The organism is Amycolatopsis sp. FU40, assembly GCF_021903635.1.
Classification (GTDB): Bacteria; Actinomycetota; Actinomycetes; order Mycobacteriales; family Pseudonocardiaceae; genus Amycolatopsis; species Amycolatopsis dendrobii.
In genome coordinates, this window is record NZ_CP091381.1 from 7,853,940 (window position 1) to 7,963,406 (window position 109,467).

The window sequence follows — 109,467 nt, forward strand, 5'->3', positions numbered from 1 at the left end:
GGCGGTGCGGCTGCCGCGGGCCAGCAGTTGGAAGCGGTCGTCGAGCCGCGCGGCGATGTCGGCGACCGGCAGCGTGCGTACGCGGGCAGCGGCCAGTTCCAGCGCGAGGGGAAGGCCGTCGAGCGCGGTGCAGATCCGGACGACGTCGGCCGTCGTTTCGTCGGTCAGCCGGAAGGCGGGGTCGCTCGCCCGGGCGCGGTCGAGGAACAGCCGGACCGCGGGGTAGGTCTCAACCGACTCAGCGCCCGGCGGCGGAACGGCGAGCCGAGGGACCGGCGCGAGCTGCTCGCCGGTGATGCCAAGCGGTTCCCGGCTCGTCGCCAGCACACGCAGCCCGGGGCAGGCGAGCAGCAGCTGCGCGACCAATCTCGCGGCTGCGGCGATGACGTGTTCGCAGTTGTCCAGCACCAGCAACGTCGCCTGATCGCGCAAGGCCGAGACAAGGCGGTCGACGGGGTCCTGGCGACCGCGGGCTCCCTCGCGCAGGCCGAGCGCGGTGAGGACGGCCTGCGGAACGTCGTCCGCGACGTGCGGGGCCAGCTCCACGAAGACGCACGGTCCCGCGTCCGCCGCGGCTTCGATGGCCAGCCGGGTCTTCCCGGTCCCGCCCGGACCGAGCAGCGTGACGAGCCGGGCCTGCCGCAGGAGATCGGCGACCTGCCGCAGTTCGCTGTCCCGCCCGACGAAACTGGTGAGCTGCGCCGGCAACGGTGTCGCGGCGTTCGCTGACTCGCCGCGCAAAGCGGCCAGATGCGCCTCGGTGAGGTCTGGACCAGGGTCCGCGCCGAGTTCGTCGGCGAGCGTGCGGCGGGCGTCCTCGAACGCGGCCAGTGCCTCGGCGGTCCGGCCAGCCGCGTGCAAGGCCCGCACCAGCTGGGCACGCGGCCGCTCACGCAGCGGGTGCTCGGCGATAGCGGAGCGCAGCTCGTCGAGGACGTCGGCGGCGCGGCCGAGCGAGATCTCCGCGTCGACCCGGTCGGCGGCCGCCTCGGCCCGCAGTTCGGTCAGCCGGGTGGCCTGGACCTCTACCGCCGGTACCGCCGGGACATCGGCGAACGCCGGTCCGCGCCACAGCGCGAGCGCCTCGCCGAGCAGGTCGCTGGCCCGCGTCGGATCGCCCTCGGCCAGTTCGCGACGGCCTTCACCGGCCAGCCGCTCGAACCGGTGCACGTCCACTTCGTCCGGTTCGATCCGGAGGCGGTACCCCGCCGAGGTGAGTTCGATCGGCAGTTTCAGCGCGCTGCGCAGCCGCGAGACCTGTGATTGGAGCGCGTTGGCCGCGCCGTCCGGCGGTTCCTCGCCGTAGAGCCCGTCGATGAGCCGCTCGGCGGACACGAACCGCCCGGCGTCCGCCGCGAGCAACGCCAGCAGCGCCCGGCCTCGCGGGCCGCCCACGGCGACCGTCCCGCCCGTGCCGTCCCACGCGACGACGGCCCCCAGCACCCCGATCCGCATCCCGTGAGCCTATGCCCGGAACGGGTGCTTACCCGTGGGTTCTGTCCCCGAAACAGGCGGCAAACGCGACTTCTATACACTTTGGCGCGACCCCGCGCAATGCGGGACACCCCGATGCACAGGAGATCTACAGTGGGCGAACCCGTCCTGCTCGGGAAGCCGACCGTCGGCGACGAAGAGCTCGCAGCCGTCGCCGAAGTGTTCCGTTCCGGCTGGCTGGCCGGCGCGGGCCCGGCGTGCCGTCGCTTCGAGGAGCGGTTCGCGCAGCTGACCGGCACCGCGCACGCGCTGACCACCAGCAACTGCGGCTCCGCCCTGTTCCTGGGCCTGAAGGTGCTTGGCGTCCAGCCCGGCGACGAGGTGATCGTCGGCGACTACACCTTCCCGGCGACCGGCCACGCCGTGCTGCAGGCCGGCGCGAAGCCGGTCTTCGCCGACATCCGCCCGGACATCTTCAGCGCCGACCCGGCCGCGATCGAAGCGCTCATCACGCCGCGCACGGTCGGCATCCTCGCCGTCGACGTCGCGGGCCAGCCCGGCGACTTCGACGAGTACCGCGCCATCGCCGACAAGCACGGCCTGTGGCTGTTCGAGGACGCCGCCTGCTCCGCGGGCGCGACCTACCGCAACCGCCCGGCGGGCAGCCTCGCCGACCTGGCCGCGTTCTCCTTCCACGGCCGCAAGGGCATCACCGCGGGCGAGGGGGGCGCGCTGGTCTCGGACCGCGAGGACCTGATCTCGCACGCGCGCAAGATCCACACCTACGGCATCGAGCCGGCGATCAGCCGCGAAGGCTCGGACACGCTGCCGATCCCGTCCTTCCACGAGCTCGGCTGGAACTTCCGGCTCTCGGACATCCAGGCCGCGATCATGGGCGTCCAGCTCGACCGGCTGCCCGACCTGCTCGCCGCCCGCCGCTCGGTGGCCAAGCGCTACCACGAGGCGTTCGAGGACGTCGACGCGCTGACCGTGCCGGTCGAGGCCCCGGACCGCGAGCACCCGTGGCAGGCATACCTGATGACGGTGGCCCCGGAGATCAGCCGCGACGCGCTGGCCCTGCGGATCCGCGAGCAGGGCGTGCAGTGCAACTTCGGCACCTACGCCTCCCACCTGCAGCCGGTGTACGGCGAGCAGCAGCCGCTGCCCGTCTCCGCCGACGCCTTCCGCCGCCAGCTGGCGATCCCGATGCACGCGGAACTCACCGACAGCGAAGTCGAGCGCGTGGTCACCACCGTGCGCGAAGCCGTGTCCGCTCTTTCCTGACCCGCCGACCTCCCTGAGGAGAACCCATGTCCGACAAGAAAGTTTTCTTCACCGGCGCCGGCGGTTTCATCGCCTCGCACGTGATCCCGATCCTGCTGGAGAAGGACTACACGGTCCGGATCTTCGACAACATGACCCGCGGCGACCGCGACCGCGTCAACGAGTTCGTCGCCACCGGCAAGGTCGAGCTGGTCGAGAAGGACGTGCGCTACGGCGTCGGCGTCCGCGAGGCCATGCGGGGCTGCACGCACGCGATCCACTTCGCCACCGTGTCGATCAACAAGTCGATCGCGGACCCGGGCGAGTCGATCGACATCAACATGGTCGGCAACAACAACGTCTTCGCGGCCGCGGCCGACGAGGGCGTCGAGCGCCTGGTGTTCGCCTCCAGCGCCTCGGTGTACGGCGAGCCGGAGAAGCTGCCGATGCACGAGGACGACAAGCTGAACCCGCTCACCCCGTACTGCATCTCCAAGCGCGCGGGCGAGGACCTGCTCGGCTTCTACGAGCGCACCAAGGGCCTGTCCTGGAACGCGCTGCGGTTCTTCAACGTGTACGGCCCCGGCCAGAAGATCGAGGCGTACTACACCTCGGTCATCAACCACTTCATCCAGCGCCTGCGCGCCGGCCAGCCGCCGATCATCGACGGCGCGGGCGACCAGTCGATGGACTTCGTGCACGTGACCGACCTCGCCAAGGGCGTCGTCGCCGCGCTGGAGTCGGAGCAGTCGAACCTGCCGATCAACATCGGCACCGGCATCGACACCTCGATCGCCACCCTGGCGAAGATCCTGATCGAGGCGGTCGGCGTCGACGTCGAGCCGGTGTTCAACAAGCGCGACGTCCTCGTGTCCCGCCGTGCCGCGGACATCACCCGGGCCCGCGAGGTGCTCGGCTGGGAGCCGCAGATCACCGTCGAAGAGGGCATGCGCGCCTTGGTGCGGGACTCCGAGTGAGCCTCGCCGTCGGCGCGTCTTCCGAGGGGAATGCGTAATGAGCACTGCGGGCCCGGCCGAAGGAAAGCCCATGCGGATCGTGGTGGTGAACAACTTCTTCCCGCCGCGCGTGGGCGGGAGCGCGCACATGTCGGCCTCACTGGCCGCCGAGTACGCGGCTGCCGGACACGAAGTGCTGGCGATCACCGCTGCCTACGGTGACGCGCCGGCGGAAGAGGAGCGCGACGGATACCGCGTCGTGCGCCTCCCCGCGGTGAAAATGCCGCAGCTCGGCCTGTCGATCGACTTCGACATGACGTTCGCGTCGATGCGGCCGGGCAACTGGCGGCGGCTGTGGAAGCTGCTGAACGAGTTCAAACCGGACGCGGTGCACCTGCACGGGCAGTTCTTCGACCTGTCCTGGATGGTCGGCATCTACGCGCGTCGGCGCAAGCTGCCCGTTCTGCTGACCATCCACACGCTGCTGATCAGCGAGAACAAGATGTACGGGCGCGTGTTCCGGGCGCTCGACGCGATGCTGGTGAACCCGGTGCTGAAGTACCTGCGCCCGCGCTTCGTCATTCTCGACAAGCTCGGCGTGGACTACTGCGTCGAGCGCTACGGCACGAGCGACGAAAACTCCGAGTACTTCCCGATCGCGGTGGACACCGGGCATTTCGCCAAGCCGGTGACCAAGGACGTGCGCGCGGAACTGGAGATCGGGGACGCGCCGCTGATCGTGTCGCTCGGACACGTGATCCCGCTGCGCAACCGGCTGCCGCTGATCGAGGCGCTGCCCGCGATCCTGGAACGGCACCCCGGACTGCGCGTGGTGATCGTCGGCCGGGTGTATCACGACGCGTTCCAGCAGCGGGCCAAGGAACTGGGCGTCTCCGACGCGCTGATCGTCACCGGCGCGGTGCCGAAGGCGGACGTGCCCGCGTACTTCGCGGCCGCGGACATCGTCACGCACGACCTCAACGGCGGCTGCGGCACCGCGTCGCTCGAGGCGATGCTGTCGGGTACGGCGACCATCGCGTCGGTCGCCGAGGACAACTACCCCGGCATCGAACTGCACAACGGCGAGAACATCCTGCTGGTGCGGCCGAACGATTCCGAGGCGGTCACGTCCACCGTGCTGTCCCTTTTGGACGATCCGAAGGAGCGCGCGCGCATCGCCGAACGCGAAGCCTCGATGGTCCGGGACAACTTCGGACTGGACGTAGTGGCCGAGGAACACCTGCGGGTGCTCACGAAACTGGTGGCGGACAACTGATGTTCTTCGACGACGAGCGCAGCAACCGGCTGCGCCCGATGATCCTGAACGACCTCGTTTCGCAGTACATGAACGACGCCGAGCGGGCCGCGTTCTACGGCCTGCCGGAATCGTGCCGGGTGCGCGAGCGAGTCAAGATCGTCAGCCCGGGCAACCTCACGATGGGCGAGCACTGCTGGATCGGCGAGGGCGCGACCCTCGACGCCAGCGGCGGGCTGGAAATCGGCGAGCACACCAGCATCGGGCTGAACACGCTGGTGTTCACGCATTCGAGCTGGCTCGCGAACATGGCGCTGGAAAACCATTCCGGCAGCGATCTGATCGAACGCAAGCCGGTGAAAATCGGCAAAGGCTGCTTTATCGGCGGCCTCGTGGTGATCATGCCGGGCGTCACGATCGGTGACTTCGCGACGGTGCAGCCGAACTCGGTGGTCGCGAAGGACGTCCCGGCGCGTTCGCTGGTGGCGGGCAATCCGGCGCGCGTCTTCCAGCGCTACGACGAGGAGTACATCGAGGCGGAGGTGAAGCGGGTCCGCGAGGAGAACGCCCGCCGCCGAGCGCTGTCGGACGACTCGTCCGGGTGGGGTTCCCCGTCAGGCGACTTCACGGGGAAGTGATTCGGACACGGTGCGTCACGCGCTGGCGGATGCTCCGGGTAACATGGGACACTACTCTCAGTCACTGTCGGTGAAGGAGATCTCATGAGTGTCCTTGAATGGCCTCACCACCTCCTGACCCTTGACGACTGGGCGGACCTTCCGGAGAACCCGAAGGTCCGGATCGAGGTTGTCGAAGGGGTTCCGTCCGTGTCGCCGCGTCCGTTGTGGTTCCACCTGCGGTCCGTGACGCGGTTGGCGTTCCTGCTCGACGAGCAGCTCTGCCCGGAGATGAGCGCCGGTGCCGAGGCGGAGCTGCTCCTGTGCGAGACGCCGCTGACGATCCGTGTCCCGGATGTCGTGGTGACCTCGGCTGAGGTCGCGGAAGCCAACCCGGCCCGGATCGCGGCGGCTGACGCCGAGCTGGTGATCGAGGTGCTGTCCCCGGGCACCAAACACGTCGAGCTTGGTGCGAAGCTTTTCGAGTACGCCGATGCCGGGATCGAGCATTACTGGGTTGTCGATCTGGATCCGCCGGTCAGCATGATTGCTTACCGGCTCATCGACGGCGATTACGAGAATTTCGGCGAGTACTCCGGCAGCGTCGAACTCGAGGTCGCGGGCGCACCGGTGAAGCTAGACCTGAACGCGCTCATCGACCCTCGCGCGCAGCGCTGACGTCGGGCACCTCCCCGAACACCATGCGTCGCCGTTGAGACAAGACTGACCAGCCATTACATCGACGCACGTCTCCCGCCCCCGTAACCTGGACAGCAAGGCAACCGGGAAACAGAGGTGGATGGTGCGCGGGGACGACGAGTTCGCCGACTTCGTGCGGTCCTGTTCCGCTCGGCTCACCCACGCGGCCTACCTGCTCACCGGCGATCGCCACCAGGCCGAAGACGCCGCCCAGACCGCCTTCACCCGCACCTACGCCGCTTGGCCCAGGGTGCGGCGCAAGAACCCGTACGCCTACGCCCGGCGCGTTCTGGCCAATCACGTCATCGACATGTGGCGCCGCCCGATCCGCGAATACGCCACCGAGGAGATGCCGGAACCGCCGAAGGTGCCGGACATTTCGCACGCCGTCACCGATCGGGAATGGCTTTCCGACGCATTGGCCCGGCTCACCGCGCGGGAACGCGCCGTAGTCGTTCTCCGGCATTTCTTTGATTTGCCGGAACACCAAGTAGCCGAGGAACTGGGCGTGTCGGTCGGCACGGTCAAGAGCACCAATTCCCGGGCGCTGGCGAAACTGCGCGTGGACGGCGACGCGCTGGTCGGGGAGGTGAGCGCGTGACTGACGAACTCGACCGATTGCGCGCCGCGCTTCAGGAAGCGCCCGCGGAACCCTTCGCGGCGCCCGATCTCGACCGGATTTTCAAAGAGGGCGGGCGGATCCGGCGTCGGCGGCGGTTTCTGACGTCCTCGGGGGCGGCCGTGGCCGTGGTCGCCGTCGTGTTCGGTGCGGCTTGGCTGCGGTCGCCGGGCGGGGCGCCGGAGCAGGTGCACGCGGCCGCGTCGCCGCCGCCGATGGTGACGAGCGTGTCTTCGTCGACTCCGCTGCCGGCTCCGACATCGGCCGAATCGCGGCCGCTCGGCGAGGTGATCTCCACCGGCACCTACACTGATGGCGCGGAACTTGTCTTCTACGCAACGGAAATCGACGATCCGGACAACCTGCCGACTGTCCAATTCGGAGTGATGGCCAGCCTGTACGAGCCGGACGGCAACCTGCGTCCGCTCTACCTCGCCAACGAATCCGAAGGCGAGGACCGCTCTTTCGGCTTCCACGCCACCTCGGGCGGCACCACCGTGTCCGACATCTGGGTGCCGGTGTACGGCTACTTCAGCGGGCCGGCCGCGCGAATTGAGACCACAGTGGACGGTCGCACGATCCCGGCGCACACGGCGCGCTGGAGCGAGGACCCCGACGTGGTCGTCTTCTGGTTCGACCAGGACGACGTACCGTCCGCGGAGCGGGCGACCCCGCTGGTCGCCTACTCCGCGGACGGCAAACGTCTCACCAAATAATCAGGCGGCTTCGGCCAGAACCTGCGCCACGACCTCGTGCGACGGCAGGATCAGCGCCCGCTCGACGTCCGCGTCGACCTTGCCCTCCAGCAGGTCGACGAACCGGTCCAGCTGGGTCGCCAGCGGTTCGCGCGCGGTGACCAGTTCCGGGATCTCGATGACGGTCTGCTGCCGGTAGCCGAGGCCGTCCGGGGTGACCGAATCGTGCGAGACGTGCCGGTAGATCGTCACGTCACGGCGCAGCAGGTCGATCTCGATCATCCGGTCCAGTTCGGACACCATCAGCGACCGGACCTTGCGCTGCGCCAGCCGCGAAGCCGACACCGTGGCCAGCCCGGCGGGGAACGACAGCACCGTCTCGATGGTGTCCTCGGCCCCGGTGACCGACTGCGGGTGGAAGTACCCCGCGCTGGAGGTGACCCGGCTCGGGGTCGACCCGCCGAAGAACTGGATCGCCAGGTCGACGTCGTGCACCAGCAGGTCCCACGCGACGCCGGTCTTGATCCGCGGCGCGTACGGGCCGTGCCTGCGCGCCATCAGGTGCACCGGTTCGTTCACCAGCGCCCGCGCGGTCATCACGGCCGGGTTGTAGCGCTCCAGGAGCCCGCACATCAGCGGGACGTCCTTCTTCGCCGACAGGGCAACGATTTCCTGCGAGAACTCGAGGCTGTTGCACACCGGCTTCTCGACCAGCATCGGCTTGCCCTGGCCGAGAATCTCCTGCGCCAGCTCGTAATGCACCTCGGTGGCCGAGGCGAGCACGACGGCGTCCACATCGGACAGCGAGCCGATTTCCGGCGTCCACTGGGTTTCGTAGCGTTCGGCGACCGCGCGGCCCGCTTCCTCGCGGGGGTCGATCACGCGGGCCAGGTCCACCCGGTCGTTCTGTGACAGGACCCGCGCGTGCAGCGAGCCCATGTTGCCGGTGCCGACGAGTGCGATGCGGTGTGTCATGCGCCAAGTACCTCGCGAACGGCCTCGATGATCCGGTCCAGCTGGGATTCGGTCAGATGCGGGTGCACCGGGAGCGAAAGCGCCTGCGCGGCAACGGCGGACGCCACCGGGAAGTCCTCGACGCGAGCGTCCGGGATCAGCGGGTGCCCGCGGTAGCAGTCGTAGTCGAAGACGATCTTCGGGTAGTAGATCCCGTTGCCGATGCCCTTTTCAGTCAGCGCGGAGGCGAATTCCTCGCGCGACAGCATCGCGTGCGGGCCGACCAGCACGGTGTACTGGTGCCACACGTGCTCGCGGCCCGGCAGCACCTGCGGCACCTCGAGGCCCGGCGTGCCGGCGAGACCCTCGGACAGCCGCTTCGCGTTCGCCTGGCGGGCCGCGGTGAGCTGGTCGAGCTTCTCCAGCTGCGGGATGCCGACCGCGGCGTGCAGGTCGGTCATCCGGTAGTTGTGGCCGGCCATCTCGTACTGGTAGCGGGCCTTCATGCCTTGATTGCGCATCACGCGCAGCTTGTCGGCGAGCGCGTCGTCGTCCGTGGTGATCACGCCGCCCTCGGCGGTGGTCACGTTCTTCGTCGCGTACAGCGAGAAGCAGCCGATGCCGTACGACCCGGCCTGCTTGCCCTCGAAGGACGCGCCGACGGCCTGCGCGGAGTCCTCGATGACGCGCAGCCCGTGCTCGGCGGCGAGCGGGGCGAGCTTGCCCATGTCCGCGGTCTGGCCGTACAGGTGGACCGGCATCAGCACCTTGGTGCGCGGGCCGACGGCGGCGGCGACCGCGTCGGGGTCGATCGCGAAGTCGTCGCGCCGGATGTCGGCGAACCGGACGGTCGCGCCCGCCTCCAGGATCGCGTTCAGCGTCGCGACGAAGGTGAACGGCGAGGTCACCACCTCGTCCCCGGGCTGAAGGTCCAGCGCCTGCAGCGACGCGACGAGCGCGGTCGTCCCGTTGTTCACGGCGATGGCGTGCTTCGTGCCCGCGACTTGCGCGAACGCCTCCTCGAAGCGCTTGACCATCGGCCCCTGAGCGATGGCGCCGGATCGCAGCACCTCGACGACCAGGTCCTCCGCGTCTCGGACGTCGACCACGGTAATGGGGATCATCGGCAGTCTCTCTCGGCTGGGGATTTCTATGCGTCCGGTACAGTGCTAGGCGCTCCGGCCGCGAGGCCGGAAAGCCGCCGGTTCTGCGCCCGGCCACCCTGCATGCACGCGGGCCACACGTTACCGGGCGCCGCCGCCAGCCCTTGACCCCAGGCCGTCCAGGCCGGAAGCGACGAAACGGAACACCGACTGTGTCACCTGCGGCACCCAACCGGATTCACCCCACGGCGGTCGTCGGCGAGGGCGTGGAGCTGGGCGAAGGCAACGTCATCGGCCCCTACACGGTCATCGTCGGCCCGGCTCGCATCGGCGACGGGAACTGGATCGGACCGCACGTGACCATCGGCACGCCGGGCGAGGACCGGGGCGGTCCGCACCCGGTCGCCTGGGAGGGCGCGCCGACCGGCGACCCGGCTCAGGACGGGCACGGCGTCGTCGTCGGCAGCCGCAACCGGATCCGCGAGTACACCAGCATCCAGCAGGGCACCTGGCGCGCCACGACGCTCGGCGACGACTGCTACGTGCTGCGCGGCAGCCACATCGGGCACGACGTGCTGGTCGACGACCAGGTCACGCTCGCCTGCAACGTCATGCTCGGCGGGCACACGCACGTCTGGCCGTTCGCGAACCTCGGCATGGGCACGGTCGTGCACCAGGGCGGCAGCATCGGCCCCGGCGCGATGGTCGGGATGGGTTCGGCGGTCCGCCGCGAGGTGGGTGCGTTCACCATCACGGTCGGCAACCCGGCCCGGGTCACGGGCGTCAATACTGTGGGCTTGTCGCGTCGTGGCCTCGACGAGGCAACCGTCGAGGCGCTCGGCCCGTGGGTCAAGGGCAAAGGCGACCTCCCGGACGACGGGCTCCCGGAAGACCTCTCTACCTTGGTGAGGGCGTGGGACGCACGCCCGCGCGAAGAACACTAGGAGCTGTGAAGATGTCGGAAGTCGCCCCCAAGCTGCGCGAGGTCTTCGTCGAGGCGCTGGACCTCGACGGGGACGTGGACGTCGAGAACCTCAAGTACCGCGACATCGAGGCGTGGGACTCGGTCGGGCACATGGCGCTGGTCGCCGCGATCGAGGACGAGTTCGACATCGAATTCGACACCGACCAGGTGATCGACATGTCGAGCTTCAAGGTCGCCGTCGACATGGTCACCGACCTCGTGTCCAAGAATGACTGATCTGACCGGACGCGTCGCGCTCGTCACGGGCGGGACGCGCGGAATCGGGCTGGCCACCGTGCGCGCGCTCGTCGAAGCGGGCGCCACCGTCGTGCTGACCGGACGGGACGAAAGCCGGGCGAAGGAAGTCGCCGCCGAGGCGGGCGCCGCGGCCGGTCTCGCGCTGGACGTCACCGACGCGAAGGCGGTTTCGTCGCTGGTGCGCGGCGTCGCGAAGGAACACGGGGCGCTCGACATCGTCGTCGCCAACGCCGGCGTTCTCGAGGACGCGCTGCTCGGCATGATCAGCGAAGACCTGGTCGACCGCATGTTCAAGACGAACGTCGGCGGCACGATCAACACCGTGCAGGCCGCTTCGCGCGTGATGAGCAGGCGCAAGTCCGGTGCGATCGTCCTGCTGGCCTCGATCGTCGGCGAGAACGGCAGCGCGGGGCAGACCGCGTACGCCGCTTCCAAGGCCGCCGTCGGCAACATCGCCCGGTCCGCGGCGAAGGAACTGGGCAGGCACAACATCCGCGTCAACGCGGTGGCGCCCGGCGTGATCGAGACCGACATGACGTCCCACCTCGGCGAGAAGGTCATCGCCGAGCGCATCGAGGACACGGCGCTGGGCAGGCTCGGCAAGCCCGAGGAGGTCGCGAAGGCGATCCGGTTCCTGGCGAGCGACGAGGCGGCCTTCGTGACCGGCCAGATCCTGGGCATCGACGGCGGCTTGGTGTTGTGAGTCCTGATGCCGGTTCTCGCCGGCATGAACACTCACGAGCACGACGAGGAGGTTCGGTGAATCTGGTTGGCGAAGGGTCCCGGCTGGTCGATGTGGCCGGGGGCCGCACGCTGGCGGGCGACGAGCTGACGGCGGAGGTCGAGCAGTCCGCGGCCGCGCTGGCGGAGCTCCCGCCCGGCGTGCTGTTCGCGCGGATGTCGCTGGACCTGGACAGCGTGCTGCGGTACCTCGGCGCGTTCGAGGCGGGACGGGCGATCGCGCTGATCGACCCCGCGCTCGACGCCGAGGTGCTCGAAGGCCTGATCACCCGGTTCCGGCCCGCCGCCGTGCTGGCCGCGCCCGAAGCGGACGCGCCGCAGGGCTACCGGGCCGAAAACGGGCACTGGGTGCGCGAGGCGGCCGATGGCGCTGTCCCGCATCCGGACCTCGCCGTTCTGCTCCCGACCAGCGGTTCCACCGGCAATCCGAAGCTCGTCCGGCTGTCCCGGCAAGGCCTGCTGGCCAATGCCGACGCCATCGCGCAGGTGCTGGCGATCGACGCGGAGGAGGTCGCGCCGACCTGTCTGCCGCTGCATTACAGCTACGGGCTTTCGGTGCTGAATTCGCACCTTTTGCGTGGTGCGACAGTGGTTATCGAATCTTCTGGTGTTCTTGGCCGCGGATTCTGGGATTCAGTGAAGGAACACGGCGTGACTTCGCTGTCCGGCGTGCCCTATCACTACGAAATGCTGCGCCGGCTGAAATTCGACCCGGCGAAGTACCCGACGCTGCGCACCCTCACCCAGGCGGGGGGAAAGCTGCGGGACGACCTGGTCGCCGAGTTCAACGACAAGATGCTCGCGGTCGGCGGCCGGATGTACGTCATGTACGGCCAGACCGAGGCGTCCCCGCGCATGACCACGGTGCCCGCCGAGCGGCTCGCGGACAAGATCGGCTCGGCCGGTCCGGCGCTGCCGGGCGGCTCGTTCGCCATCCGCCGCGACGACGGCGAGGAAACCACGCATCCCAAAATTGTCGGTGAGGTCCTTTACCGTGGACCTAACGTGATGATGGGTTATGCCGAGGACGAAGCAGGGCTGAGCGCGGGCGACGAATACGGCGGAACGCTGGCCACCGGGGATCTCGGGTATCTCGACGACGAGGGGTACCTGTACATCACCGGCAGGCTCAAGCGGATCGGCAAGGTGTTCGGCAACCGGGTCAGCCTGGACGACCTGGAGCAGGCCGTGCGCACCGCCGCGGTGGGCATCGACGTGGTGGCCGCGGTACCCGCGGGAGACAAGGTCGTGCTGTTCGCCGAACTGCCCGAGGGCGACGGCGCGAAGGCGATCTGCAAGGACGCGGCTCGGGCGCTGGCCGAGCGGCTGCACCTGCACGCCAGCGGGTTCGACGTGCGTCCGATCGACACAGTGCCGCTGCTGGCCAGCGGGAAGATCGACTACCGGTCGCTGGAAGGACGGGTATGAGTGTGTTCACGCGCTCGCAGGCGGAGCGAGAGGCGGCGCTGCTCCCTGAGCTCGCCGAGCTGACCGCGCACCACCGGGCGAACTCCGCCGGGTACGAGCGCATCCTCGCCTCGCTCGGTTTCGCGCCGGACGCGTCGTTCGCCACGATCGCGGACCTGCCGTGGCTGCCGGTGCGCATGTTCAAGACGCACGACCTGAAGTCCATTCCGGACGCCGAGGTCTTCAAGACCCTCACGTCCTCGGGCACCACCGGGGCGGGCGCGTCGCGGATCTACCTGGACAAGGAAGCGGCGGGCGCGCAGACGAAGCAGCTCGGCGCCACCTTGCAGGAGGTGCTGGGCGGCGAGCGGCTGCCGATGCTGATGGTCGACACGATCGGCATCATCAAGAACCGCCGTTCGTTCTCCGCGCGCGGCGCGGGCGTGCTCGGCATGGCGAACTTCGGCCGCAAGCACACCTACGTGCTGGACGAGAACGACAAGCCGGACGTCGAGGCCGTGCGGAAGTTCCTCGCCGAGTACGGCGACAAGCCCTTCCTGATCTTCGGCTTCACGTTCATGGTGTGGCAGTACCTCTACGAGGTCGCCCGCGAGCACAAGCTCGATCTGTCGAACGGCATCCTCATCCACTCCGGCGGCTGGAAGAAGCTGATCGACCGAGCGGTCGACAACAGCGAGTTCCGCAGGCGGTTCAAAGAGGACACCGGTCTCACCCGGATCCACAACTACTACGGGATGATCGAGCAGATCGGCACCGTGTTCCTCGAGGGCCCGTCCGGGAACTCCTTGTACTGCCCCGATTTCGCCGACGTCGTGATCCGCGACCCGGAGACCTGGGAAGAGCAGCCGGTCGGCAAACCGGGTGTCATCGAGGTGGTGAGCACGCTGCCTCGCTCGTACCCGGGACACGTGCTGCTCACCGAAGACCTTGGCGTCTACAACGGAATCGACGACGGCGACTGGCCGGGCAAGCACTTCTCCGTGCTGGGCAGGCTGCCGAAGGCTGAGGCTCGCGGATGCTCGGACACGTTCCAGGGAGCGGCCGCGTGAGTGCTTTGGAACAGCGTTTTCCGCTCGGCGAATCGGTTTCGGTCGGCGCGCTCTTGGACGAGCTGCGCGAGGAACCGCCCGGCGGCAGGCTGACGGTCGGCGACCCGCGGGTGGTCGAGTTCGTCACCAAGTTCGCGCGCAAGCTGCTCGCGCCCGCGCTGGCGCGACGTTTCCCGGAGCTGGCCTCGCTGGGCTTCTTCCTGCGCAAGGGAGAACTCGCGAAGTCACTGTCCACTTTGGAAACCAATGGCGACTCGCTGCGGTTCCCGCGCGGGCTCGTTTTCCACGTGCCGCCAGCCAACGTGGACACCATTTTCGTGTACTCGTGGGCGCTGTCGGCCTTGGCGGGCAACAGCAACGTCGTGCGCGTGTCTTCGCGTTCCGCCGGTGCGGCGGAAGCCGTGCTGGAAGCGCTCAACGCGGCGATGGAAGACGTGTCGCCGGAGACCGCGGCCACCATCCGCGCCACCCAGCGCATGGTCACCTATGACCGCAGCGACGAGGTCAGCGGCGCGTTGTCGCTGGCCGCGGACCTGCGGGTGATCTGGGGCGGCGACGCTTCCGTGGCCGCGCTGCGGAAGTACCCGCTGGCCCCGCACGCGCGAGACCTCACCTTCCCGGACCGTTCGTCGTTCGCGATCGCGTCGGTGCGCGGCTGGCAGGAGGCCGCGCCGGAGCAGCGCAAGGCCGCCGCCGAGGGCTTCTACAACGACTCGTACTGGTTCGACCAGGCCGCCTGCTCGTCGCCGCGCGCGGTGTTCTGGGTTGGCGACGCGACGGGTGCGCAGGCCGCCGGACAGGAGTTCCGCGGGCTGCTCGCCGAGGTGCTGGCAGCGAAACAGCACGTCACCGAGCCGGCGATGGCCGTGCAGAAGCGGGTGTCGGCCTACGGTGCGGCGGTCGACGGGCTGGTGTCGTCGATCCGCTTCGACGGCAACGCGCTGGCGACGCTTGAGCTGGCCGACGCCACGGTGATGCCGCGCGAATGGCTGGGCGCGGGCACGTTCGCGAACGCCTCGGTGGCGTCGCTGGACGAGCTGGTGCCGATCGTGCAGCGCAAGGACCAGACAGTGAGCCAGTTCGGGTTCACCCGCGAGGAACTGACCGGATTCGTGACGGCGCTCGCCGGACGGGGGGTGGACCGGGTCGTGCCCTTCGGTTCGGCCCTCACGTTCGCCGGGGTCTGGGACGGCTACGATCTGCTGTCCGAGTTCAGCCGGCTGGTCACGGTACAGGCCTGAGGAGCTGAGAGGCAGTGACGACCGTTCGTACGGAGACGCCGGGGGACGACACCCCGTCCACTGAGGACGCCCCGACCACCGGAAAAGCCCGCAAGTCCACCAAGGCGCGGGTGCTCGACGTCGTGCGCTGGGTCGCCATCCTCTTGGTGATCGGCTTCGCGGCGAAGAGCCTGGCGTCCAACTGGGACGAGTTCTGGCACACGCTGTCGGATGTCGCCTGGCAGTCCTCCGCGCTGAGCCTGGTGGCGCTGATCCTGTCGATCATGGTGTCCACGTGGGGCTGGCAGATCCTGGTCGACCACCTCGGCAAGCCGATCGGTTACGCCCGCGGCGCGCAGATCTGCCTCGTCGGCTCGCTCGGCAAGTACGTGCCAGGTTCGGTGTGGGCGTACCTGTTGCAGATGGAGCTCGGCCGCAAGGCTGGCCTGGCGCGCGCCCGGATCTTCACCGGTTCGCTGATCCAGCTCGGCGTCGGTGTCGTTTCCGCGCTGGTCGTGTCGCTGCTGGCCGCGCCCGCGGTCTTCAGCAACAGCCCGCGGGCGATGTGGCTGTTCGTGCTGATCCCGGTGGGGCTCGCGCTGTTGCACCCCCGGATCCTGACCTGGGGCACCTCGCTCGTCCTGAAGATCCTGCGTCGTCCGCCGCTGGCCGAGCCGCTCGGCTGGGGCGTGGTGCTCAAGACCTTCGGCGCGTCGATGGGCGCGTGGGTGCTGCAGGGTGTGCACCTGTGGCTGCTGGCGAACTCCGTCGGCGCCCCTGGTTTCAGCGGCTTGATCTTGTGCGTGGGCGCGATGGCTGTCGCGATGACGGTTGGCACCTTCGCGTTCATCCTGCCCAGCGGTGTCGGCGTCCGCGAGGTCGCGCAGGTCGCGGTGCTCACGGCGAGCGGCCTGACGGTCGGCCAGGCGACGGCGTTCGCGGTCGCCTCGCGGGTGATGTTCACGGTGGCGGACCTGCTCACCGCCGGTTTCGCCGCGCTCGCCGCGAAGATGGCCGCTCGACGGTCCGTTCCGGTCGACGCTGCCTGAGTTTCTTGCGGATGAGGAGGCCGTCCGGATTCGGGCGGCCTCCTCTGTCAGGCGAACAGGCTGATTAGGCGAACCGGCACGAGTCCGGAGCCGCGGTCACGTGGATGTCGGTGTTCCACCCGTATCCGACGGGAGTGCCCGCGCCGTTCGCGGACCAGGTGTCGGTGTTGGGCGAGTAGCGGTACCAGAGCAGCGTCGGATTGCCCGACAAGCTCGCGCCGCGGCCGTACAGGATGTCGGCTCCCGGTGAGAAGATCTCGGTGAACATGTTCCAGCCCACGCCGGCGGACTTGTCGCGCTGGGTCCACTTTCCGGAGCCGAAGTCGTAGACGAAGCGGTACAGGTTGCCTGCCGGGGTCCGGGCGTAGAGGACTCCGTCGCCTGCCGCGGTGATGGAGTCGAATTTTCCCCAGCCGGTGTCGATGAGCTGGCCGTTTCCGTCGACCCACGTGCTGGTGGCGTCATTCCAGACGTACACCTTCAGCTGGCCCTGCTGGTCGACGGCGTAGATGCGGCCGGCCTGGTCGACCGTGACGCGGTTCTGGTACTCCGTGGTGAGGAACTTCTCCCAGCCGCCGCCGACCCCGTTGCCGCCGCCCCAGCCGTTTTCCGTGCTCCACGTCCAGCGCCGGAGTACGCCGCTGGGAACGCTGTCGCCCGCGCCGAGGTTGCGATGGACGTCCCAGATGACCCCGCCCTTGCCGGCGATCTGCCGTCCGGTCCACCCAGTCCCGAGCGCCGCGGTCGGGATGTCCCAGGAGATGGTGCCGTTAGCCGGATCGCGGTGCACGTAGCGCCACATCGAACCGTCGGACCGGGCGTCCCACACGGTCGCGCCGTTCGGGCAGGTCACCGGGGCAGGGACAGTGTTCTGCCGGACCCAGCCAGCGAGGTCGTCGACCCGGGCTTCAGTGCCGCCTTCCCGGGTTTCGGTGACCGCGAGGCAGCCGTGCTGCCAGGACCGGCTGTTGACCGCTACCACCTCGACCTTGTCGCCCACCGTGCGCAACGCCGGGCCGCCGGCGTCGCCGAGGCAGGTGTCCGAACCGTTCGCGGAGGTCACCGAGACCTCGGTGGCGTTCACCGCCGAGACGGAGAAGGAGGCGACGGACGGCCGAGCGGGCACCCATTCGGTCGCGGTGCGGCCGAACCCGGCCAACTGGAGGGTCTCCCCGCTCGTCGGAGCGGTCGTGGCCAACGCGACCGGTGCGATCCCGGTGGTGGGCTTCTCAAGCTTGGCCAGCGCGACGTCGCGGTCGCTTCGGCCGATCACTTTGACGACCTTGGCGTTCGTCCCAGCTCCGGTGCTGACATCGACCGCACCGACGCTGACCGTTGCGTTCTCAGTAGGAGCACCGGTAGCGCTCGCGGTCAGGCAACTCCCCGAGGTGATGACCCACTGCGGGTCGATCAGCGCGGCCGAGCACGCCTTCGTGGGCGTCGTGATGCGTGCGAGGTAACCCGACGTTCCGGAGGGCACGACGGTGCCGCCGGAAATCGCGTGCGCCGGGATCGCGGTGAGCACGCCGCCGGTCAGCAGCGTGGCCGAAATGGCGAGGGCTCTCTGGGTTCTTCGAGACATAAAGGCCTTCCTTTAGGGTGCGATAGTCGGCTGTGAACTGGTTGTCCAGACGCTGAATGGCGCAATTCTGTCTACTGTGCCGATATGGTCCGTCCCCTCGGTCCCGCGAATGCCCTCATTAATCGATCCGCCTGTCTATCGGCGGGGGTATGCAGGCATTACCCATCGCCTGTGTGACCCAGGACATTGTTCCGGTCAGCGGGATCCGGAGTTCGAATACGGCATAAAAAAGTCGGCGGCAGGGGTTCGGAAATCCCTGCCGCCGACCAGAAAGAAAATCAACGATTCAGCTGGTAAATGACCGCGTCCTCGTTGCGGTACACCTCTTTCAGGAACGGCAGTCCGGCCAGCCCGTTCACGCCCGGATCCGCGTACGCGCGTTTCGGCGGGGCCGCCGGGCGGCCCAGGATCACCCAGTGGATGTTCAGGCGCTGCACCGCGGCTCGGACCGCCGGGTCGGTGTCGTAGTCGCGGAATTTCGCGGCGAGCAGCACGGCGTCCGAGGGAGGTTTCGTGCCGTCGTCGTGGGCGGCGACGGTGCGGACTCCGCTGAGGGCGTAGGTCCACGGCGTGCCGTCCCAGCGGTCGTTCATCGCCCATTGACCTGGCTTAGCGAGCTTGCCCAGTTCCGCCATCGCGCGTTCCTCGCCGGGCGTGATTTCCAGGGTGTGCGGATCGGGGCGCTGGTACCCGCGCGCGACCACCTCGCTGTTGGTCCGGGCGTACAGGCCTTTCGTGGCTCCTACGAAAGCGATCAGGACCAGCGCGGCGAGTGCTGCCGGCGGGATTCGTGCGGGCAGTCGTTCCTTCAGCCACTCGTGCAGCGCCGCGATTCCGTGGCCGGCGATGAACGACAGCGGCACGGTCGCCATCGTGATGAACCGGTACGGGTCGTCCCACCACGGGCGGGCCAGTGCCATGACCAAGGGGGCGTCCGAGGACGAGACCGCCATGTAGAGCAAGCCGGTGATCAGTGCGGTCAGGCCGATCCAGCGCAGCGAGCCAAGCCTGCGGAAGAAGATGAAACCGAACAGCAGCGCCACGGACAGCAAGATCTGCGGATTTGGTTCGAAGTGCTGGAACCCGAGCAACGCGCCGAGCGCGGTCGTCGCGCGCCATTCGCTTGGCCAGCCTAGGTATTCCACCGTCGAGCTGTTCGCCAGGCCGAGCGCGCCGAACAGTTGCAGCCACGCCACGAGCATCGCCAGCACCGCGATCGGCAGCAGCGCCAGCAGGTCCTTGCCGATCGAGCGCCACCGTTCGATCCAGCGTTGCACCAGCAGCGGTCCGGCGAACAGGATCGCGCCGAACAACGTGGACGAGTGGATGCACAGCAGTCCGACCGCCGAGACCATCAGCACGAAACCGGTGTCCGGTGCGACCCGGTCGAGGTACCGGCGCAGCACCACAGCGGCCAACGGGGTGAGCGCCATGCCCAGCAGGAACGGGTACAGCGGCCCGCGGTCCATCGACTCGTACATGCCCATCACCGGCGCGGCCGAGGCGAGCGCGACGGCTCCGGCCAGCACGGCGCGGCCGCGGAACGCCCGCACCAGCACCACGAGGGAAAGGGCCAGCAAGCCGGGCAGCAACGCCGTGTTCACGTCCAGGGTGAGCGGGATCGAACCGCCGCTGAGCGTGTACTGCACGGAGGCGAGCAGGTGGTACGCGTTGGGGTAGAAGGGCGGTGCACCGTCTTCGTACCAGTTCACCGTGCCCATGCCGAAAAGGCTGCCGTCGCCGGTCTCGGCGATGTAGCGCACGCCGTTGGCCGCGTATGGCGCGTCGCCGCCCTGTGCGATCGCGCCGAGGTGGCCCATGCCGCGCACGGCCGCGTAGAACCCGATGGCGGTCGCGAGGACGAGGCAGGCGCCGACCGCCCAGTTCGCCCGCGGTTCCCAGGCCCGCACCTCGGGCTCGTGTGGCCACCGGCGGACGGTGAGCCATCGGAGTCCAAACGCGACAGCCGCGAAAAGCACGGTGGCCAGCGCGTAGGTCCAGGCGTTGAACGGCAGCCCGATCGCCGCTGTCCACGGACCCGCGAGGCCGCCGATGACGTAGCTCAGCAGCGGGGTCAGGCCGGCCAGCAGCCAGCCGCGCAATCCGGCGGCGGCTCCGGTGACGAGCCCGGGGATCCCGAGCACGAGCAGGCAGCAGGCGATGCTGGCTACCACGGACAACGATGTGGGGTCGCTCGGCACAGTCTTCCTCGAGTCATAGGCGTCCGCCTGCTCCCCGTGGCGGATGGGAATCGGGCCCTAGGCTAACCGCACCCCATGTACACCCGAACGGCTGATGTCCGGGAAGCGCGGCAGCGCGCTTGACTGGAGCTGGTGAGGAACGGTCCGCCAGGGGTCGGCCGGACGGGTGAGGGGCGCGGGAGGCTGGGGGCGCGTGGTTTACGCGGTCGTGGGGGGATGGCTGGCGCTGGCCGCGCTGGTCGTCGCCGCTTGGCGGCGGATGGGGCAGGACCGGCGGTGGCGCGTCGGCGTTCTTCTGCTTGTTCTCGGCTTTTCGCTGCTGCATCAGCTGTTGTTCGCCACCGCGACCGAGGACGCGTACGTCAGTTTCCGGTATGCGCAGAACATCGCCGACGGCAACGGCCCGGTATTCAACACGGGCGATCGCAGCGAGACGTACGCGAATTTCCTCTGGCTTGTGGTGATCGCGTTGCCGCGCGGGGCATTCGGGGCGGAAGTGCCGGTGGCGGCCGTTGTGTTGAGTGGCGCGGCCGCCTTGGGGTGCGTGTTGACAGCGTATTTCCTCGCCAATCGCATTGCCGCGCTCGGGCTGCCGGAAGGGGTTGAGCCTCGGCGTGCGGTCGGGGTCGCGGCGGCGTTGCTGACCGCGGGGGCGAATGGGCTCGCGGTGTACGGGCTTTCCGGCACTGAGCTGCCGATGTTCGCGTTGCTCGTGCTCTGTGTCGCGTACGCGTTGGTGGCCGGGCGGCCGTTGGTCGCCGGCGTGCTCGTGGCCAGTGCGGTGATGACGCGGCCGGAAGGAATTGTGCTCGCTGTCGTCGGCGCGGTGTGGCTCGTTTTCGCCGCCGCGCGCGGACGGCACACCTGGTGGGCACCGGTCGGTTTTGTGCTGGGCGCGTTAGTGTTCCTGGCCCCGTGGACGGCTTGGCGCGTTACCTACTACGACCGTTTCGTGCCGGACGCGAGTCTGCCGGCCGCACCGGATTGGCCGTATCTCGGCGGTTTCGCCTTGGCGCACTTAGGGTTTCTCGTCCCGGCCGCGGTGGTGGCGGGGCTCGTGGCGTCCCGGCGACGCGCAGTGGAAGCCCAGTCGGCGTTGTGGTTGTTGCTGGCGCTTGCTGTCTGCCACACCGGGATCGTGCTGTTTTTCGAGGAGGATCCGGGACTGTCGTGGCGGCTGCTCGTTCCGGTGCCGCCCTTGCTGGCAGTCGCCGCGGTGGCCGGGTGTGGCGTCCTCACGCCGGTACCGAGGCCGCGGGCGGTTTCCCGGGCGGTTCCGGCGGTTACCGCCGCGCTCACCGGGGTCGCGGTGGCGGTCTCGGTGTTCAGCCCAGAAGTACTGGAGCGCGTGCGGGCCTGGAGCACACAGGGCGCGCAACTGGCCGAGGTCGGGGACTGGCTCGCCCGCTACCTGCCGCCGGGGTCCACCGTGAGCGCCGGATCGCCGGGGCTGCTCGCGAGCCGGGCTGGTTCGAAGGTGCTGGTGGTCGGACTGGACGCGGAACGGTCGACGCTCGCCGTGCCCGGCCGGTCGGGGTACGCCGATCGCCAGGATTGTGCCGACGACCTGCCCGCCTGGTACCGCGTCGCGACCTTCCGGCGCACCGGGACACCGTTCTGGATCTCGGTCTACCCGCGTGCCGACGACGCCAGCAGGCTCGTCGGCGAACTCGACCGCGCCCCGGACTTCCACTACGTGTCCTGCCCCTGAAGTGTGGCGGAGCCGACCCGCGCGACCTACCGGCGGGAAACCTACGGTCCCGTAGCCTTGGGCACATGGCTGACTTCGTGTACCCGCCCGTCCTGGTCGCCGCGCGGCTGATGTTCCGGCTGCTCGACAACCGCCTCCGGGTGACCGGCGCCGAACACGTGCCCGCCCGCGGCGGCGCCGTGCTCGCCTGCACGCACGTCAGCTACCTGGACTTCATCTACTGCGGCCTCGGCGCCCGCCCGGCGAAGCGGCTGGTGCGGTTCATGGCCAAACAGGAGATCTTCAGCAACTCGGTCGCCGGTCCGCTCATGCGCGGCATGCACCACATCCCGGTGGACCGTGCCGCCGGGCAGGCGTCCTACGACGAGGCCGTGGCGCGGCTGCGTGCGGGCGAGGTCGTCGGCGTCTTCCCGGAGGCCACGATCAGCCAGTCGTTCACCGTGAAGGACATCAAGACCGGTGCGGTCCGGATGGCCGCCGAAGCGGGCGTGCCGGTGATCCCGATGGCGCTGTGGGGCACGCAGCGGCTGTGGACGAAGGGCCGTCCGCGGGACCTCACCCGCAGGCACGTGCCGATTTCGGTGGTGATCGGCGAGCCGATGCGCCCGGGCCCGGAGGACTCGTGCGAAGCGCTGACGACGGACCTGCGCGCCCGGATGTCGGAGCTGCTGGAGAAGGCCCAGGCGGAGTACCCGGAGGCCCCGGAGAGCGACGCCGAACGCTGGTGGCTGCCCGCACACCTCGGCGGCAGCGCGCCGACGCCCGAGGAAGCCGCTGAGCTCGACCGCCGTTCGTGAGCGCCCCAATGCCACATTGGGTGCGTTGAGCGCACCGAACGCCACATTGGGTGCATCTGACGCACCCAATGCCACATTGGGGCGCTTAGAACCAGCGCTCCAGCACCTGCGCCACCCCGTCCTCCGCAGCCGGTCCGGTCACCTCGTCCGCCACTGCCAGCACGGTCGGGTGGCCGTTGGCCATCGCGACGCCGTGTCCGGCCCACTGCAGCATCTCGACGTCGTTGGGCATGTCGCCGAACGCGATCACCGACGACTGGGGCACGTCGAAGCGCTCGGCGATGTCCGCGAGCCCGGTCGCCTTCGTCACGCCGTGTGCGGACAGTTCGATCAGCCCGCCGGAGGACGAATACGTGACGTCTACCGCCCCGTCGAGCACCGCGTTCGTCGCCTCGGCCATCTCCTCCGACGTCATCCCGCGTCGGCTGACCAGCAGCTTGATCGCGGTTTTCCCGAGCACCTCGGCACGCGGCGCGATCCGGCTCTCCTCGTCGCCCCACGGGTTGTGGTACTCCGGCTCGATCACGAAATTGCGCAACTCGTGGTCGACCGATCCGGTGCCGATCCGTTCCGCGGCCAGCCGGCAGCCGGGCAATGCCTTGTCGAGCGCCGAGGCCAGGTCGTGCAGCAGTTTCGGTTCGAGTTCGCCGTGCACCGCGACCACTGAGTCGGTGCCGATGTCGAGCAGTACGGCTCCGTTGGCGCACACCGCGTAGCCGGTCAGCCCGAGCGGTCCGGCGATCGGCGCGATCCAGCGCGGCGGGCGGCCGGTGCACAGCACGAACGGCACGTCGTCGGCCAGCACCCGCTGCACGACCGACACCGTGCGCGGGGTCACTTGTTCGCTGGGGCCGAGCAGGGTGCCGTCGACATCGGACGCGATCAACCGGGGTTTCTCCACGCGTCCCATTCTCCCGGTCGCCGCCCGTTCGAGCGAATGTCAGTGCCGGACGTTACGGTCGGCCTCGTGCGAGCAGGCATCGTAATTCTTCCTGAAGACCGCTGGTGGGCGGCCGAGCCGAAATGGCGCGCGGCCGAGGAGTACGGCTTCGACCACGCGTGGACCTACGACCATCTCGGCTGGCGATCGCTGGTCGACGGGCCGTGGTTCTCCGCTGTGCCCACCCTCACCGCGGCGGCCATGGTCACCTCCACGATCCGGCTGGGCACCTTCGTCGCCTCTCCGGTCGCGCGGCATCCAGTGCCGTTCGCGCGCGAGCTGATCACCCTCGACGACGTGTCCGACGGGCGGTTCGTGCTGGGCGTCGGAGCCGGCGTGGACAGTTCGCGCTACGACGCGCAGGTGCTCGCCGCCCCGGAGCTGACCGCACGCCAGCGGGTCGACCGCTTCACCGAGTTCGTCGAGGCCCTCGACGGGCTGCTGATGACCGACAACTTCGACTTCTCCGGCGAGTACTACTCCGCGCGCGGCGCGCGGAACCTGCCCGGCACGGTGCAGCGCCCTCGGTTGCCGTTCCTGGTCGCGGCCAACGGCCCGCGCACCATGACGCTGGCCGCGCGGTTCGGCGCGGGCTGGGTCACCACCGGGCGCGGCGGGTCCACCCTCGACGAATGGTGGACCGGCATCGAGGAGCTGGTCCGCACGTTCGACCAGCGGCTCGAGGCGGCGGGCCGCGAACCGGCAGGCATCCAGCGGTACCTGAGCCTCGACGCGGCGCCGGTGTTCTCGCTCAGCAGCGTCGCGGCGTTCCGCGAGGCCACCGAACGGGCCCGTGAGCTGGGCTTCACCGACGTCATCGCGCACTGGCCGCGTTCGAGCGGGCCGTACGAGGGGCACGAATCGGTGCTGGAAAAGGTCGTCGAAGAAGTACTGCCGGGCCTCAAGGCCGAATGACCTCTGGCGGCCGCGACCACCCAGGTCGCGGCCGCCAGGATCACTTGATGATCGTGTAAATCTGCGCGCCGGGATTGCGGTAGACCAGCCGCAGGAAATCGCTGCCCATGAGGTCGCGCAGGCCGGGGGAGATCGGTGCGCCCCTGGCGATCGAACCGCTGCCCACCAGCACGTGGTGCACCTTCAGCCGCTGGACCGCCTCGCGTACGCGCAGGTCGAGGTCGTAATCGCGGAAGTGCAGCGCCAAGTACGTCGCGTCCGGCGAGACCGGGCCGCCGCCGTCGTAGTGGCCCGCCACCGGGTGCACGCCGGTCAGCGCGTACATCCACGCGGTGCCGTCGAGCCGGTCGTTCAGCACCTTCTCGTCGGACGGGATGTGCATCCGGCCGAGGAACTCCATGGCCGCGATCTCGTCCGGGCTGACCGGCGGCGTGACCTCGCCCTCCGGCCCGTTGTAGTACAGGAACGACACCGCGGTGGCGTTCGCGGTGCGGTAGAAACCGCCGGTCAGCACCGCGGTCACGGCCACGACGACCGCCGCCGCCGTGATCCCGAGCCGGGAGACCACCGTCGGCCGCGCTTTCGCCCAGCCGATCGAGCGGATCCACTGCGCGGTCCAGCGCTGCAGTTCCGCCATGCCGTGCCCGGCGAGCAGGCACAGCGGGATCGCGGCCAGCGCCATCAGCCGGAACCGGTCGTTCCACCACGGCCGCGACAGCGAGATGACCAGCGGCGAGGCGCCGTACGACGTGACCAGCACGAACAGCCCGGACAGCCCGATCGCGGACAGGACCAGCCAGCGCATCCGGTCGAGCGTGCGGAAGGCCAGCACGCCGACCACGAGCAGCACGGTGAGCCAGAGCTGCGGCGTGTGCAGCACCTGCTGGAACGTGCCGAGCATGTTCAGCGCCGACAGGACCGGCAGGTCCGAGTTCCACGGCTGGTACGGGTACGCGCCGGAGGTGAAGCTGATCGCGCCCAGGATCTGCGGCGCGGCGAAGACGACTGCGGCCACCATGACCGGCACTGTGCGCACGATGTCGCCGCCGATCACGCGCAGCCCGTTGCGCCCTTCAGGCACACCGTCCACCCGAAGCCCGCGAAGCGAGCGGTACCAGCGTTGCAGCACCAGCGGAGCCGCGAAGAGGACGCCACCGAACAGTGCGCTCGAATGCGCGGTGAGCAGACCGTCCGCAGCCAGCGCGAACACCAGGCCGGTGTCGACGCCCGGGCGTACGAGGAAGCGTTGCAGCGCGACCACCGTCAGCGGCGTGAGCACTATCCCCAGCGCGTACGGCAGCAGGCCGCTCGACACCGACTCGTACGCGCCCGTCGTCGCAGCAGCGGCGATCAGGGCTGTGCAGCCTGCGAATACCGCGCGGCCGCCCATCTGGCGGACCAGGGCGACCATCGACAGCGCGAAGATGCCCGCGACCGGCATGGTGATGGCGTTCAGCGTGACCGGGATGCTCGTCCCGGAGATCTGGTAAACCAGCGCGCCGACCAGGTGATAGCCGTTCGGATAGAACGATCCGTCCGGGTACCAGTTGATCTTGCCCATGCCGATGAGCGAACCGTCGCCGGTGTCGGCGATGTAGCGGATGCCGTTCGCGTGGAAGACGGTGTCCCAGCGCTGGAAGACCGCCGTCGTCCCGCCGCGCGCGGACAGCACCACGGCGATCGACAGCGCCGTCGCCACCGCGACGCACGCGGCGACCGACCACTGCGCGCGCGTGCTCCAGGCGACCGGAGGCTCCTCCGCGCCCGGGGTGATCCAGCCGCGGACGAGGCAGAGCCGCCGGATCCCCCACGCGACCCCGGCCAGCAGCAGCGTGCAGGCCGCGGCGGTGAAGACGTTGTACGGGAGACCGACAGTCGACAACCAGGGCCCAGCCAGGCCGGTGACGGCATAACTGAGCAGCGGCGCGAGCCCGGCGAGGGCCCACCCGCGCACTCCCGCGGCCCGGCCGATGAGGCCGCCCGGGACTGCCAGCACGGCCACGTAGCTGGCGACCGCGCCGAGATAGGTCCAGAAGGTGTCTGGTGCAGGCATGCTTCTCACGTGTGTAGTGCCGGTAAAACCTGGCGGGATGCCGAGGTCGGTTCGGGACGCGGTCGCGCGACTGCGTACCCTGAGCGCCCGTGAGCGAGCACACGAACTCCGCCAAGATTACTGAAGACGACTTTCGCGGTTACGACCTCGTCGTCGTCGGGTCCGGTTTCTTCGGCCTGACCATCGCCGAACGGGCCGCGGCCGAGCTGGGCAAGAAGGTCCTGGTCCTCGAGCGCCGCCACCACCTCGGGGGCAACGCCTACTCCGAGGTCGAGCCCGAAACGGGCATTGAGGTGCACCGTTACGGCGCGCACCTGTTCCACACGTCCAACAAGCGGGTGTGGGAGTACGTCAACCGCTTCACCGAGTTCACCGGCTATCAGCACCGGGTCTTCGGCAAGCACAACGGGCAGGTCTACCCGCTGCCGATGAACCTCGGCATGATCAACCAGTTCTTCGGCAAGTCGCACACGCCGGACGAGGCGCGCGAGCTCATCGCGAAGCAGGCCGCCGAGTTCCGGACCGAGGACGCGCAGAACCTCGAGGAGAAGGCGATCTCGCTGATCGGCCGTCCCCTTTACGAGGCGTTCATCCGGGACTACACCGCGAAGCAGTGGGAAAACGACCCGAAGAACCTCGGCGCGAACATCATCACCCGGCTGCCGGTCCGCTACACCTTCGACAACCGGTACTTCAACGACACCTACGAGGGTCTCCCGGTCAACGGGTACACCGCGTGGCTCGAGAAGATGGCCGAGCACGAGAACATCGAGATCCGGCTGAACGTCGACTACTTCGACGTCCGCGAGCACATCCCGGCGGGCACCCCGACCGTCTACACCGGGCCGCTCGACCGCTACTTCGACTACTCGGCGGGCCGGTTCACCTGGCGCACCGTCGACTTCGAGTCCGAGGTCGCGCAGACCGGCGACTTCCAGGGCACGTCGGTCGTCAACTACAACGACGCCGACGTCGACTACACCCGGATCATCGAGTTCCGCCACTTCCACCCGGAGCGGGACTACCCGAAGGACAAGACGGTCATCTTCCGCGAGTACTCCCGTTTCGCGAAGGAAGACGACGAGCCGTACTACCCGATCAACACCGCCGAGAACCGCGAGAAGCTGGAAAGCTACCGCGAGCTGGCGAAGACCGAGGCGCGCGAGAAGAACGTGCTCTTCGGCGGACGGCTCGGCACGTACAAGTATCTCGACATGCACATGGCGATCGGATCGGCGCTGTCGATGTTCGACAACAAGATCGCCCCGCACCTGACCGACGGTGCGCCGTTGGACGGGTCGATCGATGCTTGAGAAGGACACCCCGCGCGGTGAGGTGGCTGTGCTCTCCAGCACCCAGAAGGTGCTGAAGAAGCCGGGCACGGTGCAGGTCGCGCGGGGCATGTCGCTGTTCGGGGAGCACAGCGCGGGATGGTTCGCGCTGGGCTTGCTCGGAGCGGCGGTGGACCGCGACCGGCGCAAGGACTGGCTGGTCGCGTCGGCCGGAGTGGTGGGCGCGCACGCCGCGTCGATCGCCGTGAAACGCGTCGTGCGGCGGCGCCGTCCGGACCATCCCAGCGTGGAGGTTCTGGTCGGCACGCCGAGCAAGCTGAGCTTCCCGTCGTCGCACGCGACGTCGACGACAGCGGCGGCGGTGCTCTACTCCGGATTGACCGGGCGTAACCTGGTCCCCGCCCTGGTACCGCCGATGCTCGCCTCGAGGCTGCTGCTCGGCGTTCACTATCCGACAGACGTTCTGGCCGGAGCCGCCCTGGGAGGCGTCGTCGGCGGTCTGATCCGACGGAAGCTGACCAAGAAGCGATGAGCGAAACGACCGACGAGCGAACCGAAAACGCGTCCGGTACGGCCGAATCCGCAGAAGCGACGGAGCCGGCTGCCGAAAAGACCGACGTGGCCGAGGAGACCGAGAAGGTCGAAAAGACCGAGAAGGCCGACAAGCCTGAATCCCCGGCCGCCCCGTCCCCGACCTCCGGCACGAGCCCCGTGGGCCTCGTGCTCGGGGTGATCAAAACCGCGCGGCCGAAGCAGTGGGTGAAGAACGTCCTCGTCTTCGCGGCGCCGTTCTTCGCGTTCTCCAAGGCGACGAACCGGACCGAGCTGGTCATCGACGCGTTGATCGCGTTCGTGGCGTTCTCGCTCACCGCCTCGTCGGTCTACCTGATCAACGACGCTGTCGACGTCGAGGCCGACCGGGCCCATCCGACGAAGCGCAACCGCCCGATCGCGGCTGGCATCGTCCCGGTCCCGGTGGCCTACGCGTCGGCGGTGGTGTTCTTCCTCGCCGGGCTCGCCGTGTCGTTCGCGGCGGACTGGCGGCTGGCGATCGTGCTGGCGGTCTACGAGGCCGTGCAGCTCGGTTATTGCTTCGGCCTGAAGCACCAGCCGGTGGTGGACCTGGCGATCGTCGGCTCGGGCTTCCTGATGCGCTCGGTGGCAGGCGGTGTCGCCGGCGGCATCGCGATGTCGCAGTGGTTCCTGCTGGTCACGGCGTTCGGCTCGCTGTTCATGGTGGCGGGCAAGCGGTACGCGGAGATCATGCTGTTCGAGCGCACCGGCGCGAAGATCCGGTCCTCGCTGAAGAAGTACTCGGCGAGCTACCTGCGCTTCGTGTGGGCGACGTCCGCGGCGATCCTGATCATGTCCTACTGCCTGTGGGCATTCGAGATCCGCCAGGCCGAGCACAACTCGGTGTGGGCGGTCGTGTCGATGGTCCCGTTCGTCATCGCGGTGCTCCGCTACGCGGTCGACGTGGACGGCGGCAACGCCGGCGCGCCCGACGAGATCGCCTTGAAGGACCGCGTGCTGCAGGTGCTCGGCGCGACCTGGGTCGTGACCCTGTTCCTGTCGTTCTACCTGTGAACGGCGCGCGTATTACTGTGCCAATCGGTACTAATCCGACCACAGCCACGGCCTAATGACTTCGTAGCAACGGCTACGTGCCGGGCGGCCTGCTTTTGGTCGGATTAGTACACAGCTGGGATTCAGCTTCTCCACAGCATCGACGGTCACCCTCGGGGTGGGAGCCGGGACACCCCGCCTCCCGCCCGCTCAGCCCGGAGGACCGACGATGAACGACGACAAGAACCCCTCGCCCGGCGAGCCCGCCGGACAGCAGCCGACCGAGCAGTTCGGCCAGGTCGGGGACTCTTCCGGCGAGGGTGCGGCTGGTCAGCCGGGGGCGGCTGCGGAAGCCGCGCGGCAGGGGCAGGCGGTGCCGCCTGCCGAGCAGACCAGCCCATTGAGCCAGCCCGGGCCGTCCGCGGAACAACACTCGGGCCAGGCCGGTCCGGCCGCCGAGCAGACCAGCCAGTCGGGTCAGCCCGGGCCGACCGCCGAGCAGGCGGGCCAAGCCGCTCCCACTGGGGAACCGGCCGGTCAGCAGTCGAATCAGCCCGGCCACTTCGCGCAACCCGGCCCGTGGGGCATGCCGCTGCCGCCGCCGAAGCAGAGCGGTTTCCGCCGGTTCGTCGCCCACCGGGCCACGCAGCTGGTCGCGGTGGGAGTGCTGGGACTGGCCGTCGGCGGCGGCATCGTCGGCGGCGTCATGGCCGCGACGCACCACCCCGGCCGGCCCGGCATGAGCCAGCACCAGGGTGGCCACCGCTTCAACGACGGCGGCCCCGGCCCACGGCATCGCGTTCCGGACGGCCAGAACGGCGGCAACCAGAACAACGGCCCCGGGTTCGGCAACGGCGGCGGCACCAGCTCCGGAACGGGCAGCTGAGCGAACAGCTCATTCGCGCAGAATCTCTGCCCGCCCGGCCTCAGCCCCCCAGCAGCGCCGGGTACAGCACCGTCGGATGCGCGGACAGCCCGGCTTTCGCCGTCGCGCTGTCCGCGTCCGCGATGATCTCGATTTCGCCCGCCTCCACGCCGTCCAATGCGGCGCGGACGACGTCGGCGGGGTCGTTTTTCGGAATGTCGAAGCTGGCCATCATGTCGGTGTCGGTGCTGGCCATGACCAGGCCGCTCACCAGCGTGTGCTGGGTCAGAAGCTCCAGCCGCACCGAGTTGGTCATGCTCCACGCCGCCGATTTCGACGCGGCGTATCCCGCGGAGCCCGGGTAGGTCGCCCAGGACAGGGCGGATAGGACGTTCAGAATCGCGCCATTCTTCAACCCTGGCGCGAATGCCCGGATTACCCGAAGCGGGCCGAAGAAATTGGTCTCCATTTCTCGCCGAATCGCATCCAGGTCGCCGGTCACCAGGTCGGTGAAGGAGGCGATTCCGGCGTTGTTGATCAGGAGGTCGACGTCCGGGGCGGCAGCAGCGGCGGCCGCGACGGAGCCGGGATCGGTGACGTCGAGCGGCAGCGACACGGCACCCTCGAGGTCGACCGGGCGGCGAGAGGTGGCGTAGACCTTGGCCGCGCCGCGGTCCAGCAGGGCGCGGACGAAGTGGGCGCCGAGCCCGCGTCCGGCACCGGTGACCAGCGCGGTCGAGCCTGCGATCTGCATGGGGTTCTCCTGGGAAAAGCCGTCGGAAGAGGACAACGGCTATCCTGGACCCTGACGTCGATGTCAGGTTCTCGTGTTTGTGCGGCGGATCACGGAGGGGTCGGATGCGGATCGGAGAGGTGGCGGAGCGCGCCGGGGTCAGCGTGCGTTCGCTGCGCTACTACGAGCAGCAAGGGCTGATCGAGTCGACGCGCACGTCCGGCGGGCAGCGCCGCTACGGCGAGGACGCGGTGGCGTGGGTCGGGCTGATCCAGCAGCTTTACGCGGCCGGGCTGTCCAGCGCGACTATCCGCGAGCTGATGCCGTGCCTGCACGCTGGCGTCAGCACGCCGGAGTCGCGCGTCCGGCTGCGCGCGGAGAAAGCCCGGCTCGACGAGTACATCTCCGGTCTCGAACGCACTCGCGAGCGGCTGGAGGCGATGATCGAACTGGCGGAGACGCCGAATCCGCATTGCCCGGTGGTACTGGGCTAAAGCGCGGCGAAGGTGTCGTTCAGGATCTTCACGATCGCGCGCGGGGTGCCGGAGATGAGTTCGGTCCGGCCGTCGGTCGTGGGATAGGTGAGAATTCGCCCGGTGTTCACGTCGGCGGCGAGAATCGGGCCGCCGGTGAGGTGTCGTCCGTTCGCGCGGCGCGCGACGTAGAGTTCGTGTGTCGCTTCCGCGGGTTGGTTCAGGGTCGAGGCGAGGTATTCGTGGCTGGTGGTCTCGTCGAACGGGTCTGGAGCCGCGTCGGTCGCGGACGTTACCGAGACTGAACGCACCGGTGCGCCGGGGATTTGCGGAAGTGTGCCGAAAAGCGTCGTGGCCAGGCGGGTCGGGGCGGTCGGCTGTATTTCGACCAGACCGTCCTGCGCGGAGACCAGAATCGCGGCTTGTTCTCGTTGCGCGACTATGCCGGTCCGCTGGATTCCGCCGCGAAATGCCGACCAGGCGAAGTACTCGCGTTCAGCTTCGGCGAGCACTTGCAGGGTGCCACGCAAATACGCGGACGGCGCGTCGTTGTCCGCGAGGCCGAGCCGGGCGAGGAGATCGATGGTGGCGGCGTGAAGTTCGCGGTGTGCGCCTGCCTTGACCCAGACTCGCTTCGCCCGCAGCATCGGATGCTGTTCACCGAGGTCGAGCATGTCCCAGACGACCGAGAGTGCTTCGACGGGCAGGGTCACCGCCTCAACGACGTCCTCCCGCACCTGCGCCCCCTTCCACAATCGCCATCAGCACGGTAGCCGATTGATTACCCGCGTGGTGTTGGTGTCTGCAATTGAGAACAGGTAGCAATTTCGGAAACGCCGCCTCCGGCTAGACGCAGACGCTATAGGCATTCATGCTCTGATCATTCCTGCTCTGGCCTTGGCGGCGGTAGACGTGTGTGATTAACCGACGATGGCCAAGCCTCCGCTCTCCGCCGCGACTCGCACCATTGGCGAGCGCGTGCGCGAATTCCGCAACGACGCGGGGCTGAGCCAGGAACAGCTGGCCGAACTGGCCGGCGTGCACTGGACGTTCGTGAGCCAGGTCGAACGCGGGCTGCGCAACATCAACCTGCACAACCTGCTCAAATTCGCCGAAGGTCTCGGCGTGAATCCGGCCCGGCTGGTGGACGGGCTGCACCCGCCGTCCGGCGACTAGTCCACTGTGGACGGCCGCAGCACCTGACGGAACGTGCCTTCCCGGAGCAGCAGAATCTGCGTGATCACCTGCAGTCCGACGAAGAACGCGATCGACAGCCCCGCATCGAGCGCGGGAACGTCGTCGACCGGCAGCGTGTACGCCATCCCGATGCTGAGTCCACTGTGGACCAGACTGCCGACGCCCCACGCCACGGTCAGCGTCCGCCACGTCCGGCGGAACGACGGACGGGCCTCCCACGCCGAGTCCAGCCGGGAGCCGCGGCCGGGCAACAGCGCGCGGGCCGCCTGGTAAGTCGTCGGGTACTGGCCGACGACCAGGCTCGCGAGCAGCCAGACCCCCGCCAGCGTGCTGAACCAGGCTCCGCGCACCAGCATCAGCCGGGCGTCGCCGGTCATCAGCGTGGTGGCCAGGCCGACCGCAAGGAACATCAGGACGAGCAGGCCGATCCCGTCCACGCGACGCCGGGTGACCAGCGTGTACAGCACGCGCAGCGCGGGCGGCAGACCGCTCAGCAACAGTGCCCACACCGGCGGGACGTCGAAGGCGCGGAGCAGGTAATAGCCGCCGACTGGCGCGCCGAGATCGATCAGCAGCGCGGCCAGCGAAGAGCGGAATTCGTTCCCCATGCCCTGAGTTTCGGCGCGGCGGGCACCTCAGGACATCGTCGAGCCGGTCAGCCCGGCATCCACCGTTCGGTGGAGGCCGGGCCGGGACAACGTCAGACCGGGAGCTTGCGGAAGATCGGCCGCGGCACGTGCCGCAGGATCGACATCACCAGCCGGAACTCCGACGGCGACCACACGAGCTCCTTGCCCTTGCGCGCCGCCTCGACCGCGACGTCGGCGACCTGCTCGGCGGTCCTGGTCAGCGGAGCGTCCTTCATCCCGGCGGTCATCTTGGTCTTGACCTGGCCCGACCGGACCACTGTCACCTGCACGCCGTGTGGCGCGAGCGCCTCGCCGAGACCGAGGTAGAAGCCGTCGAAACCGGCCTTGGTGGAGCCGTACACGAAGTTCGACCGGCGGACCCGCTCGCCCGCCACCGACGACAGCGCGATGATCTTGCCGTGCCCTTGGGTCTTGAGCTTCTCCGACAGCGCCACGCCGACCGACACCGCGGCGGTGTAGTTGACCGTCGCCAGCTCGACCGCCTTGCCGTGGTCCTGCCACAGCTCCTCGGCCTCGCCGAGCAGGCCGAACGCGACCACCGTGACGTCGATGTCGCCGCCGGCGAACGCCTCGTCCAGCACCTTCGGGTGGGACGCGAGGTCCTTGGCGTCAAAGGCCACAGTGGACACTTCGGCGCCGCGATCCTTCAGGCGCTGCGCGGCTTCCTCCAGCCGCGGCGAAGGACGAGCGGCCAGCACGACCCGCAGCGGCTTCTCCGCGAGGTACTTCTCCGCGATCGCCAGCGCGATGTCGGACGTGCCGCCGAGCAGCAGCAGGGACTGGGGGTTACCGACCGCGTCGATCACAGTGCGAGCCTCCGGCTCATGTCAGAGGCGAAAACGCCTTCGGGGTCAACGGAAGCGCGCACCTTGCGCCACTCCTCCAGCCGCGGGTACATCCGCGCGAACGTCTCGGGCGAGGTGCGCGAGTCCTTCGCGGTGTAGAGGCGGCCGTTCGCGTCAAGGACCATCTCGTCCATTTCCTCGCAGAACCGGCTGAGCCCGTTCTTGATCGGGAAATCGACGCTCAGCATCCAGCCCGGCGCCGGCCAGGACATCGGAGCCGGGTTCGCGTCGCCCATGCGCTTGAACACGTTCAGGAACGAGTAGTGCCCGGACCGCGAGATGGCCCGGCAGATGCCCTTGAGCTGGTCTTCCGCGCCGAACGGCACGGAGAACTGGTACTGCAGGAAACCCTTGCTGCCATACGCGCGGTTCCACTCGCTCAGCATGTCGAGGGGGTGGTAGAACTGCGTGAGGTTCTGGATCTTGCCGCGCGCGCCCTTCTTGGGCACGGTCTTCTGCCACAGCTCGTTGATCAAGCCGAAGGTGAGCTTGTTGCCGAGTCCGTTGGGGAACACGTCCGGCAGCGTCAGCAGCTGCGGCGCGTCGAACTTCAACGGGTTGCTGCGCAGCTTCGGCGGCAGCTGGTCGAGCTTCGCGAGCGAACCGCGCGAGAACGTGGCACGGCCAAGGCGGCTGTCGGACGAGATCAAGTCCGGCACCGACATCGAGTAGTCGTAGTTGAGGTCTGAACCATCGGTGAAGAGCCCGAGGGTCTCGTCGAGGTTCGAGGTGCGGTCGGCGTCCACGTAGAAGTACGCCGTTTCCGTCTTCTTCATCCGGATCGTCGCGCGGACGATGATCCCGGTCAGCCCGATTCCCGCCACCGTCGCCCAGAACAGCTCCGAATCCGGGCCCTCCGGGGTGAGCGTGCGCACGGATCCGTCGGCGGTGAGCAGGTCCATCGACACGACGTGGTTGCCGAAGCTGCCCGCCGAGTGGTGGTTCTTGCCGTGGATGTCGTTGGCGATCGCGCCGCCGATGGTCACCTGGCGGGTGCCCGGCAGGACCGGGACCCACAGGCCGTACGGCAGCGCCTCGCGCATCAGCTTGTCGAGGCTCACGCCCGCGTCGAGGTCGACGAGGCCGGAGTCCGGGTCGATCGAGTGGATGCGGTCCAGCACGGTCATGTCGACGACCAGGCCGCCCGCGTTCTGCGCCGGGTCGCCGTAGGAGCGGCCGAGCCCGCGAGCGATGACCCCGCGCGGGCCTGCGGAGGCGACGGCGCGGGCGATCGCGTCGACGTCGCGGGTGCTCAGCACGTCGGCGACGGTCCCGGCGGTGCGGCCCCAGCCGGTGAGCGTGCGGCGCTGTGTCTCGGGTGCTTGGGTCACGCGGACCAGGGTAGCCACGCCGAACACCGCCCGGAACGTGACCCTGAAGTGCTCGCTTCTACACTTTGCGCATCAAGGCACAAGCGTCCGAGCGTCGAAGTGGGTAATACGGACACTGACGCAATAGGCCGAGAAGGTATTCCAAGTGGTGGCTACAGAACCGCAGAGTGACCAAGCGCAGCCGGCTCCCGCGGGACCCGGTCTGCTGGGCCAGCTGATCCGGTTCGGCGTGATCGGCGGCTTCTGCGCCCTGCTCGACCTGGGCACGTACTCGCTGCTGCGAGCGGTCGGCATGGACGCCACCCCCTGGGTGGACATCGCGCGCGCGATCAGTTTCGTCGTGGGCACGACGACCGCGTTCTTCCTGAACCGGCGCTTCACGTTCGCCGACGGGCGGCGCGACGGGAACGCCCAGGTCGGCAGCTTCGTTCTGCTGTATGCCGTCACCTTCTTCGTCGCTGTCGGCGTGAACCAGCTCATGCTGCACGTGCTGCCGGAGTCGGGGTGGAAGGCCACGCTGGCCTGGGTGGTGTCCCAGGCAACGGCGACTGTGATCAATTTCGTGATGCTCAAGTGGGTCGTGTTCCGTGTACGGCCGGTAAAGGAGAACTGAGTTCGATGCCCGGTAAAGCAGCCCCGGTCGCGGAGGCGGCCCCCGCAGGCCAGACGCGGTTCGCCGAACACGCCCCCGAAGGCAGGCTCACGGCCCAGCGCGGGCTGTACGCCGGGCCGGCTCCGATCGTCAGCAAGGACATGTACGCCGAGGTCGTGCAGGGCAACGCCCAGCGCGAGCGCGGCAGCGTGGTGCTCGAGCCGTCCGCGAAGGTCACCGGCAACACCTACTTCGGCCGCTTCCCGGCGAGCTACTGGCAGCGCTGGACCACCGCGACCGAGGTGAAGCTGGAAGCCGTCGTCACCGGCGACGGGCTGCTGTCGCTCGGCGCGTCCGACATGCTCGGCGACCCGCGCGTGGTCGACGCCCAGCAGGTGTCCGCCGCGAAGGGCGCCAAGGTCGAGCTGACCGGCAAGCTGGACAAGTTCTACGACGGCGGCGCGCTGTGGCTCGACCTCGAGACCGAGGGCGGCCAGACGCTGCGGGTCGAGCAGGTCCGCTGGACCGTCGACGCGCCGGAGACGATCCGCCCGACCGCGGTCACCATCTGCACGATGAACCGCGCCGACGACTGCCTGAAGAACCTCCAGGCGCTCGCCGCGGACGTGTCCTCGCTCGACACCCTCGACGCCATTTACGTCGCGGACCAGGGCACCGACCTGGTCGAGTCGCGCGAAGGCTTCGAGCAGGTCGCGAAGGACCTCGGCGAGAAGCTGCACTACATCAAGCAGCCGAACCTCGGCGGCGCCGGCGGCTTCACCCGCGGCCTGTACGAGGTGGCCGGGCACACCGCCACCGAGCACGCGAACGTGCTGTTCATGGACGACGACGTGCTGCTCGAGCCGGACCTCGTCGTGCGCGTGACGGCCTTCTCCAACCGCTCGGCCAACCCGATCATCGTCGGCGGCCAGATGCTGAACCTGCTGCACCCGAACCAGTTGCACGTCGGTGCCGAGTACGCCCGGCTGAACACGCTGGAGCCGGGTCAGCCGGTGCAGCACTCGCTGTCCACCGCGGACCTGCTCGGCGTCGACGAGGAGGGCAACCCGAACCGTCAGGAGCGCCGCCTCGACGCCGGGTACAACGGCTGGTGGTCGTGCCTGATCCCGTACGAGGTCGTCAAGGCCATCGGCTACCCGCTGCCGTTCTTCTTCCAGTGGGACGACGCGGAGTACTCCTACCGGGCCCGCGAATACGGCTTCCCCACGGTGACCCTTCCCGGCGCGGGCGTGTGGCACGCGGACTTCCACTGGAAGGACTGGGACGAGTGGCACCGGTACTTCAACCTGCGCAACTCGATCATCACCGCGGCACTGCACTCGCCGTTCAACCTGAACCTGCTCTCCCGCGTGCTGATGGCGCAGCTGGTGCGCTACCTGCTCGGCATGCAGTACGGCCTGTCCGCGACGCTGATCAAGGCGGTCGAGGACTTCCTGGAGGGCCCGGAAATCCTGCGCGACGGCGGCGTCGAGGCGATGAAGGAGATCCGCCGGATCCGCGACGCGTACCCGGAGACCAAGCGGCACAAGGCCACTGACGTGCCGGGCATCGCGTCCAACGACATCGGCATCATCAACAGCGCGCCGCGGCCGAGCATGCAGCGGCTCGTGCTGATCAAGCGCATCCTCGACAAGGTGCTCGGCCGCAGCCGCTTCGGGCTCGGCGCGGTGCCGATCGACGAGGCGCACTGGTGGCACATCGCGCTGTTCGACACCGCCGTGGTCACCGACGCGTCGCAGGAAGGCGTGCGCGTGCGCAGCTACGACAAGGTCAAGATGTTCGACCTCGCCAAGCGCGGCGCGAAGGTGATCAACCGGCTGCGCAAGGAAGGCGCCGGCGTACAGGAGCAGTACAAGCGCGCGATGCCGGAACTCACCTCGCGGGAGAACTGGAAGCGGCTGTACGAGCTGTGATCGCCTGAGCTGGTCCGAAAAGGGCGTCTCGCGTTCGGCGAGACGCCCTTTTTGTCTTTTTGGGTAGCTTGGTTTCATGGCCGACCTGGTTTCCCGCGCGCGGGCTCTCGCCGACGATCTGTTGTTTCCGGCGGCAGCCGAGGTGGACCGGCTGGGGGTGGTGCCGCGCTCGCATTTCGACGCGCTCGCCGAGGAGGGTTTCTACGGTCTCGCCGCGCCGGATTCCGGGGTCGACCTCGATCAGCTGGTCGGGGTGCTCGAAGCACTGGCCGGCGGGTGCCTGAGCACCGCGTTCACCTGGCTGCAGCACCACGGTCTCGTCGCCGGGCTGGCCGCGACGGACCGGGAAGACCTGCGCGAGCGATATCTGCCGGATTTGATCAGCGGACGGCTTCGCGCGGGCGTCGCGTACGCGGGAGTGATTCCGACGCCGCCGAAGGTGCGGGTCCAGCGTGTTGACGGCGGTTATCGGTTCGACGGCGAAGCGCCGTTCGTGAGCGGTTGGGACGCGATTGACCTGCTGCAGTTGTCCGGCCGAGACGGCGACACAGTGGTCAACGCCCTGGTGTCGCCGATAGTCGGGCACAGCTTGGTCGCCGAGCCGCTGACGCTGATGGCCGCGCAAGGAACCGCGACCGTGCGGCTGAAGCTCGACAACCACTTCATTCCGGACGAATCGGTTTTCGCCCAGGTCAGCTACGACAAATTCGTGGCGGGCAATACGTTTGCCGCGCGGCTCAACGGATGCGCGCCGCTTGGCCTCGCCGAGCGCTGCGCCTGCTTGATCGAAGCGGCAGGCGAGGAGGAAACGGCGACGGCGCTGCGGTCCGAGCAGGACGAAATCCGCGGCCGGCTCAACGCGGGTCTCGCCGATCCGGCCACGCTCCCCGCGGCCCGTGCGGCCGGAGCCGATCTGGCGTACCGGTCGGCAGGCGCGCTCGCCGCGGCGACGGGCAGTCGCGCGGTGCTGGCCGGGGCGCACGCCGGCCGGTTGGTGCGCGAGGCGACGTTCCTGCTCGTGGCCGCGAGCAGACCGGAGATCCGCGCCGGACTGCTCGCCCTCGCCCGTCGCTAAACGGACAGGCCGAATTTGCCCTTTCGGCTCAGATCGTCCACATAAGCGGCGGCGACGTGGACGAAATTTACCGAAACAGTGTTGCCGTCACGGGTTTCGAGCGAGTGGACGCCACCGTGTTTCAGGAGGTCGGGGAGCTTTTCCTGAACGGTCGAGGAACTGTCGGCGGTGAGCGGGAAGATCAGCGGCTCGCCGCCCGCTGAGAGGTGCAGGACCAGTGCTGGTTTGGGATCTGCCATGAATCCATGGCAGCAGCGGGTGATCATCGGCGGCAAGAGCGGTTCGCCGACAGCGGATCCGCTCACAGCGGAAGCGGATCTCGCGGCGGCCCCGGAGCCGATGGCCGCGACGGTGCGGAGTGGACTACGGTTTCGCCGGGGAGAGACCGGATTTAGGGGTGGGTCGTGCCGTACACGTTGACGCTGTCACCGGCAGCGGTGGATCTCCTGCTGGCCGAACTCGGACTCGGCCGCGCGCCAGTGCCGTTCGTGGTGCCGCACATCGGCATCACCGGCGAGGAACGCGCCGCGGTGCGCGACGCCGTCTTCCGCGACCTCGACGGACGCGGCCTGCTGCGGCGCGGGACCGTCGACGACGACGTCCAGATCGCGCTCGCCACGTTCGCCCGGCCCGGCCTCGCGGTGTCCGCGGCGGCGAAGCTCGGCGACGAGCAGTTGTTCGCGCGCGTGGCGTCCAATGGCCAGTTCGCGGTGCTCGTCTGCCAGCGGGACGGGATGTTCACCTTCGAGGAGGTCCGCCCGACCGGCATCGTTCCGGCGATCGTCGACCTGCTGCCGCTCACGCCCGCCGCGCCGGGGCAGTCGGTGACTGTCGCGCGTCCGTCGAAGCAGCCGGTCCGAGGCGACGCGTACGACCCGTTCGCCGGGGTCAGCGGCCCGCGCACGCACAATCCGCAACTGCGGTCCGTCCAGCGGATCTTCGAGAAGCCGCGGCTGGCGGTCGGCCAGTTCACGCCGTACGTGGGCGACGGCAGCGGCCACGAGAAGGCATTGCCGTCGCTCGTGTGGTTCGACACCGAACTCGGCCGCTACCTGCTCAGCACGCGCGATTCCAGCGACGGCAACCGCTGGCTCACCTACGCCCCGGCCGACAATGCCCGTCTGGCCCAACAACTGTTCACCCAGCTTGAAGGCTATTCGGCAAACGCCTGACCGGAGCGGCTCGCGTCGGTAAACTCCGGCGCATGAGCACTGATCCGCTGGCGGCAGGCGGGCTGAACGCCAAGGGCATCGCCGAAGCCGCGGCCGAAACGCACAAGCTGGCCGGCACCGCGAAAGCCGGCGGGTTCAGCATCGACGGCGACGCACTCGGTGACCTGCGCAAGGCGCTCACCGACATGGTCACGCGCCTCGAACGGCTCAAGCCGCAGACGCAGGCGCTGACGACCGCGCCGAAGCTCGGCAGCCATCCCTACGGGCACACCGTGGCCGAACACGACCGCAAGAGCGGAGCCGACGCTCCCGGATCGGCCCTCGACGTGCTGGACCAGTTCGGCCGGATCCTCAAAGAGGCCGACGAGGCCCTCGCGCGGGCCGGCGGGGTCTACACCGAGAACGAGAGCCAGGCCATCGACTCCCACCGCACCGTGAAGGGCACCGAATGAGCACGCCGCAGCCGGGGCTCGCGCCGTCGGACGCCGACTACCTCGGGCACCCGCACCAGCAGCTGAAGTCGTATGTCGAGACGAACCTCGACGTGGAGCAGGTTTCCTCGGTGTCGCACGCGTACACCGAGGTGCAGAAGGCATTCGAGGACTTCGCGACTCAACTGGGCGAGGCCGTGAAGAAGGCCGCACACGCGTGGAGCGGCGAGGCCGCGGCCGGTGCGCAGGCGTATTTCGTGAGCCTCGCGGAATGGGCCGAGGCGAACGGCCAGAACGCGAAGCTGGCCGCGCAGATCGTCGAGGAACAGGCGTCCGCCGCGCAGACGGCGAAGCACTCGATGCCGGACGCGGTCCCGTTCGACTGGTCCGAGGAATTCGACAAATGGTCGCACGCGAGCCCGCTCGAAATGAGCAATGAGATCGACGCGACGCTGAAGAAGCAGCAGGACAGCCGTTCCGCGCACGAGCAGGCCGCGGAGACGATGTCGAAGTACGACGCTTCGCTGCACGAGACGGGGTCGAAGCAGCCGACTTTCGCGCATCCGCCGAAGTTCGGCGTCGCCGCAGGTGGCGGTGCCGCAGTGGCGATGCCGACTGGCCCTTCGCACCACGATGCTGCCCCGGCTCCCGCTCCGGCTCCCGCCGTGGCTGACGCTGGCGCGGCCTCCGCGGGCGCTGCTGCCGGTGGCGGCGGCGCGACGGCCGGGCACGCGAGCACACCGACTGTGAGCGGCCCGAGCCAGTTCACCGGCGCCGTGCACCAGCAGATGCCGGACCCCAGCACGACGGCGGCGGGCACCGCACCGGCCGCGGCGCAGGCCGCCCCGAGCGGCGGCAGCGGCGGCGCATCCGGCGCGGGCATGGGTGCCATGCCCATGGGCGGCATGCCGATGGGCGGCGGCGGCGGAGGTTTCGGCGCCGACGAAGAACACGAAACAAAGGTCGGCCGCGGCGGCGGTGCCGGTTCGTTCGGCCCCGGCGACGGAGCAGGCGCGGCGGACGTCGCGGCTGGGGGCATGGGCGGCGCCCCGGCCCGCCCGGGCATGGGCTTCGGAGCCCGCCCGTACGACGACGGCAACGACCAGCCCGCGTTCGTGATGGAGATCGAGGACGACGAGGTCTTCGGCAGCGGACATCGGTCCGCGCCGCCGGTCATCGGGGAGTAGCTTTGGTAGTCCGTTGTGGACGGTGGGTTAGCTCATCGTCCACAACGGGCTTTCGCTAGTCCGCGATGGCGACCCAGCTCTGCATCATCCGGAGCGCGCTGTTCAGCGACTTGACCCCCTCCCGAAAACCACGCATCGAGTTTCGCAATGATGCGCTCATCTCTTCCAGCGGTTTCATCTGCGCTAGAAAAGCGTTCGAGGATTCTTCTGCGCCACTCAGCGGCTCAGTGACCAAAGATATGGACTTGAGGTATTTGCGCTCATTTTCGAGCTGGTCATACAGGTCGTTGTCCTCGAGTTCAGTGCTGCGGGAGCGCAAGATCTGGTCGGTCTTGAGGGTTGTCGTCTCCAGTTTCCGTGCCTGATTCCGGAAGTCATTGCCGAACGGCAGCAGTTCGGAAGCTGTCTCCATAAGCACCCGCCTGGTCTCGGCGGGAGACCTTTCGGTGAGTAATTGAACGGAAGTGGTCAAAACGGTGGGGAGCGGGGCGAGGGCGTTCTTCATGCCCAAAATTGTCTGATCAATTTCTTTGGCGAAGAGGCCGAGGGCTTCGCTGACCTCCGCTGCTCCGACCCCGGCGGAGGGAAGAGGCGACGTGGCGGAAGGTGACTGCTCGACGATAGTGACAGCCTCGACCAGTTGCTCGGCCAGAGCGATCATCGTTCTGCGCCAGGTCGCCGACCGGGAGCCGTCAGTCCAGGTTTCTTTCAGGTCTTTGTACTGTCGTTCGGCGATGATCCGGGACGCTACGTCGGTGCTCTCGGTGGATAGATAAGAATGGCCGAGCAGGACGACCGGGAGGACCAGGCCGGTGGCGCGAACGCGGACCGCCTCATTGTAGAAAGCCAGCAGTTCCTCGCGGCAGGAAGGTCGCTCGAAATACTGCCGGGTGACGATCGGCATGAAGATCGCGGCACTCTCGATGCCCTGCCGGATCCCGTCCCTCCAGTCCTCACCCCAGCCGATCGTCTCGCGATCGACGAAGATCTCCAGGACCCTCCCTTGATCAGCTAAGGCAAGGTGCCTCAGGGACTTCGTGAATGGCTCGATAAAATCGAGCACGACGTCGTCAGCATGTGCGTAGCTGAGAAAAACCCGAATGGGAGGATCGGCCGGTCCTGTCATTCGCGAAAAATAATCCGCGACCGCGTCCGGGCACAACAAGCCTGGGTTTTTGTCCAGGTGTTGTCAAGTGGGCGAAGCCCGGTCAGTACCGGTAAAACTTCTCCGCCCGACCCTGCCGCACCAGTTTCAGCCACTGCACGAACGCCTTCGGATCCCGCTTCACGCCCACGAAATACAGGCCGAAGCGCAGCACCTCCAGCGCACCGATCTTCCGCATTCCCGGCTGCGACAGCAAATACCCGCGATTGCGATAGGTGTAATACCGCTTGACCTCGTTCTCCGGGTCCTGCGCGTGGAATTTCCCGCCCAGCATCGGCTTGAACTCGTCCGAGCCGTCGGGGTGCAGGTAGGTCGTGCGCAGCGACGTGCCGAACGGCAGGCCGGACCGCACCAGGCGGCGGTGCAATTCGACCTCGTCGCCGCGGAAGAACAGACGCAGGTCCGGCACGCCGGTGACGTCCAAAGTGGACGCGCGGAACAACGCGCCGTTCATCAACGACGCGATGCCCGGCAGGAAATCCGTGCCCAGCTCGGCCGACGAGCGCTTCCAGGTGAGGCCGCGGCGCAGCGGGAACGCCAGTTTCGCCGGGGCGTCGATGTTCGCCACCACCGGGGAAATCTCGGCGAGACCGCGCTTTTCGGCTTCCTCCAGCAGGATCTCGAGCACGTGCTCGTCCGCGGGACGGCCGTCGTCGTCGGCGAGCCAGACCCAGTCCGCTCCGAGGGACAGGGCGTGCAGCATGCCGAGCGCGAAACCGCCCGCGCCGCCGAGGTTCCGGTGCGACGGGAGGTACGTGTACGGCAGCGGGTAGGCCTCCACGACGTCCCGCGCGGACTTGTCCGGGCCGTTGTCGACCACCACGAGGTGGTCGACCGGCCGGGTCTGGGCGGCGATGATCTTCAGCGAGTCCGCGAGCAGCTCGCGCCGGTGCCGCGTGACCACCACGCCGACGACGGCGCCCTCGGGCAGCTCTCGCGTCTCGCCGGTCATCATTCCCCGCCGTTCGTCGTGGTCGCGGGCTCGATGCCGAGGCGCTCGAGACCTTCCTGGCTCATGTTCTCGAACGGGTCGCGGCCCTTGTACTCGGTGAGCACCTCGCGCAGCGAACCCTGCTTCTTCAGATGTCCCTCGTCCATCCAGATCGCCGAATCGCACAGCTCGAAGAGGAACTCGTCGGAGTGGCTCGCGAACACCAGGATGCCGGACCGTTTGACCAGGTCCTTGAGCCGGTCGCGGGCCTTGTTGAGGAACGCCGCGTCGACCGCGCCGATGCCCTCGTCGAGGATCAGGATCTCCGGGTCGATCGAGGTCACCACGCCGAGCGCGAGCCGCACCCGCATGCCGGTGGAGTACGTCCGCAGCGGCATCTGCAGGTAGTCGCCGAGTTCGGTGAACTCCGCGATGTCGTCGACCCGCTTCTCCATTTCCTTGGCGCTCATGCCGAGGAACAGACCGCGGATGATGATGTTCTCCTCGCCGGAGATCTCCGGGTCCATGCCGATGCCGAGGTCGAACACCGGGGCGATCTTGCCGACGATCCGCGAGGACCCGCGGGTCGGCTCGTAAATCCCGGCGAGCAGCCGCAGCAGCGTGGACTTGCCCGCGCCGTTGTGCCCGACGAGACCGACCCGGTCGCCCTCGCGGAGGCTGACCGACACGTCGTGCAGCGCCTCGATGATCGGCACCTTCTGCTCGGTGCCGATCTTGCCGCCGACCTTGCCGAGCACGCGCTTTTTCATCGAACGCGTCTTCGCGTCGAAAATCGGGAAGTCCACGTACGCGTTGTGGACGTCAATGCTGACCATCTGTCACACCCAATACGAGACGCGAGACCGGTAATTGCGCATGGCGACGAGCGCGAGCGCCCATCCGACGACGGTGATGCCGCCGACCACGACCCAGCTGGTCCAGCTCACCGCCTGTCCGATGAGCGGCGACCGCACCACCTGCATGTAGTGGTAAAGCGGGTTCAGCTTGATGATCGGCAGCGCCCACGACGCGCCGTCCCGCGCACCGCCGGACAGCAGCTGGTCGACCGGCCAGACGATCGGGGTGCCGTAGAACATCAGCTGGATCAGCGAGTTGATCAGCTGCGGGATGTCGCGGAACCGGGTCGAGATGATGCCGAGCAGCAGCGCCGCCCAGCCCGCGGTGAGCGCGAGCAGCACGAACCCGGGAATGGCGAGGAAAATGTTCCAGCTCAGGCCCGGATGGCAGTACTTGTCGGGCGTGCACACGCCGTCTTTCGATCCCAGCGAGTACGGGGAATCGAGCGCTGAGAAGAAAATGATCAGCAGCACGACGTAGACGATCATGTTGTGCGCCAGCAGCAGCGTCTGCCGCCAGATCGTGCGCAGCACGTACACGCTCAACGGCGCGGGGACCTGTTTGATCAGCCCCTCGTTCGCGATGAACGTCTCCATGCCTTCGGTGAGGCAGCCCTGGATGAAGCCCCAGATGATGAAGCCGGTGGAGAGGTAGGGCAGGAACACCTCGATCGGCGTCCGGAACAGCTGCGAGTACAGCAGGCCGAGGCCGAGCGCGATGACACCCTGGCTGATGGTGATCCAGAACGGCCCGATGATGGACCGCCGGTACCGCTGCTTGATGTCCTGCCAGCCGAGATGGGTCCACAGCTCGCGGGAGGCCAAACCGGTCTTGATGTCGTCGATCGCACGCCCGAACGTCTTGCTGTCCGACGACGGTGGAACCGGAGTCGAGACATCGGGTTCGGCTGCGTGAACCGTGCTGGTGGCATGCACGTGGACGAGGGTACCGATGGGACGCACAGGCCTCGGCTCGCCCCAGCCCGTCCGGTGGCGGCTACTGCGCGTACGTGAGCGATATGGACCGGGTCGCTCCTGGTGTCCTGGTAGTTTCTTCCCTTATGACTGCTGCTCTCGGTGCGGCGAGCCTCATGGTCGACCTCCTTTCGGCTTACGCGGACCGGCCGGACCCGCGTTCGGTCGCCGTGGTCGGCAACCAGCCGCTGCAGCCGGACCCGGCCCGGGCCAAGGCGGTCGACGACTGCGACCTGGTCATTCGGGTGAACGGGTTCGTTATCGACGAACCGGACGGACCGGATATCACGGGCCGCAAGGTGCACACGGTCGTCTTCAACCGGGCGGTGCGCGCCACCCGGCACGTGTTCCGCGATTACCGCTCCCGGCTGTATCTGCTGGTCGAGCCAGGTCGCCTGCACTGGGAACCGGAGGCGCTGCCCGGCTGGTGGCCCTCGGATCTCGGGTTCGTCCCGGTGTCGAACCGCGAGGTCGTGCTGCCCCTGTCGGACGCGCTCGGCCTGCCGACGCGCACCGAACCCACCTGGTCGACCACGGGTACGCTCGCGGCCTGGATCGCCCGTACCTCGTTCCCCGAGGCACAGCTGGTGCTGACCGGCTTCTCGTTCATCGACAACCCGGAGCAGACCTCGTGGGAGCACGCTGCCGGCGACTCGTGCATCGTGGGGCCGGAGCACCAGATCGCCGCCGAGGGCAGGCTGCTGGAGTCGTGGACCCGCACCGGCACTACCACTTTGCTCCGCTGAAGCCCAGGCACTCGTCGAAGGAACTCCCGTCATGCCCTTCATGAAGTTCAGAAATCTGTTCGGCTCCCGGATCGCCCGGACCGTCGATTACCGCATCGAAGAGCGCACGCGCGGTGTGCTCCAGGACTTCGAGGCCCGCATCGACGAGCTTGAGCACTGCACGGTCGATCATCGGCGCCGTCTCGCCGAGGCCGACGAGAAGCTGGCCGCCGCACTCGGCGATCTCCAGTGGATCCGCGGCGAGCTGGACCGGATGATCCCGCACGTCGCCGCGCAGGAGGAGCAGCTCGAGACGCTCCGCGAGAAGCTCGCGATGACTCCGCGTGCGGACGACGCCGAGACCTACGAAGCACGTTCGCTCGTCGAGGAGATCCAGCGGCAGCACGCACAGATCCGCGTCCGGTTGGCCGGGATGGCCCGGTACGAGGAGCGGTTGAGCCGGCTCGAGAACGCGAAGCTCACGCCCGCGCAGTGACGTCCGTCATCGCCCGCGACGCGACCGAGGACGACGCTGAGCTGCTGCTGGCTTGGCGCAACGACCCGGCGACCCGGCAGGCGTCGCGGTCCAGCGGCGTGATCGATCTGGACAGCCACCTGCGCTGGCTGCGCGGGGTGCTCGCGGCGCCCGGCCGGATCCTGCTGGTGCTGGAGGAGGCCGGGAAACCGGTGGGCACGGTGCGGTTCGACGACGAGGGCGGCCGCGAGTGGGAGGTCAGCATCACGCTGGCACCGGAAAGCCGCGGCCGCGGGTTGTCGCGGCCGGTGCTCGACGCGGGGGAACGGACCTTGGCGGCCCGGACGGACGCGATGGCCGTGCTGGCTGCGGTGCACGAGGAGAACGCGGCGTCGGCGGCGTTGTTCGAGCGGGCTGGTTATCTGGAGGTCGCGCCCCCCGCCGACGGCTTCCGCCGGCTGCGCAAGACTCTGCACTGAACCCCACCGGAAGGACGCCACCCATGTCCGAAGTGCGCATCGGCAAGCACCTGCTCGGCCCGGCGCGGCCGCCGTTCGTGATCGCGGAGATGTCCGGAAACCACAACGGCGACCTGGACCGCGCGCTGGCCATCGTGGACGCGATCGCCGACGCCGGCGCGCACGCGGTGAAACTGCAGACCTACCGTCCGGACACGATCACGGTCGACGTCGACGGCCCGGCATTCCGGATCGGCGACGGGCATTCCCTGTGGGGCGGGGAAAATCTGTACAAACTGTACGAAAAGGCGCACACGCCCTGGGAATGGCACGAACCGATCTTTGCTCGCGCTCGCGAACGCGGCCTGGAAGTTTTCTCCAGCCCGTTCGACCCGACGGCGGTGGAGCTGCTGGAATCGCTGGACGCACCGGCGTACAAGATCGCCTCCTCGGAGATCGTCGATCTGCCGCTGATCGAACTGTGTGCCCGCACCGGCAAGCCGTTGGTGATCTCGACCGGAATGGCGAACGTCGCGGAGATCGACGCGGCCGTGCGCACCGCTCGCGGGGTGGGCAACGACCAGTTGATCGTGCTCGGTTGCACGGCGAGCTACCCCGCGTCGCCGACGGAAAGCAACCTGCGGGGGTTGCCGTTGCTGGCCGGGCTCACCGGAACCTTGGTCGGATTGTCGGACCACACGCCGGGGCTCGGCGCGCCAGTCGCCGCGGTTGCGCTGGGCGCGGTGGCGATCGAGAAGCACGTGACGCTCGCTCGTAGCGACGGCGGCGTGGACTCGGAATTCTCGTTGGAGCCAGCGGAATTGGCCGCGCTGGTCACGGAGACCCACCGCGCGTGGGAGGCACTCGGTTCGCCGGTGTTGGGGCCGCGGGAAAGCGAGAAGGAGGGGCTTCGGCTCCGGCGTTCGCTGTACGTGGTGGAGGACGTCCGGGCCGGGGATCCCGTTACCGCGCAGAACGTTCGCTCCATCCGTCCTGCTGGCGGGCTCGCTCCGGGCGAGATCGTGAACGTGCTCGGCCGGACGTTCCGGGTCGATGCCGCCAAGGGGACCGCGCTGACTTGGGATTTGATCTAGTCTCGGGCGGATGGCAGGCGAGAAGTCCCGCAAGGCGTTGCTGGCCACCCTCGGTGTGCTCGGGGCGATTCCGGTCGCTTCCGGTCTGACCGGCATCCTCGGCGGTCCGGAACGTGCGCCCGGCGGTGCCGCCACGACGCCTAGCGTGGACAGCGAATACCGGTTCGTGAACACGTTCTGGACCGCGGCCGGGTTCGCGTTGTGGTGGTCGATCCTTCAGCCGGAGAAGCGGGCAGCGACTACCCGGCTTGTGTTGGGGACTGCCGCGGCGGGCGGGTTGCCGCGGCTTCTTTCGGCTCGGCGGACTGGGGCACCGCATCCGGTGTTTCGGGCTGCGACGGTGTTGGAACTGGCCGTAGTGCCGGGGGTGCTGTTGTGGCATGCCAAGGTGGTTCGGGACGGCCAAACGGCGACAGCTGATTGATGACCTACGCTCAGTTCGCTGTTGCATCTGCGGATCGACCTGCGATCTCACGCCTGTGAGGAATCAGGAATATCCAGAAATTTCTCGGCGTAAGAACGGCGATCGCCTGATCGGCATCGCAGGGCCGCTAGCCGATGATCTCTACAGCGCTGGTACACCGCCGGTGTGGGGCCTTGCCAAGAATCCGACGCCGGCTTCCCGGATCTCTGAGGTCAAGATCGGGGATCAGCTTCAGATACAGCGGCTTGGCAGTCGTTGGGTCGCGCAAGACGCCCAAGGTGTTGTGGGGAATCTCCGGTGGTTGCCTGGAGACGACGGTAAAACGGTTGTCGCTACCGGTGCCCGGATCCGGCTGCCGCTCAGCGGGACCTTTCATGTCCAGCGACTGCTGATCGATCCGAACGGGGTCGTCAAAGACATCGGTGGCTACGTCGAACCGAGCTAACGCCTTCTGATCCGTAGTCAGATGCCGAAGAACCCGCGCACCCCGTCGATCACCCGGTCCACATCGGCATCACTCAGCGACGGGAACAGCGGCAGCGAAAGCTCCTGCGCGTAGTAAGCCTCGGCATTCGGGCACAACCCGCGCCGATAGCCGAGATCCTCGAACACCGGATGCCAGTAAGCCGGGATGTAGTTCACCTGCACCCCGATCCCCAGCCCGCGCAAGTGGTCGAACAACGCGCGCCGACGGCCCTCCAGCACTCGCAGCGGGTACAGATGCCACACCGGATCCGCGCCCTCGCGGCGAGGCGGCGTCAGGACTCCCGAAACATCCGCGAGCGCCGCGTTGTACCGCGAGTGGATCTCCGCCCGCCGCAGTTTGAATTCGGCAAGCCGGTTGAGCTGGCTGCTCCCCAGCGCGCACAGGACGTCCGGCAGTCGGTAGTTCAGGCCGAATTCGTGCACTTCCTGGTGCCAAGCACCTTCGTCCGGATAACGCTGACGCGACTTGTCCCGAACCAGACCATGGTTGCGGAACGCTTGCGCGCGCTGCAGCAACTCCTCAGACCCAGTGACGACCGCGCCACCTTCAGCGGTGGTGAGGTTTTTGGTGGGAAAGAAGGAAAACGTGGTCAGATCGGCAAGAGAACCGACCGGTCGGCCCTGCCAGGAACCGCCGACGGAGTGTGCGGCGTCTTCCAGCAACAGAGCGTCAGCGTCGTGCGCGATCTTCGCCAGGGCGTCCAGTTCGGCGGGGTGTCCGGCGTAGTCGACAGCCGCGATCACCTTCGTGCGGGAAGTCACTGCGGCCGAGGCGGCGTCGACGGACAGATTGCCGGTATCTGGCTCGACGTCGGCGAACAACACCTTCGCGCCGTGCAATGCCGCAGCTGCCGCGGTGGCGACGAAGGTCATCGGCGAAGCCACGACCTCGTCGCCCGCACCGATTCCGGCCGCGGCATATGCGACGTGCAAGGCGGCAGTACCGGACGTGACGGCCACAGCGGGCGTGCCGCCGGTGTGTTCCGCGAGGTCAGCTTCGAACTTCGTGACCGCGGGCCCGGTGGTAAGCCAGTCCCCGCGCAGGACCGAGACGACGGCTTCGATGTCTTCTTCGCTGACGGACTGGCGGCCGTACGGCAGGAAGTCAGGCATATTGCTCGACCAGTTCGCGGAGTTCGTCGGCCTCGAGCCACAGGTCGTTGGTGTCCGAGCGGTACGCGAAACCTTCGGGCACCTGCTCACCGGCAGTGGGCGATTCGTAGCCCCAGCCGGCGAGGTGCGGCTGCACGACGTAGCGGTCGGTCAGCCGGAGCGTTCGCCGCGCGTCGTCCGGCGCGATCATTTCCTCGTGCAGTTTTTCGCCCGGCCGCACGCCGACCTCGTGCATCGGTGAACCCGGCGCGATCGCCTGCGCGAGGTCGACCAGCCGCATGCTCGGGATCCGCGGCACGTACAGCTCGCCGCCGGACATCTGGTCGAACGAGTCGACCACGAACTGCACGGCCTGCGGGAGCGTGATCCAGAACCGGGTCATCTCCTTGTGCGTGATCGGCAGCGATTCGCCCTGCTCGGCGAGCTTGCGGAAGAACGGGATGACGCTGCCGCGCGAACCCATCACGTTGCCATAGCGCACCACGGAGAACCGCGTCGGGTGGGCGGCCGCGTAGTGGTTGCCACTGATGAACATCCGGTCCGCGCACAGCTTCGTCGCGCCGTAGAGGTTGATCGGGCTGGACGCCTTGTCGGTCGAGAGCGCGACGACCTTCTTCACGCCGGTGTCGATCGCCGCCTCGATCACGTTCTGCGAACCCGTGACGTTCGTCTGGACGAACTCGAACGGGTTGTACTCGCCGGTGTCGACCTGCTTGAGCGCCGCGGCGTGCACCACGTAGTCGACGCCGTGCATGGCTCGTTCGAGGCGGCGGCGGTCGCGCACGTCGCCGATGAACCAGCGCAGCCGCGGGTCGTCGTTGAACAGTTGCCGGGCCTCGTACTGCTTCAGCTCGTCGCGGGAAAGCACCACGAGCCGGCTGGGGTTCAGCTCGGCCAGCGCGTAGGCGATGAACGCCTTGCCGAAGGAGCCGGTCCCGCCGGTGAGCAGGATGCTGGAACCATCCAGCTCGGACATCGATGACCTCCGCGATCGGGGTTCGTGGATCGGCGCGGGGCGCCGCAGGCCATCATGTCACCCATGCGTGCAGGCCCTGGCGTCAACGCCGTGATACAAGCCCGGTCGTCGTCCACCCGGCTGCCGGGGAAGGTGCTGCGGCCGCTCGCCGGGCGGAGCGTGCTGGGCTGGGTCGTCCGGGCAGCGGCGGCCGCTCCCGGTGTGGCCAAGGTAGTGGTCGCGACCTCGGACGATGCGTCTGACGACGCCGTCGCGGCCGAGGCGCGACGGTGCGGCGCGCACGTCGTCCGAGGGCCATTGGACGACGTGGTGGCCCGGTTCGGGCTCGCGCTGTCGGAACATCCGGCAGACGCAGTGATCCGTCTCACGGCTGACTGTCCGCTGCTTGATCCGGCGCTGATCGGCCGGCTGGTCGCCGTGTGGCAGGCCGAACCGTCGCTGGACTACGTCTCGACCACGCTCGTCCGCACCCTGCCGCGTGGCTTCGACGCGGAACTGGTTCGTGCGTCGGTACTGGCTGAGCAGGCGGCGACCGCGACCGGGGCGGACCGCGAGCACGTGACGTCCGCGATCTACCGGCAGCCCGACCGGTACTCGTGCACCGGCGTCGTGGTCAGCCCAGCCGCCGACGACCTGCGCGTCACTTTGGACACTGAGGAGGACTGGGAGCTGATCTCGGCGCTCGTCGCGGAGCTTGGCGACGGGCCGGGCTCGTGGCGTTCGGTGGTGTCGCTGTTGCGGTCGCGGCCGGATTTGGTGGCGTTGAACGCGCACATCGAACAGAAGAAAGTCGGCCGGTGAAGCTGCTGCTCCGGGCGGACGCTTCGCCGACCATCGGGGCCGGGCACATTTCCCGGGTGGTGGCCTACGCCGAGCGTGCCGTCGCGCGGGGCTGGGACGTGCACTTCGCCGGCTGCACGACTAACGCGGAGTGGCTGGCCGCGCGATTCGACGAGCTGTCGGTGCCGCGTTTGCCGGTTTCTTCCTTTGCTGACTTGGTTTCTGGCTTTGACGCCGTGCTCGTGGATCATTATGGAATCGGCGACGTCCGTGCCGAGGCCAACGCCGCGGGCGCCCGGTTGGTGTCCATTGAGGACGACGTGTTCGGTCGTCGCCCAGCGGATGTGGTGGTGGATTCGGGCTTCGCGCCGGGTCCGCGTCCCGAGGACGGTTCGGGCTTGCTGCTGCGGGGCGTGGAGTACACGCCGCTTCGAGACGTCGTCCTGCGCGCGCGTTCTCGCCGGAGCACTTCCTCGCCGTTGCAGGTGACGGTAGTGCTGGGCGGTGGCGCGGAGTGGGCGTCGACGGTTTCGCTGTTGCTCCAGGCGCTTGCTGACACCGGGTTGCCATTCGCGGCGGACGCCTTGGTCCGCGGCACGCCGACCTTGCCGTCCACGGTGGAGGGCCAGGTGATCCGGGTAGCCGCGCCGCATGCCGGATTGCTGGACCTGCTCGCCGGGACGGATGTCGCGATCAGCGCGTCCGGGGTGACGTTCTTGGAGCTGTGCTGCCTCGGGGTGCCGACGGCTGCGGTGCAGCTGGTCGACAACCAGGCAGCCGGGTATCGGGCGGCGCTGGAGCGAGGACTGGCGCGCGGCTTGGGATCCGCGGACACGTTGGGGGCGCGGCTGCCGGAGGTGACGGAGACGTTGCGTCAGTTGTTGTCGGACGCTTCGCTGCGGTCACGGCTTGCGGCTGCTGGCCGGTCTGCTGTGGACGGCCGGGGAGTGGACCGGGTGCTGGACGCGTTGACGTCGGACTTTTCAAGATAGAGAACGGCTCTGTGCTGGATTACGGGGAGGAAACACTGTGCCTGACTACAAGAGGATCTTCAGAGGGGCCGACCCGGTCCCTCAGTTGATCGATTGGGCGAAGGTGGAGTCCGATCTAGGGATCTCGCTGCCGCCGGACTACCGGGAGTTCGCCGAGAACTACCCGGCGGTAAATATCGACGATTTCCTCAACATCATGCATCCGTGTTCGTCCCGGCCCGCGCTGAACCTGATCGAGCAGAGCCCGATAATCCGCGAGATGTGGTCTGCGCTGTGGGTGCGGGCCGAAGGTGACTTTCCGTATCCTATTTTCCCGGCCGACGGCGGACTGTTCCCCTGGGCGTACAACGACGAAAACGGCTTCTACTTCTGGAAGACCGGCGGTGCTCCATCGACCTGGACGGTGGTCGTCGTGGAGGCCTTGCAGTGGTGGGAACATCCTGGAGGATTCGGGGAATTCATCGCCGGCCTCACTGCTGGGGAGATAGCTTCCCCGGTGATCGAGTCGGAGATCTCCGGCCCTGATTACGAGGTCCGGCTGTTCGACTAGCAGCCGGGCCATTGAGGACGGTAACTGTCCTCGATCAACCCTAGCGTCGTGGGCATGACCGAGACCCCGTTCCGCATCCACATCCCGCAGTCCGACCTGGACGACCTCCACCGTCGCCTAGCCGACACCCGCTGGCCCGACCCTTTCGACGACCCGGCCTGGGACCTCGGCATTCCCGTACCCGAAGTCCAAGCCCTCGTCGACTACTGGCGCCTGGGCTTCGACTGGCGAGCGCAGGAAGAACGCCTCAACGGCTTCCCTCAGTTCACCACCACCATCGACGGTGCCAACATCCACTTCCTGCACCTCAAATCCCCCGAGCCGAACGCCGTTCCGCTTCTCCTCACCCACGGCTGGCCGGGCTCGATCGTCGAATTCCTTGACCTCATCGGCCCCCTCGCCGACCCCCGCGCGTACGGCGGCGACCCGGCCACCGCGTTCCACGTCGTGGTTCCCTCCGTGCCCGGGTTCGCCTTCTCCGGTCCGACGCCCGATCGCGGCTGGGGCCCGGCTCGGACGGCGCGTGCGTGGGCGGAGTTGATGACTCGACTCGGGTACGAGAACTTCGGCACGCACGGCGGCGACTGGGGGGCGTTGATCTCCCGCGAACTTTGCGTCCAATTCCCCGAGCGGATCATCGGCGCGCACGTGACGATGCTGCCCTCCGCGGTAGCGCGCGAAGAGGCGGACCTAGCGGGGCTCACCGGGGCTGAGCTGGCGAAAGGGCAGCGCTCGTTGGAGAAAGCCCGAGCCTTCCAGCGGACCGGAATCGGTTACGCGATGATCCAGTCCACCAAGCCGCAAACGCTTGCGTACGGTCTTACCGACTCCCCGGCCGGGCAGCTGGCCTGGATCGCCGAGAAGTTCCGGGCTTTCTCGAACACCGACCACGACCTGATCGACCGCGACGATCTGCTCGCCAATGTCTCGATCTACTGGTTCACCCGCACCGCCGCGTCGTCCTCGCGGATCTACGCCGACCAAGACGTCCAGTGGGGCGCGCCGCTGCCGAAGTCGACCGTGCCGACCGCTGTCGCGGTGTTTCCGGACGACATCGGGCTTCCGCTGCGGTCCCTGGCCGAGCGGACCGACCGGATCGTGCGGTGGACGGAGTTCCCGAGTGGCGGGCACTTCCCGGCGCTCGAAGAACCCGACCTGGTGATCGGGGATCTTCGAGCGTTCTTCTCCGCGGAGAGCTAGAGGTACTGCCCGGTTCCGGTGATGCCGTGCCCGTGGCCTTCGCCCGGCTGCCCGACCGAGCCGGACGAGCCCGCGGGCAGGCCCCGGCGCATCTGCTCCAGCTGCACCCGCGCCGCCATCTGCTGGGCGAACAGGGCGGTCTGGATGCCGTGGAACAGTCCTTCCAGCCAGCCGACCAGCTGGGCCTGCGCGATCCGCAGCTCGGCGTCCGAGGGGGTTTCGTCCTCGGTGAACGGGCGCACGAGGCGCTCCAGTTCTTCGCGCAACTCGGGGGCGAGGGCCGCTTCCAGTTCGCGCACCGACGTCTGGTGGATCTCGCGGACCCGGTTGCGGCTGGCGTCGTCCAGCGGTGCGGCGCGGACCTCCTCCAGCAGCTGCTTGATCATGGTGCCGATGCGCATCACCTTGGCCGGTTCCTCGACCAGGTCGCCGACGGACTCGTTCTCCTCGCCCTCGGGTACCGCCTGCGCGGTGCCGACCGGGACGCCGTCCGGCCCGACGACCACCACGCGCGGCGCGTCCGCGTCCCCGGCTGCGCCCGTTCCCCCGAAGTTCGGCTCGCTCATATGCTCCATCCCCGTCGGTCAGCGGTCCTGCCCCGAGCCTAGCGGCCGTTCGGGCAGTTCTGCCCAACCCCGCGGCAACCGCGAAACCGCACGTCCGTACGGTGTCCCCATGGCGTTCGACGTCGCTCGTATCCGTGGGCTCTTCCCCGCGCTTGGCGACGGCTGGATTCACTTCGACGGCGCCGCCGGAATGCTCGTGCCCGAACAGGTCGCTTCGGCCGTTTCGACAGCTATGCGGGCGCCGGTGTCCGGGCCGGGCGGAGCATTTCCGGCCTCCCAGCGGGCGGAAAGCATCGTCACCGCGGCCCGCCGGGCCGTGGCTGATCTGGTCGGGGCGGACCCGGCTGCCGTCGTGCTCGGGCCGAGTGCGCCGGTCCTGCTGCGCCGCCTCGTCGACGCGCTCGCCGAGCGGTGGACGATCGGCGACGAGATCGTCGTCTCGCGGCTCGACGAAGAGGCCAACATCGCGCCGTGGCGGCGCGCCGCGAAACGCGTCGGCGCGGTCGTGCGCTGGAGCGAGATCGACATCGAGACCTGCGAGCTGCCCGCGTGGCAGTACGAGACTCTCGTGTCCGCGCGGACGAAAGCGGTGTCGGTGACGCTGGCGTCCGGGTCCGTCGGGACCCGGCCGGACGTGCCGACGGTGATCGAATTCGCTAAGCGCGTCGGCGCGCTCGTGGTGGTCGACGCGACCTACGCCGCCCCGTTCGTGCCGCTTGACCTGCAAGAACTCGGTGCCGACGTCATGGTCGTCTCCGCTCCCTCATGGGGCGGACCGGCGGTCGGCGCGCTCGTGTTCCGCGAACCGGAGCTGCTGGAGCGCATCTCGTCGGTGTCGCTCGACCCGGCCGCCACCGGCCCCGCGCGGCTCGAACTCGGCCCGCACGCGTACCCGCTGCTGGCCGGTGTCGTCGCGTCCATCGACTACCTCGCCGGCCTCGACGACGCCGCCACCGGCTCGCGTCGGGAACGTCTCGTGACATCGCTCGGCTCGGCCAAGTCGTACCACGCCGGCCTGCTCGCGCAGCTGTCCACGGAACTGCGCTCGCTGCGGCACGTGATGGTAATCGGCGACGCGATGCGCCGGATCCCCGCGCTCGCGTTCGCCGTGGCAGGCGCGAAAGCGTCCCAGGTCGCCGAATACCTGGCGTCGCAAGGACTCTGCGCGTTCGCCGACGACGGCACTAGCGGCGTGTTCGCGTCGCTGGGCGTCGGCGAGGTCGGCGGAGCGGTGCGGATCGGGCTCGCGCACTACTCCAACGTGTTCGAGATCAACCAGCTGGTGCGGGTGCTCGAAGAACTGCGCTGAAGCGTCGTGAGTGGCAATCGCGGTTCTAACCGTGATCGCCACTCACGAGCGTTCAGGACTTCGCGGCCAGCAGCACCTTCCCGAAGATGCTGCCTTCCTCGAGCATCCGGTGCGCGGACGCGGCCTCGGCCATCGGCACCACGTCGCCGACGATCGGCTGCACCGAACCCTGTTCCACCAAGGGCCACAACCGATTCCGGACATCCGCGACGATCGCCGCTTTCTGGTCGAGCGGACGAGACCGCAGCCCGGCCGCGAACACGCTCGCGCGTTTGCCCAGCAGCTTGCCGATGTTTAGCTCGCCCTTGATCCCGCCCTGCATGCCGATGATGACCAAGCGGCCGTCCGCGGCGAGCGCGTCGACGTTGCGGTCCAGGTACTTCGCGCCCATGTTGTCGAGGATGACGTCGGCGCCCTTCGTTTCGGCGCGCAGCACCTCGACGAAGTCCTGTTCCTTGTAGTTGATCGTGATGTCCGCGCCGAGCTGGCGGCAGCGTTCGAGCCGCTCGGGCGAACCCGCGGTGACCGCGACGGTCGCGCCGAGTGCCTTGCCCACCTGGATCGCGTGCGTGCCGATGCCGCCCGCGCCGCCGTGCACCAGCAGGACCTGGCCCTCGCCGAGACCGGCGTGCATCACGACGTTCGCCCACACCGTGCAGGCCACCTCGGGCAGCCCGGCCGCGGAGACCGTCTCGATCTCGGCGGGCACCGGCAGCAGCTGGCCGGCCGGGACCGCGACGCGTTCGGCGTACCCGCCGCCGGCGAGCAGCGCGCACACCTCGTCGCCGACCTGCCAGCCGTCGACGCCCTCGCCGAGTTCGGCGATCGTGCCGGAGCATTCCAAGCCGAGGATGTCGCTCGCCCCTGGCGGCGGCGGATAGTTGCCCTGCCGCTGCAGCAGGTCGGCGCGGTTGACCGCGCTGGCCGTGACGTCCAGCAGCACCTCGCCGGGACCGGGTTCCGGATCGGGGACCTCGGTCCATTCGAGCACGTCGGGGGTACCGGGTTCGCGGATCGTGATCGCGTGCATGCGCCCGACTGTATCCCGGGTCAGCCGAGGTCGTTGGTGCTGAAGGTGTTGCAGCTCGCGGGCTGGCCGGTGCGGTAGCCGGTGGTGAACCACTTCTCGCGCTGCGCCGAGGTGCCGTGCGAGAAGCTCGACTTGTCGACGTGGCCGTTGCCGAGGTTCTTCTGGATGTAGTCGTCGCCGATCCGGGACGCGGTGTCGAGCGCGCGCGAGATGTCGTCCTGCGTGACGTCCTGGACCAGCGGTTTCCCGGAGCTGGTCGGGGTCGTGCTGGCGTGGTTGGCCCAGACGCCGGCGTAGCAGTCGGCCTGCAGTTCCAGCCGGACCGAGCCCGATGTCGGCCCGGTGCCGGTGCCGCGCTTGGACGTTCCGGTGAGGTTCTGCACGTGGTGGCCGTATTCGTGGGCCAGCACGTAGGCCTCGGTGAACAGCCCGCCCTTCGCGCCGAAGCGGGTCTTCAGCTCGTTGAAGAACGACAGATCGATGTACACGTACGAATCGGCCGGGCAGTAGAACGGGCCGGTGTCCGAGGTCGCGCCGCCGCAGCCGGTGCGCACGCCGCCGGTGAAGAAGCGGGTTGTCGCCTTGCGGTAGGTCTGGCCGGAACGGGAGAACTCCTGCGTCCAGTAGTCCTGGATGGAGTTGACGACCGCGACGATCGCGCAGTCGTGGTCGCGGTTCGCGTCGGCTCCGGTCTTGCACTTCTTCGCGAGCGTGCCGGCGTCCAGTTGCTGCCCGGACTGGACGTCGCTGAGCCCGATCCCGCCCGCCGCGGGCGAGGTCCCGGTGCTGGGAACGCCGCCGAACTGGGAAAACAGGAAGTAGATGACCAGGCCGACGAGGCCGAGCCCGCCGCCGCCGATGGCCACGCGGCCGCCGATGCCGCCGCCGCCTCCGCCGCTGCCGCGCATGTCCTGGATCTCAGAAGCGTCCAGATCCGCGTTGTCGTCGAATCGCACGCGGAAAGGGTAGCCGCAAACCTGGAAACGAGGCTGGGTGCGGCCCCTGCGCTGGGGGCCGCACCCAGGTACTACCGAGGTTTCGTTGACAGCGGTTGGCCACCTGCGGGCTGGCGTCCGGCGCTGCCTTCGCGGTGCCGAGGCCGCGAAGAGAAGCAGCGGCATAACGACGCCGGTGCGCGTGGCCGATGCCGGAGCGCACGGGGTGCTCGTGCTGTTCGCAATCGCGACCGAACCGGAACGGGGCCGTGCCGATCGCGGGGACACAGCGGGCGGTCAACCGCGGGAACTACCTGCCATGCCACCACCTGGCCTTTCCCGGGGGGAAACGCGGCCCGGCGTGCCCTTCGGCGCGCTCTTCGGATCCTCGTCGTCCCTCCGCTGCCTCCCGAGGATGCGCTTCTTCGCGCCGAGTCTCAACCTTTTCGTAACCCTCCATTGGGGGAAGTTCGGCCGGAAATTTCACGGCGGGCCGAAACGGAGCGGCGAAACCGGCCTTCTACGCTTCCGGACATGAGCGATGACCAGGACGTGCGCTGGCTCGACCCGGCCGAACAGCACGCCTGGCGGGCTTACATCGTCGCGTCGCTGCGGCTGCGCCAGCGGCTGCACCGCGAACTGACCGAAAGCCACGGCATCTCGCTCGCCGACTACGAGGTCCTGGTGTGCCTGAACCTGGCCCCGGACCGGTGCACCCGGATGACGGAACTGGCGGCCCAGCTGGGCTCGACGAAGAGCAGGCTGTCGCACCAGATCGGCAAACTGGAGATCGCCGGGCTGGTCACCCGCCGCCCGGACCCGGAAGACAAGCGCGGCGTGCTGACCGAACTGACCGACGCCGGCCAGCGCGTACTGGACGAAGCCGCGCCGACGCACGTGCGCGGCGCCCGCGAGCACCTGATCGACCTGCTGACGCCCGCCGAGCAGACCGCGGTGGCCACGGCGTTCACCCGGGTCCTCGAACACCTGGACGACGTCGAAGGACGGCGCGATACCCTGACCTAGAAGGAAGCGTGGCAGAGCGGCCGAATGCAGACGCCTTGAAAGCGTCCGTAGGGAAACCTACCGGGGGTTCAAATCCCTCCGCTTCCGCTTGACGCCTCGAGTGTCCGGCCCCGGATTCCGCACATCCCGCGGGAGACCGGGGCCGTTTTTCTCCGGCTGCCTGTCCCGGGTCCGCGCGGGTACCCTGTCCGTGCTGTGCGCCGGGTTCCCGTGGAGTCTTCCGTCATTCGCGACGTCGGCTACGACGCCGCGAAGTCGGTGCTGGAAATCGGATTCCGCAACGGCGGCGTTTACCGCTACCACCTCGTCCCCGCGCGGGTGCATCGTGAGCTGATGGCCGCCGAGAGCCCGGGGCGCTACCTCAACCAGGAGATCAAGCCGCGGTTTCCCGGGCAAGAGGTGGAGTGATTGCGGCGTCAGGCTTTCTTGGCCTCGCGCTGGGCGATTCGCGCCTGGACCTCCGGGCGGCGCAGCGGCGGCACGGTCGCCGGCGGCTGGCGGCGCTGCGGGAGTTCTTCCAGCAGCCGCGCGGTGATCTGGGCGATTTCGGCGACCGCCGCCTCGAACGGTTCGCGCGTCGCGTCCGAAAGAGACTGCACCCCGGTCACTTTGCGCACGTACTGGCGTGCCGCGGCTTCGATCTCGTCCGTGGTGGCGGCGGGCTGCAGGCCGCGGAGCGTCGTGATGTTTCGGCACATGTGCTTCAGGGTACGTCTCTGCGGCTGACCGCATCACACTCTAGGGCCAACCTCGTTGACGGGGTCCGAGATCGCCCGGCAACCTTGATGAAGTGCCCCTCAGACCGCGTGCTCCCCGGCTCAGCCGCCCCCTTCCGGAAGTTCCCGCCGACACCCCGATTCCCGAGCAGGCCTGGCAGCGCGTTCCCGCCGACGAACTGGTCACGCTCGTTTCCGTTGTCCTGATGGCACAAGGCTTTCCCGAAGAGCGTGCGCGTCCGGCCGCGGAAGCGTTGTGCCATGGCGATCTCACTGGCGCACCGGAAACCGGCGTCGGGGAGCTGACCCGGGTGCATTTGCCCGCGATCGAGAACGGGCTGGTCAGTCCTGGCGCGCAGCCGTTGCTGATCGCGGACCGTGGCGCTGCGGCGCTGGTCGACTATCGGCACGCGTCCGGGCTTTGGGCGGTTGGCGACGCGATGGATCGCGCCGTGCAGCGGGCCGGGCGGTTCGGGGTCGGGCTGCTGTCGTTGCGCGGGGTCGGGCCGTTCGGGCGGGTCGGGCATCACGCGGCGCGGGCGTTGCCGCACGGGATGATCGGCATTGTGATGGCTGCCGGAGGGTACGCGGATCAGCCGGTGCATCCGCTGGGGATGGCCGCTCCCGCCGGGGCTTATCCGGAGTTCGTGCTGGATGTTGATCTTGCTGACACGGCTCGGAATCCGCAGTTCGCCGGGTTCGCCCTGATGGTGGATGTGTTGGCCGGGGTGTTGTCCGGGGTCGCGGATCATGAGCACGACACTGGGTTGCTGGTGCTCGCGATCGCGCCTACGACGTTGCGTAGTGCGGATGGGTTTTACCGGGCTGCCAGTGCGGTGTTCGGGAGCATGCTCGGATGGGAGGGCGGTGCTCCGGTGCGGTATCCCGGATGGCGGGAGGCGCAGTATCTGGAGCAGTGCCGGGCGTTGGGGGTGCCGTTGCCCGGAGCGGTGCGGAGGCAGTTGGATTCGTTGGCGTTGAAGTTGGGCAGGGCGCCGTTGACCACTGTGGGGTGAGCGGGCTGGTCGTGAGGGGAACCCTGAGAGGGTGTTGTGGAACCTGGGTGGTTAGTCGTTGTGGTCTTCTGCTAGGCGGCGTGCTGCTTCGGTTTCGATGGGGCCGTGGGGTTCGATGTGTTCGTCGGCGAGGCGGGCTGCCATGAGCCGGATCATCGCGAACTGGATCATCGCCTCGGCGTGCGCGGTTTTGCGTTCGTAGTCGCGGGTCAAGCGTCTGCACCTCGTGAGCCAGCCGAAGGTTCGTTCCACCACCCACCGGCGGGGCAGCACCTGGAAGCCTTTCACATCGGCGTTGCGGGGCACCGCCACGATCTCGATGTTCTCGTTCTCCTCGGCCCAGCGGACGAGGGTGGCGTCTTTGGAGTTGACGTAGCCGCCGTCCACCCACACCAGCCCGAGCAGTGGAAACCGTGCCCGGATCCCGGCCAGCAGCAGCCGGGCTCCGGGACGGTCCTGCACCGACGCCGACCCCACGGACACGCCCAGGATCAGCCCGAGCGTGTCGACCAGGACATGCCGTTTGCGGCCCCGCACCCGTTTCCCCGCGTCGTAACCGATGTGTTCGCCGCCCTCGACGGTTTTCACCGACTGCGAGTCGAGGATCGCCGCCGAGGGCTGCGGGTCCCGGCCCTCGCGGACGCGGACCCTGTCGCGCAGCACGTCGTGCACGCGCGCCCAGGTGCCGTCCGCGGTCCAGGCCGCGAACACCCGATACGCCGTGGCCCACGGCGCGAGATCACGCGGCGCCAACCGCCACGCGCACCCGCTGACCAGCACATAACTGATCGTGTCGATCACCAGGCGACGCGAATGCACCGGCGGCCGACCGCCCAGGCCCGGATGAGTCCTGGGCAGCAACGGCTCCACCACCGCCCACTGCGCATCAGTCAACGACGAGTCATACCCCGGCTTGCACACACAGACGCACACCCGACCCGATGATCATCATCACCGCACCGCTACCACAGCCGACACACCGAACCGACCACCAGGTTCCACAACACCCTCTGAGGAATCAGGGTGGCCCTCACGGACGGTCAGGCCAGGGGAGTCAGTGCTCCAGAGAGACGCGGGCGGTTTCGTTGCCGACTGCTACTACGTCGCCGTCTGCCAGTTGGCGGCCCCGGCGGATTTCTACCTCGCCGTTGACGGTGACTTCTTCCGCGTCGATCAGGTCTTTCGCGTGTGAGCCGTTGTCCGCGAGGTCGGCCAGTTTCAGGAACTGGCCCAGCCTGATCGGTTCTCCGGTGATCGGGACGTCGCGCGTGCTCATGGACCGCATCATGTCACGGCATGGTTGTCGCTCGGTTGTACAGATCGATGATCTGGTCGTCGAAGTAGCTCGAGTACGAGACGTCGTCGGTGTAGCCGCCTCCCTCGTAGCCGCCGATTACGCCTACTACGGTGCCCGTTTTCGTGTCGGGGGACGGGTCGGCTACCAGCGGGCTGCCGCTCGTGCCGGTTGCGAAGCCTGGGCAGTCGACTCTCATCTGGTGTTCGTCTTGCTGCTGGGTGTGCGTTTCGCAGGTGGCGAGCTCGTCGACGCCGTCGGGGTAGCCGGCGACGGTCACGGGGCGCGCGAAGGGGCCGTTCGTGCCTAGCTGGTTGGCTCCGGTCACTGTCTCCAGCGGTTCCGGGGAACCGTCTTGGCGGGCGGTCGCGAAACCGACATCGAGGTTGGGATCGGACGAGTCGATCCAGCTCTGGGCGACCAGTTCGTTCCCGACCTGCCAGTATCCGTAGGGCGCGACGCCGTCGTGGAAACCCGGTGCGAAGGTGACATTGGCCAGGTAGCCGCCGCCTTCGCCGTCGTGGATGCAGTGTGCGGCGGTGAGCAGTTCGTCTCCGCGCGGGCTGTGCACGACGCTCGCGGTGCAGTAATGGGAGCCGTCGACGAACAGCGCGCCGATGGACGCTTGGATCGGCTTCGCCGGGGTCGGCGTCGTCGCGACCGCTGGCTCCGCTGCGTGCTCAGCACAAGCCACGATGGTCCCGCTCGCACTCATCAGTGCGAACAGCCCGATCACCGTGCGCCGCATGCCACCTCCTGTACTGGTCCTCGTCACTAGTATCAGAGAACGCGGTGAGACCAGGGTGGGGAGACGATGAAGGACTTCTCGAACAAAGTCGCAGTGATCACCGGAGCGGGCTCGGGCATCGGCCGGGCGCTGGCGCTTGAACTCGCGTTGCACGGCGCGCTCCTCGAACTGTCCGATGTCGACGCCGAGGGTCTCGAGGGCACGGTGCGCGAAGCCCGCGAACGCGGGGCCGAGGTGCGGGGGCATTCCCTCGACGTGGCCGACCGGGCCGCGGTCCTCGCGCACGCCGAAGACGTCGTCCAAGAGCACGGGCGGGTCAACCTCGTCGTGAACAACGCCGGGGTGGCGCTGGGCGCGACCGTCGAGGACATGACGTTCGAGGATTTCGACTGGCTGCTCGGCGTCAACCTCGGCGGCGTCGTGAACGGCACGAAGGCATTCCTGCCGCACCTCATCGACTCCGGCGACGGCTACGTCGTCAATATCTCCAGCGTGTTCGGATTCGTCGGAGTGCCTACGCAGAGTGCCTACAACGCGGCGAAGTTCGCCGTCCGCGGATTCACCGAGTCGCTGCGCGAAGAAATGCTCGCGGCGCGGCATCCAGTCGGCGTCAGCTGCGTGCACCCGGGCGGGATCAAGACCAACATCGCCCGCAACGCACGCGGCGGCGGGGGCGGCGACCAAGCCAAAGCGGCGGCCGGATTCGAGAAAATCGCCCTTACCACACCGAAGAAAGCGGCCGAGACGATCCTGCGCGGCGTGCGCAGGCGGTCCGCGCGGATCCTCATCGGACCGGACGCGTACGTGATCGACGCGATCCCGCGCGTCCTCGGTTCGGCATACCAGCGTCCGCTCGCGGTTTTGGCGCGCCAGGGACTCAAACGCGTCCAGCGGAACGGATAACGCGTCGCGACTGTCCGCATTCTTGATCACCCGATGGAGTTGCATTTTCGCCGAACCCCTCGGGAATGTCGCAGAATGCTGCCAGTCCACTCGTGTGTCCGCACCCCGGAGGTAGCCCTCGATGCTGCGCCTTGCCGAGCGCCGATTGGCCGCGCCCGCTGACCGCGCCTCCGGGGAACTGGTCGACCGCACCGGCATCATCGCCGCGAGCCTGCCGCGCGGGCCGCGGCTGCCGGACGAGGCCGCGCCGGAGACGAGCTGCGAATCGACCCAGCAGATCCCGGTGATCGCCGGGTGCGCGCCCGCCGAGGAACGACCGCGCGCGGTCGCGTCGCGGCGGCGGGCCCGGGTGTGGGTCGGCGCCGGATTGGCCGTGGTCCTGGTCGGGCTCGGCTGGCTCGCCGGAGGCTTCTTCACCGGCGCGCTGCCCGGACAGCCCGCGGACGACGCCGTCGTGCAGGCCGAGCAGCGCGTTCCGATCGCCGAGCAGCAGATCCCCGTCCCGTCGACGATCACGCCGCCGGTGACGCAGACCGCCCCGCCGGTCACGGTCTATGTCCCGGTGCCCGCGCACCAGACTCCGGCGCGGCGGCACAATCCGGTCCACCCGACTACGCCGCGCGCGGCGGCGGCTCCGCAATCCTCGGCGCAGGCCGATCCGCGTGCGGACCTCGACACGCCGACGCCGAGCAAGACCCCGGCGCGGGTGGGCATCGACCAGTTCCTCGACTGGAAGCCCTGGCTTGACGCGGCACAGCGGATGGCTGGCGGGCGCTGACCACAGGGTCGTGCGTGTTTATGCCGGTGAGAACTGGCGTGAACACGCACGACGGGTCAGCCGATCCAGCCGTATTCGTGTTCCGGACGTCCCGTCGCGCCGTAGCGGAGCCGCATCTCCACTGCTCCCGACTCCGCCAGCGCGGTCAGATATCGCTGCGCCGTAGCGCGGGCCATGCCGAGTTCGCGGGCCACTTCGGCGGCCGACAGCGGGGTCGGCGAACCGCGCAGCCGCTCCGACACCAGGCGTGCCGTCGCGCTTGATTGGCCCTTCGGGGTCGCCGCGCGGTCTTGATCGTGGAGGGCGCGGAAGGCCCGGTCCACGTCGTCCTGGGACAGTGGACGTTCGGTCGTGACCAGGCCGCGGTACCGGGCGTACGACGTGAGCCGTTCCGACAACTGCCGCGTCGTGAACGGTTTGATCAGGTAGTTCAGGGCCCCCGCACGGATCGCGGCGGAGATCGACGCTGCGTCGGTGGCGGCGGACAGCACGATGGTGTCCGTCTTCAGATCGGGCAGGACGGAAAGGCCGGGCTCATCCGGCAGGTAGACGTCCAGCAGCACCAGGTCGGGGGCCAGTTCCCGTACGCGGGCGCGGGCTTCGGCGGCCGTGTGCGCGACCCCGGCGACGGTGAAGCCCGGTACCTCCGACACGAATCCCGCGTGCACGCCGGCGACGCGGAAGTCGTCGTCCACGATCAGGGTGCGGATCATGCGTCGGTCTCCTCGGGTCGGTCCAGCAGGCCGGGAAGTTTGGCCACGAACAACGCACCGGTCGTCGCGCCGCCGGGGTCGGCGAGCCACACGTCGCCGTCGCGGGCGCGGGCGGCTTGGCGGGCCAAGGCCAGCCCGAGGCCGTGCCCGGGACTGAGCTTTGTGGACACTCCTTCGTCGAAAAGCTTGTCCCTTAAGGTCTCGTCAATTCCGGGTCCGCTGTCTACAACGGACACGTGCAAGGTGGCACCATCGGCTAGCAGACCGACTTCGACCCACGCGGGGCGGCGCGGGCCCATGCGCGCGGCGTGCAGGGCGTTGTCGACGAGGTTGCCGATCACGGTGCCCGCGGCGATCGGGTCGGTGACCGAGGCGGGGACCCAGGCGTCGTCGGCCAGTCGCAGTTCCATGCCTTTTTCCTGCGCCTGCTCGGTTTTCGCGACCAGCAAGGCTTGCAGATACGGATCGGTGACTCGATCGTCGAGCGGTTCCGCACGCGAGGCAGTGGTTTCGGTGAGGGTTTGCAGGTAGTCCTCGGCTTCGGTGTGGTGGCCCAGCTGCAGCAGACCGGACAGTGTGTGCAGGCGGTTCGCGAACTCGTGCCGTTGTGCGCGAAGGCCGTCGGAGAGCGAGCGGATTCCGTCGAGTTCGCGGGTGAGGGTGTCGAGGTCGGTGCGGTCGCGGAACGTCAACACCGTGCCCAGCGCGCGCTCATCCCGTTGCACGGCACGGGAATTGATCACCAGGACGCGGTTTCCGGCCACGGCCAGGAGGTTGTCCACAGGCCGTCCTTCGGCGACGGCTTTGTGCACTCGCGGGGACAGGTCCAGTTCCTCCAGCGGCGCGCCGACTGGGAGCGGGGTGCCGAGGAGACGTTCGGCTTCGTCGTTGCGGACGGTCACCCGGTGTTCCGCGTCGACGGCCAGCACGCCTTCGCCGATGCCGTGCAGGACGGCTTCGCGTTCGTAGAGCAGTTCGGTCAGTTCGTGGGGTTCGAGGCCGTGGGTTACGCGGCGGAGACGGCGGTTGAGCAGGGCGGACGCACCCGCGCCGATCAGGAGCGCACCACCGCCGAAGACCATGGTCAGGATGAACAGCCGGTTGAAGTCGCCGGTCAGTTCGCCGACCCGGTAGCCGACGCTCACCTCGCCGACGACCCGCGAACCCTGCTTGATCGGGGTCTTGCTGCGGACGGACGGCCCCAAGGTGCCCGCGTTGAACTCGCTGACCACGTCGTTGCCCGCGATCACCTCCTCCCACGGCGAGCTCACTCTCTTGCCGACCGCGGACAGCGTCGGGTGGGCCAGCCGGATGCCGTGGTCATCGGTGATGACCACGAACAACAGCGCGTCGTCGGTCTGTGTCTCCGCTTCGACTCGCTGCTGGAGGTCCGCGTTGGGTTTCCGGGAGGCCGCACCGGCGATCACCACCGGCTCCGTAGCCACCGATTTCGCGATCGCCAAGGCGCGCTCGCCGTACTGTTCGGTCAGGGTCGTGCGCAGGAGCCAGCTGATCAAGGCGACGCCGAGGCCCACGACGAGGACCACCACGCCGATCTGCAACAGCAGCACCTGACGGGTGAACCGCATCCGCGGAAAGAGCGCCCACTTCGGCATGCCAGGGAACATACCCCCAGCTCAGCGCTGTGCGCTAAACGAGCAAAACGTGGAGAACGTGCAGAGCGCACGCAGAACGTCGACAAGCTTCTCGCCCCGTGTAACCCGCTCTTAACCTGCCTCGAGCGAGTCCCCACCGTGACGAAGGAGTCACCTCGATGGCCCCACTCATCAAACTGATCGGCGCCACCAAAAGGTTCCCGAGCGGATCAGGTTCTGTCCACACCGCTGTCCGCGAGCTGACCATGACCGTCGAACCGGGGGAGTTCGTCGCCGTGGTCGGGCCGACCGGGTGCGGCAAATCCACCACGTTGTCCCTGGTCTCCGGGTTGCAGCCGCCGTCGGCGGGCCGGGTCGTCGTGCACGGGTCCGACGTGAAGTCGATTCCGGACGGCGTCGGCTACATGTTCCAGACCGACGCGGTGATGCCGTGGCGTTCGGTGCTGGACAACGTCGCGTCCGGGCCGCGGTTCCGCGGTGCGTCCAAAGAGGACGCTCGGAAGAAGGCGGCCGACTGGATCGGCCGCGTCGGACTGGCCGGGTTCGAGAAGTACTACCCGCACCAGCTTTCCGGCGGGATGCGCAAGCGTGTCGCGTTGGCGCAGACGCTGGTCACCGAGCCGAAAATCCTGCTGATGGACGAGCCGTTCTCCGCGCTCGACGTCCAGACCCGCGCGCTGATGCAGGACGAGTTGCTCCGACTGTGGTCCGGCACCGGTGCCGCGGTGATCTTCGTGACGCACGACCTCGACGAGGCGATCGCGTTGGCGGACAAGGTGGTCGTCCTGACCACGAGCCCGGCGACGGTCAAGGACGTCTTCGAGATTCCGCTCGAACGGCCGCGCAAGGTGGAAGACCTGCGGCTGACCGAGGAATTCCGCAAGCTCTACTCCGACATCTGGGAATCGCTGCGCGGCGAGGTCGACAAGGCCCGCCAGAAGGGAGCGACCGGTGTCGCTTGAGACTCAGACCGCGCCGACGCCGGTCTTCGAAACCGAACAGGACATTCTCTCCCGCGCGAAGCGCTCCGCCGGACGGCACAAGCGCAACGTCTGGCTGCTGCGGCTGGCGATTCTCGTTGCCTGGCTGGGGTTGTGGGAGATCGCGGGCCGGTTCTGGATCGACCCGTTCTTCTATTCGATGCCGTCGAAGATCTGGGAACGGCTCACCGAATGGTTCACGACCGGAACCGACTTCGGGACCATTTGGTACCAGATCCTGGTGACCGTCGAGGAAGCCGTGATCGGTTTCGTGCTCGGTGCGGTCGCGGGCGTGATCTGCGGGGTCATTCTCGGCCGCAGCGCGTATCTCGCCGAGGTGCTGGCTCCGTTCATCAAGGCAGCCAACGCAATGCCGCGGATCGTGCTCGCCGCGTTGTTCGTGATCTGGTTCGGCCTCGGACTGTCCTCGAAGGTCGCGACGGTGTTCGTGCTGGTGTTCTTCGCGGTGTTCTTCAACGCGTTCACCGGCGCCCGTGAAGTGGACCGCAACCTGATCGACAACGCCCGCATCCTCGGCGCGACGCGGTGGCAGGTGCTGCAGTCGATCGTTCTGCCCAGCGCGACGTCGTGGATTCTTTCGTCCCTGCACGTCGCGTTCGGTTTCGCGTTGATCGGTGCGGTCGTCGGTGAGTACACCGGTGCCAAGGCGGGCATGGGCTTCCTGATCGCCAATGCGCAGGGAACGTTCGACACCGCCGGGGTTTACGCCGGGATGCTGGTGATCATGGTCGTCGCCTTGTTCGCGGAATGGCTGATCGGTTCGGCCGAGCGCAAACTGCTGCGCTGGCGTCCGCAGATGTCGGCCGACGACGGACGGCGGGACATCTGAGATGCGGCTGAAAAGGACACTCGCGGTCGCGGCGGCCGCGCTGGTGACCGTGGCCGGGGTGAGCGCCTGCCGGGATTCCCGGGAGATCGACCTCGGCAACGGCGGGCGGCCGCACATCAAGATCATGGTCGGCGGACTGTCCAAAGTGATCTATCTGCCGGGTCAGCTCGCGAAGCAGCTGGGCGAGTACCAGAAGCAGGGCTTGGACGTCGAACTGTTCGACCAGCCGTCCGGGGCCAACGCGGAAACCTCGCTGCTGGCCGGCGAAGTGCAGGGCGTGGTCGGGTTCTACGATCACACGATCGACTTGCAGGCCAAGGACCAGTGCATCACCAGCGTGGTGCAATTCGCGAATGTGCCGGGGGAAGCGGAAATGGTCGCGACCCCGAAAGCCGGGCACATCAAGTCCGGTGCGGATTTCCGCGGAAAGAATCTCGGCGTGACGTCGCTGGGGTCGTCGACCGACTTCCTCACCAAGGCGCTCGCCAGCCGCGGCGGGGTCGGCAGCAAGGATTACACGCCGGTGAAGGTCGGGGCCGGGCAGACGTTTATCTCTGCCATGCAACAAGGTTCGATCGACGCGGGGATGACGACTGACCCGACCATCGCGCAGCTGACGAACACCGGACAGGCCAAGGTGCTCTACGACATGCGCACGCCGGAAGGCACGCGCGCGGCGCTGGGCGGGCTGTATCCGGCGAGCTCGCTGTACATGAGCTGCGAAATCGTGAAACGCTATCCGGACGTCGTGCAGAAACTCGCCAACGCGTATGTGAATTCGCTGAAGTGGCTTTCCACGCACACCGCGGAGCAGGTGGCCGATCTGATGCCGCCGTCGTTCGCGGGCGGGGACAAGGCGTTGTACGTCAAGTCTCTCAAGGACAGTCTGCCGATGTTCACCAAGGACGGCCGGATGGACCCGTCCGGAGCGCAGAACGTGCTGAAGGTGCTGGGTGCGTCTTCGAGCAACGTGAAGCCCAAAAAGGACAAGATCGATCTGTCCAAGACGTACACGACCCAGTTCGTGGACGCCGCGCACGCCCGTACGGCGCGGTAGTCCACTTCGGAAGGAGTCCGTGCCGGCCCGCTGCCTCCCCAGGCGGGCGGGCACGGACTTCCGTGTACACAAAGGAGAATCGGGACATTTGGTGAAGATTTCCCGAGATGTGAATACCCTTCGAAAGTAGCTACCAACTCGGGCGAGCGAAATTCAACACTGGTACGCGCAGGCACTCCCGTGACCAGATTGGATGCCCATGAGTTCACGATCTTTCCGTCGTCCCCTCGGATTGCTGGCGGTCGGCGCGTTCGCGGCCGCGACCCTCGTGGCCGGCGCGGGAGCCGGACCCGTCACCTTCGGCAAGCACTTCCACGGGAACCACTACTCCGGCGGGAACTGGGGCGGTTACGTCAGTTTCGGCAGCTTCACGACCGCGACCGCGGGGTGGACCGAACCGGCGGCGACCTGCAACTCCAGCAACGACCTCTTCGCGCCGTGGGTGGGCATCGACGGCGACGGATCGTCCTCTGTGGAACAAACCGGCGTGGCGACCGACTGCTCCAGCGGCAGCCCGCAATACCAGGCGTGGTACGAAATGTACCCGGCCGCACCGGTCTACTACTCGGCGAGCGAGGCACCGGTGAAAGCGGGAGACCACATCACCGCGACGGTCACGCGCAGCAACAACAGCTACAAACTCGACCTGAAGAACGACACTCAAGGCTGGACGAAGACGACTACGCAGTCGCTCAACGCGAAGCACTCGTCGGCTGAAGCGATCATCGAATCGCCGTCCGATTCGTACCCGGCGATCAACGGCGGCGTGAAGTTCGACGGCGTCAAGTTCGATGGCAAGAACCTCGCCGACACCAGCCCGCAGGGTCTCAACGCGGACGACGGCGGCAGCGCGACCTGGACCCCCGGCGCGATCGGCTCGGACGGCCAGAGCTTCACCATGACCCGCCAGTAAAAGGTCGTGCGCGGAACCCTGCGGGAATCTGATTCCCGCAGGGTTCCCTTCACGGACGTTCGAAGCGGTAGGCGCGTTCGACCCGGGAGACCTGGACGTCGAAGGAGCGGTACCACTCGGCGCGGCCGTGGTTACGGGTTTCGGTGTGCTCCAGATTGGTGCGCCATCCGGTAATGGATTCCTCGTCCTGCCAGTACGACACGGTGATGCCGAGCCCGGACTCGTCGCGGACGGAATTCATGCCGAGGTAGCCCGGCTGTTTCGCGGCAAGCTCGGCCATGTAGGCCGCACGCTCGGCGTAGCCGCGGTCGCCGTCGGTGCGCCGGGACGTGAAGATCACCGCGTAGTACGGCGGTTCGGGAAGCTCCATGGCTGGAGATATACCTGGCGGACGCGGGCGAGGCCAGCGGGTTTCAGCCCTGGAGGCCGTTGACCGCCCAGGCGAACACCATCAGCGCGAGCAGCAGCGAGATCCCGGCCTGGACCATCATGGTCATCTTCGCCCAGATCCGCAGCGGCATGACGTCGGTCGGGCTGAACGCGGTGGCGTTGGTGAACGAGGTGTAGAGGTAGTCCAGGTACCGCGGTTCCCATTCGGCCTTGGCCATCGACGGGTCGCTCATCTGCGGAAACTGCAGGTCGGGGAAGTTCGCCCGGCCCGCCGCGCGCCTGGCCGGGCCGCCGCGGTCGAACTCCCAGTACCAGAGCGAGAAGACGACGATGTTGGTCCAGTAGATGACCACGCCGCTGATCAGCACCTGCACCGCGTGCCCGCGTTGCGCGCCCTGTGCGATCCCGATCACCAACTGCACCGCGGACGCGCCGTTGAGCACGCTGACGACGGCGAGCGCGGTCAACGCGACCATGCGCTCGACGATGTTGAACTCGGTGAGCCGTCCGGGATTCAGCAACAGCAGCGCGACGATCAGCACTGCGGTCAGCGAGGGCAGCAGCCACCACGGGTGCAGCACCATCTCGTCGGGCAATGCGAGTTGCAGGGCGAGGGTTCCGATGACGACGGCCGCCGCGGGCCATCGGGTCTCGCCTTTGGTCGCCCGCCGCCAGGCAGGAACTCGTTCGTCAGCCACCTGAACACGGTAGGACGCGGTGCTCGTTATCGCGCGCTTCAACTGACGGCAGTTTCCTCGCGACGTCCGTGCGGCTTCGCGCACCTAGCTTGCGAAGGACCTTCGCCACGTGCTGCTCCACTGTGCGCGGGGACAGGAACAGGCCGTCGGCAATCTGCCGGTTTGTCCGACCCTCCGCGAGCATCTCGGCGACTTCGCGCTCTCGCGGCGACAGTTCGCGACCGTAGCCGCGACGGCCGCGCTGTGACGGTGCCCAGGCACCGTGTTCGCGAAGCACGTGATGACAGCGGCCGGCGTCGCGCGTGGCGCCTAGCTGTACGTACGCGGCTGCCGCCTGGCTGAGTGCAGTTGTCGCACCGTCTTGGCCTGCATCGAGACGACAGCGTGCTGCGCGTTCACGCATGCTGGCGGCGAGGTACGGCATCGGCAGCTCTGCGTACGCGTCGGCGGCGGTGTCGAAGAGCGTCGCGGCTGCTAGGTGTTTCGCGCGAGCGTTTGTCAGGACGGCACGGCCAGCGTGCAGGGCTGCGGCGGCGAGAGGTGCGTCGCGGTCTTCGATGCCGCGTGCGAACTCTTCGACGAAAGCGTCGGCGTCGTGCCAACGGTCTGCGCGCGTGTACGCCTCCGCGGCGGCTGGGACGAGCGACGCCGCCCAGACCCACACGCCTTTGCGACGTGCGGCGTCGACAGCTACATCAGCGGCTTCGCAGGCTGCGGCGACATCGTCGGTCGACAGGTGCACGCCGATCAACACCGAAGCCGCGCACAACACAACGGGGATAGGGCCTTCGCCCGGACGGTGCGCCGAGGCGTCGGCCAAGTGTCTTCGCGCTGCCGCGAACTCGCCGCGCACCGCGGCCAGCCCGCCCAGCACCAGCGACGTCTCCATGACGATCGCGCCCAGCGCCGGGTGCCGGGTACGGACGTCTTCGGTCGCTTCGGCGAGGCCGTCCCATTTGCCGCGGAACCAGGCGAGCCGCACCTCGGTGCCTTCGATCAGGCCCTTCGGGTACAGCGCGCCGGCTTCGGAAGCCCGGCGCAGGCCCTCGGCGACCAGCTTTTCGGTCCGGTCGAGGTGGCCGGACCACGACTGCGCGTCGGCGAGATTGCACCACAACCGGGCCAGCTGGACGCGTTCGGCGACGCTCGGCGCGGTGTCCGGCATCGCCTGGAATTCCGCCCACGCCGAACCGTCGCCGATGTGCGCGGCGGTCGCGATCCGGTCGCCGGTGAGCGCGAGCCGCAGCTCGGGATCGGTCAGGCCGGAGTGGACTTCCCGGGCGCGGCGCATCCACTGCTCGTGCCAGGACAGCGGGGTGAGCCCGTCGAACGGCAGCGCGAGCAGGTTGATCCCGCGCGCGGCCAGTTCCGGCCGATCCGCCAGCTCGGCGACGGCACGTTCCACCGCCGCGCGGCCCTGCTCCAGCCGTCCGGCGACGCGGACCAGCAGCATGCCCAGCGCGAGCCGGATCGTCCCGTGCACGGCTGGCGGCAGCGGCCGGTCTTCGAGCACTTTCTCCAGCGTCAGATGGACGTCCGGGCGGAAGACGCGCAACGAGACGTCGCTGAGCTTCTTCGCCAACCGGCCGACCGCGTCCTCGTCGGCCTTCGCGACGATCGCCTGCAGCAGGTCGATGGCGCGTGCGGTATCGCCGTTCACGATGGCTTCGTCAGCCGCTTCTTCCGCGTAATAGCGCCATTTCTCGACGCATCCGGCGGCGTGCGCATGCGCGGCGAGCAGCGACAGTGGTTGACCAGGAAGGTGCATTGCCTTGGTGTGCAACAATTTCCGCTCGGACGCGCTGAGGCCATCGTACACTGCTTTTCGCGCGAACGGATGTCTGAAGCCGTAGCGATTGTCGTCGACCTCGTCCAGCAGGCCGTCCGACAACGCGATCTCATCCTCGGCCAACCCGGCCAGTTCATTCAGGACCGGCAGCTCAGCGGGCAGGTCAAGCACGGCAGCGGCTTTGGTGAGCCGGATTGCGGTCTTCGGCAGCGCGGACAGCTGCCTGGACACCGATTCCTGAAGCGCGGCAGGAACTTCCAGTCGATCCAACACCGACTCGGTCAGTTCAACACCACGCAACGCGCGGAGAGTTTCCTCCGCAACAAAAGGAATCCCGGCCGTGTACTCGTGCAGCTTCGCGGCGAACTCGGCGTTGATCCGGGGCAACCCCAGGAGGTCGCAAGCCATCGCGGTGACCGCCGCGGCGTCCAACGGCCCGAGCGTCACCTGTGCGCTGTGCACCTCAGGAGCGGTGCGAACGCGGGAGTTGCCGGTGCGGCAGGTAGCGACCACGCCCAGCTCCGGCGGCCAGTCGACAGCGAGAAACCGCAGCAGGTCGCCGGTTCCCGGGTCGGCGCGATGCAGATCGTCGATGAGCAGGAGAGTCGGACCGCAGGCGATCAGCAGTTCCCGGAACGCGCGGAACACCCGATGCCGCCCGGCGCTGGCGTCCGGCAATGGCTCCGGCGCGGGCGGCAGCACGTCGGCCAGTTCCGGCAGAAGTGGTTGCAGCGCACCGGCGACCGGGCTCAGCGGCCCGAGCCGATCCCCGGCCGAGCGCAACGCTTCCAGCACCGGACCGTAGGGAAAGGGTTCGGCCAGCTGCGGGCACGCGCCGCGCAGCACGCGGATCCGGGAAAACTCCGGGCGCGCGGCGAGTTCGGCGAGCAGCCGGGTTTTGCCCATTCCCGGCGCGCCCTCGACCAGCACCGCGGCAGGCCGGTGTTCGAGAACTTCAGCGACGGCGGCGAGTTCGCGGTCCCGTCCGGAGAAAGCCGCCGGACGCGGACGCACGGACACCACCGTCGGAACGGCCGGCCACATCACGACCTCCCCAGCGAGCATCTTGTCCGTTTCGCCCGGAGCTTAAGCAGTGCGCGGGGCGGGGTAAACCGACTCCTGGCGGGTGCGCGCGCACGCTGCTCACACGTCTGCCTCCGTACGGTCACCAAATGGCAGAAGAAAACCCGGCTTGCGGTCACAAAGAGTGCGAAACCTCGTGGAGTTCGCCGGTTCAGCGGAACAACCCACGGACGCCCGCTCCGGCGGCCAACGCTCGGTAGTCGCGCAAGTCCCTACTTAAGGATTGCTCCGCTACCTATTCTCGCGCCCCCTTATTGCAGTGGATTGGACCACCGCCGCACCCTTCGAGGCCGGGGGGAACCGAACGCGAGGGAGAAGCATGAAAGCCATCCGATTCCTCGGTGCCGCAACCGCTGCCGCGGCGGTGACGGCGATCTTCGCCGGCGTCCCGGCCGCCAGCGCCGCCCCGCTCAACCCCGACATGGTCCCGGCGATGCAGCGCGACCTCGGCCTCACCCACAGCCAGGCACTCACCCGGCTCGCCAACGAAGAGGCCGCGAACAAGGTCGGCGCGGCACTGGAGAAGTCTCTCGGCGAACGCTTCAGCGGCACAAGCTTCAACGCGGCGACCGGCAAGGCCGTGGTCTCGGTGACCGACGCGGCGCTCGTCGACCAGGTACGCGCAGCCGGCGCCGAGGCGCAGGTCGTCCGGTTCAGCGCGCGGCAGCTCGACTCGACCGTGCAGGCGCTCAACGCGCACGAGAAGGCCGCGCCGAAGTCGGTCACCGGCTGGGGCATCGACACCGCGAGCAACCGGATCAGCCTGACTGTCCTCAAGGGACAGCGCGGCGCGGCTGAGCAGTTCGTCCACCAGTCTGGTGTGGACAGTTCAGCGGTGACTGTGACGGAGACCTCGGCGGTGCCCAAGGCGCACTACAACGTGCTCGGCGGCGACGCGTACTACATCGGCAGTTCGTCCCGCTGCTCCGTCGGCTTCTCGGTGAACGGCGGCTTCCTGACCGCGGGGCACTGCGCCGCGCTCACCGGCGGCGGCGCGCTGTCCGGCTACAACCGGGTCGCGATGGGCCAGTTCACCACCTACCGCTTCCCCGGCGCGGACTACGCGGCCGCGCGGGTCAACAGCAACTGGACCCCGGTCGGCCAGATCAACAACGGCACTCGCGTCGCCGGTTCCACCGAGGCCGCCGTCGGCGCTTCGGTGTGCAAGTCCGGTTCCACCACCGGCTGGACCTGCGGCACGATCCGCGCCAAGAACCAGACCGTGCGCTACCAGGAAGGCACCGTGACCGGCATGGTGCTCACCAACGCCCGGTCCGACCACGGCGACTCCGGCGGTTCGTTCATCAGCGGAAACCAGGCACAGGGCATGGTGTCCGGCGGCGACACCGTCAACAGCTACTACTACCCGGTGAACGTCGCGCTGTCGGCGACGGGCACGACGCTCGTCCGCGGCTGAGTTGGTTGAGGGGAGTGCCCGCGGACGGTCAACGCGGGCACTCCTCGCGCTGCCCGCCTCGGTCCAAACGCGACAAAGGCGGCTCGAGTGCCTCCAGCGCACTCGAACCGCCCTTGTCCGCATTGCCGCGGGATCGGCAGGTCCTTGGTCAGACGTTGCTGATCTCCTCGATCAGCCCGTCGATGTCGAAGTGCTCGCTCTCGGCTCCGAGCGGCACCAGTTCGTAAGAGGATTCGAGGAACGCCTCGAGGTCGGCGCGCTCCAATTCGAACGACGCGTAGCCGTCGGGCGACTCGATTTCCAGCGTCAGCAAGGCCTCGTCCTCGGACAGGTCCGGCCGGATCCGTACGTCGCCGATCCCGGTCGGTTCGTCCAGCCCGGTCACGAGCAGGTCGCGGGCGAACGTCCACTCGATCCACCGGCCGCGCTCGGTCCGGAACGCCACGGTGACCGCGTAAGGCTCCGACACGTGGAAGGAGAGGCGGGACAGCACCGGCGTAGTGCTCTCGTTCAGCAGTACGAACTGGGTCTGGTGTACGGCGTCGGTGGTGTGCACGGCTGCTCCTGGAGTCCTCCGGTCGTTCGCGCCTCGCGAACTGGTCGGCAGGGAGATGATCGACTCGGGAGCACATGACGGCGTTCCGCCGACGTTCACGCGATCGGTTGCATCAGGCCGCGAACACGTAACGCCGGACACAGAACCCTTGCGTTTCCGCGCAGGTCAGGAAAGCGGCAGCGTGAGGCCCACTTTGACCCGGTCCATCGCGACGCTCGTGGTGAAATGCCGGACGTTGGGGTTGTCGAAGAACATCCGCCGCGCGAAATTCTCGAACGCCGCCATGTCCGGGCAGGTGACCACGAGGACGAAGTCCGCGGTGCCGGTGACGTAGTAGCACTGCTGCACGCAGTCGTCGGCGAGGACCTGGGCGCGGAAGCCGTCGAGCACCGCCATGCTCTCGCGCTCCATCTCGACCATGACGACGAACGTCATGTCCAGCCCGAGCGCGGCCGGGGACAGCACCGCGATCTCCTTTTCGATCACTCCGGCTTCGCGCAGCCGTTTGATCCGCCGCTGCACGGCCGCGGCGGACAGGCCGACTTTGGACCCGATGACCTCGGCGATCGTGCGGGCGTCGGTCTGCAGGCAGGAGAGGATGGCGAGGTCAAGCTGGTCCAGGTCGGGAGTGCGCACACTTCAGGCTAACCGGGCGGACCGACAAAAAGCCTCGGGTTTACCACGCGGCTGAGGCGCAGGTCGCAATACCTCCTATCGAGCGAATGTGGAAGAGGTCTCTTAGTGACGTGGAACACAACTGACCGGTCTACCCAGGGGTAGGCCATACAAGGGAGGCAACCGGCGACGTCCGCCAACAAGCCGGTCTGGGAGGTTCCGCCATGAGCGCTGTCCGGTCGCGCCACCGTGCCGCCGTCGTCGCCGGAATCGGCGGTGCGCTGCCCGAGCACGTGGTGACGAACCACGAGATCGCGGCCCGCCTGGACACGAGCGACGAGTGGATCCGCACGCGCACCGGGATCAGGGAGCGCCGCCGCGTCGCGCCCGGCCAGTCCACTGTGGACCTCGCCGAGGAGGCCGGGCGGGCGGCGCTCGGCCCGGACGGGCACGCGGACGCCGTCGTGCTCGCCACCTCCACCGCCGACCAGCTGTGCCCGGCCACCGCGCCGCAGGTCGCGGCCCGGCTCGGCCTCGGCACCGTGCTCGCCTTCGACGTCAACGCGGTGTGCAGCGGCTTCATCTACGCGCTCGCGACCGCCGCCGGATTCATCGCGGGCGGGATGGCCGAGCGGGTGCTGGTGATCGGCGCGGACGTCTTCACCTCGCTGGTCGACCCGGACGACCGCACCACGGTGCCGATCTTCGGCGACGGCGGCGGCGCGGTGCTGCTGCGCGCGGGCGAGCCCGGCGAACGCGGCGCGCTTGGCCCGTTCGACCTGCACAGCGAGGGCGAACTGGCCAAGCTGCTGTGGGTCGAAGCGGGCGGCGCGGCGCAGCGGGTGCCGGAGAACCCGAAGGACCGGTTCATGGTCATGCAGGGCACAGCCGTCTTCCGGCAGGCGTGCGCGCGGATGGCGGAATCCTCGCGCGCGGTGCTGGAAGAGGCCGGCTGGATGGTCGGCGACGTCGACCGGTTCGTCGGGCACCAGGCGAACATCCGCATCCTCCAGGCGACCGCGAAACAGCTCGGCATGCCGGCGGACGCGGTCGTGTCGAACATCGACCGGGTCGGCAATACCAGCGCGGCGTCGATCCCGCTGGCGCTCGCGGACGCGGTCGCCGACGGGACGCTCACGCCGGGCCACCGGGTCTTGCTGACCGCGTTCGGAGCCGGGCTGACCTGGGGTTCTACGGTGCTGACCTGGCCCGAACTGCCCTGAGCTACGCGTACTCCGGCAGCGCGATCGCTTCCGAACGCGGCTTCCCGAACCGTCCCGCGGCCTTGCCCAGCCGCCGCGCCAACGGCGTGCTCGCCATCCGGAGCGCGGCGTGGAAAGCGGTCCGATGCGCCTGCGACCGCGGCATCGTCACCTGCGGCGCGCCGGGGAGAAGCCGCTGCGCCTCGGTGACCAGCGGCCGCATCCGGTGTTCGTACTGGCCGAACGCCGTCCGCGGGTCTTCGTTCGCCATGAGTTCGCCGGCCAGGATGTACGCGCCGGTCAAGGCGAGCGTGGTGCCCATGCCGCTGATCGGCGAAGCGCAGTAAGCGGCGTCGCCGAGCAAGGCGACCCGGCCTTGGTGCCACGTCGGCAGTTTCGCCTGGCCGACGGCCTCCAGGTACAGCGAGCCGTTGTCCATTTCGGCCAGCACGCGCGGTCCTTCCCAGCCGACGTCGGCGTATGTCTTGCGCAGCACGGACACGGTGTCTTCGGGGGTGAGCCGGTCCAGTCCGCGTACGTCGGACAGGAAGAACAGCCCGGCGCGCATCGTGCCGACGTTGTCCGGACGCAGGAACAACATCCGGCCGCGGCCGCAGAACATCGCGCGCCACCACGCGTTGTCGGCGGCGATGCGCGGGATCGCGAGGTGCGCGGTGTAGAGGCCGAGTTCGTGCGGACGCGCGTCCGGCATCAGCATTGCGCGGGTGCGGGAGCGCAGGCCTTCGGCGATGACCACGGCGTCGAAGCGCTGGGTTCGCCCGCTCTGGAAGTCGACGTCCACGCCGGTGCCGTCGTCGTGGAGTGCCTGGATCTGGTCGCCGAATCGATACGTTGCCTCGCCCGCTGACTGTTCGTACAGCAGTCTCGACAGCTGGCCGCGCAGGATTTCGATCTCGGCGGTCCCGCCTCCGGAATCGCCCTCGCCGGCACGGAACTCGGCGACCACGCGGCCGTGTCCGTCCACGAATTGCGTGCCGACCTCGCCGGTGTGCGCGGCGCGGACCGCCTCTTCGAGGCCCATTTTGCGCAGCACTTGGCGGCCGACGCCGCGGATGTCGACGTTCTGGCCCTCCTCGCGCAAATGATCGAACCGTTCGACGACGGTGACGTCCCAGCCGGAGCGCGCGAGCCGGGAAGCGAGCGCGGGACCGGCGATGCTGGCTCCGGAGACGAGAAGACTGCGACGGGTCATGGTGCTCCTCCTTGCCGGTGCTCCGATACCTAGTTAAACTATCTACTAGTTTAGCTACTGACAAGGAAGGTCGCGTGGACGAGAACCAGGCAGCGCTCGCGGGCATGGACGAGACGACCTTCGCGGTGCGTGACGTCATCGAGGCCAGCCGTGACCTGATGGCGCGGATGGCGAAGAGCGTCGAGATGAACGCGAACGACCTCACCGCGATCGCGATCCTCAACCACCACGGGCCGATGGGACCGGTGGAATTGGGCCGCCGCCTCGGGATCAGCGGGCCGTCGGCGACCACACTGGTCGACCGGATGGAAGAGGCCGGTTACCTGGCGCGCGTCCGCAGCGACACCGACCGGCGGCGGGTGGCGGTCACGGTCACCGACTCCGCGCGGGAGATCGCGGCAGCGGTGTGGCGGTCGCCGATCGAGAAGCTGGACGCGGTGTCGCGCACGCTGAGCGCGGCGGAAAGCGCTGTGGTGCGGGACTTTCTGGTCCGGATCACGGAGGCGATGAACGAGGGGCGGGAGATCTCGTGAGCGGCGATCCCGATTAGAACCGGCATCGCCACTCACGAGCGCTAGGTCGTCCAGGTGCGGGTCTCGCGGTGGCGGCCGCGGAGGTGGAGTTCGCCGTGCAGCCGCCAGTGTTCTCGTTCGCCGCCCAGCGCGGCCTTCACCGTCGTTTCGCTGGCGAGCACCCGCGACGGAACCGCTTTCGCGTGTTCGGTGAGCCGCGCGGCCTCGTTGACCGCGTCGCCGATCACCGTGTACTCCAGGCGGCTCGACGCACCGAGTTGCCCGGCGAACACTTGTCCGGTCGCGACACCGATCCCCAGGTCGAGCTCGCCTTCCGACAACACCGCGTCGCGGATCGCGCGGGCCGCGGCGAGCGCCATCGTCGGACCGTCGGACAGCCGGGTCGGCGCACCGAAAACGCACAGCGCGGCGTCGCCCTGGAACTTGTTGACCAGCCCGCCCCGAGCGTCCACCGCGGACACCACACTCGCGAAAAACCGGTTCAGCTTCTCGACCAGTTCCTGCGGCGGAGTGCGCGACGCGAGCGCCGTCGAGTCCACGACGTCCACGAACAGCGCGGTGACCTCGCGGACGTCGCCGGAGAGCGAAGCGCCGTATTCGAGCGCGTGCCGGGCGACGTCGGCGCCGACGTGGCGGCCGAAGAGATCGCGCATCCGGTCCTGTTCGCGCAGGCCGGCGGCGAGGTCGTTGACCGACGTCTGCAGCATCCCGATCTCGCTGGAATCGTCCACGTCGACGTGCACGTCCTTGCGTCCGCGCGCGATCCCGTCCAGCGCGATCCGCAGCCGGTGCAGCGGCGCGGCGACGGCGCGGGACAGGAGCGCGGTGCCGATCGCGCCGGTCGTCAGGCCGGTCACCGACAGCACGATCAGGCTCGCCGTCGGGTTCCCGTTGCGGCCGAGATCGGGCGGCGTGGTCACAAGCAGCACGCCGATCAGCGGTACGCCGCTCGCCAGTACCCAGGTGACGACCAGCCGGGTCAGCACGGTGACCGGCAGCGAACCGCGCGGCGGCAGCACGTCGAGCGCCATCGTCATCACCGGCCGCGCGACCCATTCCGCGGCCAGGTAGGTGAGCCCGACCGTGGTCAGCCCGCCGAGCCCGATGGTGAGCGCGATGCCCGCCGCGTCACCGAGAGAACCGAGAACGCCGGCGAGAATGCCCAGCGCGAGCGCGCCGATCAGCCAAAGCGTGCCGCTCACCACGGCCATGTCGAACGGCAGCCGCAGCGCGCGTTTCGCCTCGTCCGCGGACGGCGGGCGGCCGATCGTGAACCACACCACGGTGCGGCGCTGCAGGTAGGCGGTCCAGAGCGTGCCGACGACCAGAGCGAGCGCGACCACTCCGGCCGCGGTGACGCCGAGCACCCAGCCGCGGTCGTCGACATCCTCCGGCAAACCTTGCAGGAGCAGCAGCAAGGCGACGACGCCCGCTCCGGCGACACTCGACCCGACGCCGAGCGCGGCGAAGCCCAGACTGGTGCGCAGAACCAGCCGGAACCTCCCCGCGATCATCTTGCGCACTCGCAGATCGTATGGGGTGGCGGGTCCGGGAGCGAAAAAAGCTGTCGCCGTCGCGGCGCGGCGATGGTTAGCGTGGCTGTATGCAACCGCTCGACCCCGCCGAGATCCGTGCCTCGTTCGTCAACTGTTCCCGCGGGGAAGCCAAGTCCGTCACGCTGCCCGCGGACGTCCCGTGGGAGAAGCGCGATTTCCTCGGCTGGCGCGATGTGAAGGCTCCCGGCCGGGCGTACCTGGTCGTGTCGCACGGCGACGAGCTGATCGGCCTGTCGCTGCGCGCCGCTCCGCCGCCGAAATCCCGGCTGCGCAGCAACATGTGCGCGTTTTGCGGCACGACGCATCCGCTCGCCGACATCACGCTGTTCGCTGCTCGGCTGGCCGGAAAAGCTGGCCGCGACGGCAACACGGTGGGCACGTATTTGTGCGCTGACCTGGCGTGCAGCGCGTATCTGCGCGGCGAACTCAAGCCCGCGGTGCCACAGCCGAAGGAGTCGCTCTCGGAGGAGGAGCGCGTCGAGCGGATGAACGAGAAGATCGGCCGGTTCGTGGCGCGGGTGCTGGAAACCCGGTAACCGCCGTGCGGGTGCTGGTGACCGGGATGTCCGGAGTGGGCAAAAGCAGCTTGCTCACGGAACTTTCCCGGCGCGGGTACCGCACGGTCGACACCGATTACGGCGGCTACACCCGCGACGGGCTCTGGCGTGAAGACCGGATCGCCGCGTTGCTGTCGACGCCGGGCCCGTTGTTCGTGTCCGGCACGGTCTCGAACCAGGTGCGGTTCTATCCGCGGTTCACCGACGTCGTGTTGCTCAGCGCGCCGCGCGAGGTGCTGATCGAGCGGCTGGCGACGCGGACCGGGAATCCATACGGGAAGCATCCGGACGAACTTGCCGAAACGTTGCGGTATCTGGACGAGGTGGAGCCGTTGCTGCGCGCGTCGGCGACGTTCGAGGTGGTGACCACGGCGCCGGTGGCCGAGATCGCCGACGCGGTGCTGCGCCGAGTTGGTTAGCGGTTCAGAAATCCCATTCGGCGATCCGGCCCATCTTGCGGATCATCGGGAACAGTGCCGACGCGCGCAAAGCCAGCCGGGACGCGGTCGGGAGCTTCGCGAGGGTCGCGCCGTTCGCCCAGTCGGTCGCGTCCAAACAGGACACCAGGCGCAGGCCGTATCGTTCGAGTTCGTGCGGATCGTCGATGCCCCAATGCAAAGTCGCGCCCGAGCGGCGGACCACCGGGTTGATCATCTGCGCCTTGACGCCGAGCGAACTGAAGAAATCGGCCACGATCCGGCCGGACGGGAACTTGCCGACGAGCCTGCGGACCAGTTCGGTTCCGGACTCCGCGGTGAGGTACATGGTGAGCCCCTCGGCCACGATCAGCGCCTCGCGGTCGCCGGGAACCTGGTCGAGCCAGCCGAAATCGGTGACGGACGAGCCGATCATCGTGTATCCGGGCCGCTCCGGGTAAATCCGGCCGCGGACGTCCACGACCTCGGGATAGTCCACATCGAACCAAGCGACCGAGGGCGGCGGGTCGAGCCGGTACACCCGGGTGTCCATCCCGCAGCCGAGGTGCACGACGATCGCGTCCGGGTGCTCGGCGAGCCACTTGGCGGCCATCTCGTCGATCGCGCGCGCCCGGATCGCGACGGAGACCGCGGAGTTCTCGTTCACGCCTAGCTTGCGGAAGTCGTAGTCGATCTTCTTGACTGCTTCGTCGGCGGCGGTGTCACCGAGAATCGGGTCTTTGCGGCGGGCGTCGAGCGCTCGGCCGTACAGCGTGCCCAGGTTGGTCGCTTTTTCCTCGGTGAAGTGCACTTTCTCCACGGTTCAGCCCCCTTGTTATCACAGTTTTCACAAACTTGTGAAGACCCTAGCGCTGATTGCCGGGGGAGGCATCCTCCTTGTTCAGGAAGACGCGTAGTCGTGGGCGTAGGTTTTCGCGTCCAGCAGGTGCTTGAGCGTGATCTCGCGAGCCGCGGCCGCGTCCGACCGGCTGATGGCGTCGAGGATCGCGCGGTGCTCGGCGACGGCCTTGCGGATCTGCCCAGGCAGCCGCAGCGCGGCCCGGCGTTCCTCGCCGACCAGGGCGAGGACTGAACGGAGCAGGTCAGCGACGTCGTCATTGCCCGCGTTGCCCGCGATCACCCGATGGAACTCGGCGTCCGTCGCGATGACACGCAACATGTCACCCGCCGCCGCGGCCGCCTCCATCTCCGCGACGTTGTCCGCGAGCCGCTGCACGACGCGCGGCGTGTGCTGCGTCGCGAGCCGCTCGGCGAGGGTCGGCTCGACGGTCGCGCGGAGGTCGAACAGCTTCTCCACCAGCTGCTCGTGCTCGGAAAACCAGCTGCTCAGCGGGCTTTCCGCAGTGTCCTGCTCGCGGACGTACGTGCCTGACCCGGCGCGGATCTGGACGTACCCGATCGAATCCAGGACGCGCAACGCCTGCCGCAGCGACCCGCGGCTGATGCCGAGCTGCTCGCACAGCGCGCGTTCCGCGGGCAGGCGCGACCCCGGCGGGAGCTCGCCCGAGTCGATCATCGCGCGCAGATGGTCGACCGTGGCGCTCCAGACCTGGTCGGATTCGTGGGCCACGCCGCCCATCCTGGCAGCTGACGACCCGGGACGCGCGAAATTGTCGGTGGCGGGTGTCACGATCATGGGCGGGAAAGGGAGGGATCATGACCGCGAAGTTCAAGGATCTGGCACTGGACGCACTCGACCACCAGGCACAAGCCGACTGGTGGTGCACGACGCTCGGCTACGTCCGCCGGAGCCCGCGCGCGGAGAGCCCGCCGGACTGGCCGGTCGCCATCGTGGACCCGGCCGGCGAGGGGCCGTTGATCTGGCTGAACCCGGTGCCGGAGCGCAAGACGGTGAAGAACCGGATGCACCTGGACGTCTGGGGAGATCCGGCTGAGCTGGCTGCCGCCGGGGCACGGCTGGTGGCGGAGCGGGGCGAGGGCCGGGAGTGGCATGTGATGGCGGATCCGGAGGGGAATGAGTTTTGCGTTTTTGAGCGGTGAGTGCGGAGCGCTGGCTGGCGGTCGCGGAACCGCCCGCCTGGCCGAGAAGCGCCGGGTGGTTCGCCGGGGCCTTGTCGCCGCGCACCTATCAGGCGTAGCATAAATGCCACGCTAACTTGGAGGTGATCTCGCTATGAACGCCACGCGCTCCCAGTTCTGGGATGATCTTGTCGAGGACCTGGGCGACCCGGAGCTGCTCCGCGCCTACCTCGTCGAAAGCGTCCGCATCGAAACGATCGACCGACTGGTAAACAGCCTCGACGAGGCCCGGCTGGCCAGCAATCTGAGCAAAGCGGACCTGGCTCGCGCGATCAGCGAGGAGCCGTCCGTGGTGCGTCGGCTTTTGTCTCCCAGCCACCGCAATCCGACGATCGGCACTCTCGCCGAGGTCGCTGCTGCGCTGGGAATGCGGGTCACCCTCGAACCCTTGCCGCCGGAAGAGCAAGCGACGGTGACGGAGTCCTTGCGAACAGGATCGACAGGCAATCCGGAGCAGCTGGCTCGGGACATCCTCGCCAAGCGCGAACTCGCCGCTGTCCGGTGACTGTCGGTTAGAAGAGGGACCGCGGGTTGCGTCGGCGGTATTCGTCGCCCATCGCCCGCACCGCCGCGTAGTCCTGTTCCCTGAGTTCGGTCTGAAAGGGTTTGTCGCGTCCGTCGACGATGACGAGCAACGGCTTGTCCACGCCTTGAGCGTCGTAGTCCAACAAACAAAACAGGCGATAGTGGTGCCTGCGGGGACCGTTGCAGCGGACCTCGAACCAGCCGGTCATGGCACCGTGCATCGCTTCCCACTGCCCGCCGCCGGCGAAACGCTTCGGGGGAGCGGCGGCGACCGCGATCAGAACGGCCTCCATCTTCACCCTGACCTTGGCGGGGCAAACTTTGCGCAGGAAGTCTCGGCCCGGCGCGCTTTCGCCAGGATCGTCGGCACGGTGACGTCTGAAGTAGACGATCTCGTGTGCGTCATCTGAGGACGGCCCCGTACGTATCGGCGATGGAGCCTTCTTTCTCGCCATCACAGTTGGTGACTGTATGTGCGGGGTACGACAGAATTCGGTGAGCTGTTGCGTCGGCGGGCCAGTCGCGAAGATGCCGTCAAGTGTCTGACCGGACACATCGCGTCGCCGGGTGGTGAGGGTCCTGCTTAGGGTCAGCGGGTGAGTGCTTTATGACCTGGTGGCATGCCGTCGTCATCTTCATTGCCGGGATGTGGGCCGGGACGATCAACACCGTCGTCGGTTCCGGGACGCTCGTGACGTTCCCGGTGCTCGTCGCGCTGGGGTATCCGCCGGTGACCGCTACGACGTCGAACGCGGTCGGGCTCGCGCCGGGGACGATCAGCGGGGCGTACGGGTACCGGCATGAGCTGGTCGGCTACTGGCCGCAGGTGGTGCGGTTCGCGATCGCCTCGTTCTTCGGGGCCATCGGCGGCACCGTTCTCCTCCTGACGTTGCCCAAGGACGCCTTCGAGAAGATCGTTCCGGTGCTCGTCGGGCTCGCCGTCGTGCTCGTGATCGTTCAGCCGAAGGTGTCGAAGTGGGTGCAGAAGCGCCGCGAGGCCAACGGGCGCGAGCATCACGCCGGGCCGTTGCTGTTCGGGCTGCTGTTCGTCATCGGCATCTACGGCGGCTACTTCACCGCCGCGCAGGGCGTGATGATGATGGCCGTCATGGGCATGCTGCTGTCCGAACCGCTGCAGCGGCTCAACGGCGTGAAAAACGTGCTGTCCGCGGTCGTGAACATCGTCGCGGGCACTATTTACGCGTTCGTCGCTCCGGTGAGCTGGCCGGTGATCGGGCTGCTCGCGCTCGGGTCCACGATCGGCGGGCAGCTCGGGGCCAAGATCGGCCGCAAGCTGCCGCCCACCGTGTTGCGCGGCGTGATCGTCGTGATCGGGCTCGCCGCGGTCGTGCAGCTGGTGCTCAAATAGCCTGGAATTCCTTGGCCGCGGCCAGCATCAGGTCGTTCTCCTCCGGCGTCCCGATCGTCACGCGCGCGCCCTCGCCAGGGAACGGGCGCACGATCAGCTTGCGGTCCAGCATGTGCTCCGCGAAAGCCGCAGTGCGCTCGCCGAGCGGGAACCACACGAAGTTCGCCTGGGTCGGCGGGATTTCGTAGCCCATCTCCAGCAACGCGTCCCGCACACGGGTGCGCTCGGAGATGATTTCCCGGCACCGGGCGAGCAGTTCGTCCTCCGCGTCGAGCGACGCGATCGCGGCCACCTGCGCGATGCTGTTCACCGAGAACGCCACGTACACCTGTTGCAGCGCCTGCGCGATCGGCTCCGGCGCCACCGCGTACCCGACGCGCAGCCCGGCGAGCCCGTACGCCTTCGAGAACGTGCGCAGCACCGCGACATTGCTGTGCGTCCGCGTGAACTCGACGCCGTCCGGCACCTCGGGGTCGGTGACGAATTCCTTGTACGCCTCGTCCAGGACCACGAGCACGTGCGGCGGCACCGCTTCGAGGAACCGCTCAATCTCGTCCCGGTGCAGCACGGTGCCGGTCGGGTTGTTGGGGTTGCAGACGAACACCAGCTTGGTGCGGTCGGTGATCCGCGCCAGCATCGCGTCGAGGTCCAGCCCGTGCTCCGGGGTCAGCGGAACCTTCACGCCCGTCGCGAGCGCCACCTGGACCACGATCGGATAGGCCTCGAACGACCGCCAGCCGAACAGCACCTCGTCGCCGGGACCGCACAGCGCCTGGATCATCTGCTGGCACAGCGAAACCGAGCCGCAGCCGATCGCGAGGCGTTCGGCCGGGACGTCCAGCCGCCGCGAAAGCCGTTCGCGCAAAGCCTGGGATCCGTTGTCCGGGTAGCGGTTCACTCCGGTTACCGCAGCCGTGATCGCCGCCTGGACGCTCGGCAGCGGACCGCCGGGCACCTCATTGCTCGCGAGCTTGATGGCCCCTTCGATCGTCCGGCCAGGGACGTACTTCGGCAACGAATCGAGGTCAGGGCGGGGGGCGAGGGACGGCATCGTCGGAACTCCTCGGTTTTCACGGGACGACGGGGTCACCGTATCTCGCCCCGGCGGATCCGGAAAGGTTCCCAATGTTCACCCAGAGGTGATTGCATGAGGCGATGACGTCGACGACCACCGTGGATCACCAGCGTACCGACGGCAGCACGCTGCGCCTCACCTTCGCCGAACCCGACGGCGCGCTTCGCGGCGGCCTGGTGGTCCTGCACGAGGGCGACGGGGTCACCGACGGCGTCCTGCTGCTGGTCAAAAGCCTTGCCGGCGAAGGCTGGCTCACCGTCACCCCGCACATCGAGTCCGGCGAGCAGCTCACCCAGCGCGACCTGCTCGACGCCACCGACCGCACGCTCGAATGGCTCACCGACCGCGGCGTCGAGGCCGACCTGCGCGGCGTCGTCGGCTTCGACCTCGGCGGCACGGCGGCGTTGGTAGTCGCCTCGCACCGCAAGTTCGGCGCGGCAGTGAGTGTCGGCGGCCAGGCGGTGGCGGAACTGCCGAAGCTGCTGGAAATCGCCGGACGCGTGACCAGCCCGTGGCTCGGCATGTACGGCGACAACGGCGACGAAGCGGGCGAGGCTGAGGTGGAGCAACTGCGCGAGGCCGCGGCGTCGGCGAAAGTCGCGACGAACGTTGTGCGCTATCCGGGCGCGAACCACCGCTTCGACGCGGATCCCAGCGCGGCTGAAGAGGCTTGGCAGCGCACTCTCGACTGGTTTGACGCCCACCTCCGCTGATCTCCGGCAAGCACCCTTGACGGGCCGCTGCGTACTCGCCTAACGTTCCGATCCGGATCGGAACGTTAAGGGAGAGGAATCATCCCGTGAAAGCGGTGCTTGTCGAACCCCAGCAGCGGCTCGTCCTGTCCGAAACACCCGACCCGGCTCCTGGCCCAGGGCAAGCCGTCGTCGAGGTCGAGGCGATCGGCGTGGGCTACGTCGACATCATGTACCTGCGGGACGGCGCCACCTCAGTGCCTGGCGTCGAGGTCGTCGGCCGGGTCGAATCCGGCCAGCGCGTGCTGGCGCTCATCCTTTCCGGCGGCTACGCCGAGCAGGCCGTGGCTGACCCGGATCAGCTCTACCCGGTGCCCCAGAACCTCGACTCGGCCGACGCCGTCGCTTTGGGCGTCAACGCCTTGGTCGCGGAAGGCGCAGTACGCCGAGCCGCAGTCGTCCCGGGCGAACGGGTGCTCGTCCGCGGTGCGAGCGGCGGGATCGGCGTGCTCGCAACCCAGATCGCCCACGCCCGCGGTGCCGAGGTCACCGCAGTGACGTCCTCGGCGGAGTACGGCGAACGGCTTCGAACCCTCGGCGCCGCGAAAATCGTCGACCGCACCCGCGAGCGTCCCGGGGAGACCTACGACGTCATCATCGACACCGCAGCTGGCCCGCAGGTACGTGAGCACTTGGAACTGTTGCGCCCCAACGGTCGCTATGTCCTTTGTGGAGGAACGGCGGGCGTCCCGGAGATGGAAGCCTTCGCCCCGTTGATGGCCAACTTCCACAACTCGTCGACGCTGTTCACGTTCAGCCTCACCTCGGTGCCGCCGGAAGAGCGCCGGAAGTCGTGGGACCGCGTTCTCAAGCTCGTCGAAGACGGTCAGCTCTCCGCCGTGCGCGATCGAACATTCCCGCTCGCCGAGGCCGTGGCCGCCCTCCAGCACGTGGAGCACGGGAAATCGTTCGGTAAGGTCGTGCTGCTCAACGGATAGCGGGAGAATTCATGGCGCGCCAGCGGGACGAGCGGATCGACCACGCCGTGCTGGTCGCGGTGTGCGAACTGGTCCGGGAATCCGGCTATTCGGCGCTGACCATGGAGGCCATCGCCCAGCGCGCGGGCACCACCAAACCCGCCATCCGGCGCCGGTGGAAAAGCCGGCAGCACGTCGTGGTCGCCGCGCTGGCGGAGGCGCGCACCGGGGTCGCGGAGATCGACACGGGATGCACCTGCTGCGATCTCGTCGGTCACCTCGACGCCCTCCGGACCGGCCTCGAGGACCCGGTTTTCGGCCGCGTCCTCCCGGCGCTCGCCGTCGATCTGGCGGACGATCCGGAGCTGCGGGAAGACTTCCTGACCTCGTTCTGGGCCCCGCGCCGGGAGGCCTGCACCGTCTCCCTGCGCAAGGCCGAGGAGCGCGGGGACCTCCCGTCCGGCCAGGACGTCGACCTGCTGCTGGACCTGTTCGCCGCCCCGGTCGTCTTCCGCTCGCTGTTCGGGCACCGGGAATTGACCCGCGAGTTCGTCCTGGACGTCGTCCGCGCGCTGCTGTCCGGGGTGGGCACGGTCGAAAAAGGACTTTGCGAGCACACCGGGGTTAGCATCGGCGAGTGACCGAGAACGCCGCTGTTCCCGAGGTGCTATGGCGACCCGACCCGAACCGGGTCGCTGACACGAAGATCGAGGCCTTCCGCCGATGGCTGCGCGAGCGGCGCGGCGTCGACCTCGCCGATTACGACGACCTGTGGCACTACTCGGTCGAGCAAGTTCCGGAGTTCTGGACCGCGGTGGCGGAGTTCTTCGGCGTCCGCTGGCACGAGCGGCCGCGGGAAGTCCTGTCCGGCGCGATGCCGGACGCGAAATGGTTCGACGGCGGCACGCTCAACTACGCCGAACACTCGCTGAGCCCGGATACCGGCGGTGCCGCGAAGGCCGACGACGAACTCGCGGTGATTTTCCACCGCGAGGACGGGCTCGCCGAGCAATTCACCTACGGCGACCTCCGTGCGCACGTCGCCGCCGCACGGGCCGCGTTGCGGGCTTTCGGCGTCGGCAAAGGAGATCGCGTCGTCGCGCTCGCGCCGAACTGCCCGCAGACGCTCATCGCTTTCCTGGCCACCGCCAGCCTCGGCGCGATCTGGTCGTCGTGTTCCCCGGACTTCGGGATCCGCGCGATCGCCGACCGGTTCACCCAGATCGAGCCGAAGGTGCTCATCGCGGTGAACGGATACGCTTACAACGGCCGGAAATTCGACATCCGCGACACCGTTCAGCAGCTGCGCCAACAGATTCCGTCGCTGGAAGCCACCGTTTTGGTGAAATACCTGGGAGACGGGACGCTGGACGGCGTCATCGACTGGAACGCGATGCTCGCCGAACACGCGGGCGGCGAGCTGGCGTACGAGCCGGTGGACTTCGCGCATCCGTTGTGGATCCTGTACTCCTCGGGCACGACCGGCCTGCCGAAGGGAATCGTGCAGGGCCACGGCGGCATCGTCGTCGAACACTTCAAGGCGCTGGGCCTGCAGAGCGGGCTCGAGCCAGGGGACCGGTTCTTCTGGTTCACCACCACCGGCTGGATGATGTGGAATTTCATCGCCTCCGGGCTCCTCGTCGGCGCGACGATCGTGCTGTACGACGGCAGTCCCGGCCATCCGGATCTCAACGCGCTGTGGCATCTGGCCGAACAGCACCGCGTCACCTACTTCGGCACGTCCGCGCCGTTCATCCAGAGCTGCCTCAAAGCGGGCCTCGCCCCGGCCGAACGCTACGACCTCAGCGCGCTGCGCGTGGTCGGCTCGACCGGTTCGCCGTTGTCTTCCGAGGGTTTCCGGTGGATCGCCGACGCGATCGGCCGGGACGTGCAGATCTGCTCGGTCTCCGGCGGCACCGACCTGTGCGCGGCGATCGTCGCGGCCGCGCCGGACGTCCCGGTGTGGCTCGGCGAACTGTCCTGCCGCGCGCTCGGAGTGGCCGCGGCGGCGTTCGACGACCACGGCGAGCCGGTGGTCGAGGAGGTCGGCGAGCTGGTGATCACCGAGCCGATGCCGTCGATGCCGGTCTCGTTCTGGAACGACCCGGACGGTTCCCGGCTGCGCGAGGCGTACTTCGACACTTACCCGGGTATCTGGAGGCACGGCGACTGGGTCAAGATCACGCGCCGCGGTTCGGCGGTGGTCTACGGCCGCAGCGATTCGACGCTCAACCGCGGCGGCGTCCGGATGGGCACCGCCGAGTTCTACCGGGTCGCGGAAGGGTTCGCCGAGGTCGCCGACTCGCTGGTCATCGACACGTCGGCGGCGGGCAACGACGACGGGCAGCTGCTGTGTTTTCTCGTACTCACAGCAGGCGCGAAACTCGAAGAAGTAGAGCCTGACCTGCGGAAAGAGCTTCGCAACGCGCTGTCGCCACGACACGTACCCGATCGGTTCATGGTCGTTTCCGAGATTCCCCGTACGTTGAACGGTAAGAAGTGCGAAGTACCAGTGAAGCGGATCCTCTCCGGAGTCGCGCCGGAGAGGGCGGTGAGCAGGGACGCGCTGGCCAACCCGGCCGCGCTGGCCCCCTTTGTGGAGCTCGCCGCGGACTGAACGCGCAAGCGGGGGGAAGCATGGCAGGGCCGTACGTGTTGCACGCGTGGTGACGGGGACACGCGCGCAGCACACTTGGCAGGCGGCAGGCGTCACGTCGGTCGTCGCGATCACGTGGGTGACCAGGCTGGCCGGGCTGGTGGCGATCGTGTCCACGGTCGTACCGGTGGGCCGCGACGTGCGCGGGCATGTGGCCAAATGGCTGGAGCTGCCGAGCGAAGCGACCACTGCGGCGGCCGCTGTGGCGCTGGTCACCGGTGTGTTGCTGATCATGCTCGCCGCCGGGCTCCGCCGCCGCAAACGCCGCGCTTGGCAACTGGCGGTCGGCTTCGCCGCGCTGCTGGCGTTGTCCCACCTCGGGCTGCGGCATGTTTTCGGTGCCGGAGTGGTGTCGATGGTGCTGCTGGCCGGGCTCATCGGCACGCGGCGGTACTTCATCGCCCGCCCGGACCCGACCGTCGGCCGCTGGCGCGCGTTGCGGGTGCTGCTGCAGTTGGTGCTGGCCGGGTTCGTGCTCAACTTCGCGCTGCTGTCGGTCGCGCCCGCCCGGATGCTCGACCCGCTGAGCTTCGCCGACCGGCTGTCCCAGTCCGCGCTCGCGCTCACCGGCGTCAGCGGGCCCGCGGTGTTCCACGAGATGTGGTTCGAGGACCTGTCCGCGTCGATCGGGCTGCTCTTCAGCATCACCGGCGTGCTGGTGTCGGCGTACTTCCTGCTGCGTTCGGCCGAACCCGCGCCAGAGCTGTCTGACGACGAACTCGCGCGGCTGCACGAGTTGCTGAAGCAGCACGGGGACCGGGATTCGCTCGGCTACTTCGCGCTGCGCCGCGACAAGTTCGCGGTCTTCTCCAAGACCGGCAAGGCGGCCGTCACGTTCCGCGTGATCGCCGGCGTCGCGTTGACCTCGGCCGACCCGCTCGGCGACCACGAGGCGTGGCCCGGCGCGATCGAGGAGTACCTGGACATCTGCCAGCGCAACGCCTGGGTGCCCGCCGCGATGGGCGCGTCCGAGCTGGGCGCGACCGTGTGGGCCCGGTTCGGCCTGGAGGTACTGGAAATCGGCGACGAGGCGGTCGTCGACACCAAGACGTTCACGCTGGAAGGCCGCGTGATGCGCGGCGTACGGCAGGCAGCGTCGCGGACGAAGCGGGCCGGCTACAAGGTCCTGGTGCGCCGAGCCGAAGACTTGCGTCCTGGCGAGCTGCCCGAGCTGGTGCACCTGGCCGCTGCCTGGCGCGGCACCGAAACCGAACGCGGCTTCTCGATGGCGCTGGGCCGCATGGGCGACCCGGGTTCAGTGATCGTCACCGCAGAACAAGGCGGCCGCGTCCGTGGCGTGCTGCAGTTCGTGCCGTGGGGCGAGCGAGGCTTGTCGCTCGATGTGATGCGCCGGGACCGCACCGTCGACAACGGCGTGAACGAGCTGATGATCTCGGAGCTGCTGCTGTACTCCCGGGAGCACGACATCGACCACGTGTCGCTGAACTTCGCCGCCTTCCGCGCCCTGATGGAACAGGGCCAGCGCATCGGCGCGGGCCCGGTCGCGCGGCTTTCGGCGAAAGTCCTGCACTTCTTCTCGCGCTGGATCCAGATCGAAAGCCTCTACCGGTTCAACGCCAAGTTCCAGCCCCGGTGGGTCCCGCGATATCTCGTCTACCCGGGCGTCGGGTCGCTCCCGCGCGTCGGCATAGCGACCTTCGAAGCCGAAGGCCTAGGCGGCCGTTCTCCCTGGTTGCGCCGGGTGCTGCACCGTTGAGGGGGGTGCCTTCCGGAGGGGCTGGAAGGGTGTGTAACCTATCTGAGCAGTGGTCGTTAGGACCCAGGAGGCTTCGCCTAGTCTGGTCTATGGCGCCGCACTGCTAATGCGGTTGGGGGTAACCCCCCCTCCCGGGTTCAAATCCCGGAGCCTCCGCTGGTGCCTGTTTCGGCAGGTGCTAGGTTAACAACTGAACACGCGCCCGTAGCTCAGCTGGATAGAGCATCTGACTACGGATCAGAAGGTCAGGGGTTCGAATCCCTTCGGGCGCACTGTCTGGTCGAGACAGTAAACAACGGGCTGGGTGCTTTTCGCACCCGGCCCGTTGTGCATTTACGGCTTCTTGAGCTGATCCAGCACCGCGCGGGTCTGCGCTTGTGCGATCGACGACAGGTCGTCCATCTTCAGCGGCGCCTCGCCAGGCGCCCGGTGGACGGCGACCTGGATCTCCACCGTCACGTTGCTGTCCTCCACTCCCACGATGTAGCTCGCGCCCGGGCCCGGTTCCGTGGTGCTGCCCGCGCGCCAGTAGTTCCGCGTGCCGAGTCCAGCGATCGTGCCGGAGGTCCAGCCTTGTGCCGGCTTGGTGTTCCACTGCTCGTACGCCGGTGGCCGGTCCGCCGAGGCGAACTCGGCGCGGACGGCGATTCCCGCCTCGTTGGTAGCGACGCCGTCGGTCGCGGAGGTGCTCGTGTAGCGGAGGCTGCAGCTCAGGTCGCCGCCGTAGCCCTCGCTTGGCTGGCCTTCCCGGTGGACCGGCGGGATCGGGGTGGTGGACCATTTCGCCAGCGGTTTCGGGTCCAGCAGGGCGCAGGCGTCGGAGATCCCGCTCATCGAGTACTTGCCCGGTGGCGCGGCGGGAGAGGCGCTGGTGGACGGGGCCGCGCTCGAGGCGGCCGGGACGGGAACGGGGGCGGGGTCGGCTTGGGACGAACCGCCGCTGAGGGACAGGCCGATCGCGATTCCGGCGCCGAGAACCACGACCAGGCCGAGCACGCCGGCCACGATCCATCCGGTCTTGGGGCCAGGGGGTCCGGGCGGCCGGGGCGGGTTCCATCCCGGGAACGGTTGCCCGGCAACGGGATCGGGGCGCGCGCCCTGCGGATCGGTCATCTGCGGCTAGTTCCCTTTCAACCCGTTCAACACCTTCCGGGCCTGTGCTTCGGCGATCGGCTGGACCTCGGTGCGGTGCATCTGCGCGACCTCCCGGGTACGGCTGAAATTGAGCCGGACGCGGACCGAGACGTTGGCGTCCACCGCGCAGAGGACGTAGCGCGTGTTCGCGACCAGATCGCCGTAGACCTCGGAGTGCCAGAAGCCCTCGGTGCCGACTCCGGTGATGGAACCGGAAGCTTTGCCCTCGCCGGTTTTCGCGAGGGTGCCGCGTTTCCAGTTCGAATAGGAGGACGGCGCGGTGCCCTCGGTGAAATCGACGTCGAGGAGGATTTCGGCGGTGTTCAGGGTGTCGCTGCCGGTATAGCGCATCTCGCAGTTCAGGCTGCCGGCGTCGTGCTCGCTCGGGCGGACTTCCTCGTGCTTGGGCGGGCCCTTCGGCGTGGGCGACCACTTCTGCAGCGGAGCGGGATCGACGAGATCGCAGGCGTTGCCGACGTGATCCATCGAATAGCCCGGCGCGGCGACCGGCTTCGGCGGCGGATCGGACGGCTGCCCGGCCACGACGCCGACGGCGATCCCGGCCCCCAGCACGACCACCAGCGCGGCGACTCCGCCGATGATCCAGCCGGTCCGGCGGGGTTTCGCAGGAGGCGGGTGTCCGTAACCGGCAGCGGGGAACGGATTCGTCGGCGGCTCGTCGCGCCTGTAGTCGGTCATCCCCCGCAGCCCTCCACCCGGCGAACCGGGCACCGGGACCTGGCTCCGCCCGACTATATCCTTCCGCTTCCGCCGAGACGAGCCGCTGATCACGCTGGTCCGGGGCCTGATGCAACGCTGTCGAGGCGACCGGGGACATGGGGTTGTGACGACAGTTTCGGATCAGGGGCGGGGGTGGGGGATGCCGGCCGAGCACGGTGCCGACGTCCCGGACGTCCCCGGCGGCGACCAGGAGCTGTGGTCGCGAGCCGCGGCGGGCGACGTCGCGGCGTTCGGGGCGCTGTTCGACCGGCATGCCGGCGCGGTGTGGAACTACGCCTACCGATTGACGGGCTCCTGGGCCACCGCCGAGGACCTGGCCTCGCTGACCTTCCTGACCGCGTGGCGGCGGCTCGGCGAGGTGACGTTGGTCAACGACAGCGCGCGGCCGTGGCTGTACACCGTGACCGCCAACCTGGCCCGCCGGGAACAGCGCCGCCTCGGCCGGTTCGCGGCCGTGCTGACGCGGTTGCCGCGCAACAACGTCGTGCGCGATCACGCTGAGGACGTGGCCGGTCAGATCGACGCGGATCGACAGCTGAAGGTCGTGCTGAATGCGGTAGCGAAGCTGCGTCGGGCCGAACGGCGGGCTGTCGAGCTTTGTCTGCTGGGCGGTTTGTCGACCGCGGAGGCGTCCGCGGTGCTCGGGATCGCCGAACCGAGCGTGCGGGCGCGGATTTCCCGGGCTCGCGGCCGGTTGCGCGAGCTGCTGCGGGATACCGACGCACGGGTGGGAGAGGAGTTCTGATGGCCGACGATCTCAACCTGCCGCCCGACCGGCAGATGCCTGATCTCCTGAAGGAATCCATGTGGAACCGGCTCGTTCCGGAACTGCGCGGCCGGCGGCGCCGGAGGCCGGGCCTGCCGCTGGCGGTCGCCGCGGGAGTCGGCGCGCTGGCCTTGGGCGCGACGCTGGTGTTCTCGCCGGTGCACGACGCCAGTTCGGACTTGACGCGGCTTCCGGCCGGTGCCAAGCCGGACGCCGGGGACGCGCGACTGTTCAAGTCCTGTCTCGACAGTGCTCCTTCGTTCGGAGTCACGCTGCCTGATCGGGACACTTGGCGCGCGACGCTCAAGGTCGATCAGGACGCGCAGCGGGGTTACCTCGTCATCCGCAACGCCTCGCTAGCGGCGGTCTGCATTCTCTACCGCAGCCAGGCTTCCGTCGGTTACGACCGGAACTCCGGCCTGATGGTCACCGACACCAGGAACTGGACCCACGGGCGAGAGGGTTACGCCTCGCTCAGCGCCACCCGCCCGATCTGCGGTTTCACCAGCATCGTCAATCCCTACGAGCCGAGCGTCGTGTTCGGGGTCGCCGGCCCCGACGTGGCCAAAGTGGAGCTGTACGGGCCGGACGATTTATTGATTCCCGCCCTTCTGAACGACGGCACTTTCGTCGTGAAATTCGTGGAGGGCAGTTCTCCGCGCGATGATTACAGCCGGAAATTCCGCGTGACCATGCGCGATGGGCAAGTTCACGACTTTCCGGGGAGATAGCACCGGATAGATCGTCTCACTAAGACTGCTGCAGGGGAAATGTAATAATGGCACTGGGTTTGACGACGCCTAGATCCGGTCAGGAGCAGCCGCTTTCCGTCCGAAGACGGGTGGATTGGCTCCTGCTCGGAGTGGCGGCCGCGTCGGCATTGTTCTTTGTCGTAGCGCACGGTCAGCTGATCGACGACACCTACATCACCTTGAGTTACGCGCGCAATCTCGCGTTCCACGGAAATTGGGGATTGCTGGCCGACAGCACCTCGAATACGGCGACCTCGCCGTTGAACGTGCTTTCCCTGGCAGCGCTGACGTTCATGCTGCGGGACGCGGTGCTCGCCGCGGGCGTGTTGTACGTGGCCTGTCAGGTGCTGCTGGTGCTGGCGCTGCGGAGGATGGGCGTGGCCGCCGGACTGCCTCGCTGGTTTCCGGTCCTCGCGACCGCCGCGTTGACGGTGAACCCGCTGCTGGTGTCGTCGATCGGGATGGAAGTCGAACTCGGTGCGGCCGGACTCGCCTGGCTGCTGGTGTTTTCGGTGCAACGGCGGCCGTTCGCGTTCGGTCTGGTGGCCGGTGCGCTGACCTTGGTCCGGGTCGATCTGGCGCTCTTCGCGGTCGTGATTTTCCTGGTACGGCGGCGATTCTGGGTCGATGGCCTGCGCAGTGTGCAGGGCGCGGCGCTGGTCGCGGTGCCGTGGTTCGCATTCAGCTGGGTCGTTTTGGGAGCCGCCGTTCCGGACACGCTCGTCATCAAGACCTTGCAGGGCGCGCGACAGGCCTGGGGGAAATGGGAATTCGGCAACGGCGTCGGACTGTACTGGCTGAACATGCCGGGGCAGACGGTGCTCGCGTTCTTGTGCGTCGGATTGGCGGCGTTGGCCGGGGTGCGCTGGCTGGCCCTGGCGTTGCGCGGCAACGCGGCCAGCCGCAGGCTGCTCCCGTTCGCGGCGCTCGCGCTGGCTGGAGCGGGGCACAGTCTGGCGTACGTTCAGCTGAAAGTGCCGCCATACCACTGGTATTACGGCCCCGGAATCGTCGCGGCGACACTGTTCGTCTGCGCGGTCGTGGCTGGCTCCGCCAACCGGATCGAGCGCGCGGCCGGGGCGGCTGTCGTCGTTGCGTTGGTCGGTGCCAGTGCGGTCGGCTATGCCGGGGACGGTCTGCCGCGCGACTTCGCCCCGTTCACGTCGAACTACACCACGAGCGCGCAGTACGCCGAGATCGGCCGTGAAGTGGGCAGGCTGGCGGCCGGGAGAACGGTGGCGAGCGCCGACGAGATCGGTGTGCTGGCCTACACCTGTGACTGCGCGATCATCGACGTCTTCTCCGACCGCGGCCGCATGCCCGAGGCGATCGACGAACTGGAGACCCGGGCCGGACGTCTGTCGCGTGGATTGCTGCGGGTGAACTTCGCGTTCTTCGACTACACCGTGCGGCCGCGCAAACTCGACCTCGCGTTGCGGCGGGTTTGGGGACCGCCGCCGCGGGATTACCTTGCCCACTGGACGATTTCCGCGCCGCTCTACGGGCGTGCTGAGTTGTACCTGGTCAATGCACAGTAGACGCTGGCAGAAATGGATCGCGACAGTCGGCGACACCTCGGCAGGCAGCACTGGCCGCTAGCGCGATGGGCTGTGCGGAACACCACGGTATCAGCGGCGAAGAGTACGGAGTGGACTTCACCGCGCCGTTGACGGTCGCGCAGTTGCATCAGTTGCCGGTCTGACAGCTGCCGCGGCCCGGGAGAGCGCACGAGGACCTGCGGAAGTGGTGAGACACCTCCCGTTCACCTGCCCTGCTTAAGGTCGGCGGCATGTTGCGGGACGTGCGGGAGTACATCGATCGGCTCGAGATCGACGGGCATTCGGTCGGCGAGGATCACGACGACGATCCGGTGTTGATCGACGCGTTCGGCAAGGCTGTCGACACCTGGCGGGAGAACTATCCGTACGACGAGCGCATGCCGCGCGAGGAGTACGACGAGACCAAATATCTGCTGCAGGTCGAACTGCTCAAGCTGCAGAACTGGATCAGCGAGACCGGCAGCAGGCATGTCATTCTCTTCGAGGGCCGCGACGCCGCGGGCAAGGGCGGCACCATCAAGCGGTTCATGGAGCACCTCAACCCGCGCCACGCTCGCACGGTCGCGCTCGCCAAGCCCAGCGACCGGGAAGCGCACCAGTGGTATTTCCAGCGCTACGTCCAGCATTTGCCGACCGCGGGCGAGATGGTGTTGTTCGACCGGTCCTGGTACAACCGGGCCGGGGTCGAGCAGGTGATGGGGTTTTGCTCGCCTGAGCAGTACGAGCAGTTCATGCACCAGGTGCCGCTGTTCGAGGAAATGCTGGTGGAGAGCGGGATCACGGTCACGAAATTCTGGTTCTCGGTGACCCAGGCCGAACAGCGGACCCGGTTCATCATCCGGCAGGTCGATCCGGTGCGGCAGTGGAAACTGTCCCCGATGGACCTGCTGTCGCTCGACAAATGGGACGACTACACCGCGGCCAAGGAAGCGATGTTCCTTCGCACGGACAATGATCTCGCGCCGTGGATCACGATCAAGAGCAACGACAAGAAGCGTGCCCGGATCAACGCGATGCGCTACTTCCTGTCCCGCTTCGAGTACGAGGGCAAGGACGAAATCATGGTCGGGCAACCGGATCCGCTGATCGTGAAGCGCGGGCGGGACGCGGTCGGCGACTGAACCCGGTCAGTCCAGCACGTCCGGTTCCTGTTCGACGATCAGGTCCTCCAGCAAACGGAAGTTGTTGCGTGCCATGTTCGCGCTGCCGAACTGGCGGGCGGCGAGCGCGGCTTCCTCGGCGGTCATGACGCGAGGCGTGCCCGCGGCTTCGGCGAGGAGTTGCATCTGGCAGGCGCGTTCCATCGTGATGAACCACCACGCTGCCTCGCCGACGCTCCGTCCGACGGTCAGCAATCCGTGGTGGCGAAGGATCGCGGCGCGTTTCGACCCGAGTCGCGCGGCGATGCGCACGCCTTCGTCGCGTTCCAGGACCAGGCCTTTGTACTCGTCGAAAAGCACGTGATTTTCGTAGAAGGCACAGGATTCCTGGACAATCGGGTCCAGCGGACGGTTCAGCGCCGACCAGGCGCGGCCGTGGATCGTGTGTGCGTGCGCGACGGCGACGACGTCCTCGCGTGCCTCATGGATGGTCGAGTGGATGGCGAACGCGGCCTTGTTCGTGCGCCGCGTTCCGTCGACCACTTTCCCGTTCTCGTCAAGGAGAAGCAGGTCGCTGACCTTGATCCGGGAGAAGTGCACCGCGTAGGGATTGACCCAGAACCGGTTCGGGAATTCCGGGTCGCGCGCGGTGAGGTGCCCGGCGATCCCCTCGTCGTAGCCGTACCGGGCGAACAGCCGGAAGGCGACGGCGAGCTGACGTTTGCGGTGCGCGCGTTCGGCGGCGACGGAATCCAGGCGTTCGGGCAGGGTGTCGAGGTCGAGTTCGGCTACCGGGGCGTCGGTCATCAGCATCTCCCAATGTTGCCTGTGTGGCAAACAGGGTGCCTCGGAGGCACAATGGGAGTCAAGCGATGACGACGAGGACTTCCGCGTCCGGCGCGCCGCGCAGGGTGTGGTCGGTGCTGCCGGGGAACTGCGCGGAGTCGCCGGCGGCCAGGAGGTGGGTTTCGCCGGCCAGGGTCAGTTCGAGGTGACCGCTGACGACGTGCAGCCACTCTTCGCCGCGGTGCTGGGTCGGCCGCTGCGGGACGGACTTGCCCCGCAGCGTCACGAGCGTCGCCTCAAGAGCGGACGACGGCGGGGACAAGTGGGTCATGGAAGCGCCGCGAGTGCCGTACGTGACGGCGTCCTCGCGCTTGACGATCGGCGAGGGGCGTTCCTCGGCAGCGACGAGATCGGCGATGCTGACGTCCAGCGCCCGCGCGAGAACCACCAGCGTGCCGAGGCTGGGCACGCGCTGTCCGCTTTCGACCCGGGACAGATAGCCCGGCGTGAGGTCCGCGGCGGCGGCGACCTTGTCCAAGGTGAGGCCGCGTTCCAGGCGAAGCTCACGCAATCGTCGCGTGATCCGTTGCTCGGCTTCTTCCGCCTCCTGGCTCATCCCCACACTGTAAGCGGCTCAGCCCTCGAGGAACTCCAGCCGGTTGCCGACCGGGTCGAAGGCATGGAACCGCCGCCTGCCGGGGATTTCCGCGGGGTCGGCCCACGTCACAGACCGACCGGAGGCTTCGATCGCGGCGGCAGTGGCGTCCACGTCGACCACGAAAGCCGGGTGTGCCTTGAGCGCCGGACGGAAATCGGCCTCGACGCCGATGTGCAGTTCGCCGTCCGGCCCGCCGACGCCGGGCACCTGGAACCAGCAACCGCCGCGGGCGGCCAGCAGCGGCGGTTTCGGCAGTTCGGGCCAGCCGAGCACGCCGGTGTAGAACGCGCGTTCGTCGTCCTCCGCTCCCGCTGGGCAGGCGACCTGCACGTGGTGAATCATGCCTCGAAACCTACGCCAGCTCAGCGGGTTTCGGCTCCGGGAAGGCGTAGAACCGCACGGCCAGATCGCGCGCCTCGTCGGACGGTCCGGGTTTGCGGGCGGCGTAGCGGTGTATCAGTTCCAGGTACTCCGCTTCGAACTCCTTCAGGTCCTTGTAGCTCAGCCGGATGCCGGCGCGGCTCCCGGCGGTCCAGCCGTCGAAGGTGTCGCGGCGCTCGGCCGCCCAGGCCACCAAGCGCACTTCGTGGTCGTACTTCGCGTCGAGGTAGGCGGCCAGCTTCGGCCGGTCTTCTTCGGGGTAGTCCTCCAGCTTCGCCTCGTTCGTGCTCTGCGGGACGGAGTGCCAGCGACCGTCGCGGGTGCGTCGGGTGTATCCGGCGTGGGTCAGGGTGAGCAGAGCGGCCGGAACGTCGATCGAGGGGAGCTGCGCGCGCAGTTCGGCCGAGGTGGCGGGCAGCAGGCGGAGCAACCGCTGGTAGTTCGGGTTCGTGCGCACCGTGATGTCGTTCATGGTCAGCGGCCGCGGTCGCGCGTTGCCGGCGAGCAGAGCGCGCGCCCGCAGCATCAGGAACACCGCGATCGGCACTTCCGCGAGCAGTGCGGTGCCGAGACTGGCCCACTGGTCGGGACCGCCCCAGTCGAGGACGACGTCGAACCAGGCGTCGCAGCACAACAGCGCGGCGGTCGCGGCCAGCATCGGCACCGAGGCGCGGCTGCGGCGCATCCCGAGCAGCACAGACGCGGCGAAACACAGCAGCAGGACGACGTCGAAGCCGACCCAGGCGACTCGCCACTGGCTCGTGTCGAAGTGCTCGGGCAGGGTCAGCCCGAGGTAGACGGTCCACGGCACCAGGAACACCGCGATACCGGCGAGGATGGCGAGAAGCACGCGTCGGAACACTCGATCGACGCTAGCCGTGCCGGAGCGCGGCAACATCCGGGATGATCCCGGAGATCGACCCCGAGACCCGCCGCGAATCGTCTACTGTGGACGGTCGGCGGCGAGGGCCTGCCAGTGGTCGGCCTCGGCGGTCGCGCCGCGGGCGCGCAGCATCCGGGTCAGGCTCAGCATGCCCTGGACGTCGCCGGTTTCCGCGGCGACCCGGAAGCAGCGCTCGGCCTGTGCCAGGTCGCTGCGGGCCTCGGCGAGATGTCCCAGATTGGTGAGCGCGGGGATGCTGCCGTGCTCAGCGGCCTTGCGGTACCAGGCCGCGGCCTCGCCGTCGTCGCGGCGATTGCGGGCGAGGACGCCGAGGTTCGTCATCGCTGCCGCGTCGCCCGCCTCGGCGGCTTCGAGGTACCAGGCCTCCGCCTCTTCGAGATCGCCCCGGCGATGCAGCAGCAGTCCCAGCCGCACCTTCGCCTCGACGTGCCCGCCCTTCGCACCGCGCCGGAACCATCGCTCGGCGTCGCCCTCCCGGTTGGCCCGTTCCGCTTCCCGGCCCAGCAAGCAGGTCGCGGAGAGTTCGCCCGCGTCCGCCGCGGCTCGCCACCAGTGCGCCATTTCCTCGGGCGCGCCGAGTTCGCGCAGGACGGCGCCGAGGTCCAGCATCGCGGTCGTGTCGCCGTCCTCGGCGGCGGCGCGGCACCAGCCCTCGGCGTCGGAGTACCGGCCGTCTTGGACCAGCAGATGGCCCAGCAGTCCAGCCGCCTCCGTCGCGCCGGCTTGGAACGCGGCGGCGTACCAGTGTTCGGCGTCGCCGAGGCGGCCCTGGTTTTCGCAGGTACGGGCGTATCCGAGCATCCCGTGCGGCTCGCCGGCCTGCGCGGCTTCGTGGTACCAGCGGGCGGCCTCGTCGTCGGCCCCGCGTTCGGCCAGCAGGTGGGCCAGCGCGGTCATGGCGATCCGGTCGCCGCCGGAGGCGGCCCGCCGGTACCACTCCTCGGCCTCCGCCGAGTCGCCGCGTTCGCGCAGGTCAGCAGCGACCCGCGTCATCGCTACGACGTTGCCGCCCTCCGCCGCTTTCCGGCGCAGGTAGTCGTCGACGCGTGTGTTCCACTTCCGCAGCCGCCCGGGCATCTCGCACCCGCTCCTTTCCGGCTCCCCACTGAAGTCAATCGTTTCGCAAGGCGCGCGCGTGACACCTTCGCGAGCGTTATCCACCCCCGCTGATCTGGGCTTTTTCGTTGGCGGGCAACAACTGGCCCGACGTGGTCCTTGCCACGGCTCGAGCGCTGCCGAGAGTGTCTGCGCGATTACCGGCCCGGTGACAGGCATACTCCGGCTCCCCGAAGTCCCCGCTCGAGAGGATCCCGCGCACCATGGCCCGGCCGTTCCCCACCAAGCGCACCGTGCTGCTCGCGGTCGTGCTGCTCATCGCTGTCGTCGGGTTTTGGTACGGCCAGCGCGAAGTCGGCGACACCCAGTCCGAGGCGGCGCCCGCGTCCGCCGCGGACGCGACCAAGCAGTTGTCCGAGCTGAAGATCGGCGCACGCGGCACCATGACCGGCTATTCGCGCGACAAGTTCAAGCACTGGGACAGCCAGGGCGACAACTGCGACACCCGCGAGGCCGTCCTCAAGCGCGCGGGCAAGGACGTCAAGGCGGGCAGCGACTGCAAGCCGACCTCGGGCACCTGGCTCAGCGTGTACGACGGTCAGACCTGGACCAAGGCGACCCAGCTCGACATCGACCACATGGTCCCGCTCGGCCAGGCCTGGGTGAGCGGCGCGCGCGACTGGACCCAGGAGAAGCGCGAGCAGTTCGCGAACGACCTCACCCGGCCGCAGTTGTTCGCGGTGACGGCGAGTGTGAACCGGCAGAAGAGCGACAAGGCTCCGGACGAGTGGAAGCCGCCGCTGGTGTCGTTCTGGTGCACCTACGCGACCGACTGGGTCACGGTGAAGCACTACTACGGGCTGACGATCACCGACCTGGAGAAGAACGCGCTGCAGGACATGCTGAAGCGCTGCCCGGCGTCGTGAGTGTTTGTGCCGGTTCTAACCGGCACAAACACTCACGACCCATGACAAGCTGGGCCGCATGGCGACTTTCGCACTGATCCACGGGGGCGGCGGCAGCGGCTGGGACTGGCACCTGGTCGCCGTGCGGCTCAAGGCGGCCGGCCACGAGGCCGTGGCCCCGGACCTGCCGATCGAGAACCCGCGGGCCACGTTGGCCGAGTTCACCGACACCGTGGTGGCGGCGATCGGCGACGCACAGGACGTCGTCGTGGTCGGCCATTCCTACGGCGGGTTCACCGCGCCGCTCGTGGCGGAGCGGGTGGGCGCGCGGCTGCTCGTGTTCGTCGCCGGGATGGTGCCCGCGCCCGGGGAGGCTCCAGGGGAGTGGTGGGGCAACGTCGGCTTCGAATCGGCCGAGGGGCTGAGTGCCACCGAGCAGTTCATGGCGGACGTTCCGGCTGAGCTGGCTGAGGAGAACGAGCGCCGTGGCCGCGAACCGAACAGCGCCGAGTACAGCGTGCCGTGGCCGGGTGAGCGGTTGCCGGACATGCCGACGAAGGTCCTGCTGTTCCGGGACGACCGGTTCTTCGCCGCGGATCTGCTGCGCCGGGTCGCGCGGGAGCGGCTGGGGGTGGACGCGGACGAGATGGCCGGGTCGCATCTCGCGCTGCTGAGCCGTCCGGACGAATTGGCTGACCGCCTAATGGCGTATTACGCGACGGTGGCTGGCTGACCAGGCGCTGTCCCAGTTGCGACATGTCACAACCGCGACACCGCGAGCTAGTGACGTGAACCCCGGCTCGCCCCGAATCTTGTGCGATGACGTGGAGATCACGAGCCATCACTCTCGGCTGCACGGGCGCACTGGTCGCGGCACTCGGCCACGCGGCACCCGCGGCCGCCGAGCCCGCGAGCGGTTCACCGGCGCCTGGTCCCGGTGAGCGGCACACGGTCACCTTGCTCACCGGTGACGTCGTGCAAGTCGAAAGCGTCCAAGGCGGCAGGCAGATCGCGACGGTCCGGCCGGGCAAGGGGCGGGAGAACATCCGCTTCACCCAGTCCGAAGTGGACGGAAAGCTGCAGGTCATCCCGGCCGACGCGGTGTCGCTCGTGGCGGATGACCGCCTCGACAAAGCCCTGTTCAACGTCACCGACCTGATCGCGCAGGGCTACGCCGACGAGTCGAGCCCCACGGTGCCGATGATCGCGCACTACGCGAAGGGTGTCTCGATCGCGTCCGCGCCGGCGCTCGCCGCCACCACGCAGGGCGCTGAACTGCCCAGCGTGAACGGCCGCGCGGTGCGGGAGGACAAGAAGCGCGCTGGCGAGTTCTGGCAGTCCTTCACCGGTCCGCACGCGGCTTCCGGTGCGGTGGAACGGATTACGCTGGACCGCAAGGTGCACGCGTCGCTCGACCGCAGTGTCCCGCAGATCGGGGCGCCGGAGGCGTGGGCGGCCGGATTCGACGGATCCGGTGTCGCGGTGGCCGTGCTCGACACCGGCTACGACCCCAACCACCCGGACCTCGCGGGCAAGGTCGCCAAGTCGGCCAACTTCTCGACCAGCCCGGACGTCGTCGACCGGTTCGGCCACGGCACGCACGTCGCGGCGACCATCGCGGGCAGCGGCGCGGCTGCGGGCGGCACGCGCAAGGGCGCGGCTCCCGGCGCGAAGCTGTACGTCGGCAAGGTGCTCGGCGACGACGGCACGGCCTCGTCTTCCGAAGTCCTGCAAGGGATGGAGTGGGCCGCGAACTCCGGTGCCAAGGTCATCAACATGAGCCTCGGCGGCGGCGCGACCGACGGCACCGACGACCTCAGCGTCGGCCTCAACGAACTCACCGCCCGCACGGGCGCGCTGTTCGTGGTCGCCGCGGGCAACGACGGCCAGAACGGCGCGTCGACCATCGGCACGCCGGGCACCGCGGACTCCGCGCTGACTGTCGGCGCGGTGGACCGCAAGGACGAACTGGCACCGTTCTCCAGCATGGGGCCGCGTCTCGGAGACCAGGCCGTGAAGCCGGACATCACCGCGCCTGGCGTGGGAATCGTCGCGGCGCGTGCGGCAGGCACTTCGCTCGGCGAGGTGGTGGACCAGTACTACACCGCGGCGTCCGGCACGTCGATGGCTACTCCGCATGTCGCTGGTGCGGCGGCGATCCTGGCGCAGCGGTATCCACAATGGACTGCTCAGCAGCTCAAGGACGGTTTGGCCAGTACGTCGAAGCCTTCGGCGGGACTGAACGCGTTCCAGCAGGGCGGCGGACGAGTGGACGTCGCGGCCGCGGCGGTGCACCCCGGTGTCTTCGCGACCGGTACGCTGAACCTCGGCCCGGTCACCAACGACAGCGGTCCGGTGCGCAAGGAAATCACCTACACCAACACGACTTCCGCGCCGGTCACCATCACCCCGAAGCTTGACCTGCGCCGTGGTGACGGTGGCACGCCGGGCGACGCGGTGAGGCTCGACAAGTCCACTGTGGAGGTTCCGGCCAACGGGACCGCGACGGTGGTGATCACCGTCGATTCGGCCGCGCTGGTGCCCGGCAACTACACCGGCAGCGTTCTCGTCGGCGCGGTGCACACGACGGTCGGCCTGGTGAAGGAGCCGCCGAAGCACAAGGTGTCCATCAGCGGCATCGGGCGCGACGGCAAGGCGTACCCGATGGATCTCCAACTCTTCGGCGACGACATGCGGTACGACATCGTCCGGACCATCCAGAGCGACCATCCGTTCGTCACCGAACTTCCCGAGGGCACCTACTACGCACGCGGGATGTTCCACACCGGACTCGCGCCGGACGAGGAACTCGCGATCGTGCTCAACCCCGAGTTCTCCATCACCAAGGACACGAACCTGGTGCTGGACGCGCGGAACGCGATCCCGGTGCAGATCAAGACGCCGCGGCCGTCGACGCTGGAAAACATCATCAGCAGCTACGCGCACCGCGAATTCGGCTCGCGCAAGATCTCGAACTACGTCATGGAATTCCCCGGCGTGCGGCACATCTACGTGACGCCGACGCAGAAGGTGAAGAACGGAACGTTCGAATTCGGCACCCGGTGGCAGCTCACCGCGCCGATGCTGACCGCGACCACGTTGCCGTGGGTCGGGGTCAAGACCGAACTGTTCTACTATGCGTTGTCTCCGGCGATTTCCGGGTTCAAGTGGCTCGGCGTCGTCCCGGTCGACGGCGACAAACCAGAGCAATTCGCCAAGGCGCGCGGGAAAATCGCACTGGTGACCCCCGCGAAGGACGGCACCAATCCGGATGCCGCGGCCAAGCAGGCGGCCGCCGCGGGCGCCGCGATGGCGATGGTCGTCAGCCTTCCCGACGAGCACACGTACGCACACTGGCAGCCGCGCGGAAACCGCCTGCCGATTCCCACCGTGCGGATCACGAACGAACAGGGCATGAAACTGGCTGACCGCGCCAAATTCGGTTTCACGAGCCTGTTCCTCCAGGGCACGCCGGTGAGCCCGTACCTGTACGACATCATGCAGGTGACGCACGACCAGATCCCGCAGAAGATCGTCTACCAGGTCAGCGAACGCAACAGCGCGACGGTCACCGCGAATTACCACGTGACCGGCAAGGACGAATGGCTTTCCGAACAGCGGTTCGGCTGGCGGCCGTGGGAAAAGACCGCGATCAACCAGTATCAGCGGTACGCGCACACCGGAACGGCTCGCGAGGAAATCGTTTCGACCGACGAGACGATCTGGCAGCACCGGGTGAACAACAAGCTCAGCTGGGACACGTTCCAGCCGCTGGCGGTCGGCATGCTCGAACAGCCGCACACGTTCAGCCCTGGCCAGCGAGCGACGGAGAACTGGTACGCCCCAGTGGTCCGCCCGGCGATCCCGCGCGGAGCCGGACTGGAAAACTCGCGCATCGGCGACACGTTCGCCTTCCGCATCCCGGAGTTCGCCGACCCGGAAACCTCGCACTACGCGTTCTCGGAAGCGGAATTGGGCGACGATCAACCGGACCAGGTGAGCGCGAAGCTTTACCAGGACGGAAAACTCGTCAAGGAAGGCCCGGTGGCGTGGGGCAAGTTCCCCGCTTCGGCGGACCCGGCGAAGTACCGGCTCGACCTGTCGCTGACCAAGTCCACTCCGGATTGGGCC

The 109,467-nt window shown here is 68.3% G+C and carries 115 protein-coding genes and 3 tRNA genes (2 of these 118 running past the window's edge); 72 read left to right on the plus strand and 46 right to left on the minus strand.

The genetic code is table 11. The annotated features are described in order from the left end of the window. Positions 1-1,455, minus strand: partial view of a BTAD domain-containing putative transcriptional regulator gene (locus L3Q65_RS37010; protein WP_182893659.1) — the beginning only. 1,632 nt of this gene lie to the left of the window's left edge; the window shows 1,455 of its 3,087 coding nt (coding positions 1-1,455); the start codon lies at positions 1,453-1,455; its stop codon lies beyond the left edge, outside the window. A gap of 114 nt (positions 1,456-1,569) precedes the next feature. Between L3Q65_RS37010 and L3Q65_RS37015 the strand changes: the two genes are divergently transcribed. From L3Q65_RS37015 to L3Q65_RS37045, 7 genes are all read left to right on the plus strand, one after another. After that, positions 1,570-2,718 carry a DegT/DnrJ/EryC1/StrS aminotransferase family protein gene (locus L3Q65_RS37015; RefSeq protein WP_182893660.1) on the plus strand — a complete coding sequence of 383 codons (1,149 nt, stop codon included), beginning with the start codon at positions 1,570-1,572 and terminating at the stop codon, positions 2,716-2,718. A 26-nt stretch (positions 2,719-2,744) separates the two neighbouring features. Continuing rightward, entirely contained in the window at positions 2,745-3,674 is a 930-nt protein-coding gene (locus L3Q65_RS37020) for an NAD-dependent epimerase/dehydratase family protein (RefSeq protein ID WP_043837832.1), read from the plus strand. Between the two features lie 70 nt (positions 3,675-3,744). Continuing rightward, positions 3,745-4,929 (plus strand): glycosyltransferase family 4 protein, encoded by a 1,185-nt coding sequence (locus tag L3Q65_RS37025; RefSeq protein ID WP_237597748.1) that lies wholly within the window; start codon positions 3,745-3,747, stop codon positions 4,927-4,929. After that, a complete protein-coding gene (locus L3Q65_RS37030) occupies positions 4,929-5,546 on the plus strand; it encodes a DapH/DapD/GlmU-related protein (RefSeq protein ID WP_237597749.1) in 618 nt (205 codons plus the stop codon). Before L3Q65_RS37025 ends, L3Q65_RS37030 begins: the two co-directional genes overlap by 1 nt. Before the next feature lie 84 nt (positions 5,547-5,630). Beyond that, a complete protein-coding gene (locus L3Q65_RS37035; protein ID WP_237597750.1) occupies positions 5,631-6,203 on the plus strand; it encodes a Uma2 family endonuclease in 573 nt (190 codons plus the stop codon). A gap of 121 nt (positions 6,204-6,324) precedes the next feature. Continuing rightward, positions 6,325-6,825, plus strand: coding sequence for a SigE family RNA polymerase sigma factor (locus L3Q65_RS37040; protein ID WP_182893662.1), 501 nt, complete (start codon positions 6,325-6,327; stop codon positions 6,823-6,825). Further along, positions 6,822-7,559 carry a hypothetical protein gene (locus L3Q65_RS37045; RefSeq protein WP_182893663.1) on the plus strand — a complete coding sequence of 246 codons (738 nt, stop codon included), beginning with the start codon at positions 6,822-6,824 and terminating at the stop codon, positions 7,557-7,559. The genes L3Q65_RS37040 and L3Q65_RS37045 overlap by 4 nt, the downstream gene beginning before the upstream one ends. Here L3Q65_RS37045 and L3Q65_RS37050 read toward each other — a convergent pair whose 3' ends face one another. Together L3Q65_RS37050 and L3Q65_RS37055 are read right to left on the minus strand one after the other, a co-directional pair. Beyond that, complete coding sequence (locus L3Q65_RS37050; RefSeq protein ID WP_182893664.1) at positions 7,560-8,513, minus strand: Gfo/Idh/MocA family protein; 954 nt, start codon at positions 8,511-8,513, stop codon at positions 7,560-7,562. It lies immediately after the preceding gene. Next, positions 8,510-9,616 carry a DegT/DnrJ/EryC1/StrS aminotransferase family protein gene (locus tag L3Q65_RS37055; protein WP_182893665.1) on the minus strand — a complete coding sequence of 369 codons (1,107 nt, stop codon included), beginning with the start codon at positions 9,614-9,616 and terminating at the stop codon, positions 8,510-8,512. The genes L3Q65_RS37050 and L3Q65_RS37055 overlap by 4 nt, the downstream gene beginning before the upstream one ends. Positions 9,617-9,807: 191 nt before the next feature. On the opposite strand from L3Q65_RS37055, the gene L3Q65_RS37060 reads away from it, so the two are divergent. The 7 genes from L3Q65_RS37060 to L3Q65_RS37090 are packed head-to-tail and all read left to right on the plus strand — an operon-like array spanning position 9,808 to position 16,304. Further along, positions 9,808-10,539 carry a UDP-N-acetylglucosamine acyltransferase gene (locus tag L3Q65_RS37060; protein ID WP_237597751.1) on the plus strand — a complete coding sequence of 244 codons (732 nt, stop codon included), beginning with the start codon at positions 9,808-9,810 and terminating at the stop codon, positions 10,537-10,539. A gap of 11 nt (positions 10,540-10,550) precedes the next feature. Then, the gene (locus L3Q65_RS37065; RefSeq protein ID WP_037807632.1) at positions 10,551-10,796 is read left to right on the plus strand and encodes an acyl carrier protein; all 246 of its coding nucleotides are present in this window, start codon (positions 10,551-10,553) and stop codon (positions 10,794-10,796) included. Continuing rightward, positions 10,789-11,520 (plus strand): SDR family NAD(P)-dependent oxidoreductase, encoded by a 732-nt coding sequence (locus tag L3Q65_RS37070; RefSeq protein WP_237597752.1) that lies wholly within the window; start codon positions 10,789-10,791, stop codon positions 11,518-11,520. Before L3Q65_RS37065 ends, L3Q65_RS37070 begins: the two co-directional genes overlap by 8 nt. Before the next feature lie 56 nt (positions 11,521-11,576). Further along, positions 11,577-12,986 carry an AMP-binding protein gene (locus tag L3Q65_RS37075; protein ID WP_182893667.1) on the plus strand — a complete coding sequence of 470 codons (1,410 nt, stop codon included), beginning with the start codon at positions 11,577-11,579 and terminating at the stop codon, positions 12,984-12,986. Beyond that, entirely contained in the window at positions 12,983-14,035 is a 1,053-nt protein-coding gene (locus tag L3Q65_RS37080) for an acyl-protein synthetase (protein WP_182893668.1), read from the plus strand. The genes L3Q65_RS37075 and L3Q65_RS37080 overlap by 4 nt, the downstream gene beginning before the upstream one ends. After that, positions 14,032-15,276 carry an acyl-CoA reductase gene (locus L3Q65_RS37085; RefSeq protein ID WP_182893669.1) on the plus strand — a complete coding sequence of 415 codons (1,245 nt, stop codon included), beginning with the start codon at positions 14,032-14,034 and terminating at the stop codon, positions 15,274-15,276. Before L3Q65_RS37080 ends, L3Q65_RS37085 begins: the two co-directional genes overlap by 4 nt. 14 nt (positions 15,277-15,290) lie before the next feature. Then, positions 15,291-16,304: a lysylphosphatidylglycerol synthase transmembrane domain-containing protein gene (locus L3Q65_RS37090; RefSeq protein WP_370648144.1), complete on the plus strand. Its 1,014-nt coding sequence runs from the start codon at positions 15,291-15,293 to the stop codon at positions 16,302-16,304. Positions 16,305-16,368: 64 nt separating this feature from the next. On the opposite strand, the gene L3Q65_RS37095 is transcribed toward L3Q65_RS37090, so the two are convergent. Next, positions 16,369-17,886 (minus strand): tachylectin-related carbohydrate-binding protein, encoded by a 1,518-nt coding sequence (locus L3Q65_RS37095; RefSeq protein ID WP_237597753.1) that lies wholly within the window; start codon positions 17,884-17,886, stop codon positions 16,369-16,371. 278 nt (positions 17,887-18,164) lie between these two features. After that, positions 18,165-20,087, minus strand: coding sequence for a DUF6541 family protein (locus L3Q65_RS37100; RefSeq protein WP_237597754.1), 1,923 nt, complete (start codon positions 20,085-20,087; stop codon positions 18,165-18,167). A 193-nt stretch (positions 20,088-20,280) separates the two neighbouring features. On the opposite strand from L3Q65_RS37100, the gene L3Q65_RS37105 reads away from it, so the two are divergent. Both L3Q65_RS37105 and L3Q65_RS37110 read left to right on the plus strand, forming a co-directional pair. Then, positions 20,281-21,798 (plus strand): hypothetical protein, encoded by a 1,518-nt coding sequence (locus L3Q65_RS37105; RefSeq protein ID WP_182893673.1) that lies wholly within the window; start codon positions 20,281-20,283, stop codon positions 21,796-21,798. Between the two features lie 65 nt (positions 21,799-21,863). After that, positions 21,864-22,595 (plus strand): 1-acyl-sn-glycerol-3-phosphate acyltransferase, encoded by a 732-nt coding sequence (locus L3Q65_RS37110; protein ID WP_182893674.1) that lies wholly within the window; start codon positions 21,864-21,866, stop codon positions 22,593-22,595. Between the two features lie 85 nt (positions 22,596-22,680). On the opposite strand, the gene L3Q65_RS37115 is transcribed toward L3Q65_RS37110, so the two are convergent. Beyond that, complete coding sequence (locus L3Q65_RS37115) at positions 22,681-23,505, minus strand: HAD family hydrolase (RefSeq protein ID WP_237597755.1); 825 nt, start codon at positions 23,503-23,505, stop codon at positions 22,681-22,683. Positions 23,506-23,562: 57 nt separating this feature from the next. On the opposite strand from L3Q65_RS37115, the gene L3Q65_RS37120 reads away from it, so the two are divergent. Then, on the plus strand, positions 23,563-24,450 hold the full coding sequence (locus L3Q65_RS37120) for an LLM class flavin-dependent oxidoreductase (protein WP_182893676.1): 888 nt from the start codon (positions 23,563-23,565) through the stop codon (positions 24,448-24,450). Between the two features lie 40 nt (positions 24,451-24,490). Here the strand turns inward: L3Q65_RS37120 and L3Q65_RS37125 are convergent, their stop codons facing one another. After that, positions 24,491-26,503, minus strand: a complete 2,013-nt coding sequence (locus L3Q65_RS37125) for a DUF6541 family protein (RefSeq protein WP_182893677.1) — start codon at positions 26,501-26,503, stop codon at positions 24,491-24,493. An 89-nt stretch (positions 26,504-26,592) separates the two neighbouring features. On the opposite strand from L3Q65_RS37125, the gene glf reads away from it, so the two are divergent. From glf to L3Q65_RS37145, 4 genes are all read left to right on the plus strand, one after another. After that, the gene (gene glf / locus L3Q65_RS37130; protein ID WP_182893678.1) at positions 26,593-27,816 is read left to right on the plus strand and encodes a UDP-galactopyranose mutase; all 1,224 of its coding nucleotides are present in this window, start codon (positions 26,593-26,595) and stop codon (positions 27,814-27,816) included. Beyond that, on the plus strand, positions 27,809-28,327 hold the full coding sequence (locus L3Q65_RS37135; RefSeq protein ID WP_134664121.1) for a phosphatase PAP2 family protein: 519 nt from the start codon (positions 27,809-27,811) through the stop codon (positions 28,325-28,327). The genes glf and L3Q65_RS37135 overlap by 8 nt, the downstream gene beginning before the upstream one ends. After that, positions 28,324-29,382 carry a decaprenyl-phosphate phosphoribosyltransferase gene (locus L3Q65_RS37140; protein ID WP_182893679.1) on the plus strand — a complete coding sequence of 353 codons (1,059 nt, stop codon included), beginning with the start codon at positions 28,324-28,326 and terminating at the stop codon, positions 29,380-29,382. Before L3Q65_RS37135 ends, L3Q65_RS37140 begins: the two co-directional genes overlap by 4 nt. 208 nt (positions 29,383-29,590) lie before the next feature. Beyond that, positions 29,591-30,247, plus strand: coding sequence for a hypothetical protein (locus tag L3Q65_RS37145; RefSeq protein WP_237597756.1), 657 nt, complete (start codon positions 29,591-29,593; stop codon positions 30,245-30,247). 40 nt (positions 30,248-30,287) lie between these two features. Here L3Q65_RS37145 and L3Q65_RS37150 read toward each other — a convergent pair whose 3' ends face one another. Next, positions 30,288-30,980, minus strand: a complete 693-nt coding sequence (locus L3Q65_RS37150; protein ID WP_237597757.1) for an SDR family oxidoreductase — start codon at positions 30,978-30,980, stop codon at positions 30,288-30,290. A gap of 104 nt (positions 30,981-31,084) precedes the next feature. Here L3Q65_RS37150 and L3Q65_RS37155 point away from each other — a divergent pair, with 104 nt between their 5' ends. After that, entirely contained in the window at positions 31,085-31,453 is a 369-nt protein-coding gene (locus L3Q65_RS37155; RefSeq protein WP_182893682.1) for a MerR family transcriptional regulator, read from the plus strand. On the opposite strand, the gene L3Q65_RS37160 is transcribed toward L3Q65_RS37155, so the two are convergent. Further along, complete coding sequence (locus L3Q65_RS37160) at positions 31,450-32,169, minus strand: ESX secretion-associated protein EspG (RefSeq protein ID WP_237597758.1); 720 nt, start codon at positions 32,167-32,169, stop codon at positions 31,450-31,452. The two genes, L3Q65_RS37155 and L3Q65_RS37160, sit on opposite strands and share 4 nt — an antisense overlap. 193 nt (positions 32,170-32,362) lie before the next feature. On the opposite strand from L3Q65_RS37160, the gene L3Q65_RS37165 reads away from it, so the two are divergent. Beyond that, positions 32,363-32,608: a helix-turn-helix domain-containing protein gene (locus L3Q65_RS37165; RefSeq protein WP_182893683.1), complete on the plus strand. Its 246-nt coding sequence runs from the start codon at positions 32,363-32,365 to the stop codon at positions 32,606-32,608. Here the strand turns inward: L3Q65_RS37165 and L3Q65_RS37170 are convergent. From L3Q65_RS37170 to L3Q65_RS37180, 3 genes are all read right to left on the minus strand, one after another. Further along, positions 32,605-33,237, minus strand: a complete 633-nt coding sequence (locus tag L3Q65_RS37170) for a VC0807 family protein (protein WP_237597759.1) — start codon at positions 33,235-33,237, stop codon at positions 32,605-32,607. The two genes, L3Q65_RS37165 and L3Q65_RS37170, sit on opposite strands and share 4 nt — an antisense overlap. A 92-nt stretch (positions 33,238-33,329) precedes the next feature. Beyond that, positions 33,330-34,085: a decaprenylphospho-beta-D-erythro-pentofuranosid-2-ulose 2-reductase gene (locus L3Q65_RS37175; RefSeq protein WP_182893685.1), complete on the minus strand. Its 756-nt coding sequence runs from the start codon at positions 34,083-34,085 to the stop codon at positions 33,330-33,332. Continuing rightward, on the minus strand, positions 34,082-35,455 hold the full coding sequence (locus L3Q65_RS37180; protein WP_182893686.1) for an FAD-binding oxidoreductase: 1,374 nt from the start codon (positions 35,453-35,455) through the stop codon (positions 34,082-34,084). Before L3Q65_RS37180 ends, L3Q65_RS37175 begins: the two co-directional genes overlap by 4 nt. Positions 35,456-35,600: 145 nt before the next feature. Here L3Q65_RS37180 and L3Q65_RS37185 point away from each other — a divergent pair, with 145 nt between their 5' ends. The 3 genes from L3Q65_RS37185 (at position 35,601) to L3Q65_RS37195 (ending at position 39,056) form a co-directional block, all read left to right on the plus strand. Continuing rightward, the gene (locus L3Q65_RS37185; protein WP_182893687.1) at positions 35,601-36,068 is read left to right on the plus strand and encodes a GtrA family protein; all 468 of its coding nucleotides are present in this window, start codon (positions 35,601-35,603) and stop codon (positions 36,066-36,068) included. 5 nt (positions 36,069-36,073) lie between these two features. Continuing rightward, complete coding sequence (locus L3Q65_RS37190) at positions 36,074-37,981, plus strand: glycosyltransferase (RefSeq protein ID WP_182893688.1); 1,908 nt, start codon at positions 36,074-36,076, stop codon at positions 37,979-37,981. A gap of 76 nt (positions 37,982-38,057) precedes the next feature. Beyond that, complete coding sequence (locus L3Q65_RS37195) at positions 38,058-39,056, plus strand: acyl-CoA dehydrogenase family protein (protein ID WP_237597760.1); 999 nt, start codon at positions 38,058-38,060, stop codon at positions 39,054-39,056. Here L3Q65_RS37195 and L3Q65_RS37200 read toward each other — a convergent pair. After that, positions 39,053-39,295 carry a hypothetical protein gene (locus tag L3Q65_RS37200; protein WP_043838003.1) on the minus strand — a complete coding sequence of 81 codons (243 nt, stop codon included), beginning with the start codon at positions 39,293-39,295 and terminating at the stop codon, positions 39,053-39,055. The genes L3Q65_RS37195 and L3Q65_RS37200 overlap by 4 nt on opposite strands. A 165-nt stretch (positions 39,296-39,460) precedes the next feature. Here L3Q65_RS37200 and L3Q65_RS37205 point away from each other — a divergent pair, with 165 nt between their 5' ends. The 3 genes from L3Q65_RS37205 to L3Q65_RS37215 are packed head-to-tail and all read left to right on the plus strand — an operon-like array spanning position 39,461 to position 41,846. Further along, the gene (locus L3Q65_RS37205; RefSeq protein ID WP_182893690.1) at positions 39,461-40,228 is read left to right on the plus strand and encodes an ESX secretion-associated protein EspG; all 768 of its coding nucleotides are present in this window, start codon (positions 39,461-39,463) and stop codon (positions 40,226-40,228) included. A gap of 32 nt (positions 40,229-40,260) precedes the next feature. Beyond that, the gene (locus L3Q65_RS37210; RefSeq protein WP_067578681.1) at positions 40,261-40,680 is read left to right on the plus strand and encodes a hypothetical protein; all 420 of its coding nucleotides are present in this window, start codon (positions 40,261-40,263) and stop codon (positions 40,678-40,680) included. Beyond that, positions 40,677-41,846 carry a hypothetical protein gene (locus L3Q65_RS37215; protein WP_237597761.1) on the plus strand — a complete coding sequence of 390 codons (1,170 nt, stop codon included), beginning with the start codon at positions 40,677-40,679 and terminating at the stop codon, positions 41,844-41,846. Before L3Q65_RS37210 ends, L3Q65_RS37215 begins: the two co-directional genes overlap by 4 nt. Before the next feature lie 55 nt (positions 41,847-41,901). Here the strand turns inward: L3Q65_RS37215 and L3Q65_RS37220 are convergent, their stop codons facing one another. The 4 genes from L3Q65_RS37220 to L3Q65_RS37235 all read right to left on the minus strand — a co-directional run bounded on the left by L3Q65_RS37220 (position 41,902) and on the right by L3Q65_RS37235 (position 45,735). Further along, a complete protein-coding gene (locus tag L3Q65_RS37220) occupies positions 41,902-42,972 on the minus strand; it encodes a toll/interleukin-1 receptor domain-containing protein (protein ID WP_182893692.1) in 1,071 nt (356 codons plus the stop codon). An 82-nt stretch (positions 42,973-43,054) separates the two neighbouring features. Next, positions 43,055-43,963, minus strand: a complete 909-nt coding sequence (locus L3Q65_RS37225; protein WP_182893693.1) for a glycosyltransferase — start codon at positions 43,961-43,963, stop codon at positions 43,055-43,057. Then, positions 43,963-44,778: an ABC transporter ATP-binding protein gene (locus tag L3Q65_RS37230; protein WP_037369048.1), complete on the minus strand. Its 816-nt coding sequence runs from the start codon at positions 44,776-44,778 to the stop codon at positions 43,963-43,965. The genes L3Q65_RS37225 and L3Q65_RS37230 overlap by 1 nt, the downstream gene beginning before the upstream one ends. Positions 44,779-44,781: 3 nt before the next feature. Beyond that, a complete protein-coding gene (locus tag L3Q65_RS37235; protein WP_134664093.1) occupies positions 44,782-45,735 on the minus strand; it encodes an ABC transporter permease in 954 nt (317 codons plus the stop codon). Positions 45,736-45,890: 155 nt separating this feature from the next. Between L3Q65_RS37235 and L3Q65_RS37240 the strand changes: the two genes are divergently transcribed. Genes L3Q65_RS37240 through L3Q65_RS37265 form a run of 6 tightly spaced genes read left to right on the plus strand, consistent with a single transcriptional unit; the run spans position 45,891 to position 49,395 of the window. After that, on the plus strand, positions 45,891-46,520 hold the full coding sequence (locus L3Q65_RS37240) for a hypothetical protein (protein WP_182893932.1): 630 nt from the start codon (positions 45,891-45,893) through the stop codon (positions 46,518-46,520). A 31-nt stretch (positions 46,521-46,551) separates the two neighbouring features. Then, complete coding sequence (locus tag L3Q65_RS37245) at positions 46,552-46,995, plus strand: hypothetical protein (protein ID WP_182893694.1); 444 nt, start codon at positions 46,552-46,554, stop codon at positions 46,993-46,995. After that, positions 46,992-47,453, plus strand: a complete 462-nt coding sequence (locus L3Q65_RS37250; protein WP_237597762.1) for a GNAT family N-acetyltransferase — start codon at positions 46,992-46,994, stop codon at positions 47,451-47,453. The genes L3Q65_RS37245 and L3Q65_RS37250 overlap by 4 nt, the downstream gene beginning before the upstream one ends. 23 nt (positions 47,454-47,476) lie before the next feature. Continuing rightward, entirely contained in the window at positions 47,477-48,526 is a 1,050-nt protein-coding gene (pseI, locus tag L3Q65_RS37255) for a pseudaminic acid synthase (protein WP_237597763.1), read from the plus strand. A gap of 10 nt (positions 48,527-48,536) precedes the next feature. Beyond that, positions 48,537-48,950, plus strand: coding sequence for a DUF4345 domain-containing protein (locus L3Q65_RS37260; protein WP_237597764.1), 414 nt, complete (start codon positions 48,537-48,539; stop codon positions 48,948-48,950). A gap of 55 nt (positions 48,951-49,005) precedes the next feature. Next, positions 49,006-49,395 carry a hypothetical protein gene (locus tag L3Q65_RS37265; protein ID WP_182893698.1) on the plus strand — a complete coding sequence of 130 codons (390 nt, stop codon included), beginning with the start codon at positions 49,006-49,008 and terminating at the stop codon, positions 49,393-49,395. Positions 49,396-49,412: 17 nt separating this feature from the next. Here the strand turns inward: L3Q65_RS37265 and L3Q65_RS37270 are convergent, their stop codons facing one another. Both L3Q65_RS37270 and pseB read right to left on the minus strand, forming a co-directional pair. Next, positions 49,413-50,549, minus strand: a complete 1,137-nt coding sequence (locus L3Q65_RS37270) for a DegT/DnrJ/EryC1/StrS aminotransferase family protein (protein WP_237597765.1) — start codon at positions 50,547-50,549, stop codon at positions 49,413-49,415. Then, a complete protein-coding gene (pseB, locus tag L3Q65_RS37275; protein ID WP_182893700.1) occupies positions 50,542-51,525 on the minus strand; it encodes a UDP-N-acetylglucosamine 4,6-dehydratase (inverting) in 984 nt (327 codons plus the stop codon). Before pseB ends, L3Q65_RS37270 begins: the two co-directional genes overlap by 8 nt. A 63-nt stretch (positions 51,526-51,588) precedes the next feature. Between pseB and L3Q65_RS37280 the strand changes: the two genes are divergently transcribed. Genes L3Q65_RS37280 through L3Q65_RS37295 form a run of 4 tightly spaced genes read left to right on the plus strand, consistent with a single transcriptional unit; the run spans position 51,589 to position 55,047 of the window. After that, a complete protein-coding gene (locus L3Q65_RS37280) occupies positions 51,589-52,326 on the plus strand; it encodes a cytidylyltransferase domain-containing protein (RefSeq protein WP_237597766.1) in 738 nt (245 codons plus the stop codon). Beyond that, positions 52,323-53,297: a spore coat protein gene (locus tag L3Q65_RS37285; RefSeq protein WP_182893702.1), complete on the plus strand. Its 975-nt coding sequence runs from the start codon at positions 52,323-52,325 to the stop codon at positions 53,295-53,297. The genes L3Q65_RS37280 and L3Q65_RS37285 overlap by 4 nt, the downstream gene beginning before the upstream one ends. A 37-nt stretch (positions 53,298-53,334) precedes the next feature. After that, positions 53,335-53,847, plus strand: coding sequence for an SMI1/KNR4 family protein (locus L3Q65_RS37290; RefSeq protein ID WP_237597767.1), 513 nt, complete (start codon positions 53,335-53,337; stop codon positions 53,845-53,847). A 54-nt stretch (positions 53,848-53,901) separates the two neighbouring features. Further along, positions 53,902-55,047, plus strand: a complete 1,146-nt coding sequence (locus tag L3Q65_RS37295; protein ID WP_237597768.1) for an epoxide hydrolase family protein — start codon at positions 53,902-53,904, stop codon at positions 55,045-55,047. Here the strand turns inward: L3Q65_RS37295 and L3Q65_RS37300 are convergent. Continuing rightward, positions 55,044-55,622, minus strand: a complete 579-nt coding sequence (locus L3Q65_RS37300) for a bacterial proteasome activator family protein (protein ID WP_182893705.1) — start codon at positions 55,620-55,622, stop codon at positions 55,044-55,046. The two genes, L3Q65_RS37295 and L3Q65_RS37300, sit on opposite strands and share 4 nt — an antisense overlap. A 100-nt stretch (positions 55,623-55,722) precedes the next feature. Between L3Q65_RS37300 and L3Q65_RS37305 the strand changes: the two genes are divergently transcribed. Further along, positions 55,723-56,922 carry a cysteine desulfurase-like protein gene (locus L3Q65_RS37305; protein ID WP_182893706.1) on the plus strand — a complete coding sequence of 400 codons (1,200 nt, stop codon included), beginning with the start codon at positions 55,723-55,725 and terminating at the stop codon, positions 56,920-56,922. Between the two features lie 52 nt (positions 56,923-56,974). Here L3Q65_RS37305 and L3Q65_RS37310 read toward each other — a convergent pair whose 3' ends face one another. Then, complete coding sequence (locus L3Q65_RS37310) at positions 56,975-57,952, minus strand: NAD(P)H-quinone oxidoreductase (RefSeq protein ID WP_182893707.1); 978 nt, start codon at positions 57,950-57,952, stop codon at positions 56,975-56,977. 20 nt (positions 57,953-57,972) lie between these two features. Continuing rightward, positions 57,973-58,908, minus strand: a complete 936-nt coding sequence (locus L3Q65_RS37315) for a neutral zinc metallopeptidase (RefSeq protein WP_182893708.1) — start codon at positions 58,906-58,908, stop codon at positions 57,973-57,975. Positions 58,909-59,421: 513 nt separating this feature from the next. Between L3Q65_RS37315 and L3Q65_RS37320 the strand changes: the two genes are divergently transcribed. The 3 genes from L3Q65_RS37320 (at position 59,422) to L3Q65_RS37330 (ending at position 60,321) form a co-directional block, all read left to right on the plus strand. Next, complete coding sequence (locus L3Q65_RS37320; RefSeq protein ID WP_182893709.1) at positions 59,422-59,913, plus strand: MarR family winged helix-turn-helix transcriptional regulator; 492 nt, start codon at positions 59,422-59,424, stop codon at positions 59,911-59,913. A 2-nt stretch (positions 59,914-59,915) separates the two neighbouring features. Continuing rightward, positions 59,916-60,000, plus strand: a tRNA-Ser gene (locus L3Q65_RS37325). 123 nt (positions 60,001-60,123) lie between these two features. Further along, the gene (locus L3Q65_RS37330) at positions 60,124-60,321 is read left to right on the plus strand and encodes a KTSC domain-containing protein (protein WP_198545237.1); all 198 of its coding nucleotides are present in this window, start codon (positions 60,124-60,126) and stop codon (positions 60,319-60,321) included. 8 nt (positions 60,322-60,329) lie between these two features. On the opposite strand, the gene L3Q65_RS37335 is transcribed toward L3Q65_RS37330, so the two are convergent. Further along, positions 60,330-60,611, minus strand: coding sequence for a DUF2277 domain-containing protein (locus L3Q65_RS37335; protein WP_037807183.1), 282 nt, complete (start codon positions 60,609-60,611; stop codon positions 60,330-60,332). A 92-nt stretch (positions 60,612-60,703) separates the two neighbouring features. Between L3Q65_RS37335 and L3Q65_RS37340 the strand changes: the two genes are divergently transcribed. Beyond that, a complete protein-coding gene (locus L3Q65_RS37340) occupies positions 60,704-61,645 on the plus strand; it encodes an Ldh family oxidoreductase (protein ID WP_182893710.1) in 942 nt (313 codons plus the stop codon). 51 nt (positions 61,646-61,696) lie between these two features. Here L3Q65_RS37340 and L3Q65_RS37345 read toward each other — a convergent pair whose 3' ends face one another. The 3 genes from L3Q65_RS37345 to L3Q65_RS37355 all read right to left on the minus strand — a co-directional run bounded on the left by L3Q65_RS37345 (position 61,697) and on the right by L3Q65_RS37355 (position 63,687). Next, positions 61,697-62,578, minus strand: a complete 882-nt coding sequence (locus L3Q65_RS37345) for an IS5 family transposase (protein ID WP_237597769.1) — start codon at positions 62,576-62,578, stop codon at positions 61,697-61,699. A 121-nt stretch (positions 62,579-62,699) separates the two neighbouring features. After that, entirely contained in the window at positions 62,700-62,921 is a 222-nt protein-coding gene (locus L3Q65_RS37350) for an RNA-binding S4 domain-containing protein (RefSeq protein WP_182893711.1), read from the minus strand. 13 nt (positions 62,922-62,934) lie between these two features. Next, positions 62,935-63,687 carry a serine protease gene (locus L3Q65_RS37355; protein WP_182893712.1) on the minus strand — a complete coding sequence of 251 codons (753 nt, stop codon included), beginning with the start codon at positions 63,685-63,687 and terminating at the stop codon, positions 62,935-62,937. Positions 63,688-63,753: 66 nt separating this feature from the next. On the opposite strand from L3Q65_RS37355, the gene L3Q65_RS37360 reads away from it, so the two are divergent. Beyond that, a complete protein-coding gene (locus L3Q65_RS37360) occupies positions 63,754-64,590 on the plus strand; it encodes an SDR family oxidoreductase (RefSeq protein WP_182893713.1) in 837 nt (278 codons plus the stop codon). A gap of 121 nt (positions 64,591-64,711) precedes the next feature. Beyond that, positions 64,712-65,368 carry a hypothetical protein gene (locus tag L3Q65_RS37365; protein WP_237597770.1) on the plus strand — a complete coding sequence of 219 codons (657 nt, stop codon included), beginning with the start codon at positions 64,712-64,714 and terminating at the stop codon, positions 65,366-65,368. A gap of 56 nt (positions 65,369-65,424) precedes the next feature. On the opposite strand, the gene L3Q65_RS37370 is transcribed toward L3Q65_RS37365, so the two are convergent. Both L3Q65_RS37370 and L3Q65_RS37375 read right to left on the minus strand, forming a co-directional pair. Then, positions 65,425-66,081, minus strand: coding sequence for a response regulator (locus tag L3Q65_RS37370; protein WP_182893715.1), 657 nt, complete (start codon positions 66,079-66,081; stop codon positions 65,425-65,427). Beyond that, positions 66,078-67,670, minus strand: coding sequence for a sensor histidine kinase (locus L3Q65_RS37375; RefSeq protein WP_182893933.1), 1,593 nt, complete (start codon positions 67,668-67,670; stop codon positions 66,078-66,080). The genes L3Q65_RS37370 and L3Q65_RS37375 overlap by 4 nt, the downstream gene beginning before the upstream one ends. 185 nt (positions 67,671-67,855) lie before the next feature. On the opposite strand from L3Q65_RS37375, the gene L3Q65_RS37380 reads away from it, so the two are divergent. From L3Q65_RS37380 to L3Q65_RS37395, 4 genes are all read left to right on the plus strand, one after another. Then, entirely contained in the window at positions 67,856-68,659 is an 804-nt protein-coding gene (locus tag L3Q65_RS37380) for an ABC transporter ATP-binding protein (protein WP_237597771.1), read from the plus strand. Beyond that, on the plus strand, positions 68,649-69,527 hold the full coding sequence (locus tag L3Q65_RS37385; RefSeq protein WP_182893716.1) for an ABC transporter permease: 879 nt from the start codon (positions 68,649-68,651) through the stop codon (positions 69,525-69,527). The genes L3Q65_RS37380 and L3Q65_RS37385 overlap by 11 nt, the downstream gene beginning before the upstream one ends. Before the next feature lies 1 nt (position 69,528). Further along, positions 69,529-70,584, plus strand: coding sequence for an ABC transporter substrate-binding protein (locus L3Q65_RS37390; protein WP_182893717.1), 1,056 nt, complete (start codon positions 69,529-69,531; stop codon positions 70,582-70,584). A gap of 199 nt (positions 70,585-70,783) precedes the next feature. After that, the gene (locus L3Q65_RS37395) at positions 70,784-71,497 is read left to right on the plus strand and encodes a G1 family glutamic endopeptidase (RefSeq protein WP_043837749.1); all 714 of its coding nucleotides are present in this window, start codon (positions 70,784-70,786) and stop codon (positions 71,495-71,497) included. A gap of 49 nt (positions 71,498-71,546) precedes the next feature. Here L3Q65_RS37395 and L3Q65_RS37400 read toward each other — a convergent pair whose 3' ends face one another. From L3Q65_RS37400 to L3Q65_RS37410, 3 genes are read right to left on the minus strand one after another with little or no spacing between them, the layout of a single operon-like run. Then, complete coding sequence (locus L3Q65_RS37400) at positions 71,547-71,867, minus strand: antibiotic biosynthesis monooxygenase (RefSeq protein ID WP_182893718.1); 321 nt, start codon at positions 71,865-71,867, stop codon at positions 71,547-71,549. A 43-nt stretch (positions 71,868-71,910) separates the two neighbouring features. Then, a complete protein-coding gene (locus L3Q65_RS37405; protein ID WP_237597772.1) occupies positions 71,911-72,585 on the minus strand; it encodes a hypothetical protein in 675 nt (224 codons plus the stop codon). Further along, positions 72,578-75,418, minus strand: coding sequence for an AAA family ATPase (locus L3Q65_RS37410; protein WP_237597773.1), 2,841 nt, complete (start codon positions 75,416-75,418; stop codon positions 72,578-72,580). Before L3Q65_RS37410 ends, L3Q65_RS37405 begins: the two co-directional genes overlap by 8 nt. A 358-nt stretch (positions 75,419-75,776) precedes the next feature. Here L3Q65_RS37410 and L3Q65_RS37415 point away from each other — a divergent pair, with 358 nt between their 5' ends. Next, positions 75,777-76,874, plus strand: a complete 1,098-nt coding sequence (locus L3Q65_RS37415; RefSeq protein ID WP_182893720.1) for a S1 family peptidase — start codon at positions 75,777-75,779, stop codon at positions 76,872-76,874. Between the two features lie 148 nt (positions 76,875-77,022). Here L3Q65_RS37415 and L3Q65_RS37420 read toward each other — a convergent pair whose 3' ends face one another. Then, on the minus strand, positions 77,023-77,430 hold the full coding sequence (locus tag L3Q65_RS37420; RefSeq protein WP_182893721.1) for an SsgA family sporulation/cell division regulator: 408 nt from the start codon (positions 77,428-77,430) through the stop codon (positions 77,023-77,025). 165 nt (positions 77,431-77,595) lie between these two features. Continuing rightward, the gene (locus L3Q65_RS37425; RefSeq protein ID WP_182893722.1) at positions 77,596-78,066 is read right to left on the minus strand and encodes an Lrp/AsnC family transcriptional regulator; all 471 of its coding nucleotides are present in this window, start codon (positions 78,064-78,066) and stop codon (positions 77,596-77,598) included. 203 nt (positions 78,067-78,269) lie between these two features. Between L3Q65_RS37425 and L3Q65_RS37430 the strand changes: the two genes are divergently transcribed. Next, positions 78,270-79,268 (plus strand): beta-ketoacyl-ACP synthase III, encoded by a 999-nt coding sequence (locus L3Q65_RS37430; RefSeq protein WP_182893723.1) that lies wholly within the window; start codon positions 78,270-78,272, stop codon positions 79,266-79,268. A gap of 1 nt (position 79,269) precedes the next feature. Here L3Q65_RS37430 and L3Q65_RS37435 read toward each other — a convergent pair whose 3' ends face one another. Beyond that, positions 79,270-80,460, minus strand: a complete 1,191-nt coding sequence (locus L3Q65_RS37435; protein WP_237597774.1) for an FAD-dependent monooxygenase — start codon at positions 80,458-80,460, stop codon at positions 79,270-79,272. Between the two features lie 74 nt (positions 80,461-80,534). Here L3Q65_RS37435 and L3Q65_RS37440 point away from each other — a divergent pair, with 74 nt between their 5' ends. After that, positions 80,535-80,993, plus strand: coding sequence for a MarR family winged helix-turn-helix transcriptional regulator (locus tag L3Q65_RS37440; protein ID WP_220507870.1), 459 nt, complete (start codon positions 80,535-80,537; stop codon positions 80,991-80,993). 41 nt (positions 80,994-81,034) lie between these two features. Here the strand turns inward: L3Q65_RS37440 and L3Q65_RS37445 are convergent, their stop codons facing one another. Beyond that, a complete protein-coding gene (locus tag L3Q65_RS37445) occupies positions 81,035-82,507 on the minus strand; it encodes an adenylate/guanylate cyclase domain-containing protein (RefSeq protein ID WP_220507948.1) in 1,473 nt (490 codons plus the stop codon). 89 nt (positions 82,508-82,596) lie between these two features. On the opposite strand from L3Q65_RS37445, the gene L3Q65_RS37450 reads away from it, so the two are divergent. Both L3Q65_RS37450 and L3Q65_RS37455 read left to right on the plus strand, forming a co-directional pair. Next, positions 82,597-83,085 carry an FBP domain-containing protein gene (locus tag L3Q65_RS37450; protein ID WP_182893726.1) on the plus strand — a complete coding sequence of 163 codons (489 nt, stop codon included), beginning with the start codon at positions 82,597-82,599 and terminating at the stop codon, positions 83,083-83,085. A gap of 26 nt (positions 83,086-83,111) precedes the next feature. Then, positions 83,112-83,525 (plus strand): AAA family ATPase, encoded by a 414-nt coding sequence (locus tag L3Q65_RS37455; protein WP_237600985.1) that lies wholly within the window; start codon positions 83,112-83,114, stop codon positions 83,523-83,525. Positions 83,526-83,529: 4 nt separating this feature from the next. Here the strand turns inward: L3Q65_RS37455 and L3Q65_RS37460 are convergent, their stop codons facing one another. Together L3Q65_RS37460 and L3Q65_RS37465 are read right to left on the minus strand one after the other, a co-directional pair. Then, positions 83,530-84,342, minus strand: a complete 813-nt coding sequence (locus L3Q65_RS37460) for a class I SAM-dependent methyltransferase (RefSeq protein WP_237597775.1) — start codon at positions 84,340-84,342, stop codon at positions 83,530-83,532. Between the two features lie 81 nt (positions 84,343-84,423). Further along, entirely contained in the window at positions 84,424-85,122 is a 699-nt protein-coding gene (locus L3Q65_RS37465) for a FadR/GntR family transcriptional regulator (RefSeq protein ID WP_182893936.1), read from the minus strand. A gap of 77 nt (positions 85,123-85,199) precedes the next feature. Here L3Q65_RS37465 and L3Q65_RS37470 point away from each other — a divergent pair, with 77 nt between their 5' ends. Together L3Q65_RS37470 and L3Q65_RS37475 are read left to right on the plus strand one after the other, a co-directional pair. After that, the gene (locus tag L3Q65_RS37470; protein WP_237597776.1) at positions 85,200-85,544 is read left to right on the plus strand and encodes a VOC family protein; all 345 of its coding nucleotides are present in this window, start codon (positions 85,200-85,202) and stop codon (positions 85,542-85,544) included. Between the two features lie 133 nt (positions 85,545-85,677). Then, complete coding sequence (locus L3Q65_RS37475) at positions 85,678-86,088, plus strand: helix-turn-helix transcriptional regulator (RefSeq protein WP_237597777.1); 411 nt, start codon at positions 85,678-85,680, stop codon at positions 86,086-86,088. A gap of 7 nt (positions 86,089-86,095) precedes the next feature. On the opposite strand, the gene L3Q65_RS37480 is transcribed toward L3Q65_RS37475, so the two are convergent. Further along, the gene (locus L3Q65_RS37480) at positions 86,096-86,563 is read right to left on the minus strand and encodes a hypothetical protein (RefSeq protein WP_237597778.1); all 468 of its coding nucleotides are present in this window, start codon (positions 86,561-86,563) and stop codon (positions 86,096-86,098) included. A gap of 152 nt (positions 86,564-86,715) precedes the next feature. Here L3Q65_RS37480 and L3Q65_RS37485 point away from each other — a divergent pair, with 152 nt between their 5' ends. Next, on the plus strand, positions 86,716-87,477 hold the full coding sequence (locus L3Q65_RS37485) for a sulfite exporter TauE/SafE family protein (protein WP_182893730.1): 762 nt from the start codon (positions 86,716-86,718) through the stop codon (positions 87,475-87,477). On the opposite strand, the gene hisC is transcribed toward L3Q65_RS37485, so the two are convergent. Further along, the gene (hisC, locus tag L3Q65_RS37490; RefSeq protein WP_237597779.1) at positions 87,470-88,528 is read right to left on the minus strand and encodes a histidinol-phosphate transaminase; all 1,059 of its coding nucleotides are present in this window, start codon (positions 88,526-88,528) and stop codon (positions 87,470-87,472) included. The two genes, L3Q65_RS37485 and hisC, sit on opposite strands and share 8 nt — an antisense overlap. Positions 88,529-88,632: 104 nt before the next feature. Between hisC and L3Q65_RS37495 the strand changes: the two genes are divergently transcribed. The 7 genes from L3Q65_RS37495 (at position 88,633) to L3Q65_RS37525 (ending at position 94,866) form a co-directional block, all read left to right on the plus strand. After that, positions 88,633-89,265, plus strand: coding sequence for a dienelactone hydrolase family protein (locus L3Q65_RS37495; protein ID WP_182893732.1), 633 nt, complete (start codon positions 88,633-88,635; stop codon positions 89,263-89,265). Positions 89,266-89,351: 86 nt separating this feature from the next. After that, on the plus strand, positions 89,352-90,242 hold the full coding sequence (locus L3Q65_RS37500; protein WP_182893733.1) for a zinc-binding alcohol dehydrogenase family protein: 891 nt from the start codon (positions 89,352-89,354) through the stop codon (positions 90,240-90,242). An 11-nt stretch (positions 90,243-90,253) separates the two neighbouring features. Continuing rightward, a complete protein-coding gene (locus L3Q65_RS37505; RefSeq protein ID WP_182893734.1) occupies positions 90,254-90,862 on the plus strand; it encodes a TetR/AcrR family transcriptional regulator in 609 nt (202 codons plus the stop codon). Further along, the gene (locus L3Q65_RS37510; RefSeq protein ID WP_237597780.1) at positions 90,859-92,838 is read left to right on the plus strand and encodes an acetoacetate--CoA ligase; all 1,980 of its coding nucleotides are present in this window, start codon (positions 90,859-90,861) and stop codon (positions 92,836-92,838) included. The genes L3Q65_RS37505 and L3Q65_RS37510 overlap by 4 nt, the downstream gene beginning before the upstream one ends. A gap of 46 nt (positions 92,839-92,884) precedes the next feature. Continuing rightward, positions 92,885-94,594: a phosphatidylglycerol lysyltransferase domain-containing protein gene (locus L3Q65_RS37515; RefSeq protein WP_182893736.1), complete on the plus strand. Its 1,710-nt coding sequence runs from the start codon at positions 92,885-92,887 to the stop codon at positions 94,592-94,594. Positions 94,595-94,660: 66 nt separating this feature from the next. After that, a tRNA-Ser gene (locus L3Q65_RS37520) sits at positions 94,661-94,750 on the plus strand. 42 nt (positions 94,751-94,792) lie between these two features. Next, positions 94,793-94,866: transfer RNA gene (locus tag L3Q65_RS37525), tRNA-Arg, on the plus strand. Positions 94,867-94,927: 61 nt separating this feature from the next. Here L3Q65_RS37525 and L3Q65_RS37530 read toward each other — a convergent pair. Together L3Q65_RS37530 and L3Q65_RS37535 are read right to left on the minus strand one after the other, a co-directional pair. Beyond that, a complete protein-coding gene (locus tag L3Q65_RS37530; RefSeq protein WP_237597781.1) occupies positions 94,928-95,707 on the minus strand; it encodes a hypothetical protein in 780 nt (259 codons plus the stop codon). A gap of 6 nt (positions 95,708-95,713) precedes the next feature. Continuing rightward, entirely contained in the window at positions 95,714-96,427 is a 714-nt protein-coding gene (locus tag L3Q65_RS37535) for a hypothetical protein (RefSeq protein ID WP_182893738.1), read from the minus strand. 181 nt (positions 96,428-96,608) lie between these two features. Between L3Q65_RS37535 and L3Q65_RS37540 the strand changes: the two genes are divergently transcribed. The 4 genes from L3Q65_RS37540 (at position 96,609) to ppk2 (ending at position 100,667) form a co-directional block, all read left to right on the plus strand. Next, positions 96,609-97,214, plus strand: coding sequence for an RNA polymerase sigma factor (locus L3Q65_RS37540; protein ID WP_237597782.1), 606 nt, complete (start codon positions 96,609-96,611; stop codon positions 97,212-97,214). Further along, positions 97,214-97,966 carry a hypothetical protein gene (locus L3Q65_RS37545; RefSeq protein ID WP_237597783.1) on the plus strand — a complete coding sequence of 251 codons (753 nt, stop codon included), beginning with the start codon at positions 97,214-97,216 and terminating at the stop codon, positions 97,964-97,966. The genes L3Q65_RS37540 and L3Q65_RS37545 overlap by 1 nt, the downstream gene beginning before the upstream one ends. A 47-nt stretch (positions 97,967-98,013) precedes the next feature. After that, positions 98,014-99,525 carry a DUF2029 domain-containing protein gene (locus L3Q65_RS37550; protein ID WP_237597784.1) on the plus strand — a complete coding sequence of 504 codons (1,512 nt, stop codon included), beginning with the start codon at positions 98,014-98,016 and terminating at the stop codon, positions 99,523-99,525. Between the two features lie 251 nt (positions 99,526-99,776). Then, positions 99,777-100,667 (plus strand): polyphosphate kinase 2, encoded by an 891-nt coding sequence (gene ppk2 / locus L3Q65_RS37555; RefSeq protein WP_237597785.1) that lies wholly within the window; start codon positions 99,777-99,779, stop codon positions 100,665-100,667. 6 nt (positions 100,668-100,673) lie between these two features. Here ppk2 and L3Q65_RS37560 read toward each other — a convergent pair whose 3' ends face one another. The 5 genes from L3Q65_RS37560 to L3Q65_RS37580 all read right to left on the minus strand — a co-directional run bounded on the left by L3Q65_RS37560 (position 100,674) and on the right by L3Q65_RS37580 (position 104,452). Continuing rightward, complete coding sequence (locus L3Q65_RS37560; protein WP_182893742.1) at positions 100,674-101,453, minus strand: class II aldolase/adducin family protein; 780 nt, start codon at positions 101,451-101,453, stop codon at positions 100,674-100,676. A 58-nt stretch (positions 101,454-101,511) separates the two neighbouring features. Then, on the minus strand, positions 101,512-102,048 hold the full coding sequence (locus L3Q65_RS37565) for a helix-turn-helix domain-containing protein (protein WP_237597786.1): 537 nt from the start codon (positions 102,046-102,048) through the stop codon (positions 101,512-101,514). A gap of 18 nt (positions 102,049-102,066) precedes the next feature. Next, positions 102,067-102,432, minus strand: a complete 366-nt coding sequence (locus tag L3Q65_RS37570; RefSeq protein WP_182893744.1) for a VOC family protein — start codon at positions 102,430-102,432, stop codon at positions 102,067-102,069. 10 nt (positions 102,433-102,442) lie between these two features. After that, positions 102,443-103,333 (minus strand): hypothetical protein, encoded by an 891-nt coding sequence (locus L3Q65_RS37575; protein ID WP_237597787.1) that lies wholly within the window; start codon positions 103,331-103,333, stop codon positions 102,443-102,445. A gap of 81 nt (positions 103,334-103,414) precedes the next feature. Then, positions 103,415-104,452, minus strand: a complete 1,038-nt coding sequence (locus tag L3Q65_RS37580; protein ID WP_237597788.1) for a tetratricopeptide repeat protein — start codon at positions 104,450-104,452, stop codon at positions 103,415-103,417. Positions 104,453-104,694: 242 nt separating this feature from the next. Between L3Q65_RS37580 and L3Q65_RS37585 the strand changes: the two genes are divergently transcribed. From L3Q65_RS37585 to L3Q65_RS37595, 3 genes are all read left to right on the plus strand, one after another. Beyond that, positions 104,695-105,357 (plus strand): HNH endonuclease family protein, encoded by a 663-nt coding sequence (locus tag L3Q65_RS37585; RefSeq protein ID WP_182893747.1) that lies wholly within the window; start codon positions 104,695-104,697, stop codon positions 105,355-105,357. Positions 105,358-105,415: 58 nt separating this feature from the next. Then, a complete protein-coding gene (locus L3Q65_RS37590; RefSeq protein WP_237597789.1) occupies positions 105,416-106,069 on the plus strand; it encodes an alpha/beta fold hydrolase in 654 nt (217 codons plus the stop codon). 86 nt (positions 106,070-106,155) lie between these two features. Further along, positions 106,156-109,467: the 5' portion of a S8 family serine peptidase gene (locus L3Q65_RS37595; protein WP_237597790.1), read on the plus strand. 405 nt of this gene lie beyond the right edge of the window; the window shows 3,312 of its 3,717 coding nt (coding positions 1-3,312); its start codon is at positions 106,156-106,158; its stop codon lies off the right edge, out of view.

Bases quoted from the DNA above. Each gene is read 5' to 3' on its own strand.
- L3Q65_RS37375 (WP_182893933.1), bottom strand. From the start codon at position 67,670: ATGCGGTTCACCCGTCAGGTGCTGCTGTTGCAGATCGGCGTGGTGGTC.
- L3Q65_RS37135 (WP_134664121.1), top strand. From the start codon at position 27,809: ATGCTTGAGAAGGACACCCCGCGCGGTGAGGTGGCTGTGCTCTCCAGC.
- L3Q65_RS37400 (WP_182893718.1), bottom strand. From the start codon at position 71,867: ATGGAGCTTCCCGAACCGCCGTACTACGCGGTGATCTTCACGTCCCGG.
- L3Q65_RS37305 (WP_182893706.1), top strand. From the start codon at position 55,723: ATGGCGTTCGACGTCGCTCGTATCCGTGGGCTCTTCCCCGCGCTTGGC.
- L3Q65_RS37505 (WP_182893734.1), top strand. From the start codon at position 90,254: ATGGCGCGCCAGCGGGACGAGCGGATCGACCACGCCGTGCTGGTCGCG.
- L3Q65_RS37535 (WP_182893738.1), bottom strand. From the start codon at position 96,427: ATGACCGACTACAGGCGCGACGAGCCGCCGACGAATCCGTTCCCCGCT.
- L3Q65_RS37030 (WP_237597749.1), top strand. From the start codon at position 4,929: ATGTTCTTCGACGACGAGCGCAGCAACCGGCTGCGCCCGATGATCCTG.
- L3Q65_RS37380 (WP_237597771.1), top strand. From the start codon at position 67,856: ATGGCCCCACTCATCAAACTGATCGGCGCCACCAAAAGGTTCCCGAGC.
- ppk2 (WP_237597785.1), top strand. From the start codon at position 99,777: ATGTTGCGGGACGTGCGGGAGTACATCGATCGGCTCGAGATCGACGGG.
- pseB (WP_182893700.1), bottom strand. From the start codon at position 51,525: ATGTCCGAGCTGGATGGTTCCAGCATCCTGCTCACCGGCGGGACCGGC.
- L3Q65_RS37150 (WP_237597757.1), bottom strand. From the start codon at position 30,980: ATGCAGATCGCAGGCTCGACCGCGCTGGTCACCGGTGCCGGACGCGGG.
- L3Q65_RS37390 (WP_182893717.1), top strand. From the start codon at position 69,529: ATGCGGCTGAAAAGGACACTCGCGGTCGCGGCGGCCGCGCTGGTGACC.
- L3Q65_RS37200 (WP_043838003.1), bottom strand. From the start codon at position 39,295: ATGGCAGATCCCAAACCAGCACTGGTCCTGCACCTCTCAGCGGGCGGC.
- L3Q65_RS37450 (WP_182893726.1), top strand. From the start codon at position 82,597: ATGCAACCGCTCGACCCCGCCGAGATCCGTGCCTCGTTCGTCAACTGT.
- L3Q65_RS37545 (WP_237597783.1), top strand. From the start codon at position 97,214: ATGGCCGACGATCTCAACCTGCCGCCCGACCGGCAGATGCCTGATCTC.
- L3Q65_RS37350 (WP_182893711.1), bottom strand. From the start codon at position 62,921: ATGAGCACGCGCGACGTCCCGATCACCGGAGAACCGATCAGGCTGGGC.
- L3Q65_RS37360 (WP_182893713.1), top strand. From the start codon at position 63,754: ATGAAGGACTTCTCGAACAAAGTCGCAGTGATCACCGGAGCGGGCTCG.
- L3Q65_RS37310 (WP_182893707.1), bottom strand. From the start codon at position 57,952: ATGCACGCGATCACGATCCGCGAACCCGGTACCCCCGACGTGCTCGAA.
- L3Q65_RS37240 (WP_182893932.1), top strand. From the start codon at position 45,891: ATGGTCGACCTCCTTTCGGCTTACGCGGACCGGCCGGACCCGCGTTCG.
- L3Q65_RS37540 (WP_237597782.1), top strand. From the start codon at position 96,609: ATGCCGGCCGAGCACGGTGCCGACGTCCCGGACGTCCCCGGCGGCGAC.
- L3Q65_RS37530 (WP_237597781.1), bottom strand. From the start codon at position 95,707: ATGACCGATCCGCAGGGCGCGCGCCCCGATCCCGTTGCCGGGCAACCG.
- L3Q65_RS37570 (WP_182893744.1), bottom strand. From the start codon at position 102,432: ATGATTCACCACGTGCAGGTCGCCTGCCCAGCGGGAGCGGAGGACGAC.
- L3Q65_RS37480 (WP_237597778.1), bottom strand. From the start codon at position 86,563: ATGGCGAGAAAGAAGGCTCCATCGCCGATACGTACGGGGCCGTCCTCA.
- L3Q65_RS37110 (WP_182893674.1), top strand. From the start codon at position 21,864: ATGGCTGACTTCGTGTACCCGCCCGTCCTGGTCGCCGCGCGGCTGATG.
- L3Q65_RS37430 (WP_182893723.1), top strand. From the start codon at position 78,270: ATGAGCGCTGTCCGGTCGCGCCACCGTGCCGCCGTCGTCGCCGGAATC.
- L3Q65_RS37145 (WP_237597756.1), top strand. From the start codon at position 29,591: ATGAACGACGACAAGAACCCCTCGCCCGGCGAGCCCGCCGGACAGCAG.
- L3Q65_RS37210 (WP_067578681.1), top strand. From the start codon at position 40,261: ATGAGCACTGATCCGCTGGCGGCAGGCGGGCTGAACGCCAAGGGCATC.
- L3Q65_RS37585 (WP_182893747.1), top strand. From the start codon at position 104,695: ATGGCCCGGCCGTTCCCCACCAAGCGCACCGTGCTGCTCGCGGTCGTG.
- L3Q65_RS37220 (WP_182893692.1), bottom strand. From the start codon at position 42,972: ATGACAGGACCGGCCGATCCTCCCATTCGGGTTTTTCTCAGCTACGCA.
- L3Q65_RS37035 (WP_237597750.1), top strand. From the start codon at position 5,631: ATGAGTGTCCTTGAATGGCCTCACCACCTCCTGACCCTTGACGACTGG.
- L3Q65_RS37320 (WP_182893709.1), top strand. From the start codon at position 59,422: ATGAGCGATGACCAGGACGTGCGCTGGCTCGACCCGGCCGAACAGCAC.
- L3Q65_RS37165 (WP_182893683.1), top strand. From the start codon at position 32,363: ATGGCCAAGCCTCCGCTCTCCGCCGCGACTCGCACCATTGGCGAGCGC.
- L3Q65_RS37355 (WP_182893712.1), bottom strand. From the start codon at position 63,687: ATGCGGCGCACGGTGATCGGGCTGTTCGCACTGATGAGTGCGAGCGGG.
- L3Q65_RS37445 (WP_220507948.1), bottom strand. From the start codon at position 82,507: ATGATCGCGGGGAGGTTCCGGCTGGTTCTGCGCACCAGTCTGGGCTTC.
- L3Q65_RS37455 (WP_237600985.1), top strand. From the start codon at position 83,112: ATGTCCGGAGTGGGCAAAAGCAGCTTGCTCACGGAACTTTCCCGGCGC.
- L3Q65_RS37050 (WP_182893664.1), bottom strand. From the start codon at position 8,513: ATGACACACCGCATCGCACTCGTCGGCACCGGCAACATGGGCTCGCTG.
- L3Q65_RS37580 (WP_237597788.1), bottom strand. From the start codon at position 104,452: ATGCCCGGGCGGCTGCGGAAGTGGAACACACGCGTCGACGACTACCTG.
- L3Q65_RS37485 (WP_182893730.1), top strand. From the start codon at position 86,716: ATGACCTGGTGGCATGCCGTCGTCATCTTCATTGCCGGGATGTGGGCC.
- L3Q65_RS37300 (WP_182893705.1), bottom strand. From the start codon at position 55,622: ATGGAGCATATGAGCGAGCCGAACTTCGGGGGAACGGGCGCAGCCGGG.
- pseI (WP_237597763.1), top strand. From the start codon at position 47,477: ATGTCCGAAGTGCGCATCGGCAAGCACCTGCTCGGCCCGGCGCGGCCG.
- L3Q65_RS37020 (WP_043837832.1), top strand. From the start codon at position 2,745: ATGTCCGACAAGAAAGTTTTCTTCACCGGCGCCGGCGGTTTCATCGCC.
- L3Q65_RS37470 (WP_237597776.1), top strand. From the start codon at position 85,200: ATGACCGCGAAGTTCAAGGATCTGGCACTGGACGCACTCGACCACCAG.
- L3Q65_RS37225 (WP_182893693.1), bottom strand. From the start codon at position 43,963: ATGACCGGCGAGACGCGAGAGCTGCCCGAGGGCGCCGTCGTCGGCGTG.
- L3Q65_RS37140 (WP_182893679.1), top strand. From the start codon at position 28,324: ATGAGCGAAACGACCGACGAGCGAACCGAAAACGCGTCCGGTACGGCC.
- L3Q65_RS37260 (WP_237597764.1), top strand. From the start codon at position 48,537: ATGGCAGGCGAGAAGTCCCGCAAGGCGTTGCTGGCCACCCTCGGTGTG.
- L3Q65_RS37465 (WP_182893936.1), bottom strand. From the start codon at position 85,122: ATGGGCGGCGTGGCCCACGAATCCGACCAGGTCTGGAGCGCCACGGTC.
- L3Q65_RS37280 (WP_237597766.1), top strand. From the start codon at position 51,589: ATGCGTGCAGGCCCTGGCGTCAACGCCGTGATACAAGCCCGGTCGTCG.
- L3Q65_RS37335 (WP_037807183.1), bottom strand. From the start codon at position 60,611: ATGTGCCGAAACATCACGACGCTCCGCGGCCTGCAGCCCGCCGCCACC.
- L3Q65_RS37270 (WP_237597765.1), bottom strand. From the start codon at position 50,549: ATGCCTGACTTCCTGCCGTACGGCCGCCAGTCCGTCAGCGAAGAAGAC.
- L3Q65_RS37565 (WP_237597786.1), bottom strand. From the start codon at position 102,048: ATGAGCCAGGAGGCGGAAGAAGCCGAGCAACGGATCACGCGACGATTG.
- L3Q65_RS37495 (WP_182893732.1), top strand. From the start codon at position 88,633: ATGACGTCGACGACCACCGTGGATCACCAGCGTACCGACGGCAGCACG.
- L3Q65_RS37590 (WP_237597789.1), top strand. From the start codon at position 105,416: ATGGCGACTTTCGCACTGATCCACGGGGGCGGCGGCAGCGGCTGGGAC.
- L3Q65_RS37080 (WP_182893668.1), top strand. From the start codon at position 12,983: ATGAGTGTGTTCACGCGCTCGCAGGCGGAGCGAGAGGCGGCGCTGCTC.
- L3Q65_RS37155 (WP_182893682.1), top strand. From the start codon at position 31,085: ATGCGGATCGGAGAGGTGGCGGAGCGCGCCGGGGTCAGCGTGCGTTCG.
- L3Q65_RS37195 (WP_237597760.1), top strand. From the start codon at position 38,058: ATGGCCGACCTGGTTTCCCGCGCGCGGGCTCTCGCCGACGATCTGTTG.
- L3Q65_RS37125 (WP_182893677.1), bottom strand. From the start codon at position 26,503: ATGCCTGCACCAGACACCTTCTGGACCTATCTCGGCGCGGTCGCCAGC.
- L3Q65_RS37230 (WP_037369048.1), bottom strand. From the start codon at position 44,778: ATGGTCAGCATTGACGTCCACAACGCGTACGTGGACTTCCCGATTTTC.
- L3Q65_RS37560 (WP_182893742.1), bottom strand. From the start codon at position 101,453: ATGACCGACGCCCCGGTAGCCGAACTCGACCTCGACACCCTGCCCGAA.
- L3Q65_RS37025 (WP_237597748.1), top strand. From the start codon at position 3,745: ATGCGGATCGTGGTGGTGAACAACTTCTTCCCGCCGCGCGTGGGCGGG.
- L3Q65_RS37550 (WP_237597784.1), top strand. From the start codon at position 98,014: ATGGCACTGGGTTTGACGACGCCTAGATCCGGTCAGGAGCAGCCGCTT.
- L3Q65_RS37365 (WP_237597770.1), top strand. From the start codon at position 64,712: ATGCTGCGCCTTGCCGAGCGCCGATTGGCCGCGCCCGCTGACCGCGCC.
- L3Q65_RS37040 (WP_182893662.1), top strand. From the start codon at position 6,325: ATGGTGCGCGGGGACGACGAGTTCGCCGACTTCGTGCGGTCCTGTTCC.
- L3Q65_RS37070 (WP_237597752.1), top strand. From the start codon at position 10,789: ATGACTGATCTGACCGGACGCGTCGCGCTCGTCACGGGCGGGACGCGC.
- L3Q65_RS37190 (WP_182893688.1), top strand. From the start codon at position 36,074: ATGCCCGGTAAAGCAGCCCCGGTCGCGGAGGCGGCCCCCGCAGGCCAG.
- L3Q65_RS37245 (WP_182893694.1), top strand. From the start codon at position 46,552: ATGCCCTTCATGAAGTTCAGAAATCTGTTCGGCTCCCGGATCGCCCGG.
- L3Q65_RS37055 (WP_182893665.1), bottom strand. From the start codon at position 9,616: ATGATCCCCATTACCGTGGTCGACGTCCGAGACGCGGAGGACCTGGTC.
- L3Q65_RS37095 (WP_237597753.1), bottom strand. From the start codon at position 17,886: ATGTCTCGAAGAACCCAGAGAGCCCTCGCCATTTCGGCCACGCTGCTG.
- L3Q65_RS37295 (WP_237597768.1), top strand. From the start codon at position 53,902: ATGACCGAGACCCCGTTCCGCATCCACATCCCGCAGTCCGACCTGGAC.
- L3Q65_RS37015 (WP_182893660.1), top strand. From the start codon at position 1,570: ATGCACAGGAGATCTACAGTGGGCGAACCCGTCCTGCTCGGGAAGCCG.
- L3Q65_RS37065 (WP_037807632.1), top strand. From the start codon at position 10,551: ATGTCGGAAGTCGCCCCCAAGCTGCGCGAGGTCTTCGTCGAGGCGCTG.
- L3Q65_RS37395 (WP_043837749.1), top strand. From the start codon at position 70,784: ATGAGTTCACGATCTTTCCGTCGTCCCCTCGGATTGCTGGCGGTCGGC.
- L3Q65_RS37115 (WP_237597755.1), bottom strand. From the start codon at position 23,505: ATGGGACGCGTGGAGAAACCCCGGTTGATCGCGTCCGATGTCGACGGC.
- L3Q65_RS37215 (WP_237597761.1), top strand. From the start codon at position 40,677: ATGAGCACGCCGCAGCCGGGGCTCGCGCCGTCGGACGCCGACTACCTC.
- L3Q65_RS37410 (WP_237597773.1), bottom strand. From the start codon at position 75,418: ATGTGGCCGGCCGTTCCGACGGTGGTGTCCGTGCGTCCGCGTCCGGCG.
- L3Q65_RS37475 (WP_237597777.1), top strand. From the start codon at position 85,678: ATGAACGCCACGCGCTCCCAGTTCTGGGATGATCTTGTCGAGGACCTG.
- L3Q65_RS37170 (WP_237597759.1), bottom strand. From the start codon at position 33,237: ATGGGGAACGAATTCCGCTCTTCGCTGGCCGCGCTGCTGATCGATCTC.
- hisC (WP_237597779.1), bottom strand. From the start codon at position 88,528: ATGCCGTCCCTCGCCCCCCGCCCTGACCTCGATTCGTTGCCGAAGTAC.
- L3Q65_RS37435 (WP_237597774.1), bottom strand. From the start codon at position 80,460: ATGACCCGTCGCAGTCTTCTCGTCTCCGGAGCCAGCATCGCCGGTCCC.
- L3Q65_RS37370 (WP_182893715.1), bottom strand. From the start codon at position 66,081: ATGATCCGCACCCTGATCGTGGACGACGACTTCCGCGTCGCCGGCGTG.
- L3Q65_RS37415 (WP_182893720.1), top strand. From the start codon at position 75,777: ATGAAAGCCATCCGATTCCTCGGTGCCGCAACCGCTGCCGCGGCGGTG.